Here is a 114,079-nt window from a genome sequence, read left to right on the forward strand (position 1 = left end):
GAGCGGCTCGGCGTGCGGCGCTTCGGCTTCCACGGCACCTCCTGCGCGTACGTCTCCCGCCGCGCCGCCGCCTTCCTCGGCCGCGATCCGGCCACCCTCGACCTCATCGTGCTGCACCTGGGCAACGGGGCCAGCGCGACCGCGATCTCCGGCGGGCGCAGCGTCGACACCTCCATGGGCCTGACGCCCCTGGAGGGACTGGTCATGGGCACCCGCTCGGGCGACGTCGACCCCGCGCTCGCCGGCTACCTGGCACGCGTGAACGGGATGGACGCGCGGCAGGTGGAGAGCGGGCTCGACCGCCACGGCGGCCTGCTGGCGCTGGCCGGGACGGGCGACATGCGCGAGGTGCGCGCCCGCGACGACGCCGAGGCCCGGCTGGCCCTGGCGGTCTACACGCGGCGCATCCGCAAGTACGTCGGCGCCTACTACGCGCTGCTCGGGCGGCTGGACGCGATCGTGTTCACCGGCGGGGTCGGGGAGCACGACGCGGCCACCCGCGCCGAGTCCCTGGCCGGGCTCGACCGGCTCGGCGTCACCGTGGACCCCGCGCTCAACCAGGACGGGTCGGCGCGGGAGCGGGCGGTCTCGCCGCCGGGCGCGGAGGTGGCCGTGCTCGTCATCCCGACGGACGAGGAATGGGAGATCGCCCGCCAGACCCTCGCGCTGATCACGCCGGGATCATGACGGGCGGCGCGCGACGGCCGGCACCCAGAAGTCCACCGTCGTGCCCGCGCCGGGCGCGCCGCGGATGCTCCACCAGCCGCCGGCCGTCTCGGCCCGCTCGCGCATCTCGATCAGCCCGAAGTGGCCGTCCTGGCCGTCCTGGCGGGTGATCCCGACCCCGTCGTCACGCACGCGGACGTGGACGCCCCCGTCGAGCCAGGCCAGCTCCACGGCGACGGCGGCGGCTCCGGCGTGCTTGCGGACGTTCGTGAGGGCCTCCTGGCAGATGCGGAAGACGGTGATCGCGGCCTCCGCGGGCGGCTCGCCGTCCAGGCGGTTCATCAACTCGTACGCCACCCCCGCCATCTCCCGCTCCAGGTACGAGGCGAGCCCCTCCGCCAGCCCCTCACCGGGCAGGCGTAACCGGAAGGCCAGGTCGCGCAGGCGCCCCACGGCGGCCTCGACGGCGTCGCCGAGCGCGCGCACGTCGGCCGCGTGCTTCTCGGGCAGGCCCTCCTCCATCGCCCGCAGCCGCATCCCGACGGCGACCATGGACTGGATGGTGTCGTCGTGCACGTCGGAGGCGATGCGGCGGCGCTCCCGCTCCTGGGCCTGGACCAGGTGGCCGAGCAGGAGGCCGCGCTCGTCCAGCGCCCTGGCCATGCTGCGCCGCTCGGTCAGGTCACGCGTCACCTTGCCGAACCCGCGCAGCTCGCCGCGCCCGTCGCGCAGGGCGGTGATGACCACGCTGGCCCAGAACCTGGTGCCGTCCCTGCGGACCCGCCACCCCTCCTCCTCCCAGCGGCCGTCGGCGGCGGCCACCTCCAGCCCCGTGAACGGCTTGCCGGCCGCGACGTCCTCGGGCGGGTAGAAGACGGAGAAGTGGGTGCCGATGATCTCCTCGGCCGTGTAGCCCTTGATGCGCTGGGCCCCGGCGTTCCAGCTCACGATCCTGCCGCGGGGATCGAGCATGAAGATGGCGTAATCGCGGATGCTCTGGACGAGCAGCTCCATATCCGCTTGTGGAGGATTATCCACGGCCATACCGCAGCTTTTCACGACGTGGCCCGATGACCCAAACCCTCCCGGCAGGTTCAGGAGTCGTAAGCGCGGGCCTGGAGGGGGGCGAGGCGGGGCGCCAGTTCGCACCACACCACCTTTCCGCCCTTCTCCCCGTCGACGGGCGTGGTCCCCCAGCCGGTGGACAGGAGCCGGACGACGTGCAGGCCCCAGCCGTTCGACGGACCGGGTTCGCGGGGCTCGGGCAGCCGCTCCCCGGCGTCGCCCACCTCGACCCGCACCTGCGCCGCGCTGCCCCGCATCCTCAGGGACGGCGGGCCGTCGCCGTGCACGAGCGCGTTGGTCACCAGCTCGGACACCACGAGGAGGACGTCCTCGTGGTAGCCCTGGTAGCCGCACTCCGCCAGGGCTCGGCGGACGATCCGGCGCGCCGCCGTGATGCTGTCCATCTCCTTCGGCAGGGGCGTGTCCACCTGGTACTGCCAGGCCTTCTCGCTGACCACCCCTCTACTTTCGGGTAGCCATTATCCGATCACGAGACGCATCCGTGCCAGGCCGCCTGGTACACCTGTGGGACGCGAGATGGTGCACATGCGTCAGTCGAGCAGCCCTTCCCTGCGGGCCAGCGCGACCGCCTCCAGCTTGGTCCGGGCGCCCAGCTTCTCCAGCACGTGCTGGACATGGTTGCGCGCCGTGTTGCGGGCCACGCCGAGCCGTTCGCCGATCTCACGCGCGCCCATGCCGTCGGCCAGGAGCAGCAGCGTCTCCCGCTCGCGAGCCGTCAGCGCGGACCCCAGGAGCCCCGCGCGCCCGGTCAGCCGGTCGAGCACCCCCGGCAGCAGCCCGGGCGCGAACACCACCCCGCCGGCCGCCACCTCCCGCACCGCCGATTCCAGCTCCCCCAGCCGGGACGACTTCACCACCAGCCCGGCGCCCCCGGCCGCCACCGCGCGGGCCGCCACGGAGACGGTCGCCTCGCCGGTCAGCACCAGCACCCGCGCCTTGGGCGCCGCCGCCGCCAGCCGCCCGATGGCCGCGATCCCGTCGCCGTCGGGCAGGCGCCGGTCGAGCACGACGACGTCCGGCTGGCACCTGCCGGTCTCGGCCACCGCCCCGGCGACGCTGCCGGTCTGGGCCACCACCTCGATGTCGGGCACCCGCGCCAGCGCCAGCCCGATGGCCTCGGCGACCATGGCGTGATCCTCCACGAGAACCACCCGGATCGAAGGGGGAGTCGCCATGTCTGCCGCTGCCTCTGTCCGCGGTTTCCGCGCCCGCGCGGGGCGCACGCCGGCCCGGCGCCATGAGCAGTGTCCCACGGCCCGCGTGCCCGTGGCCAACGGCGCCGTACGCTCACGGCTTCCAGGGCAGACGGCGGTGCTTGAAGGTCGGATACTTGGTCTCCCAGTACCGCCAGCCCTCGACCCTGGCGGGGATGTTGGCGAATCCGCTGGCGACCCTGACGTCGCGGCACGTGCCCATCACCTGCCAGGCCGACCAGCCGATGCGGTAGCCGAAGACGCGGTACCACAGATGGCCGTACATCCCCTTGGTGATCTCCCGGCTGTATTCGTGGCCGGTGAAGACCATGTGACGCTCTTCGAGGTGCGGAAGCCCCATCCTGCGCATCTCGTGCACCACTTCGCGGGTGGTGATCGGTTCCACGAGGGTGAGCGGTTCATTCGTGGAGACGGCTCTCCGCCTCTCGTTCTCGGTCTCCAGGAACGCGCGGACCTCGTGCTCCCGGGTGACCGACGCCGTGACCGTGCCGCCGGGGCCGTCGACGAAGTTGGTGCGGGGCAGGAAGAAGTTCCGCGGAGAGAGCGAGTGCACCTTGAAGAAGAGGTGCGGGCTGCATCGGTCACCGTGGATGAGGGGGAAGTGGCGGTGGCGGAGTCGGCGGCGGCGGTCGACGGTGTTCGCGGTGTTCGCGGTGTCGGCGGTGTCCGCGGCGGCGGTGGTGTCCGCGGTGTCAGCGGTGTCCGCGGTGCGGTCGGTGTCGTCGTCGTCCGCTCTCGCCGCCGGCACCAGGGCGGCGACCAGGACCATCGAAAGAGAACCGCTCACTGCCCATCTCATCGCGTGACGCGCCTTGGGCCAAGCGGAATTGACTGGGGCAATTGTCCGTGAATTGGGAGTGGACATGTACCGTACCTTTCGGAATGCGTCAGGCCGGGATCCGGCCTCTGCCGCCCGCCGGACGGGCCGACAAGATCGGTACGATGGTTACAGTTGCGGCGAGGCGCTCTTCAACGCCACGCCGCAGGCGAATATCCCATGCTGGGAAAGCGCCGGTGAAAAAGTGTCAATAGCGGGTCGTCCCTTTCACAAACGAACATCGCGGCGTTCCGGCGTCGCCGAGCCTGTGTCCGGAGAGTCGGATATGGGCCGGATGACCTGCTACGACGCCGATCGCGGAGCCGCCCGGACCGGCCAAAAGGGTAATTCCCCGTGGAAATCTGAGAATTTCTCCCGACCTTCCAGGAGAATGTCGGCTGTGTCCTGCGCGTCGTCAGTGCTGCGTCTTGTGCGGGCCGTCGTGTTCGCGACGGTCTGCGGCGCGGTGTCGGCGGGCGGGCACGCGCTGGCGGGCGGCGGTCTGGTGCCGTTCGAGGTCTACCTGGCCGGGGTGCTGGCCGCGCTCGGGCTGGCGTACCTGATCGACGGGCGCGAGCGCGGCGCCGTGGCGGTGCTGGTGGCGACCGTGGGCACCCAGATGCTGCTGCACCAGCTCTTCGAGCGGCTCACGCCCGCGGCCGAGGCCGGTCCGGCGCACGGGCATCCCGCGCCCGGCATGGCGCTGGTCCATCTGACGATGGCGGGACTGACGGCCTGGTGGCTGCACCGGGGCGAGCGCGCGCTGTGGCTCATGATCCGCCTGTACGGCGCGCCGCGGCTGATCGTCCCGCTGCCCGCCGCCGCCGTCCCGGCCGGGACCGCGCGGCCCTCGTGGCGGCCGGTCACCCCCTACCTGACCGCGTACGCGGGAAGGACCGTTTCCGGCGCGATCCTCAGGCGAGGCCCACCCCAGGGGCCGAGGCACTTCGGCTGACGCACGAGTCCTTGGCGCGCCCGGCGGGGCGCGTACCCTTGCCTGTGTCCGGACGGCGCCACGCGCGCGTCCGGGAGATCGTTCTGGAGACCCATCATGGCGTTCCTGCCACGACACATCATCGGGGCGGCACTCGCGTGCGCCCTCGTCCTGATATTCCCCGCGTCCCCGGCGTTCGCGCACGACGCGCTCAAGAGCAGCTCGCCTGCCAAGAACTCCCAGGTCGGCTCGGTCGACGAGATCGAGCTCGAATACAGCGCGAGCGTGAAGTTCCCGTTCGTCGTGCTGCACGACGCGGCGGGCAAGGAGGTCCCGCTCGGCAAGCCGGTGCTCGAGGGGCCGAAGGTGCTCACCGACGTCCCGCAGCCGCTCCCCCCGGGCCCGTACGTCATCGCGTGGCGGGTGGTTTCGTCCGACGGGCATCCCATTGAGGGCGAAATCCCCTTCAGCGTGAAAGGATCACCTTCTTCATCGGCTTCGCCCTCGTCCATCGGCGGGGGGCCGACGGCGAGCACGCCGCCCCGGGCGGTCGGGTCCGCCGCGGCGGCCGGCGAGCGGCCCGCGGCCTCCGCGGGGGTTCCCGGCTGGATCTGGGGCGGGCTGGTGGTGCTTGTCGTGCTGGGCGCGTTCGTTCTGATCCGGACCGCGCGCCGCGGCCCAGATCGGGAGGAAGTGGATGCGGATTGAGGAAGCCAGACAGATCGCTCGGCAGTGGGTGCTGGAGGAAGGCGCCGCGCTACCGGGCTTCGACGGGGCCTTCCTGACCGGGTCGGCCCTGTGGGCCGACCCGGCCGCCGAGCTGGCCGCGACCTCGGACGTGGACGTCATCGTGATCGCGGACCAGCCCGTCCGCCTGGGCAAGTTCGCCTACCGAGGGGTCCTGCTGGAGGTCTCCTCCGTCTCCGAGCTGGGCTCCACGCACGAGGTGCTGAGCGACTACCACCTGGCCGGCAGCTTCCACCTCCCCTGCGTGCTGGCCGACCCGTCCGGGCGGCTGACCGAGATCCAGCGGGTGGTCTCGCGCGACTTCGCCGAGCGGCCGTGGATCCTGGCCCGGTGCACCAACGCCATGGACCGGGTGCGCGGGTTCATCAACGGCATCGACGAGCGGGCTCCCCTGCCCGACCAGGTCAACTCGTGGCTGTTCGGCACCGGGGTGACCACCCACGTGCTGCTGGTGGCGGCGCTGCGCAACCCCACGATCCGGCGCCGCTACGTGGACGTGGGCGAGCTGCTCGCCGAGCACGGGCGGCTGGACTTCCACGAGAGCCTGCTCGAACTCCTGGGCGCCGCGCACCTGAGCGCGGCGCGGGTCGAGCGGCACCTGGCCGTGCTGGAGAAGGTGTTCGACGCCACGGCGGCCGTCCGCGTCCCCTCCTACCCGTTCGACTCGGACATCACCCCGGCCGCGCGGCCCATCGCCATCGACGGCACCCGCGAGCTCATCGGGCGCGGCCTGCACCGGGAGGCGGTCTTCTGGCTGGTGGCCACCTACGCGCGCTGCCTGGCCAAGCGGGCCCTGGCGGGTGAGCAGGCGGGTGAACAGGCGGACGAGCACGGATACGAGGACGGCTTCCGCGACCTGCTGGCCGACCTGGGGGCGGAGACGCGCCGGGACCGGCGCCGCAAGGGAGACCTGGTCCTGGCGGCGCTGCCCGGCGTGTGGCAGACGGCGATGGCCCTGTGTTAGGGCCTCAGGCCACGTAGGGGGTGGTCCGGCGGGCGTCCCGCAGCACCCCGCTCCACCAGCCGAGCTGGTCGAGCAGCGCCTTGGCGGCGACGTCGGGCCCCTCCGGGTCCAGCAGCTCGCCGTCGGGGCCGAACCGGCTCCAGTGCTGGTCGAAGCTGATCGTGTTGCGGATCGTCACGGCGTGCACCTCGGCGAAGACCGGCCGCAGGTGCTCGGCCGCCCGCACCCCGCCGCCGTACCCGCCGTAGGAGACGAGCGCGACCGGCTTGGCCATCCACGCCGTGAAGTGCCAGTCGATGGCGCTCTTGAGCGAGGCCGGGAAACTGTGGTTGTACTCCGGCGTCACCACGGCGAACGCGTCCGCCGCCGCCAGCCGCGCGGCCAGCCGCCTGAGGTCCTCCGGGCGGGACTCCACGTCGGCCAGCTCCTCGGGGGTGGCGGGCATCACCGCGGGCAGCGGCGTCTGCGCCAGGTCGATCACGTCGAGGTCGAACAGCCCGTGCGTGCGCGCCCGCTCCGTGAGCCACTCCGTGATCCTGGGGCCGAACCGCCCTTCGCGAACGCTGCCGGTGATCACTGCCAATGTCATGTTCTCCATGCGTCCCAGGCTCGTGGACACCGGGCGGGCTAGGGAGACCGCGCTGAGACTGGCCCTCGCGGGGCCACGCTACGGGCCGGTCGCCGGGCCTACACTCGTGGCCCGTGGATGACAACGAACTGGGGGCGTTCCTGCGCTCCCGCAGGGAGGCCGTCAAGCCCGAGGACGTCGGGCTGCCCGGCGGCCCGCGGCGGCGCACGCCGGGGCTGCGCAGGTCCGAGCTGGCCACCCTGGCGGGGGTGAGCGTCGAATACCTGACCAGGCTGGAGCAGGGCCGCGACCGCAACCCGTCCACGCAGGTGCTCATCACGCTGGCCGACGCGCTGCGGCTGACCCACGAGGAGCGTGTCCACGTGCGTCAGCTGGCCAAGGTGGCCAGCGGCGACGTGCGGCTGTGCCCGGCCGCGGCCGAGGCCCCGGCCCGCACGGTGCGCCCGACGGTGCGGGCGGTGCTCGACCGGCTGGAGCCCGCGCCCGCCGTGCTGCTCAACCGGGTGGGCGAGGTGCTCGCCCGCACGACGGGGTTCGAGCGGCTGTACGGCCCGGTCGGGCTGCTCGACGGCGATCCACCCAACATGGTCAGGTACGTCTTCGCCGACGCACGGGCCAGGACCGCCTACCCCGACTGGGACCGCGTGGCCGACGAGCACGCGGCCGCGCTCAAGCTGGCGGCGACCAAGGCCGACCCGTTCGCGCAGGAGCTGGTCGCGGAGCTGTCCTTCGCGGCGGGCGAGGCGTTCAGCGGGCGGCCGGCCCGGCCCGCCCCGCCGCTGCCGGCCCCGGTGGAGCGGCTGGCGCATCCGCTGGCCGGGGAGCTGCGGCTCAAGCGCGAGCAGCTCGAGCTCTCCTACGACGACCAGCGGGTGGTCGTCTACCTGCCGGCCGACGCCGCCACCTCGGCCGCGCTCGACCGCCTGACCGGCCGCCTTCCGGGCGCCCTGCGCGCCGTCAGCGGCTGACCGCCCCTACGCGCGGCGCAGCGACCTGGTCAGGCCCGCGGCGATCGTGGTGGCCAGCACCCAGCCGGCGGCGATCAGCCCGTACGCGAGCCACTGCGTCCCGCCGAGCGGGTTGAACGCCTTCTCCTGCCCGAAGTCGACGATCGGCAGCAGCAGGTCCAGCGTGTAGACGAGCGCGTGGAACGGCGGCGCCTCCCCCGGCTTCAGCGGCGGCGGCTCGGCCAGGCCGAACACGATCGTGCCCACGGCCAGGAGCGCCAGCAGCCAGGCGGCCGCGCGTAAGGGGCGGAAGCCGTACCCGACGGTGACGTCCTGCAGGTGGCCCCAGAGCCCGGCGTACCACGGGAGGGTGGCGCGCCGCCGCCGCTGGCCGGCCAGGAGCGTGTCGCGGGCGTCGGCGTCGCTCCCCAGCCGCCGGTACATCGCGGCGAGCTGCTCGTACGCGTTCGGCAGGTAGCCCTCGGGATCCCTGCGCAGCCAGCCGAGCCGGCCGGCGGCGGGCAGCATGGGGTCGAGCACCTCGTACGCGAGCCCGTCCATGCGCATCGCGTCCGGCCAGACGCCGGGGTCGTCGCGCAGGACGCCGATGCGCGCGTGGCGCAGCTCCACCGTGCCCCGGACAGGCGCGGCGGTGCGCAGGGCCAGCTCGCGCGCCTCCACCCGCCAGCATTTGAGCGCCACCTCGCCGGGGGCCTCCAGCGTGGCGTCGTCGAAGCACAGGCGGCTGCCGACCTGCGCGTTGGTCAGGCGGACCCGGCCCTGGGCCGAGAAGCCGCTGCACAGGTTGAGCACCTTGCCGACCGTGATGCCGTTGGCGGTCAGGACCGAGCCGCCTGGGTTGGCCAGCCTGGCGCCCTCGAAGTGGGCGGGGCCGGTGACGGAGGCGTCGAGCAGGCTGATCTCGCCCTCCACGGTCATCCCGTCGCGGGCGTGCAGGGCGCCGTCCACCGTGAGGCCGTCGCCGGCCAGGGCCACGCCGCCCGGGTTGCGCAGGGTGGCGCCGTCGAGGTTGAGCGAGCGGGCGACGGCGGCGCTCCCCAGGCGTACCTGGCCCTCGGTCTCGACCAGCGACAGGAACAGGCCGCCCTCGGCGTTGAGCCCGCCGCCGCGCACGGCGATGCCGCCGGGGTTGCGCACGCGCGAGCCGCGCAGCGTGAGCGGCCCTCCGACGCGGGCGGAGCGCACGCAGATCTCCCCGTCGACGGTCATCCTCCGGGCGAGCAGGCCCACCTGGGCGGTCAGATTGGACGCCTCGAGGGCCATGCCGCCGGGCGCGTGCAGGCGGGCGTCGTCGAGGTTCACGGCGGCGCCGATCCGCGCGGCCGTGAGGAAGATCTCGCCGTGGCTGCTGAAGCCGTCCTGGGCCCGCAGGTTGCCCCCGACGTCGAGGTGCTCGCCGTTGACGACGACCCCGCCCGGGTTGTCCAGGTGGGCGCGGTTGAGGTTGAGGTTGCCGCTGACGCGCGCGCCGGACAGGCGCAGCTCGCCGGTGACGTGGCAGCCGGCCAGGCGCAGGTTGCCGTCCACCTGGATGTTCGAGGCGATCAGGCCGGGCAGCGTGGAGCCGCTCAGGCTGAGGAACCGGGTGCGCGCCTGGTACAGGTCGGGCGCCTCGTCGAACACGCACTGCTCAAGGGTGATCGGGAAGCCGATCTCGGCGAAGGCCAGGTGGAGCAGGCCGGTGATCCGGGCGCCGATGAGGCGCAGCGCGGGCTTGGGCCCGTCGTGCTCGCCGAGGAGCAGCTCGGCCAGAGCCTGCGCGCGAACGGCCGGGTCGAGGTCGCCCGAGCGCAGGTCGACTTCCCTGCCGTGGGGCACGGCTTCGGCCACGGCCCGCTCGGCCGGGAGGAGATCGGTGATTTTCACACGGCCATACTGCGTTGCCCGCCCGGTATCCGCAGCCGATCTCCGCGGCCGCCTACTCGCGTACGTCGAGCCCCAGCGCGCCGGCCACGACCGTCGCCTGGAACGGGTCGATGATCGCGTTCTTGAGCGTGACGGTGAGCGGGTCGAGCGTGCTCAGGTCGCTGCCGCGCAGGTCGCACCGCGTCAGGTCGGCGCCGCGCAGCGACGCGCCCGACAGGTCGGCCCGCCGCAGCTCGGCGCCCTCCAGCCGGACGCCCGACAGGTCGGCCTCCCGCAGCCGGGTGCCGCGGAAGACGCTGCCCCGCAGGTCGGCGCCGGCGAGGCCGACGTACGACCAGTCACCGCCCTCGACCTTGAGCAGCCCGTACGTGCACCCGTCGAACACGCTGCCGGTCAGCTTGCACCCGTCGAACGTCGCGTCGAAGAACGAGCACCGCGTGAACGTGCAGTTGACGAAGCGGGCGTCGTCGTGGACCGACACGTTGAAGCGCACGTTGCTGAAGTGGCACTCCTCGAAGGAGGAGCCGTGATCGACCAGCTCGGTCATGTCCACGTCCTGGAACAGCACCCGGCGATGGCTCTCGCCGGAGATCTCCAGGCTGTCCCAGTCGGTGGACCAGATCGTCTTCTCGGTGGGCTGGGTCATGCGAACAAACTAGCGGATCAGGACCGCTTGGCGATGGAGGTGATGAGAGGTTGCACGAGCTTGGCCGCCAGGGGCCCGAAGGCCGCCAGGATGAGGACGTACGCCGCCGCCAGCGCGCCCAGGTCGGGGTGGGCGCCCGCGCCCACCGCCAGGCCCGCGATGACGATGTTGAACTCGCCGCGCGGGATGAGCGCGATGCCCGCCCGCGCCTGACCCGCCTTGCCGATGCCCGCCCGCCTGGCCGCGTACGCGCCGGTCAGCAGCTTGGTGATCATGCTGACCACCGCGAGCAGCGCGGCCAGCCCCGCCACGGGAAGGATCTTCGCCGGATCGGTCTGGAGGCCGAAGAAGACGAAGAACACCGCCGCGAACAGGTCGCGCAGCGGCGCCAGCAGCGCCTGCGCGTCCTCGGCGAGCTCGCCGGACAGCGCGATGCCGACCAGGAACGCGCCGACCGCCGCCGACACGTTCAGCTGCTGGGCGAGCCCGGCCACGAGCAGGGCGAGCCCGACCACCTTGAGCAGCAGCACCTCGTTGTTGGGGCTGGCCACGAACGCCTCGATGAAGCGCCCGAACTTGAGCGCCACCACCAGCACCGCGCTCACGGTCAGCAGCGCGACGCCCACCGCGACCGCCCCGCTGGCCAGGCTCAGCCCGGCCAGGATGGTCGTCAGGATCGGCAGGTAGACGGCCATCGTCAGGTCTTCGAAGACCAGCAGCGACAGCACCGTCGGCGTCTCCCGGTTACCGATCCATCCCAGATCGGACAGCACCTTGGCGGTGATGCCGGAGGAGGTGGCGTACGTGACGCCCGCCATGGCCACGGCCGCGACCGGGCCCCAGCCCAGCAGTAATGCGCAGATCGCGCCGGGGGCGGCGTTCAGCACCAGGTCGACGATGCCCGCGCGGACGTTGCCGGTCAGGCTGGTGACCAGCTCGTCGGCGTTGTACTCCAGGCCGAGCGTCAGCAGCAGCAGGACGACGCCCAGCTCCGCGCCGACGGAGACGAAGTCGTCGCTGGTCGCCAGCGGCAGCACCCCGCCGGTCCCGAACGCCAGGCCGGCGATCAGGTAGAGCGGGATGGGCGAGATGCCCACGCGCAGCGCGAGGGCGCCCAGGATTCCCAGGGCGAGGACAATGGCACCGAACTCGAGAAAGAGGACCGCGGTGTGGTGCACCCGCGGCCCTACCCGTCCGCCAGGATGCCGGCCACCTCGGCGGTGGTGTCCTCGCTGCCCACGACGACCACGACGTCGCCCGCGGCGAACACGAAGTCGGGGCCGGGGCTGGCGAAGACCCGCCCGCTGCGCACGACGGCCACGATGGAGGCGCTGGTACGGGTCCGCACCCGGGCGTCACCCATGGGGCGCCCGGCGTAGGGGGAGCCGTCAGGGACGGGCAGCTGCACGCTGACCAGGCCCTCGACCTGCTCGTGCAGCTGGTTGAGCCGCTGCACGATGCGGGGGGCGCCGAGGAGCTCGGCCAGGGCGTCGGCCTCCTCGTCGTTGAGCTTGACCACGTGGCAGACGGCGTCGGGATCGTCCGCGTCGTAGATCACCAGGTCCCGGCGACCGGTGCGATGGGACACGACGCCGACCCGCTGTCCTTTGCGGGTGGTGAAGTCGTGTCGTAGCCCGATTCCCGGCAGCGCTGTCTGTTCGACCTCCACCTATCCCCACCCGCTCAGATCCGCCTATTTGCGACTAAACCCTACCAACACCTGCTTATGGCCTCTGCTCCGCAGAGGCGGGCCCGGTCGCCCTCGATGCCTCGCGTAGCGGGCGTCCGACCTCGTGCAGGTGCCGCAGGGCCTGGCTCCATGACGCGAACAGGCCGCATTCGAGGTAGTCGACGCCGAGCCGCTCGCAGTACTCGCGGACGATGGGCTGCGCCTTGCGCAGGTTCGCGGTCGGCATGCTGGGGAACAGGTGGTGCTCGATCTGGTAGTTCAGGCCGCCGAGCGCGGTGTTGACCAGGCGCCCGCCGCGTACGTTCCGGGAGGTCAGGACCTGGCGGCGGAGGAAGTCCAGCTCGTCCTCGGCGGTCAGGACCGGCATGCCCTTGTGGTTGGGCGCGAACGTGCAGCCGAGGTAGACGCCGTAGCAGGCCTGGTGCACGATCACGAACACCAGCGCCGTGCCGAAGGGCAGCACCAGGAAGACCGCCCCCAGGTAGGCGAGCACGTGCGCGCTCAGCAGCAGCCCTTCGAGCCCTCTGTTCTTGAGCGAGGGACGGCGCAGCGCGCGGAAGCTCGACACCTTCAGGTTCACGCCTTCGAGGGTGAGCAGCGGGAAGAACAGGAACGCCTGCCAGCGCCCGATGAACCGGGGTATCCCGCGCGCCTCCTCGGCCTGCTTCTGCGACCAGATCAGGCTGTCGGGCGCGACGTCGGGGTCGTGCTCCTCATGGTTGGGGTTGGCGTGGTGGCGCGTGTGCTTGTCCATCCACCAGCCGTAGCTGAGCCCGACGGCCAGGTTGCCCACCAGCAGCCCGGCGATCCTGCTGATGCGCCGCGACCGGGAGATCTGCCCGTGCGCCAGGTCGTGGGCCAGGAGCGTCACCTGCGCGAAGGCCACGGCCAGCAGCACCGCGACCGGGATTTGCCACCAGGAGTCCCCGACCATGGCGAACAGCGCCCAGCTCCCCGCGAAAAGCCCGGACACCATGCCGATCCTGGCCGCGTAATAGCCTGGCCGCTTGTCCAGCAGCCCCGCCTCGGCGATGCGGCGTGACAGTCTCGCGAAGTCGCTGCCGCGCCGAACGGCGGCGGTCCCCACAGTCCCCACGTTTCTCTCCGATGCTGACGAGTCGTATGTGATCACTCATCAGCATCGCGAGAGACGGGGGTCCGGCGGACCCCCGCTGTCACCCGTTCTCTTGGTAGTGCCCGCCCTACCATGGGGGCGCCCGGTGGGCGCCCCCGCCGCCTGGGGACAGGGCCGGTCCATCGCACTCAGCGTGGCACTGGACGACCTCACCTCTGGTGGGGAATGGCGGGCGGCGGGGACACCGGCTCAGATCGGCTGCAGGGCCGCGGCGTCGCCGTAGATGTGCAGGTCCGGGCGGAAGGCCGCGAGGTAGGCGGACCGGTCGTGGAAGGTCGCGGCCAGGGCGTCCCCGTAGTCGATCAGCTGCCTGTGGGCGTCCCTGCGGGGCTCGTAGCGGGCGGACAGCAGCCGATCGAGCAGGTCCGCGTCGCCGCCGGCCGCGCAGATCACGTCGGCCAGGAGCTCGGCGTCGTGCAGCGTGTAGCTCATGCCCATCCCGGTCATGGGGTGGCAGGCGAACGCGGCCGAGCCCAGCAGCGCCGCGTTGCCCCTGTGGTACTCCGCCACCCGCATCGAGGAGACCTTGATCCGCTGCCAGGTCGCGGGCTGGAGGACGTTGAAGGCGTCCGAGCTGTCGGTGACGAACTTCTTCAGCGCGTCGAGCAGCGCGGGGATGCCGTCCTGGAAGATCTCCTTGTCGTCCTCGGGGGGCAGGCCGACGAACACCCTGGCCTGGTCCCTGTTGATCGGGTAGAGGTAGGCGAACCAGCCTTCCGAGCTGAAGTACAGCCGGTTGAGCTGGGCGACGCTGGCGGTCAGCGGGACGGTGGCCACCCGCATCAGCAGCCGCTCGTACGGCAGCGTGCGCTGCTCGATGTCGAGCGCCTGCCGTACGGCCGACCTGGTGCCGTCGGCGCCGATCACGACGCCGGCCCGCAGCCTGCGCCCGTTCGAGAGCGTCAGCTCCTCCACGCGGCCGTCGCCGATCGCGATGTCGTCGATGCTGGCGTCGAACCAGAACTCGACGCCCTCCATGACGCAGCTCGTGTAGATGAGCTCGACCAGCTCCCGGTAGGGGCGGACGAGGAAGCCTCCCTCCGGGAAGCGGCACTCCTGGATGGGGTCGCCGTCGTGGTAGTAGCGGATGGTGTCGCGCCTGAGGCCATGGCGTCCGACCAAGTCGGCCAGCCCGTGCCGGGCCAGCACCCGGAGCCCGGGGGGCTTGAGGAAGTCCGCGCCCGCGCTGGGGACCGATGGTCCCTGTTCGATGACGACGACGCGCTGTCCGCGGCGACGCAGCAGCAAGGCGAGGAAGCAGCCGCCGAGCCCGGCGCCGACGATCGCTACGTCGCACGATGTGGTTGCCATGACGAGAGCCCTTTCGAATGGTTGAACTAGTTCGGGTTCCCGCGGGAACCGGCGAGCGGGCCTGGCTCGGCCGCCCGCGGCCGCGGGATGTGGTCCGTGGGGGGTGTGCGGGTCTCGGCAGGCAGCAACGCGTCGGCCTCCGCCGCCACGGTGGCGAGAGTCATGCGCAGTTCCAGCAGCATCCGGCGCGGCACTTTGATCATGACGTCGCCCGGGTCGGTCCGCAGCCGGGTGATCTTGGTGAGGGCCAGCGCGCCGATCAGCACGGAGATGGCCACGCACATCGCGAGCGCGCCGGCCAGCCCCGCGAAGGGGCCGGTCATGAACGGGTGGTCGATGACGACCGACACGACGGCGACGCCGACGGCCCCGCCGACCATGCGCGCCATGGTGGCCGCGCCGACGGCCGAGGCGTACTGGTGGGGGCGGGCGGCCAGGGTGGTGGCGACGGAGGTGCCCGGCGCGAGCGCGCCGACGCCGATGCCGACCACGACGCTGGCGATCAGGCCCCACACGGTGGGCCCGGCCTGTGTCAGCACGAGCACGCAGGCGCCGCCGCACAGCAGCGAGCCCGCGTAGATCAGCCCGTACGCGCCGACCCGCTTGACGATCCGCCCGGCCAGGAAGCTCGTCACGACGACCGCCACCGACGTGGGTGTCAGCCACATGGCCACCTCGAGCATGGGGTAGCCCAGGTGGAGCAGGTACAGCGGCTGCACGGTCAGCAGCCCGTACGACAGGGCGCCGAAGCCCCAGGTCGCGAGCCAGCCCCAGACGAATCTGGGACGCCGCCACAGGGCCAGGTCGATCGCGGGCAGGCGGTGGTGCTTGGCCTGCGCGAACGCGCCGCCCAGCAGGGCCAGCGCGGCCAGCGCCAGCCACACCACGTCCATGCCCCAGGCCATCGCCTTGGAGATGGCCAGCACGATGACCGCGATGCCCGCGGCGAGCAGCCACGCGCCGAGGACGTCCGGCAGGCCCCTGGCGCCGGCGCGCTTACCCGGCGGAAGCGCGGCGCAGGCGATCAGGAGCGCGACGCCGATGACGACGTCAGGGACGAACAGGGCCCGCCAGCCGACGGAGACGACCAGCCAGCCGCCGCCCGCCTGCATGAGCAGGCAGCCCAGCCCGGAGGCGGAGCTCCAGAGAGCGATCGCGCCGCGCCGCTGCGACTCCGGCAGCTCTCCGAGCAGCAGCCCGAGGCTGGCCGGGATCATCGCCGCGGCACCGGCGCCCTGGACGGCCCGTGCCGCCAGGACGTACGACCAGGAGTCCACCAGGACGGTGGCGACACCGCCCAGGACGAACACCACGAGCCCGACGGCCAGGACCCGTCGGCGGCCGAACAGGTCCGCCCAGCGGCCCGCGGTGGCCAGCAGCGCCGCGATCGGGATGAACGCCGCGCTGGTCAGCCAGACCAGGTCGCCCAGCGGCATGCCGGCCCCGGCGGGTGTGTACCGCAGGACTCCGACTGCCAGGGTGGTGGCCGTGGTGTCGGCCATCACCGTCAACATGACACCCGCACCGACCAGCCGCAGCATCACGGCGTGACGACGGTCGATGGTGCTCGTCCCCCGCGCTGGTGACGAACGCACGTGGTCACCTCCAAGCTATGAGTGGTCTCCGCCGACCGGCACACTCCGGATGTGCGACCGGCGGAGGTGGGTCGTTCGGTTATGCGCCGTAGCGGCCGGGCGAGAGCAAGCCGTCCGGGTCGAGGGCGGTCTTGAGCCGGTGCAGCATGCCCAGGCTGGCGGTGCTGGTCTCCGACCACACGTCGGCGGCGGCGTGGTCGATGTCGGAGCGGTAGATGGCGCACCCGTGGCTGCGCAGCAGGCAGTTGCCGTCGTTGCGGAGCTGGTGGGCGCGGTAGGGGGCGTCCGGCGCGCCTCGTTCGAAGAAGATCTGGATGACGCCGTTGGCCATGTGCCGGCTGACGAGGTTCCACTCGACCATGAGCGCGGTGGTGTGCGCGTCCACGGCCGTCTGGAGGGCGGCCAGGATGTGTTCGGTCCTGCGGGCGTGCGTCGGCATCAGCGGCATCAACGCCAGGAAGCCGGTCTGGCCCTCGTCGATCTGGTCGCAGGAGGTGACGCGGAGGGCGTTGCGCACGCCCAGGCAGGTGGGGATGCCCTGGGACATGAGCGCCCTCGGGTAGAGCGGGTCGTCGGGGCCCACCTCGGCCGCGTCGACCACGCGCAGCGACTCGGCGCCCTCGACCTCGATGAGCGCCTTGCGCAGCAGCTCCTCGGCCAGTTCGACGGCGGCGTCGCTGCCGAGCAGCGGCCCCATGACGGTGAACAGGTCGGGGTCGACGCCCCTGGGCAGGAACCAGTCGCCGTGGCTCGGAACGAGCGCCAGCTCGCGCACGCGCAACATCCCGTCGGCGGGGTTGCCGCGGCGCAGGAATCCGGCCATCGCGTCGAGCGCGACGCCGACCTGGGAGCGCGGCATGCGGCCGTAGACGAGGCCGACGGTCTGCGGGCGCGGTACGAGGGCGACGGCCATGGCGGTGACGATGCCCAGGTTGTGCTGGACGAAGGCGGGCGTCAGGTCGGGCCCGGCGACCCGGCCGTGGTAGCGCCCCGCCGGGTCCAGCCCGCCGGTGGTGACCACGCTGCCGTCTGCCAGCACGGCCTCCAGCCCGGCCACGTCGTGCACCCGGGAGCGGAAGGTGCCGTCGCCGCGGTCCAGGGCGTTGCCGACGACGGAGGTGTCGGCGCAGGAGTTGGTGACGTTCAGCATCCAGGGGGTGTCGCGCAGCGCCTCGGCGAGCTGTGCCTGGGTCACCCCGGGTTCGATGACCGCGAAGCCGGCTTCCAGGTCGAGGCCGCGGATGCGGTTCATGCCGCTCAGGTCGACGACCAGGTTGTCGTCGGTGACCGGCACGGCCGAGCCCATGCCCCAGTTCTTGCCGGTGCTGATCGGGTAGAGGCGGCGGCCGGTCCTCATGGACTGCCGTACGAGCGCGCGTACCTCGTCGAGGCTGCGCGGAGCGTCGATGCCCGCCACGGAACGCGGTTGGTGACCCCCGACGTCGTGCGACTTCAGCTCCAGTCGCTCTAGGTCCTGCATGACTCTCCTCTTTCGGCTCACGCGGTGTGCTGGAGCAGGTCGTCGATGGAGCCGATGGCCTGGTTGGACATCTCCCTGATGCCGAGCAGCCGCTGCTCGACGTACTCGTCGGGCTCGGTGGTGGTGTCGGGGAGGTCGAGGGTTCCGAGCGGCGCCGACTGCACGGGGACCTCGTGCAGGCCGTAGGGGTGCCGGCGGGGCCGGATGTCGGTGTCCCGGGTGTCGCGGATGGTTCTGGCGGGCAGGTGCGGGGGGGTTCGCATGACGGGAGCTCTCCTACCGGACTCGATGGGGTTTTTCCGGGCGACCGCTCGCCGTTGAGCGGATCTGGGTCAGCGTGCGCCCTCCCTGTGGTCGAGGTGGTCGACCACCGGAGTGACGGCCGCGGGGGTCGCCCGCGGCACGCCGTGGTTGATGACGCTCGCGGCGATGCGGCGCTCCGCCAGCCCCATGTGGGGACGGCCGGCGGTGCCACCGGTGCTCGGCCGGGCGCCGGCCGAGCCTCGGATCATGGAGCTGGCGTGCACCCATCGGCGCGACTCCAGCAGCACGTCGCGCTGGGCGCGCGACAGGTCTGAGTGGCGGGCGTACTGCTCGCAGACGGCCCGCGCCAGCACCCGCGCCATGACGAGGTGCTCCGCGCAGGCGGCCGAGACCTTCGCCTCCAATCCGATGACCTGGGCGAGGAGCAACTGCAGGTGGGACAGCCCCGAGCTGCGCTCGAACCCGTCGAGCTCGGCCAGCCGCTCGGGCCAGCGCAGCCGCCGTTCGACCGAGGCGTTCACGGCGGCGACGATCTCCGTGGCGGGCTCGTCCGGGCGCCGCCCTTCGAGCTGTACGGCCCGCTGCGCGGTCGACTCGAAGTCGGTCAGCCGGCGCAGCCCGCTCTGGAGCAGGCGTACGCGGTTGTGCAGGCAGGCGGCGCTCCAGCCGAGGACCAGCAGCCGGTCGGCGTCGGCCTCGCAGTGCCAGCCGACCAGCGCGACCTCGCGCGCCATGCGGTGGTAGAGCACCCAGGACTCCGGCGCGGGGACCGGCACCGGGGTGTCGATCCACACCTGCAGGCCGCCCGGGGGTACTTCGTCGACGCCGACGTCCACGCCGGCGGGCGCCACTCTGGCGCAGATTCGCTGAACCACCCGTTGCTGGGCGGCTGTCTCCGGCGCCAGAGGCACCGGGCCTGGCAGCACTCGCTCTGGGGCCACTCTCGCCCTCGGCTCGATGCTCATCTGGGGCCACCTCCCGACCCACGACCTACGTAAATTGACACTTAATAGTGCCGTCCCGATCGTCGTCAGAGAGGGGTTTCCTGTCAACTGGTACTTAACAAAACCAGTATGGGTCCCCCGCCGCCCGATCGGCGGCAGCCGTGAACCCGCGACTTCCCGCAGGTGAATCCGGTGTTACGGAGCGTGGATCATCTAGAGTCCGAACGGTTCGGTCAGTTCGGGAGAGATGCGGGGAGCGAGCCGGTGTGGGTGCCAAGATCCGTGGTCGTGGCCTTGTCGGTGGCCGCGGGACTGCCCGCGCCGCCTGACGCGACGCAGGCGGCGGCCGGTTACTGCCAGCTACCGGATCACTCCCAGCCGTCCATCCCGGGCGAGGCTTACCTGATCGATACTGCTTCCTCACCTGACTGGATTCATCCCAATCCGCCGCCCGTCGACCGTGAGCCGACGGAGTCCGAACGGCTCGACTTCGCGGGCTTCCCGAACGTCTCGGTCCTCGACGTCGTGGGCCCCGGCGGGGCTCCCCGGCAGAAGGTGATCAGCACCTTCACCACGAACGTGGACCAGATCGTCACCCTCACCAACTCGGTCGCGGTCTCCGACGACGGCGGGCTCGCGTTCGGCCCGGCGAACCTGACGCCGCTCCGCGAGGCCCCCATCCAGCTGCTCGACGGCCGCTACTTCGCCACCGAGTACTACCTGCAGGTCACCGGCCCGCACACCGGCACGCTGGGCGTGCTCACCACGTCGTCGCTGGAGGACGGGGAGAGCTGGGTGCGCTCGGAGGCGGCGCTGACCACGCCCGGCGAGCTGCTGCCCGGCGGGGCCACGCACGGGCTGCCGGTGCAGCTCGCCGACGGCACGATCCTGATCACGATGTACGCCCAGTACCGCGACACGGGGATGTACCAGGCCGAGCTGTACGCCAGCCGGGACGGCGGCCGGACGTTCGAGCGGCGCGGCGTGATCGGGCCGCCGTCGGACGGGCTGGTCTACAACGAGGCGAGCATCGCGCAGACGATGGACGGCAGCCTGCTGGCGGTGCTGCGCCGCGACGGCGGCCGGTTCTCCACGCTGCACCAGAGCCGCTCCACCGACGGCGGGCGCACCTGGTCGCCGGTCGGCGAGCTGCGCTTCGCGGGGCAGGACTGCGTGGTCCGCGGCGTGGCGCCCCGGCTGCTGCTGATGCCGGACGGCGTCCTCGTGCTCAGCGCCGGGCGCCCGGACAACTGGCTGGCCGTCTCCCCCGACGGGCTCGGCGAGGAGTGGCTGGAGCCGCGGGTGACGTACCACAACCGCGACGGCATCTGGCCGGTCCACGGCTCGTCCGGCTACACCGGGATCGCGGCGCTCGGCCCGCACCGGCTGATCCAGGTGTTCGACAACTGCAAGCTGCCCGGCGTGCGCCGCGACGGCCTGCTGGACGAGACCGCCTGCCCGGCGCACGGGCGCTTCGAGAACCACGGCTGGTACGCGATCAAGCGGCAGCTGTTCACGATCGATCCCCCTGGCCCCGGCCTGCTGGACCTGGCCGCGATGCGCCGGAGCGGCCGGTTGAGCGTCGAGACGACCATGCGCTGGACCGGCCGGCCCAGGAGCCGTCCCGGCGGGGCCTTCGACGGCAGCACCGGCTACTGGTCGAGCGCCGTCGCCCGGGGCCGCGGCCGGTACGTGCTGCACCTGGACCGCCCGTACGCGCTGACCCGGATCGGCCTCAGCCTGCGCCCGGGCCATCCGGCCGGGGCCCGCGTGTACGTCTCCGAGGACGGCCGCTCCTGGGGCGAGCCCGTCGTCACGATCACGGACCGGACGGACTACGCGATGCGATACCAGGAGATCGACCGCACGGGCCGGCACATCAAGATCGTCACCGAGCCGACCTCCGGCTGCGAGCCGGAGCTCGGCCGGACGTGCAGCATGCTCAACGAGATCGAGCTCTACTCGCCGTGAGGCGTCTCCGGTCCCGGGGTCGTCTCCGTGGGCGTGCCGATGGACGATTCGGTGGGCGACCCAGTGGGCGACCCAGTGGGCGACCCAGTGGGCGACTCTGTGGGTGTCTGCGTGGGCTGGCCGCCCCCGGACTGCCGCAAGGCGGTCAGGTGCGCCACCAGCGCCGGCTCGGCCGTCCTGGCCAGCGCCACCACCGTCGGCGAGGTCCCGTGGGAGATCTCGACCTTCGTGGCCGCCAGCGTCTGCTGGTGCGCGTTGATCATGGCGGCCGTGAAGTCCTGGTCGAACTCGTCGCGCGGCGAGTCCTGCAGCTCGGCCAGCATGGCGCGCTGGTCGGCGCTCGGGGACATGGGCAGCGGGATGTGGAGCCGCGTGGCCGCGTTGGTCACCTGCGTGTCCAGCTTGGTGTGGTCCACGACGAGCATCTTGCCGATCGCCTTGATCCGCGCCGTGCTCCCCTTGCCCACCCCGAGCTGCCCCGCCTGGACCTCGGCCAGGTTGGCCTCGTGGATGCCCCGCATCCAGGCCTTGTCCTGCTCGGACGGCTGGGTGTCGGTACGCGACACCAGACCCGCGGTGTCCGTCGGCACGTCGGCACAGCCCCCGAGAGCGGCGAGGGCCACGGCGGCCAGCAACAGTGTGCGCATGAGCATTTCCTATGACATTGTGATACGTCTCAAATACAGTGCGTAATCATCCCTTCCCCCAAAACCCGACATCCCACCCCCGGGCGCGCGGAGCCGGGCGCGAACGATAATGACGACGACCATGAGGCCGATGTGACCGGAGCCCTGATGACCCAGCCAGATCCCCGCACGCCCCACCAGCGCAAGCGGGACACCCTCGACCGGCTCGAGAACGACGTGGACGCCTGGGTGGCCACGGCGGACGAGGGCGGGGTGCCGTACCTGGTGCCGTTGTCGTTCCTGTGGGACGGCGCGACCCTGCTGATCTCCACCACCAGCGCCAGCCGGACCGCCCGCAACCTGCTGGCCTCCGGGCGGCTGCGCGTGGGCGTGGGGCTGGTGCGCGACGTCGTCCTCGTCGAGGGCACGGCCGAGGCCATCCCCGAAGCCGAGATCCCGGCCGAGGTCGGCGACGCGTTCGCGGCGAAGACGGGCTTCGACCCGCGCAAGGAGCCCGAGTCGTACCACTACTTCCGCATCACGCCGGTGCGCCTGCAGGCCTGGCGCGAGGCGAACGAGCTGCGCGGCCGCGACCTCATCCGCGACGGCGGGTGGACGGTCGCCTGAAGACCCACGACGGCGGGTGGACGGTCAGTCGAAGGTGACCACCAGGGTTGTGTGGCGCTTCGGGATGACCGCCCCCTCCCCTTCGTCGCCGGCGCGCCCGGGATAGGCGTGGATGCGCAGGTCGCCCGTCTCCGGGCGGCCCGCCTCGTTCCACGCCCGCACGTGCCCGGCCAGGTCGGCCGCCAGCGCGGCGCCGCCCGGCCCGTGGCCCTGGGCCGCCAGACCGGGGCCGGTGGGCCCCCGGCCGCGGGCCACGTGCGCGCCCCGCCCTCCGAGCAGCGCGATGGCGTCACCGTCCACGAGGCCGATGCTCATGCCGTACCCCTGCCCCAGCCTGCCGGTCAGGACGCAGCACCGGGAGTCGCGCAGGGCCAGCCACAGCGTGACACCCGGCCCGTACGCCACCTCCTCGCCCCCGTCGACGGCGACCTCGTCCGGCTCGGCGTCGAGCGCGGCCAGCACGTCGCCGATCTCGCGCCACTCGGGCAGGCCCAGCATGAGCTCGGGATCCTGGCGCAGCACCACGATCGCCTCGGGCCCGGCGAACGCCCCGCGCATCCGCATGAACCCGCACGGCGCCACCGACCGGCTGGCCCAATGGTCGCCGGCGCGTTCGAGGGCCACGGACACCTGCACGCCCCGCAGGTCGAGCGGCGCCACCAGCCGCCCGCCCGCGCCCAGCTGCTCCAGCCACGCCGGGGCCAGGTCCCACACGCCGACCGTGGCGATCACGCGGTCGTACGGGGCCCGCTCCGCGTACCCCTGGACGCCGTCCGCGCACACCACCTCCACCCGCTCCGCCCCGGCGGCGGACAGGTGGCGTCCGGCCCGCGCGACGATGTCCTCGTCGATGTCGACGCTCACCACGTGCCCGGCGGGCCCGGCGAGGCGGGCCAGCAGCGCCGCGTTGTAGCCGGTGCCCGCGCCGATCTCCAGCACCCGGTGCCCCGGCTCCACGCCGAGCTGGTCGAGCATCGTGGCCATGATCGCGGGCTGCGAGGACGAGCTGATCGGCCGGCCCGCGTCGTCACGTTTGGTGACGATGGGCTCGTCACGGTAGGCGTCCCCGGGGTCGATGCCGGGCACGAAGAGGTGGCGCGGCACCGCCAGCAGCGCGGCGGCCACGGGATCGCTGATGTCCTGGCGTTTCCGCAGGTGCGCCACCATGGCCTGCCTCTGCTCCGCGAAGTCCATGGCCCCCATTCTCCACAGGGAGCTCCAGGAAATCTGAGCAAAGAAACAGTCAAGAAGGGTTGAGCCGGTGAGTTGGGGGAAGGGCAGGCAACTCCTGAACGTCGACCGTGAGGAGGAGCCGTAGTGCTCACCCTGACTGCCAACGCTGCCCAGGCGATCCGCGATCTCACCGCGTCCGCGCCCGAGCCTGCCCAGAGCGGGATTCGCATCTCGTCTCAGGGAGAAGGCGCGAGTTCGCTCACCCTTACGCTGGCCACCTCTCCGGAGCCGGCGGACGAGGTCGTCGAGGCCGAGGGGGCGCGTGTCTACCTCGACCCCGTGGCCGCCACCGTATTGGAGGACAAGTCACTGGACGCCGGAGCCGACGACCAGGGAAGCGTGTCGTTCCTGGTCAAGGATCAGATGGCGTGACATGGGCGCCCGCCGTGCCGCACCGGCACGGCGGGCGCGCCCGTCAGCCGTCGCTGAGGAGCTTGTGGAGGTAGCGCAGCTGCTCCTCCGTCTGGAAGCCGCCGCCGCCCTCGTGGCCGTTCCAGGGCCACACGGAGATCTCCTTCGGGCCCTGCCAGTGGTTGTATCCGGCGAACACGGTCGAGGGCGGGCAGACGTCGTCCATCAGCGCCACCGAGTAGAGCGCGGGCACCTGGCCGCGGGCGGCGAAGTTGAGCCCGTCGAAGTACGACAGCGTGCGGAAGACCTGGTCGGCGGTGTCCCTGCGGGTGGAGAGGAAACGCACCAGCTCCTGGTACGGGTCTTTCCCGGTGATCTCGACCGCCCGCCGGAAGTGGGTCAGGAACGGCACGTCGATCAGCGCCGCCTTGACCGCCGGGTGCAGCGCGGCCGTGGCCTGCGCGATGCCGCCGCCCTGGCTGCCGCCCGAGACGACGACCCGGCTCGCGTCCACCGCCGGGTGCTCGAGGGCCGCGTCCACGGCCCTGACGGCGTCGGTGAAGACGCGCCGGTAGTAGTAGTCGTCCGGGTCGAGGATGCCCCGGGTCATCATGCCCGGCGCCTGCGGCGAGGCGCTGCCGTGCGGGTCCCCGGTCGCGCCGGGGCTGCCGGCGTTCGCGCCGCCGTGGCCGCGCGTCTCCATCACGAACACCGCGTACCCGGCCGACGGCCAGAACAGGTGGTCCTTGGCGAACCCGCGACCGCCGCTGTAGCCGATGTAGTGCATCACGCACGGCACCGGGCCCTCGACGCCGCGCGGCACCAGGAACCACCCGTTGATCCGGTGCCCGCCCCAGCCCGCGAAGGACACGTCGAACACGTCGACGGTGGCGAGGGGCAGGTCGTACGGGACGTACTCGGCGCTCAGGTCGAACTCCCTGGCCTCGGCCAGGGTGCGTGACCAGAACGCGTCGAAGTCCGCGGGCTCGTCGCGTTCGGGGAGGTAGCTGCGGAGTTGCTCAAGCGGCAGGTCGAACAGTGGCACGGAATCTCCAGCCTCGTAGAGGGACGCTGATATTTCACCTCATCCCGCCGGTAAGCGCTATCCCACTCCGCGTCCGGAATCCCATCCACCTGACCGAAACCCGTGGCGTGCACTAACGTCCCCTTGTGGCTTCTTTCGCCAGGCTGGCCGGACGGGCGGTGGCGGGCGCCGGGGTGCTGGCCCTGTCGCCGGTCCTCGGGCTGGCCACTTTGGCCGGGATGGCGATGGTGGGCGCGGAGGCGACCACGTTCACGGTGACGGGGCTGGCGGTCTTCGCGTCGGTGTTCTTCCTGGGGCTGCTGCTGTGCGTGCCCAGGCCGAGGGCCGTATGGGGGCGCTGGTTGCGGGCGCTGGCGATCCTCGGGGTGGAGGCGGCCGTCGTGTGGCCGGTCGGCGTCGCCACGCTGCGCCCGCCGCAGCCCTCCGCTCCCCCGGCGCCGGTGGCCGGGCAGCGCGAGTGGCGGCTGGCGACGGGCTCGGAGCTGGCGTACGTACGGCTCGCGCCGAAGCGGGTCACGCGCCCCGACCCCGTGGTGTTCCTGCACGGCGGGCCCGGCGTGGCCGACCTGGCGGCCTCCTCGGCCTTCTTCAGGAAGCTGACGGCGGACGGCTACCAGGTGTACGTCTACGACCAGCTCGGGGCCGGGCGCTCGGCCCGGCTGCGGGACCCGCGCGAGTACGGCCTGACGCGCGACGTGGAGGACCTGGAGGCCATCAGGCAGACCGTGGGCGCGGACCGGCTGAACCTCATCGCCCACGACTACGGCGCGCAGCTCGCCACCGCCTACCTGGCCGCGCACCCCGACCGGGTGGCGAAGGCCGTCCTGGCCTCCCCCATCGGGCTGCCGCCTGAGCGGAAGCCGGACGGCGAGGTCGAGCTGGCGGCGATGTTCGGGCCGGGCGGCTCGCCGGATCCGCGCCTGCTCGCCGTCTCCACGCTGCTGCAAGTGGACCCGCGGGCCGCGCACGCCTTCGCGGGTGACCGGGAGCTGGACGCCTACCTCGGCCTCGTCCGGCAGGGGGAGCCGCATCCGTGCCCGGCCGCCACCACGACCGGATCCGGGGGGTACGTCGGCCTGACCGGGCGGACGGCGCCTTCCTCGCTCCCGTTGAGCCTGTCCGAGGCGAAGTCCCCCGTGCTGATCGTCAAGAGCCGGTGTGACGAGGAGGGCTGGACGTCGGCCATGGCCTACCGGCGGGCGCTGCCGTCGGCCACGCTCGCCTACCTCGACGACCAGGCCTCCACGGACGCCTATGCGAGCGAGCCGTACCTCGGGGTCCTGCGGGCGTTCCTGTCCGGGCGCCCGGTGGAGGCGTACGAGGGCGAGCGCCCGCCGCCCGGCTACCGCGGCCCGAGCTGACCGCCGCGCCGGGCGCGGCGGTCAGCCGGGTGAGCAGGGCCGGGTCAGCAGGGCCGGGTCAGCAGGGCCGGGTCAGCAGGGCCGGGTCAGCAGGGCCGGGTCAGCGGGAGGCCGGGCGGCGCTCGGGGTCGCAGCCGCCCGCCTTGGTGCCCGCGACCTTCCACTCCGCCCCGGGGAACGGGCTCATGAAGTGGGTCAGCAGGTCCACCGCGTAGTCCGGCACCTGGCCCCCCGGATCCAGCAGCGACACCATCTGGGGCCCGTCGGCGCCACGCAGCGTGATGGAGCTGGACCCGTTCCCGGCCGCGAAGCCGGGCTTGGCGTCCACCGTCACGCACGCCAGGCTGATCCCCGCCGCCTTGATCTCCTGCTTGGCCCCGATCCGCCGCATCCGCTGGTCGTAGCGGCGCAGCGCGAGCGAGTCGGTGGGGGCCAGCCGCACCGAGTCGCGGAAGACGTCGCTGCCGACCTCCCTGCTCAGCCGCACGTCCAGGGAGACCTCGGGCCGCAGGTCCACCCCCTTGGCGGCCAGCTTGAGCTGCCCGTAGTCGCCCTCGAAGCCGGGCGCGACGTACCCGAGGGCCGGGGGCGCCTTCAGCCCGAACGGGACCTTGCCGGGCCGGATGCGCAGCCACGACACGCGCTGCGCGTCCAGCGACAGGTCCTTGACCGCGCTCGCCTGCAGCCCGAACTTCCCGCCGACGTTGTAGGTGAGGAAGCCCGTCGTGTACGGGACCTCCTTGCTCACGGAGATCTGCTGCGGCGCGACCGCGTCCATCCGCAGCCCCGCGTGCAGCGACAGGCGGCCCGTGGGGACGGGGCGGGAGACGAGGTCGAGCGACTGGTCGGGGTTCATGCGGATCGTGGTGTCGGCGGCCAGGTCCTTGACCGCGAACGACACGTCCCCGAGCCTGCCCTGCGGGTCCACGAGGCCGCCCTCCACGCCGAGGTAGCCGTCGAGGGTGCTGACGTTCGACTTGTAGGTGAGCGCCGGCACGCTCAGCCCGGCGGCCGAGGCGTCGGCGTCCACCCCGAACGAGGCCGGCACGTCCGCGAAGCGCAGCTCGCCGGTGCCCTTCCCGGCCAGGGTGACCTTGGCGTCCAGGCGCTTGACGGCCGCGGAGTTGTTGACGCGGATGCGGGTCTGGGCGCCGTACGTGCCCTGGACGGACACCGAGGCCGGCACGGGGTCGATCGACACGTGCCCGCGCAGGTCACCGGCCTCGGCCTGCACGTCGAGCGCGCCGAGCGTGGCGGCGGGCTCGATGCGGTACGCGGCCTGCACGGCGTTGCCCTGCGCCACGCCGAACGGCCCCAGCGACATGCTGGTGATCTGGGAGGGCAGCCCGGTCAGGGTGGCCCTGGCCTTGACGGGCACGGGTGACAGGACGCTGCTGGCGAGATAGACGCCGAGGCTCTTGCGCCGCGGGCTGAACCCCGAGAACGCGAACGTCTTACCCGTCATGTCCACGGTCACCTGGTCCGGCAGCCCGCTCACGTCCAGGTATCCCTGCAGGCCGAAGCAGCCCCGATCCGGCGTGCAGAACGGCCCCTGGGAGCAGCCCGCGGATCCGGCCGCGCAGCCGCCGTCCACCAGGGAGACGCCGCCGGGCACGGCGGGGGCGGCCCGCATGCGGTCGAGCGCCCCGGCCTTGCCGAGCCAGGCGCGGGCGCGCACGTCCAGGCGCGAGCCGGCGTAGGTGAGCTTGCCCCCGTCGGAGGTGACCGACAGGCGGCCGGGCACGGGCCCGAGCGTGCCGATCAGGCCGAAGCGGGCATCACCCTGCGTGACGTCGGCGTCCACGGCCAGCCTCTGCCGGGCCGAGCGGAAGTCCGCGCTGAACCCCTGCGCCGCCGGGGTGAACCCGACCTGCTTGAGCCCCTTCACCAGCACGCTGGCGTCCAGGTCGCCGGTCGCCTGGCTGTAGTGCGCCGACAGGTGCGGCCCGGTGGGAGCCTTTGCCCCGTCGTGGTTGGTGAACGCCACCTCCGCCGACCCGACCGGCCCGGACAGGCCGCGGAAGCGGTACGACGCCGGGTCCCACGAGGCGTCGAAGCGGGCCGGCACGCCGCTCACCTCGGCGGCGGCCCTGGCGTACCGGTCGCCGAGCTTGACCCTGGCCAGGGCCGAGACCTTGGCCACCGGCGCGTCCGCGGTCCAGGTGAGGGTCCGGGCACCCGTGTCGGCGACCAGCTCGACGCTCTTGCGCACGCCCTCGACGGTCGCCTCCAGGTCCTCCCCGGACGGCGAGGTCACGTGCGCTTTATTGGCATAAATCTTGATCTGGTCAATCTTGGCGGACGTGGCGACCTTGACGGTCGAGCGCTCGCCCAGCTCCCACGACGCCTTGACGTCGTCGCGCACGCCCAGGACGGTGCCGTCGACGGTGGGGCCCGTCTCGAGATTCGTGTAGGCGGCGCGGATGCTGCGGATCACGCCGCTGGCCTGGTATTCGGCCTTCCGGCTCGCGGGGTCGAGGGTGACGTCCACGGTGGCGGGCGTGTTGGAGATCTCCAGGCGGGCCACGTGGGTGCCGTCGATGCTGGCCGCGCCCACGAACGAGCGCCCGCTGGAGCCCACCTCCAGGTGGGCGTGCGGCACGGCCCCGTACGTGACGTCGAACCCGGACAGCCCCGACAGCAGCCCCGACACCCCCACCGCGTCACCCTTCTTGATCATGGTGACGTGGCCGCCGCGCGGGCTGGAGATGGCGCCCTCGTTGCGCTGGAGCACCACGGCGAACCGGCCGATGGGTGAGCTGGTCGTGTGCGTGACGCGGTGCTCGGCCAGGTCGTTGACCAGGCGCACCTTGGCCGGCAGGTCGCTCAGCTCGGTCCTCAGCACGGTCTTGTCCGCGGCCCGGTCGAAGAAGAGCAGAGAGGCCGCCCCGGCCCGGCCCTTGGCGGACTCGACGGTCAGGGTCTGCTTGCCGTCCGCGGCCGCGTACTTGGCGGTCATGGTCGGCGGCACCTTCCTGACCTGGGCGCTCAGCACCCTGGCCAGCTTGCCGTCACGATAGGTGAAGCTGTGCAGCCGGGCGCGGGCGATCGAGGACGGGCTGGTGAAGCGGACCTCGCCGTCCGACAGCCGCACCGCGGCGCGGGCGGGCATGCGGTCGAGCACGGCCTGGGTGAACTGGCGGCCGTTCACCGCCAGCGCCTCCAGCTTGGCGGGCGCGGAGGCGTGGACGTCCAGGGAGGGCGAGTCGAGCGCGGCGGTCACGCTGAGCTTCTCGGTGGCGGGCGTCTGGCGCAGGCTCACCACGCTGCGGCCGGTCAGCCCCGCGACCAGGGCCGCGGACTTCCCGGGATCGGTACGCTTCACGCTGGCCTTGACCTGCTTGCCCGTCAGGTCGACGCCGAACGTCCCCCAGTCGAAGGCCGACAGCGACCCGCCGTGCCGCAGGCCGTCGAACCCGACCGACACCTTGCCGTCGTACTCGGCCCAGACCAGCGCCTTGACCTGCCCCTGCGACAGCCGCTTGACCGCGAACCCCAGCCCGGCCGCCCCTTCCATGGGGTTGGCCGTGGGCACGAGGTCGGCGGCCAGGTCGGGCCTGCCGTCGCCGGTGACGTCGGCGACCGCCGGCGTGGCGACCGGCTGCGAGATCGAGCAGGAGACCGGCACGGCCTCGCTCTGGACGCAGAGCCGGTACGTCAGCCCCGGCACCACCTTGCCCAGCCCACCCAGCCCGTCGAAGGCCTTGAGGATCGGCGCCAGCGGCTTGATCAGCGTCAGCGGCTCGGCGTCCGCCGTGTCGGGCAGCACACTCCGGACGTCGGGCGCCTGCCTGCCGAAGCCCTGTTCCTCCTGGACGGAGGCGGCCTCGGAGGTGACCTCGTCGATGAGCCGCGGCCCGGCGGGCGTGGTCACCTCGGGCTCGTCGGGTCCCACCCGCCCGGTGCCCGCCGGCCTGACGGCGAGCGAGGGCCGGGTGGGAACGCTGACCGCGGCGGCCGGCGGCTCCTGCACGGCGGGCACGGGCTGGACCCTCACCTGGGCGTGGCCCGGCGTCTGGGCCTGGGCACTCGGTGGCAGGGCCACCAGGACTGTGGCGCTTGCGATGGACGTCGAAGCGAGCACGCGCAGAAGGGCGTGCGGCATGAAACGTTCTCCCCCGGACCGGTCTAATTCATCCCATCAGAAACATAGGTCACGATGCGACCACACCTCCTCACAGGTAGTCAAACCCGCCTGAACATGGGACCCCAATTTTCAGGATCACTGTCAAGCGGTTGAGTCTCCATCTAGGGGAGGCGGGAAGGTGGAGACATGGCGCTCTACTCCATCGGTGACCTGGCCCGGCGCACCGGGCTGACGGTCAAGACCATCCGGTTCTACTCCGATCGGGGGATCGTGCCGCCTACCGACCGCAGCCCCACCGGCTACCGCCTTTACGACCTCGACGCCGTCGCACGCCTGGAGCTCGTACGGACGCTGCGCGACCTGGGGGTGGACCTGCCCACGATCCGGCGGGTCGTGGCACGCGAGGTCTCGCTCCCCGAGGTCGCCGCGGCGCACGCCGAAGCGCTGGCCGTGCAGATCCGCACGCTCCGGCTGCGGCGCGCGGTGCTCACGGCGGTGGCCAGGCGCGGCTCCAGCCCCGAGGAAATGGATCTCATGCACAAACTGGCAAGACTCTCCGAGGACGAACGCCGCCGCCTCGTCGACGACTTCCTGGAGGCCGCCTTCGACGGCCTGGACACCGTTCCGGGGTTCGCCGGGATCATGCGCTCGATGACGCCCGAGCTGCCCGACGACCCCTCGCCCGAGCAGGTGGAGGCCTGGGTGGAGCTGGCCGAGCTCGCGCAGGACCCGGACTTCCGGGCCGCCGTCCGGCGCATCCTCGCCCGGCACGCGGCCGAACGAGGCGAGGCCGACGCGCCCCCGCGCCCCGACCCCGCCGCACTGGCCCGCGACCACGCCCGCCCGGCCCTCGCGGCGGGTCTCGCCCCCGAGGCCCCCGAGGCGGACTCCGTGGTGGCGGCGGTCGTGGCCGCGTACGCCCGCGACCTCGGCCTCCCCGACGGCCCCGTCCTCCGGCGGCGGCTGCTGGACCGGCTGGAGGAGGCGGACGACCCGCGCAGGGACCACTACCTCGAACTGCTGGCGGTGATCAACGGCTGGCCCGCACCGGAGCCACTGAGCCCCGCCCTCGGCTGGTTCACCGAGGCCCTGCGCGCCCGCCTGGGCTGACGTTCCCGGCGGGTCCAGTACGGTTTCGCCGTGATCTCTGAGCTCGGTCGAGTGTGTTGAGATGGGCGGTGGCGGCTAAGCGTCTGGGCTCGCGGGTCGTGGTGCTGCTGTGGGTCGGTCGGGGCCGGATTCGTGTGGTGTGGGCTGGCACGGCTCAACTCGAGGACGGCGGTCAGACGGCCTCGGCGGGCTCGACCACCGCGTCGGGTCCCGGGAAGACGAGTTGCTCGTGTCCGTCCTTGAATCGCACCAGGAACGGTGGCGTGCCGTTCTCGCCCCGGGTCTCGATGATCTCGCCTATCCGGTCTCCGTGGCCGACAACGTTGCCGTGGACGATCAGGTGGTCACCGACGTTCGCGTGCATGATGAGTTCCTCTCAGCTGGTCTTGGGCAACTTTGAGGTTCCTTCCCACATTGCACCCGAAGGGCCGCCCCGCAAAGGGCATGCCTTTCTCATGCCGCGTCTTAGAGAAATCTGCAAGCCCGCGCCCGACGCCTCGGCCATCCCGCGCCGCAGTAGCGTCGGTGCGGGAGGAGATCCGCGCGGCGTACCGTTCGGTGACGCTCGGGCGCATGACCACGGACGAGTTCTGGGCGGCGCTCGGCCTGACGGCGCGGGACGAGCACTACTGCCGGGAACACGAGCTCACGGCCGGCACCCGCGAGGCCCTGGACGAGCTGGCGGGCGACGGGTTCGAGCCGGCGCGCTACGAGGCGGTGCTCGGCGAGCTGGGCGCTAGGGCAGGAAGGCGTCCAGGGCGGCCAGGTCGTCGGGGGTGAGCTCGACGGCGGCCGCGTCCAGGTTCTCCTCCAGGTGGGCGAGCGACCCGGTGCCCGGCGTGGGCAGGATGACGGGCGAGTGGTGCAGCAGCCACCCCAGCGCCACCTGACCGGCACTCGCCCCGTGCCGCCGCGCCGTCTCCGGCAGGCCGTCGCGAACCAGCGAGCCGTTGCCCAGGGGGAACCACGGCAGGAACGCCAGCCCGCGCTCCTCGCACGCCCGCAGCACCGGCGCGGACTCGCGGTCCAGCAGGTTGAAGCGGTTCTGCACCGAGGCGATCTCCGTGATCCCCAGCGCCCGCTCCAGCTCCTCCACGGTGACCGTGTCGAGGCCGATGTGCCGGATCTTGCCCTCCTGCCGCAGCTCGGCGAGCGTCCCGAGCTGGTCGGCCAGCGGCACGTCCGGGTCGATCCGGTGGAGCTGGTAGAGGTCGACGGTGTCGGTCTTGAGCCGGCGCAGGCTCGCCTCGCACATGGCGCGCAGCCGCTCGGGCCGCCCGGAGACGTGCCAGACGTTGGGGCCCGTACGGACGACACCGCCCTTGGTCGCCACCACCAGATCGTCCGGGTACGGGTGCAGCGCCCGCGCCACCAGCTCTTCGGCCAGGTCGGGCCCGTAGTTGTCGGCCGTGTCGACGAGCGTCACCCCGCGTTCCACGGCACGGCGCAGGATGGCGACGGCCCCGTCCGGGTCGAGGCGCGGCCCCCAGTAGCCGGGCCCGGTGAGCATGCCGGTGCCGTACCCGAGCCGGTTGACCCGCAGCTCACCGGCGATGTCGAAAGTCTGGCTGGTCACTGTGCCCCTCTCAGTAGCTGTGGTCCGCCGTGACGTCGGCGGACGCCGACACCGCCCGCTCGGCCCCGCCGCCGCGCAGCGCGAGCACGATCATGGACAGCGTGTCGACGATGGTGAGGTGGGCCAGGCGGCTGGCGACCGCCTCCATCCCGAAGACGAGGTCCTGCCCGCCGCCGACGAGCACCCAGGTGCTCTCCTCAGCCAGCGGCGAGCTGGCGTAGCTGGTGATCGCCACGACCCGCGCCCCGGCGGCGCGGGCGCGGCGGGCGGTGTCGACGGTGGAGCGGGTGGCCCCGCTGTGGCTGATCGCCAGGCAGACCGACGGCTCCGGCAGCAGCTCGGCGGCCAGGTGCGCGGTGAGCGGGTCGGGCGGCAGGTCCACCGGCAGGCCGAGGGCCCGCAGCCGGTAGGCGGCGTCGACGGCGACCGCTCCCGACAGGCCGGTGGCGGCGAACAGCACCCGGGCGGCCCCGCTGAGCGCCTCGGCGGCGGCGTTCAGGTCGTCGCGCGACAGCGTGGCGCCCAGCCCGCCGAGCGCCTCCTGCGCCGCCCGTACGGTCGCGGCCAGCGGGTCGCGGTCGTCCTGGGGCTCAGGCACGCGCGGCGCCTCGCGGGCGGAGGCGATCTTCAGCTCCTGGTAGCCGCCGAACCCGAGCCGCCGGCACGCCCGTACGACGGTGGACGCCGACGTGCCGGCCAGCCGCGCCACGTCGCTCACGCTCAGGTGGACGAGCCCGGCGCCCTGGTCGAGCACCACCTGCGCGACCCGCGCCTCGGCGTCGTGCAGCCCGGAGAGCCTGGCCCGCACGGTAGCCGCGAGGGAATTGCGTTCCATGGCGGCAGGGTAGCAGAGAACGAAATTCCGTCTTGATACCGTGGTGGGCATGCGTCCCATGGAGCAGCGGACGATCCTCGTCACCGGCGCGACCGACGGGCTCGGCCGGGCGCTGGCCGCCGACCTGGCCGCACGCGGCGCGACCGTCCTCGTGCACGGCCGCGACGACCGGCGCGGCCACGACACGCTGGCGGAGATCCGGGCCGCCGTCCCCGCCGCGCGGCTGCACTGGTACCGCGCCGACCTGGCCTCGCTCGACGAGGTACGCGAGCTCGCGCAGGCCGTCTCGGCCGACCACAAGGACCTCGACACGCTGGTCAACAACGCGGGGATCGGCACGACCGTGCCGGGCGGCGGGGCGCGGCAGGAGAGCGCGGACGGCCACGAGCTGCGCTTCGCGGTCAACTACCTGGCCGGCTACCTGCTCACCCGGCTCCTGCTGCCGGTGCTGCGCGAGTCGGCCCCGTCCAGGATCGTCAACGTCAGCAGCCTCGGCCAGGCCCCGATCGACTTCGGCGACGTCATGCAGGCCGCCGGCTACAGCGGGGTGCGCGCGTACTGCCAGAGCAAGCTCGCGCAGGTGATGTTCACCGTGGACCTGGCCGAGGAGCTGGCAGGCACCGGGGTCACCGCCAACGCCCTGCACCCGGCCACGTACATGCCGACCAAAATGGTCGCCACGCCGGTCAGCGAGCTGCGGGAGGGCGTGGAGGCCACGTCGCGGCTGGTCACCGACCCCGAGCTGGACGAGGTGTCCGGGCGCTTCTTCGACGGCCTGCGGCCCTCGCAGGCGCTGGAGCAGGCGTACGACGCCGGGGCGCGGGCCCGGCTGCGCGAGCTGTCGGAAAACCTGTCGAAGGCGCGGCCACCGGCTCACTAGCGTTTGCCGGTGCACATCTATCTGGAGACCGGGCGGCTGATCCTGCGCCGCTTCACCGAGTCCGACGCCGGCCACCTCTTCACCCTCCACAACGACCCCGAGGTCATGGAGTTCCTCAACGGCGGCAAGCCCACGCCGCGCGAGGTGATCGTCGGGGAGACGCTGCCCGCGTTCATCGCAACCGGTTTCTTCGCGGCGATCGAGAAGCCGTCCGGGGCCTTCCTCGGGTGGTTCCACCTGCGCGCGCCCAAGGGCACGCCGGACGACGAGCCGGAGCTGGGCTACCGGCTGCACAAGTCGGCCTGGGGCAGGGGGTACGCGACCGAGGGCTCGCTCGCGCTGATCGACAAGGCGTTCCGGGAGCTGGGCGCGCGCCGGGTCTACGCCCAGACGATGGCGGTGAACGTGCGCTCGCGGCGGGTCATGGAGAAGTGCGGGCTGCGCTTCACCCGCACTTTCCACCTGGAGTGGGAGGACCCGCTGCCAGGAGCCGAGCACGGTGAGGTGGAGTACGAGCTGACGCGCGCCGAATGGGAGACGCGCTGACGCGCTGACCCCGACCTGGTGCACTGGTCGGACCAGTCGCTAGGGTGCCTCGTATGGGATATGACGCGCTGTTCCGCCTGGATGGGCGGCGGGCCGTGGTGATCGGGGCGGGGAGCGGGATCGGCCGGGAGGCGGCGCTGGCGCTGGCCGCCCACGGGGCTTCCGTGGTGTGCGCCGACCGCGACCTGGCCTCGGCCGAGGAGACCGCCGCCGCGTGCGGCGGCGACGCCCGGCTGCTCGACGTGCTGGACGCCGCCGAGGTGCAGAGGGCCGCCGGGGAGGAGCCCGCCGACGTGCTGGTGTTCACGGCCGCCACGAACGTCCGCAAGCGGCTGCTCGACTACTCCGGCGAGGAGTTCGACCGGGTGGTGGGGTTGAACCTGCGGGCCTCGTTCGACGTGGTGCGGGCCTTCGGGGCGGGCATGGTCGAGCGGGGGCGCGGGTCGATCATCGGGTTCGCCTCGATCCGCGCGTCCGTGACCGAGCCGGGGCAGAGCGTCTACTCGGCCACGAAGGCGGGCCTGGTGCAGCTGCTGCGGACGGCGGCGGCCGAGTTCGGGCCGCACGGGGTGCGGGTGAACGCCATCGCGCCCGGCGTGGTGGAGACGCCGCTGACCAGGCAGATCAAGGACAACCCCGACTGGTACGCCGCGTACGCGAACAAGAGCGCGCTCGGCCGGTGGGCGACGGCGCGGGAGATGGCCGGCGCGGTGGTCTACCTGGCCGGCGACGCGGCCAGCTTCGTGACCGGCTCGGTCCTGTACGTGGACGGCGGCTGGACCGCCGTGGACGGCCGCTTCGACCCGCCCAACTAGAAAGGCGCCGGCGACCGGGTCCCGCGACCCGGTCGCCATGACCACCCGCTAGGCGGGCCGGATGATCGCCATCCGGGTCACCGTCAGCTCCTCGATGGCGAAGCGGGGCCCCTCGCGCCCGATCCCGGAGTCCTTCACGCCGCCGTACGGCATGTTGTCCGCCCGGAACCCCGGCACCTCGTTGACCACCACTCCCCCGGCCTCGATCCGCTCGATGGCCGCGAACGCCGTGGCCAGCGACCGGGTGAACACCGAGGCGTGCAGGCCGTACCGCGACTCGTTGACGGCGGCGAAGGCGGCGTCGAGGCCGGGCACCGGGCGCACGCACACCACCGGCCCGAAGATCTCCTCGTCCCAGGCGGCGGCCCCGTCGCCGACGCCCGCGAGCACGGTCGGCGCGATGGCCCGGCCGTCGCGGTGCCCGCCCGTGACCGCTTCGCCCCCCGACTCCGCGATCCACTCCAGCACGCGGTCCGTGGCGGTCTCGTCGATGAGCGGGGCGACGCGGGTCTCCGCCAGGCGGGGGTCGCCGACCGTGACGTTCTTGACGCGGTCGGCCAGCAAGGACACGAACCGCTCCCGTACGGGCTCCTCGACCAGCACCCGCTGGACGGAGATGCACGCCTGGCCGGAGGCGTAGTAACCGCCGCGCACGACGGCGTCGGCGGCGGCCTCCAGGTCGGCGTCGGCCGCCACGACGAGCGCCGCGTTCGACCCCAGCTCCAGCAGGACCTTGGTGGGGGCGGCGTTGCGGGCGATGGCGTGCCCGGCGGCGGCCGAGCCGGTGAACGAGACCGCGCCGATCCGGCGGTCCTCCACCAGCGTCCTGCCGACCTCGACGTCCCCGGTGACGAGCTGCACGGCGGCCGGGGAGAGCGCGTCCGCCGACCGGATGAGGTGCACCAGCCAGAGCGTGGCCAGCGGGGTCGCGGGCGCGGGCTTGACGATCACGGGACAGCCCGCGGCCACGGCCGGGGCGATCTTGTGGGCGGCGAGGAGCAGCGGGTAGTTGAAGCCGGTGATCCCGACGACCACGCCGATCGGGCGGCGCGTCCAGAACCCGACCAGCCCCTCCCCCGAGGGCAGCAGGTCGAGCGGCACGGTCTCGCCGTGCAGCCTGGCGACCTCCTCGGCGGCCGTGGCCAGCGTGACGAGCGTCCTGGCGACCTCGACCTTGCAGTCGACCAGCGGTTTGCCGGTCTCGAGGACGAGCAGCCGCTCGAACTCCTCCCGGTTGGCCGCGAGCGCGTCGTGGGCCTTCATGAGGGCGGCGCGGCGGGCGTGCGACGGGAGCGCCGCCATGGCGGGCGCGACGGCCAGGGCCGCGTCCACGGCCCGCCGGGCGAGACCGGCGTCGCCCCTCGGGGCCGTGGCGACGAGGGAGCCGTCGTACGGGAAGGTGACGTCGTCGGTTTCCGCCGTCTCCACCCACCCGTCGCCGATGGGCAGGCCGGACGGCCATGCGATGTCGATGCTCATGCTCGCTTCCGTTGGGCGCTGGGGAACACGTCGAGGTAGGCGGGCGCGTCCTCGTGGCCGGTGGCGGCGAGGACGGCGTGCGCGATGGCGCGGCTGAACACGTCGGCCCCCGCCGCCAGGACCTCCTGCAGGGTGTCGTGGTCGGGCTCGGGGCCGGCGCAGGTGGCCAGGCCGAAGATCGTGTCGCCGTCGGTCATGGTGTGGGCCGGCCTGATCGCCCTGGCCAGGCCGTCGTGGGCGACCGCGGCGAGCTTGCCGCACTGGGCCTTGGTGAGGGTGAGGTCGGTGGCCACCACGCCGATGGTGGTGTTGAACGAGGGGGCGTTCTGCGGGCGCCAGGCGTCGATCTCCGCCTGGAGCGGGGGCTGGAGGTGGTCGAACTCGCCTGGCAGGCCGTACCTCGCGCCGGCGAGCGTGCCGTAGCGGGGGTCGAGGACCGAGCCTACGGGGTTGGCGACGACCAGGGCCGCCACGGTGGCGCCGCCGGGCAGGACGACGCTCGCCGTCCCCACCCCTCCGGCCAGCCCACCGGCCCTGGCCCCGGTCCCCGCCCCGACCGACCCATTCCCCACCCCGCCGTCGAGGGTGACGGTCCCTCGGACGGGGACGACGCCGTCCGGCGAGCCCGTCCCGCTCCTCCCCCAAGGGACTCCCGCCACGGACGGCGGGAGAGCGGCCGACCCACCGTCCGGGGTGGCGGCGTCGTGGGCGGCGGTGCCGAAGGTGGCGTCCGGTACGGCGCGGAACGTGCCACCGCGCCCCAGGTCGAAGATGACCGCCGCCGGCACGATGGGCACCACCCCGCCGGCCACCGGGTACCCGATGCCCGCGTCCGCCAGCCGCTCCACCACCCCGCAGGCCGCCGACAGCCCGTACGCGCTCCCGCCCGTCAGCACCACGGCGTGCACACGCGACACCAGGTTCCGCGGATCCAGCAGCTCGGTCTCGCGGGTGCCGGGAGCGGCGCCCCGCACGTCCACCCCCGCCACGGCCCCCGAAGGAGGGGCCAGGACGACGGTGGTGCCCGTGCGGTAGCCGCCGCCGACCCGCTGCGCGTGGCCGACCCGGAGCCCGGCCACGTCCATCAGCGAGTTGGAAGGCCCAGCGCGCATCAGAAGTCCCCGTTGAGGAAGCGCCGGGCCGCCTCGGCGAACACGCGGGTGCACTGGACGATCTCGGCCACCTCCACGAACTCGTCCGCCTGGTGCGCGATCCACTTCCCGCCGGGCCCGTACACCACGGACGGGATCCCGCCCCAGTGCGTCAGCACGGTCCCGTCCGTGGACCCGGGCACCCCGCCGTAGACCGGCTCCGCGCCGGTGACGGTGCGGTGGGCGGCGGCCAGCGCGGCCACCACCGGGTCCGACACGGGCACGTCCACCGGCGGCCGGTCCACCAGCACCGACACCTCGGCGGCGATCCCATCGTAGGAGGCGAGCGCGGCCACCCGGTCGGCGATCAGCTTGTGCTCGACCCCGGGGATCGTCCGCACGTCCACGAAGACCGAGGCGGCCGCCGGGATCACGTTCACCTGTTCCTCGGAGCCGGCCCGCAGCACGGTCGGCGTCACGTACACCTCGCCGAGATGCTCGTGCGCCGGGTGCCGTCCCTGCAGCTCCTCCTGCAGCGACCCCAGCCCCACCAGCAGCGAGCCCACGGCGGGGAGGGGGTTGCGGCCGTGCTGCGGCATGGCGCCGTGCGCCATCTTGCCGGCGAAGTCGACACGCAGCCGCAGCGCGCCCTTGGCCACCGCGCAGATCTCGCCCGCCTCGGGCTCGGCGACGATCGCGCCGTCCACGTCGGCGGTCAGCCCCTCGGAGACGAAGTGGTGCGCGCCGATCATGAGGCCTTCCTCGTCGGCCAGCGCGCACACCTTGATCCGCCCGGGGAACGGTCCAGCCAGCTGCAACGCGCGGGTGGCGTAGAGGGTCGCGGCCAGGCCGGACTTCATGTCGGCGCTGCCCCTCCCCCACAGCCTCCCGTCGCGGATCTCCCCGCCGAACGGGTCGACGGTCCAGGTGGACAGGTCGCCCTCGGTCACCACGTCCGTGTGGCCCTCGAACATCAGGGTGGGCCCGGCACCGCCGCCGCCCTCGACCACGGCCACCACGTTCGGCCGGTCCGGCTCCACCTCGTACACGGTGGGCTTCCAGCCCCACTCCCGCATCTTGGCGGCCACCAGCTCGGCGGCGGCCCGCTCACGCCGCCCGGGGTCGTTGGTGCTGGGGATCCGCACCAGCTCCTGGGTGAACCCCACCACTCCGTCGGCATCGACGTCGATCAAAACAATCCCTCCAGAGTCGGTACGGCCTGCAGCAACGTACGCGTGTAGGCGTGGGCGGGCGCGGCCCACACCTCGTCCACCGGCCCGCTCTCCACGATCTCCCCATGGCTCATGACCGCGACCGTCTCGCACACGTGCCGTACCACGGACAGGTCGTGCGAGACGAACACGAGCGTGAGCCCCAGCTCGTCCACGAGATCGGCCAGCAGGTTGAGTATCTGCCCGCGTACGGACACGTCCAGCGCGCTCACCGGCTCGTCGGCCACCAGCACCTTCGGACGGGGCGCGAGCGCGCGGGCGATGGCGATGCGCTGGCGCTGCCCGCCGGAGAACTGGTGCGGGTAGCGTTCGGCGGCCGAGGCGGGCAGCCCGACCCCCTCCAGCAGCTCGGTCACCCGGTCGCCGACCGGCAGGCCGAGCGCGACGAGCGGCTCGGCGACCAGGTCCCGGACGCGCATGCGGGGGTCGAGCGAGCTCATCGGGTCCTGGAAGACGATCTGCAGGTTCTCCCGCAGGAAGCGCAGCCGGCGTTCCGGCTTGCCGGCGATCTCCTGCCCGTCGAACCGGATGGACCCGCCGGTCGGCTGATCGAGCCCGCACAGCAGGCGCAGCAGCGTCGACTTGCCGGAGCCGGACTCGCCGACGATGCCGTACCGCTCGCCCCGGCCCACCGTGAGCGACACGTCCTTGAGCGCGTGCACGGCGGCGCCCGCCTTGGTGAGCGAGGTGCGGGGCCGGTGGTAGACGCGGCTGAGGTCGCGGGCCTCAATCAGCGGGGTGCCAGCATGCGTGGGCATGGCCGTCTCCTGTCAGCGCGGGTACGGTCTCGCACTCGGCGGTGGCGTGCGGGCAGCGGTTGCGGAAGACGCAGCCGCCGGGGAACTGCCCGGCCGGCGGCACGCTGCCCTTGATGGTGGGCAGCCGGGTGCCGCGCGGGGTGAGCCTGGAGGCGGCCAGCAGGCCCTCGGTGTAGCGGTGGCGGGGCCGGGTGAAGACCTCGCGGATGGGGCCGCTCTCGACGACGCGGCCCCCGTACATGACCAGGACCCGCTCGCACACCGACGCCACGACGGCGAGGTCGTGGGTGATGAACAGCAGCGCGGGCGCGACCTCGGCGATCAGCTCCAGCATCTGCTTCTGCACGGTGACGTCGAGCGCCGTGGTGGGCTCGTCGCAGATGAGCAGGCTCGGCTCGTTGGCCAGGGCGATGGCGAGCATGACGCGCTGGCGCTGGCCGCCGGAGAGCTGGTGCGGGTACGCGCGGGCGATCTGCGCCGGTTCGGGCAGGCGTACGCGTTCCAGCAGGTCGAGCGCCTTCTCCCGGGCCCGCGCGCGCGGCGCGCCGTGCAGGGTCATGACCTCGGCGACCTGGGCGCCGATGCGCATGAGCGGGTTGAGCGCGGTCATGGGCTCCTGGAAGACCATGGAGACGTCCTGGCCGCGCAGCCGCTTCAGCCGGCTCTCGGGCACGCCGACCAGGTCGTTCCCGCCCATCGTGGCCGTGCCCGAGGCGGTGACGCCCTCGGGGAGCAGGCCCATGAGCGACAGCGCGGTCAGCGACTTGCCGGACCCGGACTCGCCGATCAGCCCGACGCGCTCGCCGGGCGCGATGGCGAACGACACCTCGTGCACGAGCTCCAGCGAGTCGGCCCGTACGGTCAGCCCCTCAACCTTCAGCACGGACCCTCCTGAGCTTCGGATCGAGATAGTCGCGCAGGCCGTCCCCGAGGAGGTTGAAGCCGAGCACCGCGAGCGCGATCGCCAGGCCGGGCCAGAGCGCCAGGCGCGGGGTCGAGAACAGCAGTTCCTGCGACTCCTGCAGCATCCGCCCCCACGACGGGGTCGGCGGGCGGGTGCCGAAGCCGAGGAACGACAGCGCCGCCTCGGCCAGGATCGCGATCGCGAACGACACGGACGCCTGCACGATGAGCACGGAGCCGATGTTCGGCAGCACGTGGCGCATCGCGATGGCCGGGCGGCGGCGCCCGGCGGCCCTGGCGGCCAGGATGTAGTCGGTCACCATGACCTGGAGCGTGGCGGCGCGGGCCACCCGGGCGAACGCGGGCACGGTGGCCACGCCGATCGCGATCATCGCGGTGAGCGTGCCCGGCCCGTAGACCGCGCCGAGCATGACGGCCAGCAGCAGCGCCGGGAACGCGAACACCAGGTCGTTGACCCGCATGATCAGCTCGGAGAGCCAGCCGCGCGGCGTCATCCCGGCGATCATGCCGAGCGGCGTGCCGATGACGGCGGCGATGCCGACGGCCACGATGCCCACGTAGAGCGTGGTCCGGGCGCCGACCATGATCTGGCTGAAGGTGTCGCGGCCGAACTTGTCGGCCCCCAGCAGGTAGCCGCCGCCCGGCTGCCGCAGCTTGCGCGCCGCGTCCACGAGCGTCGGGTCGTGCGGCGTCCAGAAGAACGACACCGCCGCCGCCAGCACCACGAGCCCGACGAGCACGCCGCCGACCAGCAGCCCGGCGTTCATCCGGCCCCTCATCGCAGCCTCGGATCGAGCACGCGGTAGGCCACGTCCACCACGAAGTTGATCAGCAGGACGGCCGCCACCAGCACCATCACCACACCTTGGACGAGCAGCAGGTCACGCCCGGCGACGCCGTTGAGCAGCAGGTCGCCGAGCCCGGGGATGACGAAGACCCGCTCGACCACGACCGCGCCGATCAGCAGCGTGGCCAGTTGCAGGCCGAGCACGGTGACGACGGGGATCGAGGCGTTGCGCAGGCCGTGCCGCCACAGGGCTCCGGTGCTGCCCCGGCCCTTGGCGCGGGCCGTGCGCAGGTAGTCCTCGCGCATCACGTCGAGCACGGCGCTGCGCACGTACCGGGTCAGGACCGCGCCCTGTACGAGGCCGAGCGACAACCACGGCAGCAGCAGGCTGAGCAGCCACTGCGCGGGGTTCTCGGCGATCGGCACGTAGCCGCCGGACGGCAGCGCCTGGGCCTGCACCGCGAACACGAACACCAGCAGGATGCCCGCCAGGAACGCCGGGATCGCGATGCCGACCTGGCTGAGCGCGCTGATGGCCGCCCCGAGCGGGTTGCGGTGGTGCACGGCCGCGAACGTGCCGAGCGGCACCGCGATGACCAGCGCCACCAGCATCCCGCCGAGCACCAGCACGGCCGTGACGCCGAGCCGGTCGCTGATCTGCGGGCCGATGGGCGAGCTGGTCACGTACGAGGTGCCGAAGTCGCCGTGCAGGAGCCCGCCGAACCAGTCGAAGAACTGCACGACGGGCGGCCGGTCGGTGCCGAACTGCTTGCGCAGCGCCGCCACCGCGTCGGGCGTGGCGTTCACGCCGAGCGCGACCTCCGCCGGGTCGCCGGGCAGCAGCGCCATGAACGCGAACACCACCACGCCCGCCACGGCGGTGCTCGCGACGAGCACCGCCAGGCGTTTGATCAGGTAAAGCGTCACTGCTGCTTGGAGAGCGCGGTGAAGTCGAAGGACTCCGCGATGGCGTTCTTCGGCAGCCCGGTGACGCCCTTCTTCGCCACGATCAGGTTGGGGAAGAGGAAGAGCCAGTCGGCGGCCGCGTCGTCGGACAGCAGCTTGGCGGCCTTCTTCAGGTCGTCGGTCTGCTGCTGCTCGGTGCCCTCGTCGGCGGAGGCGAGGAGCTTGCCGAACTCGGGATTGTCGTAGCGGAAGTAGTACGACTTGTCGGCGAATATGCCCATGTCGCGGGGCTCGACGTGGTTGATGATGGACAGGTCGTAATCGCCCTGCTTGAACACCACGTCCAGCCAGCGGGCCGGGAACTCCAGGGGCTCGATGTCGGCGGTGATGCCGACCTGCGCGAGCTGCGACTTGACGACCTGCGCGCTGGCCACCGCGTACGGCAGGTTGGGGATGCGCATCTTGACGTTGAGCGTCTTGCCGCCGAGCAGTTCCTTGGCCTTGGCCGGGTCGTACGGGTAGTCGCCGGTGCGGTCCTCGTACCAGGGGTCGGTGGGCGGCACCATCGAGCCGATCAGCTGGCCGCGCCCGGCCCAGGCGGTCTCCAGCAGCGCCTTGTGGTCGATCGCGTAGCGGACGGCCTGCCTGGCCTTCTTGTCGTTGAACGGCGGGCGGCTGTTGTTCATCGACAGCACGACCTCGCCGTTCGTGGTGCCCTCGACCGTCTGGAAGCGGTTGGGGTCGGCGAACTGCTGCAGCGACTCGGGCGCCTGCACGGCGGAGATGACGTCGATGCCGCCGGTCAGCAGCGCGTTGTTCATCGCCGTGGCGTCCTTGAAGTACTTCAGCGTGATCGACGACAGCGGCGGCTTGGTGCCCCAGTAGGAGGCGTTCGCGTTGAGCTGGATGGAGTCGCCGCGCCGCCACGAGCCGAGCGTGTACGGGCCGGTGCCGACGGGCTTGTTGGCCAGGTCGGCGATCCCGGTGCGGCTGAACATGGCGCCGAGCCTGGTGGCCATCGAGTAGAGGAAGCCGTTGCTCGGCTTCTTGAGCGTGACGACGGCGGTGGAGTCGTCCTTCTTCTCCACCTTGTCGACGACGTCGAGCTGCGCCTTGATCTTGAGCTTCCAGTCCGTCTTGACCCGGTCGAGCGAGAACGCCACGTCGTCGGCCGTGAACGGCGCGCCGCTGCTGAACTTGACGTCCTTGCGCAGGCTGAACGTGTAGGTCTTGCGGTCGGGCGAGACGTCCCACTTCTCGGCGAGCAGCGGCACGATCTTGCCGTCCTGGTCGAGCTTGACCAGGCCCTCGTAGACGTTGACGAGCAGCGCCTGCGGAATGGCGGCGCCCTCCGTCGAGGTGAAGTCGAGGTTCGCGGGCTCGGCCACGAATCCCACGGAGAGGGTCTGGGCCTTGGGGGTGCCCGCACTGCCGCCGCCGCTGGAGGTGCCGCCGCAGGCGGCCGTGCCCAGCAGGAGACCGCCGGCGGCGATCCAGATTCCGATTCGCCTCATGTGTTACTGCCTCCTGGCTAGTGCACTGGTCGGACCAGTAGGCTACGCACATTGCCAGTCGGCGACGGCTCGGGTCAAGGGGGCTTTCATGGGTGGTCCGAGGTTCGAGCCGGTGCGTACCGTACGCGCCTATGAGCGGGTGGTGGAGCAGGTCGAGGAGGCCATCGAGAGCGGCTCCCTCTCGCCGGGCGAGCGGCTGCCGAGCGAGCGGGAGCTCATGGTGCAGTTCTCGGTCAGCCGGTCCACCGTGCGCGAGGCGCTGCGGGTGCTGCAGGCGCGCGGCCTGGTGCGGTCACGGCCCGGCGACCCCAACGGGGCGGAGGTGCTGCCGTTCTCGCCCGCCACGCTGCACAAGTCGATGACCACGCTGGCCAGGGTGGAGGAGCTGTCGCTGGCCGAGCTGGTGCAGTTCAGGATGGTGCTCGACTCGTCGGCGATCCTGCTGGCGGCCCGGCTGCGCACCGACGCGCAGTTCGCCGAGATGGAGTCGGCCGTCGCGCACATGCGGACCGCCGTGGAGACGGGGCAGGACACGTTCGGCGAGGCCGACGTGGCCTTCCACGACGTGGTGGCGCGGGCGAGCGGCAACAAGCTCATCCAGATCTGCACGGACGTGGTCCGCTCGATCGTGCTCAAGCTGATCTCGGAGAAGATCGCCGACGCGCCCGACCGGGAGGCGCTGATGCGGCAGAGCATCAGGCACCACGAGGAGGTGCTGGCCGCCATGCGCGCCGGCGACGGCCCGCTGGCCGCCCGGCTGTCGAAAAAGGCGATGTACGACTATTACGCCGGCTACATCCCCGCCCCCGAACGCCCCGCCCTCGGCGCCCTCCTCGACTGATCCCCCGCCGCCGCCCCGTCGTCCGGTTGCGCGATCTCGCGATCGCCACTGAACGGCCCGACATCCCGGTCGAGCGTCTCCAGGCTCGCAGCGTGTGGAAGGGTCGTTGCGCGAGACCTGAGCCGCCGGAAGTGCACCCTCTTCAGGTGGGCAAGCGCTTGTAGGCGTCCCCAGCGCTCGCTGTCGTGTCGGCCGCCGCGGCCACGAAAGCGTCCAAGGCCGCCCTGGCTTCCTCACCCTTGGTCTTCAAGTCATCCGCATCAATGGAAGAGGCGTGACCTCTTTGCCTTCCGGCCATCCGCCGGTTCCTCACCCCCGTCATCCCCAAGTAGCCGCGTGACCCACGTTGTCCGGCGCCGGCGGCCGTCCATCGTGGCGGCTGCCACCATACGTCGTCGCGGTACGCCTGCCCGGGCGCCCCATGACATGTCAACAGGCGCATGTTTTCACACCCGCCACAGCACTTCGATCAGCGCCGATAGAGCGTGTATCGGTTTGTGAGAGTTCGGCGATCCGGGCGAGCGATGGTACGTGCATCGAATCCATCAGAACGGGACGGACCATGACAACCAACGATGGCCGGCAGAGCACACAGGCGCAGGACATTCACCAGGACGTGCCGATCCGGCGGCGGTGGCACCTGGAGAAGGTCGGCCGGCCGCAATCCGGGGCGATCACCGAAGTGCTCGGCGCGATCAGAATGCTCAATTCCACGTTCGCCCCCATCCCCTCGCCGGTCGCCTTCGTCAAGGGCACCGACAACCACCTGTGGATGGTCGCACCGCACGGTCCCGGCGTGTGGGAGTGGACCCACGTGAAAGGCGCGGCCGACCAACCGGTGGGCGTCGTCGCCGTCGACGACGACAGCCGGGGCACCCGCCCCTATATCTTCGTCCTGCTTGACAGGCAACTGCAGCTGTACTGGTGGGATGGCACCAGGTGGGTCCCCACGGCTCTGGGCACGCCACCTGGCACGACCATCACAGAAGGCATCGGCGCGGTCTCCCTCGCACTGATCCCCGGCGCCAGCGCCCAGCCGTTCGTGGTCGTACGCGGCCAGGACACCAATCTGTGGGCCGGCTGGTGGAACGCCACTCAGCACCGCTGGCAGTGGGCCAACCTGCGCCACCCCGAGGGCGTCGGCCTCAGCGGGAAGATCGGCGTGGTGGCCGTCACCGACCGAGCGACCGGCCACGGGCTCCTGCACGTCTACATGAACGGTGGCGACGGAAACCTGTGGCTGTGTGTCTCCGACACGGGCGAGACCCAATGGATCAACCTCGCAAAGCCGCCGATTCCGAGCAGCGGCACCGCCGGCGTGACGGCCATCCAGAACGCCGATGACAAGGCTCCACAGGTCTGCGCCTTCATCACCGCCAACGGGCAGCCGCTGTACGCCCACGTCACCGACGCCGTCGGCCCACGCTGGCTCGATGCCGGCGCCCCGCCCGAGGAGCAGGTGAACCTCGGCCTGGGGACGGCCCTCGTTCAGCCGCGCGCCGGCGGGGACTTCTTCCCGGCCGCCCTGGTGGGCGACACCACCGCCGCCGTGTGGGCTGATCAGGCGAACACGGAAGGCCGCTGGTCCTGGTCCAGAGTCGGCGACCTCGTCCGCGACGTCTTCGATCCGCAGCTCGGCGTGGGCGTCATCATCGAGGACTCCCCCGAGATCACCTACACGCACGTCTTCCTGCTCAGCCGCGGCGGCGTCCTGTACGACGCCTGCTACGGCTAGAGACGCCATGACCATCGCCACCGGCGGCGCCGCCACGCCGGCGGCCCGCCCAGACCACCCTGCTACTAAGGCCTTGGGCTCCCTGAGGTCTCTGTGGCCTCACTACCCCCTGGACCTGCACCTTCTGCTTCACGGTCTCAGTCGCCGGTGCTGCCCGAGCCCCCTGGGTCGCAGCCGATACCGTCCGCGCCGGGCATGGGGTACTGACCGGCGTTGTCCATCGGACCGTGGTACGGCAGGTGGCGGCCCCGGGCCCGACGCCTGGGCACGGGAGCCTTGCGGAACAGCAGTGACCACGCCGAACGGACAGCGATCGCCGCAACCGTGAGCAGCATCAGGGCTGCTACCGCCATCGAGACAGTCATCGGCCCCCTCCTCACCCTCTATTGATCAGGTTAGCCAACCGCGAGGGCCGTGCCGGCGGGGGTTGGGGGCCACCGGCAAGAAGAAGGCTCCGCATCGCCCGCTTCGCCCGCTTCGCCGCCGCCCGCACCGAGCATGGCCGGCCGTGGCTGGACACGTTCACCGTCCGCACCCCCCGCGGCCTGCAATGAACGCCTTCAACCGCGTGGCGATCACGAGCCGATACCCCGTCGCCGACAACCCTGGAGGTTCCGCGGAAGCCGGCGGCCGCGCACGTGGCCGGCTATTCGGCTGCAGCCACCCGGATGATCATCTTGCCGGGGGCGCGCTGGGCGGCCGCGAACGCCGAGAGCACCTCGGCGAGCGTCCGCACGGCCCCGGCGATCGGGCGGAGCCGTCCGTCCCGGACCCGCCGTGCCAGGTCCGCCGGCCGGGCACGATCGGGCTCGACGACGAAGAAGATCGTCTGCCCGTCACGGGGCCGAACCGTGGGGGGCGAGACGAGCGTGCCACCGGCGCGCACCAGCGCGGCCGAGCGGTCCAGGATGTCACCGCCGATCACCACGTCGACCTGACCGGCATCTTCAAGGGGATCGGCCCGCAGGTCCAAGAAGGCATCCGCGCCGAGGTCGAGTGCTGTGTCCCTGTCGCCGGCCCTGCCGGTGCCGATCACTCGGGCTCCCGCCTCGCACACGAGCTGCACCGCGATAGACGAGCTCATCAGCGGAGATTGACCTCCCAAGGACCGCAACCCCGGACGACCGGTTTCCCCGTACTACATGTCATTGACGTCACATCCCTCCTATGTAGAAGATTTCTCTACGTACACGCGCCTGCGGATGGGGACGCCCATGTCGTCCGAGTCGTTCAACGCCAGCGTCTTTCTCGTGGACCGCCAGGTCGAAGCGGGCCACGGCGATCGCATCGCCGTCACCGGCCCCGCGGGCACGCTGACCTACGCGCAGCTGGCCGACCACGTGGCCAGGTTCGCGGCCGGTTTACGCACGATGGGCGTCCGCCCCGAGGAGCGGGTCCTGCTCGTCATGTCCGACCGCCCGGAGACCGCGATCACCGTCCTGGCCGTCATGCGCATGGGCGCGGTCGCCGTGCCGGTCTCCACCATGTACAACCCCACCGAGCTCGCCGCCCTGGTCCGGGACTCGCGGGCGAGGGTCGTCGTGGCCACCCCCGAGTTCGCGCCGACCGTGCGCGAGGCCGTGCGGAGCACGCCCGACGTGGCGGTGCTCGTCCTCATCGACCCGCCGCCGGCGGAGGAGGAAACGCCGGTGTGCCTGTGGTCCGACATCCTGGAGTCGGGCAGGGCGGCGGGCCTCCCGTACGACACCTGGCGCGACTCCCCCGCCCTCTGGCTCTACACCTCCGGCACCACCGGCGCCCCCAAGGCGGCCATGCACCGGCACGGCGCCGTCCAGGACGTCTACGAGGGGTACGGGCGGCAGGTCCTCGGCATCCGCCCCGACGACCGGTGCTTCTCGGTCGCGCGGCTGTTCTTCGCGTACGGCATCGGCAACTCCATGTTCTTCCCCCTGGCCGCGGGCGCCACGGCGGTCCTCGACCCGGCGCGGCCCACCCCCGCGGGCGTGGTCGCCAGGGTGATCGAGGAGCGGCCGACGCTGTTCTTCGCGGGCCCGACGTTCTTCGCGGCGCTGCTCGCCGCCGACATCCCCGCCGGCGCCTTCCAGTCCGTACGGCTGGCCGTCTCCGCAGGCGAGGCGCTGCCCGCCGAGATCCACCGCCGCTTCACCGAGCGCTTCGGGGTGGACATCATCGACGGCCTGGGTTCGACGGAGGCGCTGCACATCTTCATCTCCAACCACCCGGGCCGGGTACGCCCGGGCAGCTCGGGCACCGTCGTGCCGGGCTACGAGGCCAAGCTGCTCGACGACTCCGGCGTGCCCGTCAAGGACGGGGAGCCGGGCCACCTGTACGTCCGGGGCGACTCGGTGGCCACCGGCTACTGGTGCCGCACGGCGACCACCCGGCAGGTGTTCCAGGGCGAGTGGCTGCGTACCGGCGACACCTACATCAGAGGCGAGGACGGCTTCTACCAGTGCCTCGGCCGCTCCAACGACATGATCAAGGCGGGCGGCATCTGGGTGTCGCCGATGGAGGTCGAGGCCCGGCTGCTCCAGCACGAGTCGGTGGGCGAGTGCGCCGTCGTGGCGTACATCGACGAGGACGGGCTGGAGAAGCCGGTGGCCTGCGTGGTGTCCGCCCCGGGCCGCACGGTGGACGCCGGCGAGCTGATCGGCTTCTGCCGGGAGGGCCTGGCCTCCTTCAAGCGGCCGCGCGAGGTCCTGGTGCTGGACGAGCTGCCGAAGACGGCGACCGGCAAGATCCAGCGCGTGGTGATCCGCCAGATCGCCGCCGACCTCCTGGGCAAGACCGGCGGCTAGGAGGTCGGCGGCGCCGGTTTCGTCCCGTAGACGGTGATGGCGAACGGGCGCGACGTGGCCGTGTAGACCTGCTCGGTCAGCCGTGACAGCGCCGCGTGCGAGTCCAGGTAGTGGTGCAGCCGGCCGGCCTCGGGCCACGGGTGGACCGCCACGAGCACCCCGTCGGGCACCAGCAGCTCGCTGAGCTGCGCCGACGCCCGCCGCAGCCGCTCGTGGCGGCCCAGGTAGTAGAGGGTCTCGGAGCAGAACACCAGGTCGAAGCGCTGGTCGGGGCGGTGGGTGAGGATGTCCGCCCGGATGAAGCGCACCCGCCCGTCCTGCGGCACCCGCTCGCGCGCCCGCGCCAGGGCCCGCTCCGACACGTCCACCCCGATGATCTCCGCGTCCGGGTACGTCACCGCGAGGGCGTGCGTGAACACGCCCTCGCTGCATCCGACGTCGATGATCCGCCGGTACGGCCGGGCGGGCAGGTGCTGGAGCGTGGTCCGGTACTTGTCCTGCTCGTAACTGTCCGTGGCGAGGCTCCACGGGTCAGGGGTGCGGTGCAGCCAGTCGAAGACGTAGCGCAGGAGCACCGCCTGCCCCTCCGGAGACAGCAGGGACAGGGTACGGAAGAACGTACGGTGCATGATCTCCGGCAAACTCGGCATGCGGTCTCTCTCGGTCGAGGCGGAGGAACGCCCCAGGATCTGAAAGGGAGGTCGTCACCGAGAGTGAATGCCCGCTAATCGCCGAGCTGACGCAAGCGCGCGATCAGAACGCGTCGCGCAGCTCCCGCTTGAGCACCTTGCCGGAGGCGTTCTTGGGCAGGGCGTCCACGAACACCACCCGCTTGGGCGTCTTGAACGCCGCCAGCCGCTCCCGCAGGAACGCGATCAGCTCCTGCTCCGTCGCCCCGCCCCCTTCGCGCAGCACCACCGCGGCCGTGACCGCCTCGATCCACGTGTCGTCCGGCACCCCGAACACGGCCGCCTCCGCCACCTCCGGGTGCTGGTAGATGGCCTCCTCCACCTCGCGGCTCGCGACGTTCTCGCCGCCCGACTTGATCATGTCCTTCTTCCTGTCCACCACGGACAGGTAGCCGTCGGCGTCCATGACCCCCAGGTCGCCGCTGTGGAACCAGCCGCCCCTGAACGCCTCGGCGGTCTTGTCCGGGTCGTTCCAGTAGCCGAGCATGGCGTGCGGGCTGCGGTGGACGATCTCGCCGACCACGCCGGGCGGCACGGGCCTGTCCTGGTCGTCGACGACCCTGGTCTCGACGTTGAGGGCGGCCCTGCCGGCCGAGCCGAGGCGGGTGAGCTGCTCCTCCGGGCCCAGGATGGTGGCGACCGGGGCCATCTCCGTCTGTCCGTAGAAGTTGAACAGGCGGACGTCCGGCAGGCGGGCGGCGATCTCCTTCAGCACCTCGACGGGCATGATCGAGGCGCCGTAGTAGCCCTTGCGCAGGGACGACAGGTCGCGGCGGTCGAAGTCGGGGTGGCGCAGCAGGCCGATCCAGACGGTGGGCGGGCAGAAGAGCTTGGTGGCGCGCTCGCCCTCGATGGTGGCCAGGATCGACGCCGGGGTGGCGCCGGGCAGGACGATGTTGGTGGCGCCGAGGTAGACGCCGGGCGTCAGGAAGCAGTGCAGCTGGGCGCAGTGGTAGAGCGGGAGGGCGTGGATCTCGACGTCGTGGTGGCTCATCTCGCCGTCCACGACGCAGGTGACGTACTGGGCGATCAGGCTGCGGCTGGACAGCGTGGCGCCCTTGGGCCGCGACTCGGTGCCGCTGGTGTACATGAGCTGGATCGGGTCGTCGTCGGCGATCTCCACCTGCGGCTCCGACGCGTCGTCGAAGGCCGACCACTCCTTGAACGGCTCCCAGCCGTCGGCCGCACCGATCACGCCGCGCACCCGTACCTGCGGCCCGGCCGCCGCCGCGGCCACCGGCAGCAGCGCCTCCTCCACGAGGATCCCGGTCGCGCCGGAATGCTCCAGGATGTACGCGACCTCCGCCGTGCCCAGCATGAAGTTGATCGGCACGGAGATCGCGCCCAGCCGCGCCAGCGCGAAGTACGCCACCACGAACGCGTGGTTGTTGTGGCTGAAGACGGCGAACCGGTCGCCCTTGCCGACGCCGCGCGCGGCCAGGGCGTTGGCCGTGCGGTTCACCGCCAGGTCGAGGTCGGCGTAGCTCTGCCGCAGGTCGCCGTAGACGACGGCGGTCTTGGCCGGGTGGCGGGCGGCGGAGCGACGGAGGAGATCACCAATGGCGTGCCGGCGAGTCGTCATGCGGACTTCCCTTGCGATCGCAGAACGATGATCGGCGATCGTACCTGACAAAGGGGTCAGTCCAGTGGATCCCACGCAATACGGTCGTAATGCTCGAGAATGCTCGCCATCAGCGTGTCGTCCTGGGGCAGCGGGATGCCGTCCACCGCGCCGACCGGCCAGACGCCCCAGGAGTTGCAGAGGAAGACCTGGTCGAGGCCCTGCAGGTCGGCGACCTTCAACGGCCGTCGCTCCTGCGGGACGTCCATCCGCTCCAGCAGCTGCATCGTGATCCCGCGCAGCATCGGCGCGTCCGGCCAGACCAGGCGCCCACCGGCGAAGCCGCCCACGTTGGTGATCGAGCCCTCGCTGATCAGGCCGTCCTCGGCGGTGAGCAGCGCCTCGTCGAAGCCCTCGCGCTCGGCCTGCCGCCCGATGTGGGCCTGCATCATGCCGGACGCCTGCTTGATGTGCGGCAGGTAGCGCTGGCCGACGACCGACTTGACGCTCACCGGGCCGGTGGGCGGCTCGTGGGGCGGGGCGGCGACGGCGATGACGCGCGGGCCGTCGGCGAACTCCACCACGGACACGCGTACGCTCGCGTCCCGCACGTCGTCGCCGAGCACCGCCGCGACGGAGGCGAGCACGGCGGCGCGGTCGACCGGGACCCCGAACAGCTCGGCGTTGGCCGCTTCCAGCCGGGCGACGTGCAGGTCGAGCCCTCGCACCCGGCGATCCCTGACCTGCATGGAGGTGAAGTGGCCGTAGCGCGCCTGCCACATGAGGCGCGCGTCGGCGTCCACCAGCCTGCCCTCGAAGGCTGCCCGTTCCGTCACGCGATCTACTTTACGTACACGCCCACCGACCATCGCACCGGGCGGTTGGTGTACTCCCCCCAGAAGCCGATCTTTCCGGTGATCGTCACCTTCTTGCCTTTGGGGACGAAAAATTCTTGCAGGGCCATGGGGTACGGGCCTGATTTCCAGACGGCGCAGCTCGTGGCCATGGATTCCTCGGCGTCGACCCGGTATTTGAACCACATCCGCGTGGCCAGCTCACCCGTGCAGAGCTGGTCGACGCTGATCTTGCCGCCCGGGCTCGTGACCACGAGGGTGAAGGACCGATTCCGATCCCACATGCCCGTCGCCGAACGGGCCAGCTTCCACCCCGCCAGCCGGTCAGGGAAGTCCCTGACCGGCTCGGGCTCGACGGGCCGGGCAGGCGGCGTCCACTCGTAGACGGCCACGTGCCAGGTGGCCTCCTTCGGCTTGGGAGTCACGCACGGCCCGTCCTTCTTGAACTGGACGCAGCCCCGGGCCACGACGGTCGTGTCGAACGTGACCGTGGCCTCCGTCGCACCGCGCCGGACCACGGACAGCGGGCGCAGTTGCATCGACTTCCCGCACGGCACGGCCTGGGAGCCGGTGTCGGCCCTGTCGTTCACGACGACGACGGGCGAGTCGGCGCCGGTGTCGCCGTCGCACGTCATGGCCACGTCCAGCGGCTTGCCGGAGACCGGCACCGTGAGCGAGACCTTCTTCGCGCCTTCCTTCCCGATCGTGCCGACGGCCAGGCGGCGGTACGCGGTGCCGTCGCCTGCGGTGAACTCCTCGGGCAGTCCGGCGGGCTTGTCCTGTTCGGTCCTTGCCGTGGCGGTCGTGCCGGGCCCCGGTGCCGTCACCGTACCGGGGAACAAGGAGACCCCCACTACGGCACTCGCCGCCACGGCCGCCACCGCCGCCGCGCCCGCCGTCGCCCGCCTGCGCAGGCGGGTCCTGCGGATGCGGGAGCTGACCTGCTCGTGCCGGTTCGGGTTGCCCGGCGAGGGAGCCTCGGCCCGCTCGCGCAGGACGTCAAGCAGGTCTTGCACGGTCATCGGTGCAGCTCCTTCACGATCGACTCGTCCACTCGCAGCTTGGCCAGCGCCTTGGCGGTCTGGCTCTTGACCGTGCCCTCCTGGCAGCCCAGGATCGCGGCCACCTCGGCCACCGGCAGGTCCTCGTAGAAGCGCAGCACGATCACCGCGCGCTGCCTGGCGGGCAGCCGCCCGACCGCCTGCCACAGCTCGTCGCCCCTGCCCGCGTCGTCGTACGCGGGCGCCTCCGGCAGGTCCCCGCTGGGCAGCTCCCTGCGCCACCTGCGGCGCCACCAGGAGGTGTACGTGGTCACCAGGACGCGGCGCACGTACGCCTCGGGCTCGTCGATGCCCGGCCAGGCGAACCACGCCTTGGCCAGCGCCTCCTGCAGCAGGTCCTCCGCGGTGGCCCAGTCGTGGGTCAGCAGGTACGCCGTGCGTAACAGCCGATCCGACCTCGCCACCACGAAGTCCTGAAATATCGCCCTATCCGCCAACTTGATTTGCCTCTCGTGAGAGCCTGTCGCCGGTAGTGACGCATCGACCGCAACCCCAGGTTGCCCGCCCCCGGCAACGGCCGGGGAGCACTCACCCGATCCCACCGCCCGGCCCCGGCCACCGTCCGGAACGCCCCAGCGCCTCGGCGCTCCGCCGCGCCGGCTCTGTGCCGGCTCTGTGCCGGCTCTGTGCCGGCTCTGTGCCGGCTCTGTGCCGGCTCTGTGCCGGCTCTGTGCCGACTCTGTGCCGGCTCTGTGCCGTGCGCAGCGGTTCAGCGGAAGTGGCGCGATCCGGGGTGGTGGGTCAGGAGCCGGCGCGGGTGACCGTGAACGGGGCCAGTTCGCCGAGCCCGCGGACCGACAGCCGGTTGACCGGCCGCAGCCGGAACGCCCGGTCCCCCTCCAGCTCCTCGGCGAACTGCGGATCCGCCAGGATCGTCCCCGGCAGCGACAGCGCCGTGAGCCGGCTGGCGAGGTTGACCGTGGTGCCGAAGACGTCCCCCATGCGCCAGATCACCGGCCCCGCCGCCAGCCCCACCCGCAGCTCCGGCATGTCCTTGATCTTCGCGTGCGTCTCCACCAGCCGCAGCGCGATCTCGGCCACGACGTGCGACTGGTCGGCCACGAACAGCACCGAGTCGCCCAGCGTCTTGACCACCCGCCCACCGGTGGAGGTCACGATGTCGGCCGAGCGCCCCTCGAACCTGTCGATCAGCCTGGACAGCTCGCTCCCCGTGATCTGCCTGCTCAGCCGGGTGAACGCGACCAGGTCGGCGAAGCCGACGGCCAGGCGTACGGCGCTCATGTCCTGCTCGGCGATGCGCCCCGCGGCGGCGGCGAGCTGGCGCTGCCAGCCGTAGACCAGCAGGCGCGCCAGGTCGGGCACCACTCGCTCGGCCCGCCGGCGCCAGGCCCGCGGGCGTTCGGCCAGCGGCACGCCGGCCTGGTCGAGCGCCTCGACGCCCAGCTCGGCCTGCGACTCGGCCAGCCGGGTCGTCGCGCTGCCGATCGATCGCGCGACCAGCAGCATGTGCTCCTCGTCGTAGACGCCCGAGCTGACCAGCTCGAGCATCGTCCTGAGCGCCTCCACGTCGGAGTCGGTGAACTCGACCGCGTCGTCGGCCACGTTCGCGAACCCCAGAGCACGCCAGTAACGCCGCGCGCGATAGACCGGCACCCCTGCCATGTAGGCCACCTGGTGGCTGGTATAGCGCCGCGGCTCGCGCAGAAAGGCCTCCGTCAGCCCGTCCTCCCCATCCACGCCCGCCACGCAGGCAAGATAACACCCTGTGGGCCAGGTCACGCCTCCACTCCCCGCAAGATCCGCTCCCGAGTGGCCCGTCACAGGTGGACGTACTCGTAGTCGAACGGACGGCCGTTGATGCCGTTGCGGGGCGGCGCCACCCAGGCCGCGATCTTCCCCGGCTCGTAGACGGGGCGCATCAGCGCCTGGACGCGCGTCTTGTCCTCGGCCGTCGGCAGCCACCGGTCGCGGGACGCCTCCCAGGCCGGCTCATCCAGAAGGCGCCCGTGCGGCGAGATGTGATGCCCGCCGAACATGCCCACCCGCCGGTTGAACCCCAGGTGCGGCAGGTAGAGGACGGCGTCGAGACCGCGGTCGGTGAGGATCCGGTTCCACCGGTTGACACCGGTGGCGCAGTCGGCGGCGTACTCGCCGCGCAGGTCGGCGTTGAGCGCGGTGAGCGCGGGCAGCTCGACGTCGGCCAGCCGCCCCGCCTCGACCCGCTGCACGACGGCGACCGCCTCGGTGAGCAGGTGGTCGTCCTTGCGCCGCTCCTCCTGCCACCGCCCCTTGAGCCCGGCGGTGAAGTAGTTGGCCACGTTGGTGGAGGTCTCGCCGCCGAAGAGGTCGAGGCTGACGCTGTAGTGGAAGTTGATGTACTTCTGGAGGACGTCGAGCGGGATGCCGCCGTACTCCCAGATGTCGTCGGTGTCGTGTTCGCGCATCAACTGCGCCGTACGCTCCACCACGCGGTCCACGCCCGTGGTCCCCACGAACATGTGGTGGGCCTCCTCCTTGAGCATGAACTCACAGGTACGGCTCAGCGGGTCGAACGCCGACTCCTTCAGCGTGCCGAGCTGGTATTTCCCGTCCCGGTCGGTGAAGTACGTGAACATGTAGAACGACAGCCAGTCCGGCGTCTCCTCGTTGAAGGCGCCCAGGATGCGCGGAGAGTCCTCGCTGCCCGAGTTGCGCAGCAGGAGCGCTTCGGCCTCCTCCCGCCCGGACCGGCCGAAATAGGCGTGCAGCAGGTAGACCATGGCCCACAGGTGCCGCCCCTCCTCCACGTTCACCTGGAAGAGGTTGCGCAGGTCGTAGAGGGAAGGGGCGGTGAGGCCGAGCCGCCGCTGCTGCTCGACGCTGGCCGGCTCGGTGTCGCCCTGGATGACGATGAGCCGCTGCAGGTCCGCCCGGTGCTCGCCGGGCACCTGCTGCCAGACGGGCCGCCCCTTGTTCTGCCCGAACGCGATGCGCCGGTCGGTGTCGCGTTCGGCGAGGAAGATGCCCCAGCGGTAGTCCGGCAGCGCCACGTGATCGAAATGCGCCCACCCCTCGCGGCCGACCGCGACGGCCGTACGGAGATAGACGTCCTGGGTGGGCAGCGCGGGGCCCATCTCCGACCACCACTGCAGGAAGCGCGGCTGCCACGACTCCAGCGCCCGCCGCAGCCGGCGGTCCTCCGCGAGGTCGACGTTGTTGGGTATGCGCTCGGAGTAGTCGATGGACATCCCGGACCTCCGCCTCCCGCTCGACACCTCCGAGTTCAACAGCAGGCCTTTAGCCGCGTCAAGGCTGTGTAGTGCTTTCCGAGTCACGTCGCAGGATCCGCAGGCCGTCGCGGTCACCAATCTGCCTTCTGTTACGTACGGCGCATCATCGAGGTGTAGACCATTCGTGCAGGGCGTAGGGCACGCTGTTCACGACGTTGGCGATGGCCGCCGCCGGATAGCCGACCATGTCGCGGGGCAGGCCGTCCAAGGGCCACCAGGCGATCTCAGAGCATTTGTCCGGTTCTGCGTTGTACGGCTCGCCGGTCCACGTGTCGGCGGCGAAGAAGAGGCCGAGGCGTTCCGGGGCCCGGTGCATGACGTGGACGAACCTGAGGTCGTCCGGATCGATCGTCACGCCGACCTCCTCGCCCGCCTCCCTGACGGCCGCCTCGGTCGCCGATTCGCCCGCTTCGAGGTGGCCTGAGGGCAGATGCCACAGCCCGTCGCCGTACCCGGTGCCGGCCCGCCTGCCGAGCAGCACCGTGGAGTCGCGGAGGAGGAGCACGTGCACGTCGACGATCGCCCGGAAACGTTCCCTCGGCAGCCCTCGATCGGGGGTGAGGGGTGCGCGGCGGTCGAGGGCCTGGGCCCATTTGACGGCGACGGCGGCCACCTGGACCAGCTCGGCGCGCAACCGCTCCGGGTCCGACTCCGCGAACGCCTCCATCACCTCCTCCGCCAGCACGTGCCGCCACGTCAGCGTCCCGGCCTCGGCCGCCGCGTCCGTCTCGGACCTGGCCCGGCCGGACTCGGCCGCCGTCCCCTCGTGCCCGGTGCCGTCGGGCAGGAGCTGCATGCCCCACCGCACGTCCTGGGCCACCCGCTCGGCGGTCACGTCCGCGAGCACCCTCGCCAACGAACCCGGCACGCCGGCATCGCCATCGTGATTCATGGCCACCAGTCTGACGGGGTTCAGGGGGTGGCGGGGCGGAAGCCCGGGCCCAGGGCGGTGGTGCCGGCGCGGGCGTGGTCCCGGAAGGCCCGTACGGCCGGCGGAAGGCGCGCGTCCTGGAGCCAGCTCACCCCGATGGTCCGGTACAGCGGCGGGGACAGCGGGATCTCCACCACGCCGGCCGCGGTCGCGTCCGCCGCGGGGTGGGTGGAGCGGGGCAGGACGGCGACGCCGAGCCCGGCCGCCACCAGTCCGCGTACGGTCTCCGTCTCCTGGCCCTCGAACGCGATCCTCGGCTCGAACCCCGCCGCCGCGCACAGGTCGTCGGTGATCTGGCGCAGGCCGTACCCCGGCTCCAGCGTCACCAGCTCCTCCCCCGCCAGCTCCGCCGCCCGCACCCGCGCCCGCGCCGCGAGCCGGTGGGACGGCGGCACGGACAGCACCAGCTCCTGGTCGGCGAGGCGAGCACCGGCGAGGTCGGGGGCGTCCACGGGCATGGGGGCGACGAACACCAGGTCGATGCGGCCCTCGCGGAGCTCCTCGATCATGTCGTGGCGCGAGCCCTGCACCAGGCTGAAGCGGATGCCGGGGTGGTGCTCGCGGAAGCCGCCGATGAGGGACGGCACGAGGGTGCGGCCCAGGAGGTGAAGGAAGCCCAGGACGATGCGGCCCGAGGCCGGGTCGATCTCCTCGCGGACCTCGCGGGCGGCGGCGGCCATCGTGGTGAGGGCGCGGGCGGAGGCGCCGGCCAGGGTGCGGCCCGCCCGGGTGAGGCGGATGCCACGGCCGGAGGGTACGACGAGCGGGGCGCCGACCAGGTCCGCGAGCGCGGCGAGGCGGCGGCTGGCCGTGGGCTGCGGGATGCCGAGCAGCTCGGCGGCGCGCGTCACGTGACCCGTCTCACCCACGGCGGCCAGCAGGGCCAGCGCGGGCGCCAGCCGAGCCGCCAGCCGCTCGTCGGCCGATTCATCCATCATGGTATGAATTATCGCCCATTCCTGCATTAGACGTATTTATTAGCCTTGCTTAGCGTTGCAGGCGTGGTGGTTCTCGAGGCTCCTCCGGTTCGTGACACGCGGCGGGTCAGTGCGGCTGTGGCCGCCGCCGGGGTGTCGTCGTTCGCCCTCCTGTACGCGCCGCAGCCCGTGCTGCCGCAGCTCGCCGCCGGGTTCCGGCTGGATCCGGGCAGCGCCTCGCTGACCATCGGCGTGGCCACCGGGGCGCTGGCCGTGGCCGTGCTGCCGGTGGCGTGGCTCGCCGGGCGGGTGGGGCGGCGCAGGGTGATCGTCTGGTCGGTGCTGGCCTCGGTGATCATCGGGCTGCTCCTGCCGCTGGCCCCGTCCTTCCCCGTGCTGCTGGTGATGCGGGCGGTGCAGGGGGTGGCGGTCGCGGGGTTCGCCGGGGTCGCGGCGGCGTACCTGGCCGACGCGGTCGGTACGGCACGGCTGCCCGCCGCGGTGGGGGCGATGATCGCCGGAAACTCGGTCGGCGGGATGCTGGGCCGGCTCGGCGCCGGGTTCGCCGCCGGGCCGATGGGGTGGCACGGCGCGCTGCTGGCGGTGGCGGTGCTGTCCCTGCTGTGCGCACTGTTCGCGGCCCTCACACTCCCGCGCGACCATGTCCCGGAGCCCGGATCGCAGACTTCTGGGCCCGGGTCGGAGACCCCGGGGCGCGGGTCGCCGGGTGCCCGGCGCGTCCGGAGGGCTCGGATCGGGGCCGGGCTGGTCGGGCCGTTCGCCGTGGGGACGCTGGCCACGGGGGCGTTCGTGGCGCTCTACAACGCCGCCGGGTTCCGCCTGGCCGCCCCTCCCCTGTCGCTCGCCCCCGCCGCCGCCTCCCTCGTCTTCCTCTCCTACGCCATGGGCACCGCCTCCTCTGCCGCCGCCGGACGCCTGGCGGCCCGGCTGGGCTGGACGAAGGCGCTGGTCACGGCCCTGACCGTGACGGTGGCGGGCTCCGTGCTCACCGCGCACCCGTCGCTGCCGCTCATCGTGACCGGGTTCGCCGTACTGACCGCCGGGTTCTTCGCGGCGCATGCCATCGCCAACGCCTGGGTCGCCGCCGAGGCGCCCCCGAGCGCCCGTGGCCGCGCGGCCGGCGTCTACACCCTCTGCTACTACCTGGGCAGCGGCCTCGGCGGCACGGCGGGCGGCGTCGTGTACGGGCACGCGGGCTGGGCCTGGCTGATCGGGCTCACGTCGGCCTGGCTGGCGCTGGCGGTCCTCGCCGTCCTCATGACCCGCCGCTCAAGGTGACCGTCACCCCGGTCTCCGCGCCGGGCGGCGGGCACAGGTTCGCGAAGACCTGACCGACGGTCGGGGGCCGGGACGCCGCAGGCGGACGGGCGAGCGCGAGGGACAGCCGGCCGGGCGCGGCGGACGGAGCGCCGGCACGGGTGGTTCAGCGGGTGGAGCGGATCGAGCGTTCGAGGGAGTCGGTCAGCCACAGGTGCGTCGCGCCCAGCGTGGCCGCCTCCCCGCTCACCTCGCCCACGAGCCGCCAGTACCGCCGCATCCGCGGGTCGCCGTCCGCCGCCACGTTCGCCAGCAGCTCCCGCCGGAACGCCGGGGTGTCGCCGCTGCCCCGCACCGACGCGTGCGCCTCCACGAACCGGTCCAGCTCCGGGCCCACCCGCGGCCGCTCACCCGCCAGCACCAGGGGCATGGCCAGCGCGCACGCCTCGGCGACCCCGTTCATCAGCTCGTCCTCGTCGGCGATCAGCTCGACGTTGACCCGCGCCCTGGCCAGCAGGCCGCGCAGCAGGGACCGGTCGCCGACCAGGCTGACGAGCTCGGCGTACGCGACCACCTGCGGCGGCGTGGGGTCGGCGGGCGGCTGGGGCACGGCCATCGCCACGAACCCGGCGAACATCTCCTCCGACACCGGCGCCACCATCGTGCGCCGCCAGAAGTCGACCAGCGCGTCGCGGGCCGCGTACCCGCGTTCCACCGCGGCCAGCAGGTCCAGCCGGGCCGCCCGCTCGGCCGGGCTCGCCTCCTCGACCGCCCGCAGGGATGCGCGCCGCCACGCGAGGTCGGCGAGCTGCACGTCGAGCGCCGCCCGCTCGGCCGCCACGGCCTCGGCCATGGAACGCTCGCCGTTGAGCACCCCGGTGATGGCGGGCAGCCCCAGCCCGAGCCCGCGCAACCGCCTGACCAGACCGAGCCGCTCCACCGCCGCCGGCTCGAACCTGCGGTGCCCGCCGGCGCTGCGGACCGACTCGATGATGCCCTCGTCGCAGTAGAAGCGGATGGTCCGCACCGGGACACCGGTCAGCGCCGCCAGGTCCCCGATCCCCAGCGTCTCCTCGTGCAAAGGCACTTGCACCTCCACTGGACTGGAGTTTCTACCGTACCGGCGGAAGAGGACGGAAGAGATCGAGAGGAGATCCGTCATGACGATGCTGGACACCGCACGGATGGTCGAAGGGCTGCGGGAGCAGACGGCCGGGTTCGCCCGGGCGGCGGCCGGAGGGGATCCGGAGGCGATGGTCCCGACCTGTCCGGAATGGTCGCTGCGTACTCTCGTGGGGCACATCGGGCAGGCGCACCGGTGGGCGGCCGAGATGTTGCGCAAGGGCGAGCCGCTCGCGGTGCCCGACCCGGGGCAGGCCGGTCCGGGTGCGCCGGCGGGGTGGGAGCGGTGGCTGCGCGACGGCGCCGAGGAGCTGATCGGCGCGATCGGGCAGGTGGGGGCGGACACCGAGGTGTGGACGTTCCTGGGCCCGCGGCCCGCGGCGTTCTGGCTGCGCAGGATGCTGTGCGACACCGCCGTCCACCACTACGACGCGGCGGCCACGACGGGGGCCGCGTTCGGGATCGCCGACGACCTCGCGGCCGACGTGATCACCGAGGGTATGGAGATGCTGGCCTCTCCGGGTTCGGAGTCGCTGAAGCCGAGTCTGGTGGAGCTGCGCGGCCGGGGCGAGCGGCTGGGGGTGCGACCGCACGTGGGCGACGGCTGGATGATCGTCAGGAGTCCCGGGGGGTTGTGGTGGGAGCACGGGCCGGTGGAGGCGGACGCGGTGGTGTCGGGGGCCGCCGCGGACCTCATGCTGGTGTGCTCCCGCCGCCTTCCCCTCGACGACGCCCGGGTGTCGGTCTCCGGGGACCGTGCGCTGCTGGAGCACTGGCTGGCCCATATGGCGTTCTAGCCTTCGCCGCCCGGGTCTCACGTGTCCAGGTAGCGGAGGATGGCCAGGACGCGGCGGCTGTAGTCGGGGTCGCGGGGCAGGTCGAGCTTCTCCACGATGGCGTTGACGTGCTTCTCGACCGTGCTGAGCGAGACGTGCAGGCGTTCGGCGATGGCCGCGTTCACGAAGCCCTGGGCGAGGTGCCGCAGCACCTCGCCCTCGCGCGGGCTCAGGCCGCGCAGCGGGTCTGCGTGGGTGGTGCGGGCCAGGAGCTGCCGCACCACCTCGGGGTCGAACGCGGCTCCGCCCGCGCGTACGCGTTCGAGCGAGTCGAGGAAGTCGGCCACCTCCGAGACCCGGTCCTTGAGGAGGTAGCCGAGGCCCCGCGTGGAGCCGGCCATGAGCCTGGCGGCGTAGTGCTGCTCGACGTACTGCGACAGGACCAGCACGCCGACGCCGGGGTGGCGGTCGCGGATCTCCAGGGCCGCCCGGAGGCCGTCGTCCTTGTGGCCGGGCGGCATGCGGACGTCGATCACGGCCACGTCGGGGCGGTGGCGCTCGACGGCGGCGAGCAGGGCGGGGGCGTCGCCGACGGCGGCGACCACCTCGTGACCGGCGTCGTCGAGCAGCCGGGTGAGCCCCTCGCGCAGCAGCACGGAGTCGTCGGCCAGGATCACCCGCATGACGAGCCCGCCTCCACCCCGGACCCGGACCCGCTGGACGATGCCATTCCAGGCCCGCTCAACCCTGCCCCGGACCCGCTCGACCCCGCTCGGGGCCCGCTGGGCACCGCTCCGGAAACGCCCCCGGATGCCCCGGGGACGGCCTCCGGCGCCTCGGGGGAGCCGCCGGGCGGTGTCTTCGGAAGGGTGGCGGCGATCTTGGTGGGCCCGCCCGGCGGGCTCTCGACCGTGAACTCCCCGTCCAGCGCCAGCACGCGCCGGGCCAGCCCCGACAGCCCGCCGCCCGTCGGATCGGCCCCGCCCGAGCCGTCGTCCGAGATCACCACGCTCACCGCCCGCTCGTCCTCCGTCAGCACGACCAGGATGTCACGCGCCCCGGCGTGCTTGATCGTGTTGGTGATCGCCTCGCGGGCCACGAAGTAGAGCGCGGTCTCCACCTCCGACACGGGCCGTCCGGCCAGCCCGTCGTGGACGGTCACCGGCACGCTCGATCGGTCGGCGACGCCCGCCAGCGCGGCGCGCAGCCCCAGCTCGTCGAGCGCGGTCGGGTAGATGCGCCAGGCCACGCTGCGCAGCTCGTCGAGGAGCTGGCGCGACTCGGTGTACGCCTGGGCGACCAGTTCGGTGGTCGCCCCGGGATCGGCGCTGTGCCGGGCGCGGCCCAGCAGCATGGCGAGCGCGACGCCGCGCTGCTGGACGCCGTCGTGGAGGTCGCGTTCGATCCTGCGCCGCTCGTCGTCCACGGCCCGGACGATGCCGGAGCGGGTGGCGGTCAGCTCGGCGATCCGGCGGCGCATCAGCTCGTGGCTGCCGGGGCCGAGGAAGTGGTCGGCCAGCCGCCGTTCGAGCGATCCGACGGCCAGGGTCATGAGGGTGACCAGGGCGAGCAGCACGGCGCCGCCGGTCAGGCCGAGCATGCCGCTGCTGGTGACGATCCTGACGCCGGGCAGGTTCACCGGCACCGGCTCGGCCCGCCCCCATGCGAGGTCCCACAGGCCGCCGACCAGCAGAAGCCCGCCGAGGAAGAGGCCCGCCGCGCACAGGTACCCGCCCAGGACCCCCAGGGCGGCGCGGGCCGCGAGGAAGCCGTAGCCGCCGTCCCGCCGTGCCACCTCGTGCCCGAGCCAGCCGGACAGCCTGGCCCGTTCCAGCGCCATCAGCCTGTCCAGGCCTCGGACGACGGCGGGCCGGGCGGCGGGGACCAGGCACGCGGGCCACGCCACGCACAGGAAAACCAGCTCGACGAGGCCGAGGGCCATCCCGAGGACGACCCCGGCCAGCACCCGGGCTGCCCTGCTGCCTGACACGGGCGTGAATTCTAGGCGCAACCCCCTGACGACGCGCACCGCTCCACGCATCATCCGCACCGCTCCCCGCATCATCCGCACCGCTCCAGGCATCGCGGGCCGCCGCGCTACGCGTCGCGGCGGCGCAGCACCGCGTGGCCCGCCGCCAGGGCCGCCGCCGTCCAGGCGAGGAGCCAGGCCAGCCCCTCCCCCGCCGAGTACGGCATCGGCCCGCCGGCCAGGTTGTCCGCGCTCCCCATGAACGCCAGCCCCGCGAACGTCGGCATCCGCAAGGAGGCGTCCAGCGCCGCCTGGCTCCCCGTCGTCAGCAACATCAGCGGCAGCCCCATGAGCAGCATGAACACCACGGTCAGCGTGCCCGCCGCGCTACGCATCGCGGCGCCGACGCCGAGCGTCATCACCGACACCAGCGCGAAGAACGCCCCGACCCCGAGCAGGTCCGGCACGACCTCGCCGATCGGCGACACGACGAGCCCGCCGAACAGAGCGCCGGACAGCACGACCTGGACGACCACCGTCGCGACGGCCCCCGACAGCACGCCCGCCACGGCCATCACCGGTGCCACCACCAGCGCCTTGGCCGCCAGCACCACCCCTCGGACGGGCGTGGCCTGCAACGTGGCCCGGATGCTTCCGGACGAGTACTCCGAGGTGATCGCCAGCATCGCCAGCGCCACCAGCGCGAACTGGACGAACGACGTCGCCGACACCACCGGCTCGCTGGCCGTCACCCGCGCGCCGGTCCGGCCCTCGCGCAGGGCGTCGGTGGCGCTCGCGCCGCCCAGCGTGAGCGCGGTCACCACCATGAGCGCCGCCGCGCAGGCCAGGCACCACCACGTGGACCTGACCGACCACAGCTTCGCCCACTCGGACCCGATCGCCTGCCACAACGTCCTCATGATCCCGCCCCGTACTCGACGCTTCCCGCGGTCAGCTCCTGGTAGGCCTGTTCGAGCGAGGCCTCCCGGGTGCGCAGCTCGTGCAGCCGGATCCCGGCCTCGTAGGCCAGGTCGCCGACCGTTTCGAGGGTGGCGCCGGTGGCCTCCAGCTCGTTCTCGCCGTACCGGTCCACCGCGATCCCGGCGGCGCGCAGCCGTACCGCGAGATCGCCGGCGTGCGGGGTGCGGACGAGCACGGCCGTCAGGGAGCTGCCCGCGATGACGTCGGACAGCGGCGCGTCCGCGATGAGCCGGCCCTTGCCGATCACGACGAGGTGGTCGGCGGTGAGCTGCATCTCGGTCATGAGGTGGCTGGAGACGAACACCGTCCGGCCCTCGGCGGCCAGCGAGCGCATGAGCCCGCGCACCCAGCGCACTCCGTCCGGGTCGAGCCCGTTGACGGGTTCGTCGAACATCAGCACCTCAGGATCCCCCAGCAGCGCCGCCGCGATGCCGAGCCGCTGGCTCATGCCCAGCGACAGCGCCCCGGCCCGCTTGCGTGCCGCCGCGGCCATGCCGACCGTCTCCAGCACCTCGTCCACGCGCCGCCGGGGGATGCCGTTGGCGCGGGCCAGCGCCACCAGGTGCGCGTGGCCGCTGCGGCCCGGGTGCAGCGCGCGGGCGTCGAGGAGCGCGCCGACGGTGCGCAGCGGGTTGCCGATCCGGTGGTACGGCACGCCGCCGATGAGCGCGGTGCCGGCGGTGGGGCGGTCGAGGCCGAGGATCAGGCGCATCGTGGTCGATTTCCCGGCCCCGTTCGGGCCGAGGAACCCGGTCACCGTGCCCGGTCTCAGCTCCAGTGTCAGGTCGTCGACCGCCGGACGGTCGCCGTACCTCTTGCTCAAACCCTTCAGACTGATCACGCCGCCTCACGCTAGGCGGCCTCGGGTCCGGCGGGTATGGGGGCGAGCCGCCGACTTCGATGGCGGAAAGCCGTAAAAGACCAGGCCGGCGGCGAACGGGGACGCCTCCGGCCTGGTCGGCACAATGTACTGCCTCGCCTCGGGTGCGGACCACGGGGAAATACCGGGTTCGGCTGTGCCTCCGGGCATCGCGCCTCCAGAATCCGAATCCTGCGAGGTCGTATGTTCGGCATCATCCGTCCCTGTGGCGCACACGGGTGCCCGTCGCCGCGTGCGGCCTGGCGGGCGCACCTGCGCGGGCTGTGCCTGACGTTGCGGGACGGGCAGGACCAGGCGGCGCGGCCGGCCACCTGGTGGACACGCTGCTCGGCGCCGAGGTGCATCGGGCGGTGGAGCGGGCGTTCCGGGCGTCGTACGAGCGGCCCGGCTGGATCCGCAGGACGGGGGCCGGGATCCTGACCTGCGGCCGGTGGCAGCCCCAGTGAAACAGGCGGGACGCCCGTCACCGCGGCCGAGGCGGGTGTGACCTGAGTGGCCTGGACTGTTCCTGTTGCGACTGCTGCGACTATTCCACCTGAAGCCGCTCACACCGGGCGGACGGCGCTGATCGCGGCGTCGCGGGTGAGCGTGGCCCCGCTCTCGTACGCGGCGGCGAACGCCTCGTCCCCCAGCACCGCCCGCGCCCGCTCCGCGGGCCGCAGCAGGTCGCCGAACCCGCTGCGGTCCTCCGTCCCGAGCAGCGCGGTCGCGGCCCCCAGCAGGTACGCCGCCCGCGCCGGCTCGTCGTCGGCCAGCGCGGCCGCCCGCACCTGCGCCGCGACGGCCAGGATCGGCAGGTCCCCCAGCTCCATCGCGATGTCGAGCGACGGCCCGGCACTCGGCCGGTCGCCGTCGAGCAGCGCGGCCATCGCGCGATAGCAGGCGGCCCAGGCCCGCACGTCGGGAGGGCAGGACGGATCCTCGACCGCCGTCAGCTCCCGCCGCGCCTCCTCCAGGGCACCGCTCCGGAGCAGCACCTCGACCTGCGACAGCCGCACGTACTCGACGCCCTCCCTCCGCCGCAACCGCTCCACGCAGTCCCAGCACGCGTCCATGTACGACCGGGCACGGTCATGCTCGCCCGACCGCGCGTACGAGAGCGCGATCTTGGCCAGGATGGCGGCCTGGTCCTCCACGACACCCAGCTCACCGGCCAGGCGCAGCGCCCGCGACCTGGCCTCGATTCCGGCGGCGAGATCGCCCGCGCGGTCGTGGTGGTCGGCCAGCACGCGCAGCGCGGAGGACAGCCCCCACCGCTCGCCGAGGGCCTCCATCTCCCGCCGCGTCTCGTCGACCAGGGTGAACGCCCCGCTGACGTCCCCCTTGCTCTCGGCCGCCATGGACAGCGTCATCCGCGCGAACGCCCGCTCCCAGCCGGTCAGGCCCGGCATCGACCGTTCTGCGGCCCGGGCGGCCGCCACCAGGTCTCCCAGCACCATCGGCGCGCAGAGCAGCAGCACGCCGGCGGGCCCGCCCAGCCGGTCGCCGAGGTCCAGCGCCTGCTGGACCGTCTCCTGTGCCGCCGCCGGGTCGCCGAGCTGCTGGTGGACGAGCCCCTGGAGCGCCAGCCGTACGGGCCGCAGCTCCTCCGGCACCTCGCCCGGCAGGTCGAGCACGCCACGCATCCAGTGCACGCTCTCGATCCGCATGCCCTGCAGGAACCAGAACCACCACATGGCCGCCGGCAGCCGCACGCCCAGCTCGGCGTCCCCCGCGTCGGCCGCGAACCGCAGCGCGGCCACGACGTTGTCGTGCTCGGCCCGCAGCCTGTCCAGCCAGTGGAGCTGGCCGGCGCCGCGCAGCCCGGGGTCGGCCGCCTCGGCGAGCCGCAGGAAGTGGCGCGCGTGCCCGTCCCGCACGGCCCGGTCCTGCCCGGACTCCGCCAGCCGGGCCATCCCGTACGACCTGACCGTCTCCTGCATGCGGTAGCGCTCGCCGGACAACTCGACCAGCGACTTGTCCACCAGCGCCGTGAGCGCGTCGAGCGGGTCGAGCCCGCTGACCGCCTCCAGCGCCTCCAGCGTGGCCCCGCCGGGGAAGGCCGCCAGCACCATGGCCAGCTCCCGCTCCTCGCCGGACAGCGGGTCCCAGCTCCAGTCGACGACCGCCTGCAGGGTGCGGTGCCGGGGCAGGGCCGTCCGGCTGCCGCTGCTGAGCAGGCGGAAGCGGTCGTCGAGCTTGGCCGCGATCTGCTCCACGCTCAGCGCGCGCGTCCTGGCGGCGGCCAGCTCGATGGCCAGCGGCATGCCGTCGAGCCGCCGGCAGATCTCGACGACCGCCCGGGTGGTGGTCTCGTCGAGGGTGAAGCCGGGGCGGACCGCCACGGCCCGTTCGGCGAAGAGGCGGACCGCGGAGTAGCCGCGGGCGTCCTCGGTCGTGCCGGTGGGCCACTCCAGGGGCGGGATGGGATAGAGGCTCTCGCCCGCGACGGCCAGCGACTCCCGGCTGGTGGCCAGGACGCGCAGGCCGGGGCAGGCGCCCAGCAGCCGGTCCACCAGCTCGGCGACGGCCGACACGACATGCTCGCAGTTGTCGAGCACGAGCAGCGCGCCCTGCTGGGCGAAGACCTCCGCGAGCCGCTCGGCGGCGCCGCCCTCCCCGGCCTCGAACCGGGCTCCGTCCCGGCCGCCGATCGCCGTGAGCACCGCGTTGGCGACGTCGTGGGGGTCGGTGACGGGCGCCAGTTCGGCCAGCCAGACGCCGTCCGGCGCCAGATCGGCCGAGCGCTCGGCGACCTCGGCGGCGAGCCGGGTCTTGCCCGCGCCCCCTGGGCCGACGACGGTGACGAGCCGGCCGGTCTCCAGCGCCTTGGCGAGCTGGGCCAGCTCCTGCTCGCGGCCGACGAAGCTGGTCACCTGGGCGCGCAGGTTCGTCCGGCGGGTGCGGCGGCGGTCCTGGCGCTGCGGGTCGTGCCGGAGGATCGACAGGTGCAGCTCGGCCAGCTCGGCGGACGGGTCGACGCCCAGCTCCTCCGACAGCGTCCGCCGGGTCCGCTCGTAGGCGTCGAGCGCGTCGGCCTGCCGGCCGGCCGCGTACAGGGCCCGCATGAGCAGGCCCTGCAGGCGCTCGCGCAGCGGGTGCGCGGCCGCCAGCGGGCCCAGCTCCGCCAGCACGTCGTTGCCCGCGCCCAGCTCCAGGTCCAGCCGGTCCTCGGCGGCGGACAGGCGCAGCTCGTCCAGCCGTACGGCGGCGTTGTCCGCGAACGGCAGCCCGGCCAGGTCCGCCAGCGCCGGCCCCCGCCACAGCCCCTCGGCCTGGCGCAGCGCGGCGAGGCCCCCCGTGCCGGCCAGCCGCTCGAACCGGGAGACGTCCACGTCGTCGGCGTCGACGGCGAGCCGGTAGCCGGCCGGGTGCGACTCGATCGCGGCGTGGCCGACCAGCCGCCGGGTGCGGGAGACCAGCGACTGGAGGGCGTTGGCGCTGCCGGCCGGCGGGCGCTCGCCCCAGATGGCGGCGGTGAGCACGTCGAACGGCACGACCCGGCCCGGCTCCAGCGCGAGCCGGGCCACCAGCGCGCACAACCTGGCACCGGAGATCTCGACCCGGCGTCCCTCCCCGTCACGCACCTCGAACGGGCCGAGCAACATCACACGCACGGCACCAAGCTTGCCATTCACCCCATATCGCGCCAACCGCGCGGCGGTCAGGTGCCGAAGACGGTCTTCGCCAGGTCGTACGACTGTCCGGCCACGTCGTCCTCGGCGCGCCGGAACGCCTCCACGATGGCGTCCGCCAGCGCCTGCGAGCCCAGCCGCATCGCCCGCGGGTCGATGCGCAGCCCGGCCAGCGAGCCGGTGGGCTTGAGCTCCACGACGACCTGACCGCCGGCGCTCTCGCCGCGCCCCCGGGTCTCCTCCAGCAGGCGGCTCACCTCTTCGAGCTCGGCCGTCCGCGCCGCCATCTCGGCCAGCGCGCGGTCGAGCTCCGGGTCTCCGGTACGGGGTGTCGTCATCGGTGTTCCTCACTCACTCACTCAACGCTTGAAGATGAAGGCCCTGGGCGCGTGCGCCAGCGCCGAGCGGAGCGCGCCCTGCTCCGACATCGCCCCACCGGCGACCAGGGGGTAGATGGTGGCGGCCGAGAGCGTGCGGCGGAAGAACTTGCCCGCGGGGTCCGAGCCCAGCAGCGTCTCGGTGACCTTCGTGGCGGGGAAGAACCTGCGCACGTCGCTCAGCGCCTTGATGCCGCCGTTGTAGGCCATCTCGGCGGCGAAGTGCTTGCCCGCGTACTCCCAGAGGTTGCCCATCGGCTGCCCCGTGGCGGCCGAGCTGCCCGCGTGCACGCCGGTCTTGAGCACGGTCCACAGCACGGAGTCGGCCAGCGCGTCGAGCCCTTCGCGGACGAAGTAGTTGCCGACGCGGCGCTTGCCCATCCGCGCCTCCAGGATCATCCTGGTGATCTTCTGGAAGATCGTGCGCTCCAGCCTGGCCCTGGACACCAGCCATTGGAACGCCTTCTCGGCCGCTTTCCTGGCGAGGGGGTAGACGAAGCCGAACATCATCGTGAAGGCCATGGCGGCGAGGTACGTGCCGATGATCCGGAGCTGTTCGCGGTGCTCCTCGACGGCGTCGGCGTACTCCTCGCAGCCCGCCGCCAGGTCCAGCAGCTCCTCCTGGAGCGCGGCGTAGCGGGGGGCGAGTTCCTTCGGCCACACGTCGGCGAAGCGGTCCACGATGCGGCTGTCGTTCGCCTTGCGCGCCTCGGCGACGCCGGCGTCGGTCTTGTGCGCGACCTTCCCGATGGACTCGGCCAGCGCGCGCAGCGCCTTGGCACGGTCCCGCAGGTTGCTCACGTCGGCCACCGGCACGTGCACGTCGGCGAACCAGGCCAGCGCCTGGAAGGGGTCGAACATCAGGCGCCTTCCTTGCGCGGCGGGGCCTGCGGGATCGGCGGCGCGGGAAGATCGGGGATCTTGGGCAGCGTGCTGATGATCTGCTGCTCCAGGAAGTCCCAGAACTTCTCGAAGTCGCGGAAGTTCCCCGCCGAGCTGAAGTTCTTGTCGGCGATGCCCTGCATCGCCTCGGTGAGCGAGTCGTAGCCGTCGCTGTACCACTCGGCGAACGCGCGGCCGTCGTCGTCGCCGCCGACCAGGTCGGAGGTGGTGGCCAGCGAGGTGGAGCCGCGGTGCAGCGCCACGACGTCGTCGCCGGTCTTGTCGAAGAGCTTGGCCAGGCGGCGGATCGAGGTCCAGTGGATCTCCAGGCCGCCGCTGGGGGCGTTCGGGGGCTGGACCGGCTCCTGGGTCGGGGCCGGGCGCGGGGAGGGCTCCTGCACCGGCGGGATGACCGACCAGGTGGGCGTCGGAACGGGCGACCAGGTGGGGGTGGGGGTCGGCCCGGGGGTGGGCGTGCCCGACGGAGTCGGGGTCGGCTTCGGGGTGCCCGTCGGGGACGGGGTCGGGCTCGGTGACCCCGTGGGCGTGGGAGTCGGGGTGCCGGACGGGGACGGGGTGCCCGTCGGAGATGGGGTGCCGGTTGGGGACGGGGTGCCGGTTGGGGACGGGGTGCCCGTCGGGGACGCGGTCGGCGTCGGGGAGGACGTCGGGCTGGGGGTGGTCGTTGGACTCGGCTCACCAGACGAATCAGCCATCAACCCTCCAATCACTACAAACAAACACGACTAGTAACAGTGAGACACTAACGTTGACAAATTTCTCAGGTGTTAACAAGCGGCTACGGATTGTTCATCCACGCCGGCGTCACCTTGAGCAGCTCGCCTAGCTCGTCGAGCGGCTCGCTGTCGACGGCGCCCGTACGCGCCCGATCCTCGACGCGCCGGCACAGCTCGGCCTCGCGGGCCGCCCCGACGGTCGCGCAGCTGCCCTTGAGCCGGTGGGCGAGCGCGGCCACCTCCGCCACATCGCCGGTCCGCGCCGCCAGCCGCAGCTCCTCGTACGTCCGCGTCGCGGTGGCCTGGTACGCCTCCGCCACATCGGCGAGCGCCTCCGGTGACAGCCCCACCAGCTCGGGCGGGAGCCCGGAGTACGCGGCCCACTCCGGGATGCTGGCGAGCACGCGCGGCCAGTCCACCGGCTTGGCCAGGTGGTCGTCCATCCCGGCCGCCAGGCAGCGGATCCGGTCGTCCGGCATCGCCGCCGCGGTCATCGCGATGATCGGGGTGTGCGCGTCCTCGCGCCGCCTGATCTCCTCGGTCGCGGCCAGCCCGTCGAGCACGGGCAGCTGGCAGTCCATGAACACCAGGTCGTAGCCCCCGGCCAGCACGGCGCGTACGGCCTGCTCGCCGTCGTCCACCACCTCGACCTCGTGCCCGGCCTGGCGCAGCACGAGCATCGCGACCTGGCGGCTGACCTCGTCGTCCTCCGCCACCAGGATCCGCGCGCCGCCGTCCCTGCCCGCGAGCTCCACGCCTTCGCGCGGCTCGCCGGGGCACTCGGCGGTGACCAGGGCGTTCTCCACGGCGGCCAGCAGGCGGCGGCGGCTCAGCGGCCGGGTGATCGACTGGACGGCCCGCTCCCCCATGGCGCCGGGCCAGGCGAAGCCCGACCGCCCGGGGGTGACGACCACGACCACGCTGGTCGCCTGGAGCAGCGGGTCCGTGAGGATCACGTGCGCGGTCGACTCGGCGTCGGTGCCCAGGTCGAGGGCGACGACCGCGAGCTCGTACGGCCGCCCGCCCGACGCGGCGGCCCTCAGCAGCTCCAAAGCGGAGTCCGCGGTCTCCTCCACGTCGAGCCCGGCGCCCGCCAGGAACCGCACGGCCAGCGCGCGGTCCTCGGGCCGCGGGTCGGCGACGAGCGCGCGCCTGCCCTGCAGGGCCTCGACCGACGGCTCCGACCAGGTGAGCACGTCAACGGGCAGGCGCACCCAGAACCGGCTGCCCACGCCCTCCACGCTGTCGAGCCCGATCTCCCCGCCCATGAGCTCGGTGAGCTGCCGGCCGATGGCCAGCCCCAGGCCGCTGCCGCCGGTCCTGCGCGTGATCGGCGAGTCGACCTGCCGGAAGACGCCGAACACCCGCTCCCGGTCGTCGGGCCCCACCCCGATCCCGGTGTCGGCGACGGCGAACCTGAGCACCGCCCGCGCGTCGCCGGGCTCGCCCTCCTCGAGGGTGACGTGCAGGTCCACCCCGCCCTGGACGGTGAACTTCAGCGCGTTGCCCACCAGGTTCGTGAGGATCTGGCGCAGCCGCGCCGGATCGCCGGTCACCTGCCGGGGCACGCCGTCGTCGAGCCGCAGCGTGAGCCAGAGCCCCTGCTCGTACGCGTGCGGCGCGAAGGGCGCGACCACCTCGTCACACAACCGCGGCAGGTCGAACGGCACCGCGTCGACCTGGAGGTGGCCCGCCTCGATCCTGGACAGGTCGAGGAAGTCGTCGAGCAGGCGCAGCACGTTCTGGGCCGACTCCTGGGCCGTGGTCGAGTAGTGGCGCTGCTCGTCGTCCAACCGGGTGCTCATGAGCAGGGAGTTCATGCCGAGCACGCCGTTGATCGGGGTGCGGATCTCGTGGCTGATCTTGGCCAGGAACTCGGACTTGGCGCTGGAGGCGCTGACCGCCTCGTCCCTGGCGGCGGCCAGCTCGGCCGCGTACCTGGCCAGCGTGGCCTGCGCGCGGCGGCGGCCGCGCGTGGTGTGGATCTGCAGGCCCAGGCCGATGAGGATGAGCAGGGCCAGCAGGGCCGCGACGGTCATGACGTTCGTCCTGAGCCGCTCGGCCGAGGCCAGCGCCTTGGTGGCGGACACCTCGGCGGTGACCGTCCAGCCGATGCCCGGGATCGGCTCGGACGCCGACAGGACCGTGCCGTCGACGCCGCTGAACAGGCCGTTCCAGGTGCGCCCGGCGAGCGCGGCGTCCACCCGGGGGTCCTCGCGCAGGGAGGTGAGCGCGAGGAGCTTCCTGCCGGGGTCGGCGACGAGCACGCCCGCCCGGTCGGTGATCAGCAGCCTGATGTCCTGCGCCTCGGCGGCCTCCTTGGCGAACTCCTGGATGGCGTCCAGGCTGTAGACGACGGCGAGGATGCCGAGCATGCGCTTGCCGTCGGCGCTCGGGATCGGCGCGGCCACCGCGACCGCCCTGGACACGTCGATCATCGTGGGCGTGTACGCCTGGGAGATGTGGGCCGCCCGCCGGTCGCGCACGGCGCGGTACCAGTCGGTGGCGGTGAGGTCCTGGGGCAGCACGGTCTTCGGCTCCGCGCCGAGCATGCGGCCCTCCGACGAGACCAGGATCAGCCCGCTGATGCCGTCGCGCAGCTCCTTGAGCTCTCCGAGGTACGTACGCATGGCCTCGGGGGTCGCGTGCCCCACCGTGTCGCGCACGCCGGGCCGCTGCGCGAACGTGGTGACGAGCTGCGCCAGGGAGCCCATCTGCTGCTCGACCACGACCCGGCTCACCGAGGCGGTGATCCTGACCCGGTCGTCGACCTCGTCGCGCACGGCGTTCTCCGACAGGGAGATACTGGAGGAGGTCAGCAGCGCCAGGGGCAGCAGGCCGAGCAGCGTCCACAGGGCAGTCACCGCGAGCACCCATCTCACCGGCGTCCGTCCTCCCCCCTGTCGGTTCGGCTACAGATTAAGAGGAAGAGGGCATGAGCGGCGGATCACCGTGAGCAGAACGCGCAAAACTTGAGCGTTTGTAACAAAACCTGCCTAAGCTCACTCTGATTTGTAAAAACTGCACCTGGACGAGGAGTGGCGGTGCCTGAGCCACGGGACATCACCGTTCTCATCGTGGACGACGACCCGGTCGTCACGGCGGCCCTGCACGCGCAGGTGAACAGAGTACTCGGGTTCAGGGTGGTCGGGATCGCGCACACCGGCCAGGCGGCGCTCGCCGCCGCCGGCCGTTTCGCGCCCCGGCTGGTGCTGCTGGACCTGCACCTGCCCGACCTGCCGGGGCTGGAGGTGGCGCACCGGCTGCGCCGGCCCGAGCAGCCGCCCATCGACATCATCGTGATCTCCGGGCGCAAGGAGTCGGCCACGGTACGCGCCGCCATGCAGCGCGGCGCGCTCTACTACCTGGTCAAGCCGACCAGGGCGGGCACGCTCGAGCAGACGCTGCTGCGCTACGCGGCCACGGCCGAGCAACTGGAGTCGGGCGACCGGTTCGCCGAGCAGCAGGAGATCGACCGCATCTTCCGCACGCTCCACCTCGACCAGGGCGCCCGGCCGAAGAGCATCTCGGCGGCGACCGAGCAGGCCGTGCTGGACGCGCTGGCCGCCGTCCCTGAGGACGTGTCGGCGAACGAGCTGGCCGGGATGATCGGCGTCAGCCGCGCCACCGCCCGCCGCTACCTGGAGCATCTGGCCGATCGCGGGCTGCTCGAAGGCCGGCCGAAGTACGGGCCGACCGGGCGCCCCCAGCACCGTTATCGAGTGCGATGAGAGGGCTCAGGGCGCTGCTCGCCGTCCTGCTCTGCCTCACCGCCGCCGGATGCGGGAGCGACAACCCCTTCCCCGAGGGCTCCACGATGGCGCGGATCAGGGAGCGGGGCGTCCTCGTCGTGGGCACCAAGTTCGACCAGCCGATGTTCGGCTACAAGGATCCCGCCAGCGGGCGGATCATCGGCTTCGACGCCGAGATCGCCAGGCTCATCGCGAAGGACCTCACCGGCAGCGAGCGCAACATCCGCTTCGTCGAGACCGTCTCGCGCGAGCGGGAGAACTTCATCTCGCAGAACGTGGTGGACCTCGTCATCGCCACGTACTCGATCACCCCGGCCCGCGCGCAGCTCGTCGCCTTCACCGACCCGTACTACTACGCCGGGCAGGACCTGCTCGTCAGGACGTCCGACACCACCATCAACGACGTGTCGGACCTGGACGGCAAGACCGTGTGCACCGCCACGGGCTCGACGTCCGTCGAGCGGCTGCGCTCCCTGGTGCCCGGTGCCACCCTGGAGATCGTCGACGCCTACAGCATCTGCGTGCCCGCGCTCACGAACGGGCGGGTCGACGCGATCAGCACCGACGACACGATCCTGCTCGGCCTGCTCGACCAGCATCCGGACCAGTTCCGGCTGGTGCTCAAGCCGTTCGGGCGCGAGCCGTACGGGATGGGCGTGCCCAAGCAGGACGTCGCCTTCCGCGACTACCTCAACGGCCTGATCGCCGGCTGGCTGCGCGACGGGCAGTGGGACCGCGCCTACAAGGACACCATCGGGGTCTCCGGAGCGACGTCCGACTCCTCCAGGCCCGGCGACCACCGGCCCTGATCGAACTCAGATCGATCAATCACTGAGCAGAACGCGCACAAGCCTTTTGGTGACACATACGGCTCCTACGGTTACGCCATCGCTGACCGAGACAAGGAGCGTGACGCATGACCGAGGCCGACCTGATCGTCCTGGACCAGGTCAACAAGCGCTACGGCGACCACCATGTGCTCAGAGACGTCAACCTGAACGTCAGGCAGGGCGAGGTCGTCGTGATCATCGGCCCGTCCGGCGCCGGGAAGTCGACTCTGTGCCGGGCGATCAACCGCCTGGAGACGATCGACTCCGGCACGATCACCCTGGACGGTACGCCGCTGCCCGCTGAGGGCAAAGCGCTGGCCAGACTCCGCGCCGAGGTGGGCATGGTGTTCCAGTCCTTCAACCTCTTCGCGCACAAGACCGTCCTGGACAACGTCGTCCTCGGCCAGGTCCACGTGCTGAAGCGGCCGAAGGCGGAGGCCGTGCGCAGGGCCCAGGAACTGCTCGACCGGGTCGGCATCGGCGGCCAGGCCGCCAAGTTCCCCGCCCAGCTCTCCGGCGGGCAGCAGCAGCGGGTGGCCATCGCCCGCGCGCTGGCCATGGACCCCAAGGCGATCCTCTTCGACGAGCCCACCTCGGCCCTCGACCCGGAGATGGTCAACGAGGTGCTCGACGTCATGACCTCGCTGGCCCGCGAGGGCATGACCATGGTGGTCGTCACCCACGAGATGGGCTTCGCCCGGCGCGCGGCCGACCGGGTCGTCTTCATGGCCGAAGGCGAGATCGTCGAGCAGAACACCCCCGACGCGTTCTTCGGAGCCCCGAACAGCGAGCGCGCCCAGTCCTTCCTCGCCAAGATCCTCACTCACTAAGGAGCCGTCATATGTTCGGCAGGTCCCTTTACGCGACCTTCGCGGTGGTCGCGCTCGCCGCCACCGCCACCGCCTGTGGCAGCGCCGAGGCCAGCAACGCCTCGATCGTCGACAAGGCCAAGAACGACAAGAAGCTGGTCGTCGGCGTGAAGGCCGACCAGCCGGGGCTGGGGTTGCGCACGCCCGACGGCAGCTTCGCCGGGTTCGACATCGAGGTCGCCAAGTACGTGGCCAAGCAGCTCGGTGTGGAGGCCAAGGACGTCACGTTCAAGGAGACCGTGTCGGCCAACCGCGAGGCGTTCATCGAGCAGGGCCAGGTGGACATGGTGGTGGCGACGTACTCGATCACCGACGCCAGGAAGCAGAAGGTGTCCTTCGCGGGGCCGTACTTCGTGGCCGGGCAGGCCCTGCTCGTCAGGGCCGACGACACGGCGCTGACCGGGCCCGAGACGCTGAACGGCAAGAAGCTCTGCTCGGTCGCCGGCTCCACCCCGGCGCAGAAGGTCAAGGCGGAGTACTCCAAGGAGGTGCAGCTGCAGGAGGAGCGGACGTACTCGGCGTGCGTGGACCGCGTCCTCGGCGGCCAGCTCGACGCGCTCACCACCGACAACGTCATCCTCGCCGGCTACGCCGCCCAGTACGGGGGCAAGCTCAAGGTGGTCGGCCAGCCGTTCAGCACGGAGAAGTACGGCATCGGGCTGAAGAAGGACGACACGGCCGGGCGCAAGGCGATCAACGACGCGCTGGAGAAGATGTTCTCCGACGGCAGCTGGACGAAGGCGCTGCAGGCCAGCGTCGGCGCCTCCGGCTTCACCCTCCCGCAGGCCCCGCAGCTGGAGCGCTACTGATCCATGGAAGCGCTGCTGTTCGAACGCGACACGATCCTCGCCGCGTTCTGGATGACGATACGGCTGACGGCGGTCAGCGCGCTCGGCTCTCTCGTGCTGGGGACGCTGCTGACCGCCATGCGGGTGGCCCCGCTGGCCTCCCTGCGCGGCGCGGCCAACTTTTACGTGACCATGATGCGCAACACACCGCTCACGCTGGTGCTGATGTTCACCGGCCTCGGCGTCGGGGCGCAGCTCGGCGTGGAGCTGTCTGACGACATCGCGACCAACAACTTCTGGCTCGCCGTCATCGGGCTGACCGCCTACACCTCGGCGTTCGTCTGCGAGGCCCTGCGGTCGGGGCTCAACACGGTGCCGGTCGGCCAGGCGGAGGCGGCCCGGTCGCTCGGGCTGGGCTTCACGAAGACGCTCGGGCTGATCACGCTGCCGCAGGCGTTCCGCGCCGTGGTGGCGCCGCTGGGCAGCATCATGATCGCGCTGACCAAGAACACCACGATCGCGCTCGTGGTCGGCGTGGGTGAGGCGTCCGTGCGGATGCGGGAGATGATCGAGACGTACGGAGACCAGGTCCTCGAGATCTTCCTCGGCTTCGCCGCCGGGTTCGTGCTGCTGTGCCTGCCGATGGGGCTGCTGTTCGGCTGGCTGTCGCGGCGGATGGCGGTGGCCCGATGAGCTACGCGAACCTTTACGAGCGGCCCGGGCCGCGCGGGATCCGGCGCAACCGGCTGCTGGCGGCGGTCGTCGCGCTCGTGCTGCTGGGGCTGGCGTACGTGGTCTACGTGCGCTTCGACGCCAAGGACCAGTGGGCGGCCGACAAGTGGACGCCGCTGGTGCGCGGGGACGTCTGGGCCACGTTCATCCTGCCGGGGCTGGCCGGGACCATCGGCGCGGCCGTGGTGGGGGTGGTGCTGGCGGGCCTGTTCGGCCTCGTCTTCGCCACCGCCCGGATGTCGGACCACCGGTGGATCCGGGTGCCCGCGGCCGCGGTGGTGGAGTTCTTCAGGTCCGTGCCGCTGCTGCTGCTGATCTTCTTCGCCTTCTTCGGCTCGTACATGCTGATCGGCGTGAACATCTCGGCCTTCGCCGCCGTCGTCTTCGGGCTCACGCTCTACAACGGCTCGGTGATCGCGGAGATCATCCGGGCCGGGGTGCAGAGCCTGCCGCGCGGCCAGTCCGAGGCGGCCTACGCCATAGGCATGCGCAAGGGGCAGGTGATGCGCCTCGTCCTGCTGCCGCAGGCGTTCCGGACCATGATGCCCGCCATCGTCAGCCAGTTCGTGGTGCTGCTGAAGGACTCGGCGCTGGGGCTCATCGTGGGCTTCGACGAGCTGGTGAACCGGGGGTTGAACGGGATCGCCGCCAACTTCAAGAACACCATCCCGGCGGCGATCCTCATCGCGGCCATCTTCATCCTGATCAACCTCTCCCTCGACCGCCTCGCCACCCGGCTCTCCACCCGCCTCGGCACCACCCGCTGACCCGCCACCCCTCCCCTTCAGCCCGGCCCCCGCACGGCCCACCCCCTCGCCGTGCCCGGCCGTCGCGCCCATCGCGCGCCTCGCCCACCGGCGAAGCGCGGGGCGCCCACCCGCGGCCCGGACGGTGAACCACCGTCCGGGCCGCGCTCCCATCACGGGCCACAGGTCCTCGGGCACCCCCGAAGGGGGACCTCAGCCACGGTCGGAGGGACGGAGACGGCGGCGGAGGGCCGCAAGCCAGGGGGCCGCGGCGAGGGCGGCGAGCAGGATCAACAGTGGCGTCCGCCACCACCACGAGAGGGTCGCGGGCGGCGGCGACGGCGGCCGGGCCACCCACGGCCGGGCCGTCTTCGCCCAGGCCAGGAACGCGTCACCGATGGGCAGCAGCCCGAAGGCGTACCGCTTGGTCCAGGGGGTGTCCACGGGCAGCCCCGCCAGCTCCCCGTAGCCGGCCAGCGCCGAGGCCAGCGGAGCGTCGGAGTGCGCCTGCGCCGCACCGAGGGTGACCACGGTCGCCGACAGGCTCACCCCGAGCGGCAGCGGCCCGGAGTCCACGTCGGCCGGTCCGTCCACGCCCTCCGGGTACTCGCGCACGGCGGGCCCGAGCCCGAGCGGGGTGGCGACGTACAGCTCGCGGAAGCGCGCGTACTGCTCGGCGGCGAAGGCCGGATCCACGTCCACCAGGAACCGCTGGATCATGCTCTGCGAGCTGCCCCGCGCCACCTCGGCCGGCGCGCCGCCGCCGGGGTCTGCGCGGTGCGGAAGCAGCCCGGTACGCGGGTCGAGCCGCCGCCTGACCTCCCGCAGCCAGCGTTCGACGGTCCCGCCGAACCGGGGCGGGAGGATCGCGTCGTGCAGCCGCAGCGACGCCACCGCCACGGTCGAGTCCACCGGCCAGGCCTGCCCCGGGTACGCCGCCAGGTACGGCGAGGCAGACGCGTCGAACGCGGCCCCGAGCGCGGCGGAGTCCTCCGCGAACCGGCGCACCTCGGCCGGATCACGCTGCCCGGCCGGCTCCAGGCTCAGCGCCCCGCCGCGCAGCCAGTTGGACCATCCCCGGTAGAAGACGCCGTAGGGCGGGGTGAGGCCGGGGCTGAAGGGGGCCCGCCCGGCGGGCGAGTCCAGCCGGCTCAGCGCCCAGCGCGCCTCGCGCAGCGCCCGCGACCGTTCGCCCGCCGGCGCGCGCATCCCGAGCTCGACCCAGCTCAGCCCGTACAGGGCGTGCAGGAAGAAGTACCCCTCGGGGAAGAGCGCCTGGGCCTCGTCACCCGCGCCCGCGTCCAGGGCCCCGCGCAGGAACGCCAGCTGCCGCCGCACCCCGGGCGGCTCCCTCGACGTCCCCGCGGTGGCGGGCACGGTCAGCCGTACGACGCCGGCCAGCGCGCACGCGCTCACCACGACGGCGAGGACCAGCCGCGCCCACTTCCATGCCCGGCGGGCGGCTGACGGCTGGGACATCCGACGATCTTAGCCCCGTGAGGGGGAGCCCTGCGGTGGAAGGTCTGATGTGCGTGGTGTTCAGTGGGATCCGTCAGCCGACGACCGCTCGAAAGGACCCCATGCCGCTCTCCCCCGGCCCCTTCACCGGCCGTACCATCACGAGCCTCGCCCAGGACCTGCGCGAAGGCCGGACCACCGCCGTCGAGCTCGTCGAGCAGGCGCTCGAAGCCATCGCCGAGCACGACCCCGCGCTCGGCGCGTTCGTCACCGTGGACGCCGACGGGGCGCTGGCGGCGGCGCGGCGGGCGGACGCCGAGCTGGACACGGGCACCTACCGGGGTCCGCTGCACGGCGTGCCGGTGGGCGTGAAGGACCTCTTCATGGTCGCGGGGCTGCCCGCGACCATGGGTTCGCGGCATTTCGCGGGGTACGTCGCGGACTCCGACGCCGAGTCCGTGACCCGGCTGCGCCGCGCGGGCGCCGTCGTCGTGGGCAAAACGTCCACCCACGAGTTCGCGTACGGCCCCACGGGCGACCGCTCGGCCAACGGCCCGTCGCGCAACCCGTGGGACCCGGACCGCATGTCGGGCGGCTCCAGCGGCGGCAGCGCGGCGGCCGTGGCGGCGGGCCTGGTGCCGCTCGCGCTCGGCACCGACACGGGCGGATCCGTCCGCATCCCGGCGGCTCTGTGCGGGATCGCCGGGTTCAAGCCGAGCTATGGGGCGATCTCGGCCGAAGGCGTGTTCCCCCTGGCACGCAGCTTCGACCACGTCGGCGTCCTGGCCGGTGACGAGCAGGACTGCCTGCTCGCCTACCGCTGCCTGGCCTCCGCCCAGTTGCGCGAGGACCCCGGTCCCGCGCGGGTGGCCTGGCTCGATCCGTCCGAGCTGTTCGACGGGGATCCGCGCGTGGTGGACGCGGTACGCGCGACCGCGGAGTCCCGCCTGGCCCGCTCGGGGCTGGAGGAGGTGCGGCTGCGGGCGGGGCTGGGCGAGGAGTTCCGCGAGACGTACACGGTGATCCAGAGCTGCGAGGCGGTGGCCGTGCACGCGGCCCGGATGGCGCAGGCGCCCGAGCTGTTCGACCCCGAGCTGCTCGAACGCCTCCGCACGGCCGCCGAGATACCCGGCTGGCAGTACGTCGCGGCCGTGGCCGCGCGCTCCCGGCTCGCCGAGGCCGCGGCGACGCTGTTCGAACGGCACGACGTGCTGGCGCTGCCCACCGTGCCGATCACCGCCCCGCTGCTCCTGGAGCGCGAGATGGAGGTGGACGGCCGGACCGTCGCCGTGCGGCCCGCGCTGCTGTCCATGACGAGCCTGTGGAACGTGCTGGGCCTGCCCGCGCTGACCGTGCCCGCGGGCACGGTGGACGGGCTGCCGGTGGGGCTGCAGCTCGTGTGCCGCCCGGGGCGCGAGCTGCGGCTCTTCGAGGCGGCCGGCATGGCGTGAAAGCGACCCCGACGCGGGGGCGCGGCGTGGAAGCGCCCCTGAAGGGGCCCGCTAAATCGTCGTGCGCCCGCCCGCGTCGGAGGAGCCCGGGATGGCGGCGGCCAGCTCGGGGATGCGCGCCCGGTAGCCGTCGAGCAGCTTGCGGGCCGTCGCGACCGAGTCGACCAGCGGGTGCAGCGCGAACGCCTCGACCGCCAGCCGGGCCGAGCCGGACCTGGCGGCCTCGATGGCGGCCTGCTCCACGGCCTTCACCTGCTGCACGAGACCGAGGAAGCGGCCCGGCAAGGGGCGGGTGGCCAGCGGCCGGACGCCGGCCCCGTCCACCGCGCACGGGATCTCGACGACCGCGTCCGCGGGCAGGCCGGGCACCGCGGCGCCGTTGCGCACGTTGAGGATCATGGATGTGGGCTCGCCGCGGGCGATGGCGGCCATGAGGGCCAGGGCGATGCCCTCGTACCCACCGGCCTCCAGGTCGGCGGCGTCGCGCGCGCCCGCGGCGGTGGGTTCGCGGGCCTCGGCCATGTACGACTCGTCGCGCAGCCTGCGCGACCTGACCCACTCCGCCAGCGCCTCCTCGGGACGCGCCCGCACGGCGGCGTAGAAGTCGTCCTGCTGCCGGACCAGCGACTCCCCGCGGGTCTGCCCGGAGATCGCGGCCACGGACTCCCGGGTGAAGTAGTAGTAGTACAGGTACTCGTTGGGCAGCGCGCCCAGCGTGCGCACCCAGTCGCCGCCGAAGATGCGCGCCTCCTCGACCTGCCGCAGCGCCGCGTCGTCGGCCAGCAGGTCGGGCAGCACGTCGCGCCCCTGATAGGTGAGACCACGCAGCCAGCCGAGGTGGTTGAGGCCCACGTAGTCGGGCGACACGCGCGCCGGGTCGAGCCCGAGCGCGACGGCGGCCCGGCGGATCAGGCCGATCGGGGAGTCGCAGATGCCGATCACGCGGTCGCCGAGCACGTGCCGCATGGCCTCGGTGATCATGCCGGCGGGGTTGGTGAAGTTGATGACCCACGCCTGGGGCGCGAGTGCGGCCACCCGCTCGGCGACGTGGAGCGCGACCGGGATGGTGCGCAGGCCGTAGGAGATGCCGCCGGGGCCGGTCGTCTCCTGGCCGAGCAGGCCCAGGTCGAGCGCGACCCGCTCGTCGGCGGTGCGCCCGGCCAGGCCGCCGACCCGGATGGCGGAGAAGACGAACGAGCTGTCGCGCAGCGCGGTGTCCAGATCGGTGGTGGTCAGGACCTCCGGCGGGTCGTCGTGCCCGGCGGCGAGCTGGCCGAGCACGTGCCGGATGGCCTCCAGCCGGTCCTGCGACACGTCGTACAGGACCACTTGCTCCACACGCGGCTTCGCGGTCTCGCGCAGCAGCGCGCCGTACACGAGCGGGACCCGGAAGCCGCCGCCCCCGAGAACGGCCAGTCTCATCGATACCCTTTCACGTGAGCAGGATCTCGGCGCCCGCGGCGGCGCAGTTGCGCAGCGTCGCCTCGTCGGCGCCCTGGTTGGTGACGATCACGTCGATGTCGTCGGGCCCGCACACCCGCAGCGCGCCGGTGCCCGGGAACTTGTGCCGGTCGACGAGCAGCACCACCTGGCCCGCCGCCGCGATCATGGCGCGCTTCAGCGGCACCTCGGCGAGCGTGGTGTCCACGAGCTGCCCGTCCGGCCGCAGGCCGCTGGCGCCCAGGAAGACGCGGTCGGCGACCACCTGGCTCAGGGCCGCCTCGGTCAGCACCCCGACCAGCGAGTGGTACGGCCGCCGCAGCGCGCCGCCGAGCAGCAGCAGCTCGACCTCCGGGTCGGAGCGCAGCACGTCGAGCACGGCGAGGCTGGAGGTCACCACGGTGACGCGGCGCCCGCGCAGCCGCCGGGCCAGCCGCATCGTCGTCGTGCCGATGTCGAGCAGGACCACGTCGCCGTCGCGGACCAGCTCGGCGGCGCGGACCGCGACCGCCTCCTTGTCCTGCTCGTCCACCGCGGCGACCTCGGCGAACGGCCGGTCGGCGTCGGCGTCGACGCTGACCCCGCTGTCGAGGAGCCCGCCGTCGAGGAGCAGGGCCCCGCCGCGGACGCGCCGCAGCGTGCCGTCGCGGTCGAGCACCTCGAGGTCCCTGCGGATGGTGGACGGGCTCACGCCGAGCTGGCTGGCGAGATCGCTGACACTGGTGGCGCCTGAGAGTCGGACCCGGCGCATGATCTCGGCATGCCTGAGGCGCTGAAGCACGGCGCGAGTGTATCAGTCAAAATCGCGCAGGAGTATGCAGCTTCAGCCAAAAACTCCCAGAAGAAGACTTGAAGTGCGTGAGCAAACATGCAAGATTGCGCAGAGCTGGATACGTGTCGGGGAGGACTCATTCCCGTGTCTAATCAGGTGTACGACCCTCTCGCCGCCGAGCGCACCCCGGACGGGCCGCAGTTCGATGTCTTCCTGGCGGGCACGGTCTTTCTGGACATCATCTTCACCGGTCTGCCCGCGATGCCCGCGGCCGGAACCGAGATCTGGGCCGAGGGCATGGGATCATGCCCCGGCGGCATCGCCAACCTCGCCATCGCGACCAGCCGGCTGGGCCTGCGCACCTCGCTGGCCGCCGCGTTCGGCGACGACGACTACGGCGACTTCTGCTGGCGCACGCTCGAGGAGCAGGAGTCGGTGGACCTGTCCAGGTCGCGGCGGTTCGAGCACTGGCACTCGCCGGTGACGGTCTCCATGGCGGTCGACCGCGACCGCAGCATGGTGACGCACGGCCACCCCTCGCCCATGCCGGCCTCGGAGATGATCGGCAACCCGCCGCGGTCCAAGGCGGTGATCGTGTCGCTGTCCACCGACGATCCGCTCGACTCGCCGGACAGCCCGTGCAACTGGGCCGAGCTGGCGCGCCGCGACGGCGCGCTCATCTTCGCCGACGTGGGCTGGGACCCGTCGGGCTCCTGGTCGGCCTCCTTGCTGGACCAGCTCGCGCTCTGCCACGCGTTCATGCCCAACGCGGTCGAGGCGATGGCCTACACCGGCGCCGACACCCCGCGCGACGCGCTCTACGCGATCGCCGACAAGGTCCCCGTGGCCGTGGTGACCGACGGGGCCAACGGCGCCATGGCCATCGACTCCACCAACGGCGAGGAGGCGTTCGTGCCCGCGCCGCGGGTGACGGCGCTCGACCCGACCGGCGCGGGCGACGTCTTCGGCGCGGGGTTCGTGCTCGGCACGCTGTCGCGCTGGCCGCTGGCCGACCGCCTGGCGTTCGCGCAGCTGTGCGCGGCGCTGGCGGTGCAGCAGTTCGGCGGCTCGCTCGCGGCGCCCGGCTGGGGCGACATCGCCGACTGGTGGCACGAGGTCCGCGACTCGGCCGACCACAGCGGCGCCTACGGCAACTCGCTGGCCCGCCGCTACGCCTTCCTCGACAAGCTGGTGCCCGCCGTGCCGGTGGGTGCTGTGCGCCGCGCGGCCGCGACCATCGCCCGGTACGCCGACGTCGGCCCCAAGGTTCCCACCACGCGGCCGAACCCACCCGAGGACGAGGGCCCCGACACGCCTCGCGTGCCCGCGCAAAAGGAGTAACACCATGAACCCCCCGCTCCGAGCGCTCGCCGTGCTCGCCGCCAGCGCCCTTGCCATCACGGCGTGCGCCCCCGGATCCTCCGCCCCGCCCGCGGCCACCTCCGCGCAGCCCTCCGCCTCCGCGGTGCGCACCGACGCCGCCGCGCTCGGCAACGTCACCCTGACGATCTGGGACCAGGAGGTACGCGGCGGGCAGGCCGCCCAGATGAAGCAGCTCAACGACGCCTTCCAGGCGAAGTACCCGAACATCAAGATCAACCGGGTGAGCCGCTCCTTCGACGACCTCAACACGACCCTGCGCCTGGCCCTGAGCGGCAACGAGCCGCCCGACATCGTGGAGGCCAACAACGGCCGCTCGTCGATGGGCGCGTTCGTCAAGGCCGGGCAGCTGCGCCCGCTGGACGCCTACGCCGAGGCGTACGGGTGGAAGAAGCGCTACCCGCCGTCGGTGCTGCGCTATTCGAGCTACAGCGCCGACGGCAAGACCTTCGGCGAGGGCAACCTGTACGGCCTGCCGCAGGTCGGCGAGGTCGTCGGCATCTTCTTCAACAAGGCCAAGCTGACCAAGCTCGGCCTGCAGCCGCCCGCGACGTGGGCTGACTTCGACGCCGCGCTGGCCAAGGCCAAGGCCGCCGGCGAGGTGCCGATGCAGCTGGGCAACCTCGACAAGTGGCCGGCCATCCACGTGTTCGGCACGGTGCAGAGCCGCGGCGTGCCCGCCGACCAGATCAGCACGCTGGCCTTCGGCCGCAAGGGCGCCTCGTGGAACACGCCGGAGAACACCAAGGCCGCCGAGGAGCTCGTCGGCTGGGTGGACAAGGGCTACTTCAACAAGGGCTTCAACGGCCAGGGCTACGACCCGGCGTGGCAGGCGTTCGGCAAGGGTGAGGGCGTCTTCCTGATCGGGGGCACCTGGCTGCTGGCCGACGTGCAGAAGGCGCTGGGCAAGGACCTGGGCTTCATGCTGCCGCCGGGCGCCACGGCCGGCGCGCCGCCCGTCGCCACCGGCGGGACCGGGCTGCCGTTCGCGATCACGGCCAAGAGCCCCAACCCCGACGCCGCGGCGGCGTACATCGACTTCATCACCAACGCCGACGCGATGAAGGTGCTCACCACCACCGGCAACCTGCCGGTCGCCGACACCGCGCAGCAGAGCGTCCCGGCGGGGCCGCAGCAGGACGTCTTCACCGCGTTCGGCACGGTCACGGCCAAGGACGGGCTGGTGCCGTACCTCGACTACGCCACACCGACGTTCGCCGACACGCTGGGCGCGGCGCTGCAGGACCTGCTGGCCAAGAAGCAGACCCCGCAGGAGTTCCTCGCCACGTTGGAGAAGGACTACAAGACCTTCGTCGAGAGCAACGGGTGAGCCGACCGATGACCGGGGGCCGGCCTCCGGGAGAGCCTCGCCGCGTCGCCTACCTCTACCTGCTGCCGGCCTTCGCCGTCTACGCGGTGTTCCTGCTCTATCCGATCGGGCGCGCGGTGCAGCTGTCGCTGTACGACTGGGACGGGCTGTCGCTCGGCCGCTGGGTCGGCCTGGACAACTACCTCGCGATCGTCTCCGACGAGGGGCTGCGGGCGGCCTTCGGCCACGCGCTGGTGCTGGTCGTGTTCTACGCGGCCGCGCCGCTGGCCATCGGGCTGGGGCTGGCCGCGATCCTCAACCACGCCAAGGTGCGCGGCCTCGGCTTCTTCCGCACGGTCGTGTTCCTGCCGCAGGTGGTCGCCATGGTCGTGGTGGCCGTGGCCTGGCGGCGGGTCTACGCGCCCGACGGAACGCTCAACACCCTGCTCGGCGCGCTCGGGCTCGACTCGCTGACGCGGGGCTGGCTGGGCGACTACACGTTCGCGCTGCCCGCGGTCGGGGTGGTGGGCACGTGGTTCGAGTCCGGGCTGGTGACGGTGCTGCTGCTGGCCGGGATGAGCCGCATCCCCGGCGAGCTGTACGAGGCGGCGCGGCTGGACGGGGCGGGCGCGGTCAGGGAGTTCTTCGCGGTCACGCTGCCGTCGGTGCGCGGGGAGATCGCCGTCGCGCTGACGCTGACCGTGATCGCCGCGCTGCGCACGTTCGACCTGGTGTACGTCACGACGCGCGGCGGGCCGGGCGACTCGACGTCGGTGCCGTCGTACGAGGTCTACCACCGGGCCTTCGGGCTCAGCCAGATCGGCTCGGCCGCGGCCATCGGCGTCACGCTCACCGTGGTCATCTTCGTGATCTCGTTCGGGATCAACCGGTTCGCCGACAGGAGGGTGTCGTGATCTCGCGGGGCGAGCGGGTGGGCAACTACGTGATCCTGTCGGCGTTCGCCGCCTTCGCGCTCTTCCCCATCGTTTCGATCCTGGCCGCCGCGCTCGGCCCCGCCGACAGCGGGGGGACCTCCGGGCTGGGCAACTTCGCGGCGGCGTGGGAGATCGGGCGGTTCGGCACCTACCTCCGCACCAGCCTGGCGGTGTCGTCGTTCGTCGTGGTCGTGAGCGTGGTGCTGTCGATCCTCAGCGGGTACGCGTTCGGCACCATGCGCTTCCGCGGGCAGTCGGTGCTGTTCTACCTGTTCATGCTCGGAATCATGATGCCGAGCGAGGCCATCGCGGTGCCGCTCTACTTCGACCTGCGCTCGCTCGGCCTGATCGACACGTTCTGGTCGGTGGCGCTGCCGCAGGTGGCGCTGTCGGTGGCGTTCGGCACGTTCTGGATGCGGGCCTACTTCCGGGCCTCCAACCGGGCCATCGTCGAGGCCGCCCGCATCGACGGCGCCTCGACGTGGCGCATCCTGTGGCAGGTGCTGGTGCCGCCGGCCCGGCCCGCCGTCGTCACGCTGACCGTGCTGGTCTTCATGTGGACGTGGAACGAGTTCCTCATCCCGCTGATCATGGTCACCAGCGAGTCGCTGCGGACCGCGCCGCTGGGGCTGGCATTCTTCCAGGGCCAGTACACCTCCGGCTTCACCCTGCTGGCCGCCGGCTCCGTCATCGTCGCGACCCCGGTCGTGATCTTCTACTTGTTCCTCCAGCGTCACTTCGTCCGCGGCCTGCTCCAAGGGGCGGTCCGCGAGTAACTGTTCCGGAGGTTCCATGCGTAAACGCCTGTCATTGGCGCTGGCCGCCACGGTCGCGCTCGCCCTCTCACCCGCCGTTCCCTCCGAAGCCTCCGCTGCGTCCACCGCCGGCGCTCCCGTGGACCTCGACGCGCTGTTCGTCGGGGCCCACCCCGACGACGAGGCGTTCAGCCTGTCCACGCTCGGCCAGTGGAACGAGGACCACCGCGTACGCACCGGCGTCGTCACCGTCAGCCGCGGCGAGGGCGGCGGCAACGCCGTCGGACCCGAGGAGGGCCCGGCGCTCGGGCTGCTGCGCGAGTCCGAGGAGCGGGCGGCGGTCGGAAAGGCGGGCGTGCGCGAGGTCTTCAACCTCGACGACGTCGACTTCTACTACACGGTGAGCGCGCCGCTGACCGACCAGATCTGGGGCGCGGACACCCTGGAGAAGGTCGTGCGGGTGGTCCGCCAGACCAGGCCCGAGGTCATCCTGACCATGGACCCGGCGCCCTCCCCCGGCAACCACGGCAACCACCAGCAGGCGGCGCGGCTGGCCGTGCAGGCGTTCTACGCGGCGGCCGACCCCAAGGTGTTCCCCGAGCAGATCACCCGCGAGGGGCTGCGCCCGTTCGCGCCGGCCCGGCTGCTGCTCGGCGGCGGGCGCGGCACCTCGCAGACCGGCCCGTCCTGCGCCTCGACCTTCCGCCCGAACAACCCCGCGCAGAACGTGTACGGCGTGTGGAGCGGGCGCCCCTCCCAGGCGCAGGGCAAGACGTGGGCCGCGATCGAGCGCGACGCCCAGCGCGCGTACGCCTCCCAGGGCTGGGCCGTCTTCCCCGACGTGCCGTCGGACCCGAACCAGCTCGGCTGCGACTTCTTCACGCAGGTGGACTCGCGGGTGCCGTTCCCCGAGCCGGGCAGCGCGGCGGCGGCCGCGCCGACGGCGATCCTCGACGGCGCGCTGACCAGGGCGAGCGGGGCGGTCCCGCTGGGCACCCTGTTCGAGCTGCGCGCCGGCACGTTCGACGTGCGGCCCGGCACGCAGTTCACCGTCAAGGTCAGCGCGACCGCGCCGGCCCGCGAGCCGCTGGGCCGCTCGTCGGTGACGCTGGGCGTGCCCGCGGGCTGGCAGGTCAGCGGCTCGGGCGAGCTGGGCAGGCTCGCCGCCGGGCGCACCGGGACGGCGACGTTCACCGTAACCCCCACTGGCACCCCCGCCGCTGGCACCGGACGGGCGCGCGTGTCGGCCACGCTGACCACCGAGCGGGGCCGCGGCTACACCGACCGGCAGGTCGAGATCAGCCCGCCCGTACGGGCCGGGCAGCAGCTCCTCCCCCAGGTCGCCCAGTACGAGAAGTGGACCTCCGAGGTCGGCGTGCCGCAGCTGCGCGGCATCGTCACCCCCGTGCTCACCCTGCCCTCCGGCGGCTCCCGGCAGGTCGGCGTCGTGGTGACCAACATCAGCGACGCCGCCAAGTCGGGGACCGTGCGCGTGGACCTGCCCGCCGGGTTCACCGCGGACCGCGTGGAGGCTCCCTACAGCGACCTGGCCGCCGGGGCCTCGACGACGGTGCCGTTCACCGTCACGAACTCCGACCCCTCGTTGAAGACGTCCAACCAGGGCGGCGACTACGCGTACACCATCAGCGTGGACGGCGCGGTCGCGAGCAAGCCGGCGCTCGAACTGGTCCCGGCGGCCTCCGTGCCGCAGGCGTCGCCCACCGTGGACGGCGTGGCGGGCGACGGCGAGTATCCCGGGCCCGCCCTCGACATCTCGCGGCTGTGGGAGGGCACGGCCTGCTCGTCCGCGGCCGACTGCTCCGGCACCGCCAAGCTCGCGTGGCACGACGACACCCTCTACCTGCTGGTCCAGGTGCAGGACGACGTGCTCGGCACCCGGCTGGCCACCGCCGACTGCAAGCGGCACTGGCGTACCGACTCGGTGGAGGTCACGCTCGACCCGCGTGGCACGTCCGAGAACACCTCGACCACCTTCAAGACCGCGGTGCTGCCCGTGACGGCCGAGGGACCGCCGTGCTTCCTGCGCGACGCCGACAACCGCCAGGGCCCGGGCGAGCAGACCGCCCCCGGCATGCGAGTGGCCTCGAAGGTCGCCTCGGGCGGATACACCGTGGAGATGTCGATCCCCATGGAGCTTCTCCCCGGCTCCGTCGATCCCGCCCACCTCGGGCTGAACATCCTCGTGTACGACTCCGACACCCAGGACAAGACCGGCCAGACCCGGATCGGCTGGTCGACGTGGGGCGGCGTGCAGGGCGACCCGTACCGGTGGGGCGTGGCCACGCTGACCGGCTACCGGCCGCCCGCGGACCGTCCGGTGCCCGACCCGGTGATCCCCGACACGGCCCTGTCCAGCCTGGACTCGCCGCAGTCGCTGGAGCAGGCGGTCCGGGTGCACGTCCCGCTCGCGGGTGGCCCGGCGGCCAAGGAGTCGGAGAGCGGCCAGGCCGTCTCCGCCGCCGCCGGCCAGAAGGAGGTGAAGGTGACGCTGCGGGCGGAGGCGCCCGGTAAGGCCCACCTGTTCGTCCGCGACGACCAGGGGACGGCGGGCAGCCGCGTCGTCACGGTGTCCCGCAAGGGCGTCACGACCGTCACCGTGCCCCTGACCCGCGCCCTGGCCGCCCACCCGGCGGTGGTGGCGGGCTGGGAGGCGCCCGGCGGCGGCACGGCGGCCTCGCAGGTGAAGGTGCGCTGAAGCCGGGCTGCCCGCCCTCCTCCCCGGAGGGCGGGCAGCCCTGTCGGACGCATCCCGTAGTCTGCCGGGATGCCGGAATCCCTCACACTCACGAACCTGCTCGACGACGCGGCCATCCTCTCCCTCGAGCACCAGATCCACCTCGAAGAGGTCCTCGGCGAGCACAGCTGGAGCGTCGACCTGCGGGAGCAGCGCTTCCAGTTCACCGGGAGCCGCACGATCACCTGCACCCGCTTCCACCTGCTCGGCAGCGCCGCCCCAGGGCCGCAGTCGTGGCTGTGGGCCTGGGCGAACCCGTCCGGCTTCCCGGAGCCGGTGATCGCCCTGTCGGGGACGCTGCGGGACTTCGGGCAGCGGTTCGGCATCGCGGAGCTGGCCTCCGCGGAGGTCCCGTTCGCCGCGCTGCCCACCTCCCCCGCCGAGCCGCACTTCGCCGCCGCGATCCTCACCGAGGCCGCCAAGGCGGTGACCGGCCACTGGACGTCCTACAGCGGCGACGCGGGCGGCGGCACCCGGGCCGCGTTCCTCGTCGAGCACCCGGACTTCCAGCTGCCGCCGCCCGAGCCGGTCCGCGTCATGCGCGTCCTGCAGCAGGCGCTCTCCCTGCCGCTGCTGACGGACCACCGGCGTGCGATGCACGGCTACGCCGCCCGCCGCGGGCTCGGGGCGTCCTACAGCGACGCGGGCGGCGACCGGCTCATGCTCACGGGCCCCGGCTTCGAGGCGGCCGTCGACTTCGACGGGCACGGCCGGGTCGGCAACATCAGCGCGACCCTGTCGGCCCCCCGCGGCGCCTGAGCAGCGCCACCCCTGATCGCTCGCGGCGGGTGCCGTTTCGATAGATTCATCCCTCGGTGACCGACCGAAGGAGCCTCGTGACCATTCCCGAACTGACCGACGTCCACGCGGCGTGGCTGCCGCCCGAGGCGTTCCGGGCGATCGGTTCCCGACGTACCCTCGTGCGGGCCGACGGGCCGCTCGCCGAGACCGTGCGGGCGGAGGTCACGCGGGCCCGCGCCCGGTACGGCGACGGCGCCGAGGGCCCGTACGACCTGGTGCTGGGCCTGGACGCGGCCGAGGGCGCGGACGGGTACGCGATCGCGCGGCGGGACGGCGTCACGACCGTGACCGGCGGCGATGAGGCCGGCATGCTGTACGGGTTCTTCCACGTCGTACGGCTCGGCGAGGCCGCGTTCGGGGCCGACAGGGAGACGGAGCACCACCGGCCCGCGATGCGCCGGCGCATGCTCGACCACTGGGACAACATCGACGTGCACCCGGTGATGGGCCAGGTCGAGCGCGGTTACGCGGGCGGCTCGATCTTCTGGGACAAGGGCGCGCCGCGCGCGGACCTGACGCGGGTGCGCGCCTACGGGCGGCTGCTGGCCGCCTCCGGCGTCAACGCGGTCGCGATCAACAACGTGAACGTGCACGCCGCCGAGGCCCGCCTGCTGACCGACCGGCTCGGCGAGGTGGCCGCGATCGCGGCCGAGCTGCGCCCGTACGGGATCCGCGTGCACCTGTCGGTCAACTTCGCCTCCCCGATCGCGCTCGGCGGCCTGCCCACCGCCGACCCGCTCGACGAGGGGGTGCGGGCGTGGTGGGCGCGGACCACCGAGCAGGTGTACGCGACGATCCCCGACTTCGGCGGGTACGTGGTGAAGGCCGACTCGGAGGGCCAGCCGGGCCCGTTCGCGTACGGGCGCACCCACGCCGACGGCGCGAACATGCTCGCCGAGGCCCTGGCCCCCTTCGGCGGGGTCGTGCACTGGCGGGCCTTCGTCTACAACCACCGCCAGGACTGGCGCGACCGCTCGACCGACCGCGCCCGCGCCGCCTACGACCACTTCGCCCCGCTCGACGGCCGGTTCCTGGACAACGCGATCCTGCAGGTCAAGCACGGCCCCATGGACTTCCAGACGCGCGAGCCGGTCTCCCCGGTGATCCTGGAGATGCAGGGGACCCGCCTGGCGGTGGAGCTGCAGGTGACGCAGGAGTACACCGGCCAGCAGCGGCACGTCTGCTACCTGGCCCCCATGTGGAGCGAGATCCTCGCGTTCGAGAACGTCGCCGAGGCGGGCGACCTGGTCGCGGTCTCCAATGTGGGCGACGACCGCTACTGGACCGGCCACCCGCTCGCGCAGGCCAACCTGTACGCGTTCGGCCGCCTCGCCTGGGACCCGGGTCTCGACCCGGCCGCCGTCCTCGACGAGTGGATCGACCTCACCTTCGCGTGGCCCGGCGAGTCGCTGCGGCGCACCCTGCACGCCATGATGGACGGGTCGTGGCGCACGTACGAGCGCTACACCGCGCCGCTCGGCGTCGGCTTCATGGTGCGCCCCGGCCACCACTACGGCCCGGACGTGGACGGCTACGAGTACACGCCGTGGGGCACGTACCACTTCGCCGACCGCGACGGCGTGGGCGTGGACCGCACGCGCGCCACCGGCACCGGCTTCACCGGCCAGTACCCGCAGCCGTGGTCGGACGTCTACGAGTCGCTGGAGCGCTGCCCCGACGAGCTGCTGCTGTTCTTCCACCACGTCCCGTACGGGCACGTGCTGCACAGCGGCTCGACGGTCATCCAGCACATCTACGACACGCACTTCGCGGGGGCGGAGGAGGCGGCCGAGACGCGGCTGCACTGGGAGAAGCTGGCCGGCACCGGCGCGGTCGACCCGGACCTGTACGCCCGGGTCAAGGAGCGGCTCGACGAGCAGGTCCGCTGCGCCGAGGAGTGGCGCGACCAGATCAACGCCTATTTCTTCCGCAAGTCAGGCGTCCCCGACGCGCGCGGCAGGCGCATCCCCTAGGGAGCGCCCGGCGAACGACCGCGCGACGGCGATCACAGCCGCCACCAGCACGGGCAGGGCGACGATCGCGGGCCACGGCACGTCCGGCACGACGTCGGGCGTGACGGGCCCGCCCTGCCAGGCACGCACGAGCCGGGGCATCAGGACATGGCAGAGCCCCAGCCCCAGCAATGCGCCCCCGGCGGCGTGCCACAGGGCCGCCCAACGGCCCGCGGCGGCGGCGCGGAACAGGAGGCCGGACGCGGCCACCAGCCCCAGCGCGATCGCTCCGCCCAGCAGAACGGGCGATGGGACCGCCGGATCCGGCGAGCCGATCACCGTGACGTCCCACCCGGATCCGGCCACCGCCGCGCGGGCCGCGTTCCCGTCGCCGTCCACGGCGAGCCACCAGTCGGTGGCGGGCAACGGCGGCCGTGCCGCGGCCAGATTCCAGGCCTGCAAGGTCTGCCAGTCCATGAGGACGGCGGCGGAGTCGAGAGCGACGCCGGGCATGCGCTCGACGACACCGGAGAGCTCGACCTGGAGCGGTCGCCGTCCGAGCGAGATGGAGCCGGTCCGGCCCGTGGCGAGCTTCGCCGAGGCGGCCAGCTCGGGGGTGAGCACGATCGGCACCGGCCGGGCGGGGGCGGCGTTCAGCGGTACGGGCCGCACGACGGAGGCACCGTCCTTCACCTTCAGCGAGAAGATGCCGCTTCCCGTCCCTTCCGACCATCGCTGACCCGCGGGCAGGGCCAGTTCCCCTCCGTCGGCGCGCAGCGCGGTCACGGTGATCACGTGTGCGGAGTCGTCGGTGGCGTCGCCCAGGAAACCCCGGACGGCAAGCGGGTAGGCGATCTTCCCGTCCGGACCGGCCAGGCCGGCGAGGTCCACGTCCACCTTCGCGGAGCCTTCGCGCAGTGGTGCGACCGGCAGGTCGTGCCAGACCCCGAGGGCGTCGGAGACCACCACGCGCAGCCGCACGGAGCCGTCGGACCGCTCGACCTCGACGGTGAGCGTGCGCGGCCGGCCGGGCAGCGGCAGGGCGCCGAGCTGGGGACGGCCGGCGACCATCGCGGCCGCCAGTTGCGCGACCGTCCGGTCCGACAGATCGGGCCGCAGCCGGAACACCTCGCCGAGGCGGTTCGCGTCGACGCCGAGGAGGGTGCTGTAGCGGAGGTCGACATCGACGCGATCGCGGTGTCCGGGCACCGCGGCGGTGACACCCGGCAGCGCGGTGAAGGCGGTGCCACGGCCGAGGACGCCCGGCTCGCCTCCCGCCGGCGGGCCGGTCAGCCGCACGTCGGCACCGGCCTGGTGACGGGCCTGGTCCGCCTGCGAGGAGCGCCAGGTCGTGGCGCCACCGATCGCGAGAACGGCGACCGCGGCGGCGATCCCCGCGGAGAGCGCCCGTATCCCCGGCCTCGGCGCCTCGGCGACCAGGCACGCCACCGCGACCAGCGCCATCAGGATCGCCACCAGGAGTGTTCCCGACAGGTCCGGCAGCCGTAATCCCGCGGCCCGCCACCACGGCGTGGCCTCCGCCAGGGACAGCAGCAGGCGGGTCAGGAAGGGGGCCACGAACGCGCAGCCCATGACCACCGCCGCCGTGCCCAGGGCCCGGCCGGTCCGCCTGGGCCCGGGCGTGAGGAGCAGCGCCAGGGCCAGGAGCGCCGCCAGACCCAGGACGGTCCAGCGGGCCGCCTGCGCGGCGGCCTCGATCCGGGCCAGTGTGCCGGGGAGAGCACTGGCGGGCGTGCAGTCGGGGCAGCCGTTCGCCTTGAGCCGTTCCCGCAGGTCCGGCAGCCGGGCGGCCGCCGTACGCAGCCGCTCGACCGGCAGGCCGCGCAGGTCGGGCACGACGGTCCAGGTGGCGTCGACCGTTTCGGCGAAGCGGTCGAGGAAGGTGGCCTGATCCACCATGAGCGGGCCGTAGGTGGTGTATCCCTCCCTCTCGACGCCACGGCCGAGCATCAGGTCGCCGGCCCAGCGCGGCCCGTAGGGGTCGTCGGGCAGGAACACCCCGGTGATCTTGACCTTTACCGGCTCGGCGTCGATACGGCCGATCGTGGTGAACACCTGTCCGGCCGTGAAGCCGGTGAACGAGGCGGCGGCCTGGGAGATCGCCGCCTCGACCGGCTCGGTGCGCGACCGGGGCCAGGAGCCGCTGACCAGTCTCGCGTGCTGCTGGAATCCGTCGAGACTGCCGAACCTGAGCCGCTCCGGCCGCCGGTACCTCAGCTTCTCCTGGCCCGGCATCGTGTAGCCGTCCGAGCGGAGCAAGGTGGTCACCTCGGTGGGCGCACCGCCGAAGGCCAGGGCCGTCTGTTCCCGTACGGCCCGGTCGAACCCGGCGAAGTTCCCGGCGTTGATCACGCCGGCGACCGTGACGCCTACGGCCTGAGGCGGAGCCGTCTCCACGGCATGCCGCACTTCCGCATCGCCCAGAGCCGCGGCACACATGCCGAGCCCGGCGAACACGGTGGCGACCAGCAGGCTCACCACGCCCAGCCTCAGCACTGACGGCATGCCCCGCCACCTTCCGCAGCTCTCATCTCCCGGTGATCACCGGGAGATCATGCTGAGGATAGTGGCTCGATCCGCGCCCGCGACTCCTCAGGCGGTGAAGCGCTCGCGGACCTCGGCGATCACCGGGCGGCTGTTCCACAGCAGGGCCGCGGCGAACGCCGAGGCCAGCAGGGCGGGCGCCAGCTCGGTGGCGACCATCGTGATGCCGCCCGCCACGATCAGCAGCGACGCGTTGCCGAGGGCGGCCTTCGGGTGGCGCATGAGGAAGTACGACGCCAGCCGTGCCACGTCCACCGCCCGGAACGCGAACAGCGACGTGATCACCAGCGCGTTGGCGGCCCACAGCAGCGCCGCCAGCGCGACGAGCACGAGCAGCACCGCCCACCACCCCGGGACGCCGGCGACGGCGAAGTTCGCCAGGTTCGTCCCGACGACGGCCAGCGCGACGAGCCACGGCACCCAGATCTTCAGCACGCCGCGCACGTTGGCCTTGTAACCGCGCCAGAACGCCGCCGCCGGATGCAGGTCCGTCATGTCCCGGCTGCGATGGCGCAGCGCGTAGAGGGCGGCGGACAGCGCGGGGCCGAGCGGCAGCGCGCAGGCCGCCACCAGCGGCACGTTGGCGGCGTCGCCGCCGAGCAGGGTCAGCGCGATCAGGCCGGGCGCGGTCGCGACGAGGAACAGGCCCTCGACCACCAGCAGGCTGTAGATCAGCGTGGCGGCGCGCGAGAGCGGGCCCTCGCCGAACCGCCGCCCCGCCGACACCTCGCTCATGGGCTCTCCTCTCCCAGGCCGAGCAGCCGCCTGTCGTCCCACCACGGCGGCGTCCGGTCCACCACCGGTGTGAGCTCGACCAGCGTAACCTCGTGGCGGTCGAGCCGGAGATCCAGGTCCACGCGACCGTCCGCGACGGGCAGGCTCCGGTGGGAGCGCACGGGCTCGGCCGCCTCCCGCAGCGCGTCGAGCTCCCTGGGCCGTGGCGAGCGCGGGCGGCCCAGCTCGCGCCACGCCGCCCACGCGTTGCCCTTCTCCTCGCTCGCCGACGAGCGCAGCTCGAACGCCGAGGCGGCCTCCCCGATGGGGATCGACAGCCGCAAGGCGTGCCCGTCTGCTGGAGGCGCGCCGGTCACGTCCGCCGGGGCCCAGGCCAGCACGGTGACCCGGCCGTCGCCGTCCCGGGTGACCAGGTGGTCCTCCCCGCGCGCCAGGACCTGGTCACCCATCCGGGCCATGAACGCGTACAGGTGGTAGGTGGGCTTCTTGATCTGCCGGTGGGTCAGCAGGCCGAAGCCGCCGTGGAAGAGCGAGGTCGGGATCCCCTGCTCCTCGAACATGTCGCTGAAGGTCCAGTAGGAGAAGGAGTCGACCAGGTCTCCCCCGGCCGCCAGCACCGGGGCGAGGTAGGCGGCGTGGAAGGCCGTGTCGTGGACGGGGTTGTCGGGCCGGTAGGAGGAGTTGAACTCCGTGATGTGCACCGGCAGCCCCTCCAGCGGGCCGCCCGCGAGCTGCCGCCGCGGCGTGGCGAACTGCTCCAGCAGCTTCGACGCCGGCGCGAGCGTCTGGTGCACGCCGAAGGGCACGTGCTGGGCCGGGCCGGAGGTGTACGCGTGCCGGCTGACGAAGTCGATGGGCAGCGAATGCTCGGCCACGAAGTCGGCGAAGCGCACGAGGAACTCGTCGGAGCCGGGCGAGATGGCCGGGCCGCCGACCTGGAGCGAGGCGTCCACCTCCTTGACCGCGTGCGCGCTCACCTCATAGAGGCGGTGGTAGGCGTCCTGGTCGGCGTCCTGCCAGAAGTCCTTGAGGTTGGGCTCGTTCCACACCTCGATGGGCCAGGTGCGCACCTCGTCGAGCCCGTACCGGTCGACGAGGTGCGCCAGCGTGGCCCGCACCAGCTCCGCCCACTCCCGCCAGGAGCGGGGCGGGGTGACGTTGCCCTGCCACCAGAACACGGTCTGGTCGCCGGAGGCCAGCCCGGAGGGCATGAACCCCAGCTCCACGAAAGGGCGGATGCCGAGTTCGAGGTAGGCGTCGATCACCTGGTCCACGTACGTGAACGAGTGGCGCACGTGCCGCGCGCCCGCGTACTCGTACGGCTGGTGGACGCCCACCCCGTCGCTCAGCAGCCCGTGCCCCCGGATGTGCCGGAAGCCGATCTCCCGCTGGATCAGCGCCAGCGAGTCCTGGTAGTCGCGGCGCAGCGCCAGCTCGAAGCGGCCGGTGCCGACACAGAACCGCCAGGCGTCGGACAGCCGTCCCGAGGCCTCCGAGGGCACTCGCATCAGCCGTGGTCCTTCTTGAAGCGCTCGTAGGCGGAGTTGACGAGGTTCATGTAGGAGGTCATGTTCTTGGCCTCCAGCTCCTTGACGTAGGCGTCCCACTCGCTCAGGTCACGCTCGCCGAGGACGAACTTGAGCGTCTGCTGGGTGACGTAGTCCTTCAGCGGCGTCTCCCACAGCGTGGCCTGCTCGCGCTCCTCGTCGTTGAACGGGTGCGGCGGCTCGACCGGCCAGCCCTTCCTGGCGTTCATCACGTCCTGGAAGGCCACCTCCTCCTCGGAGAAGGTGGAGTTCAGCAGCTTGGTGGTGCCGCCGTAGGCGAACACGCCGTTGGAGAAGCCGAAGTCCTTCTGCAGGTGCTTGGGCGCGCCGGGGTTGAGGCCGACGAAGTCGATGTCCTTGGCGAGCTTGAACGCGCCCGAGGCGTCCTTGGTGTACGTCGTGCCCTCGACGCCCCACTTGGCGAACTCCTCGCCCTGGTCGGAGTACCAGAGCCAGTCGATGAACTGCATCATGGCGACGAAGTTCTTGTTCTCCAGCGCCTTCTTGGAGATCATGACGCCGTTCTCGAGCCGGGTGTCGATCTTGTACTCGCCGACCGGGCCCAGGGGCACCGGGATCTTGGCGACCTTGGCGCCGGGGACGAGCTTGGTCAGCGTGGGGCGGTAGTCGTTGACGATCGACTGCGCGTTCGCGCTGATCACGAACGACTTGCCGGAGTTGAACTTCTGCTTGGCCTGCTCGTCCTGCTGGGTGAAGCTCTCCGGGTCGAGCAGCTTCTCCTTCACCAGCTTGTTCAGGTACTCCAGCATCTGCTTGTACTGCGGCATCGCGCCGGTGTAGACGAACTTGCCGGCCGTGGCGTCGAAGGTCGCGTGCTGGTACTGCCAGCCGCCCTTGGCGCCGTAGGCCTGGGCGACGAGCTTGAAGATGTTGCCGCCGGGCGTGGGGACACCGAACCGGTCGGTCATCGGGTAGAGGTCCGGGTACTCCTTCTTCAGCGCCTTGAGCAGGGTGTAGAGATCGTCCCAGGTCTTCGGGACCTCCAGCTTGTGCTTCTCCAGGATGTCGGTCCGCACGGCCAGGGAGTAGTCGGCCCAGATCTCCTCGTGGAGCCCCGGCAGCAGGTAGATGCGGCCGTCGGCCTGGCGCAGGGTGTCCAGCTCCGGCTCCATCTTCCACTTGGCGACCTTGTCCTTGAAGTTGGGCATCAGGTCGAAGTAGTCGCTGACCGGCAGGATGGCGCCGGAGGAGACGAACGCCTCCTCGGCCGGGTGGTAGGTCTTCGGGATGATGAGCGGGGCCTGGCCGGAGCCCACCAGCAGGCCGCGCTTCTTCTCGTAGTCGCTGAGCGGCACCTCCACCGGCTTGAGCGTCACGTTGGTCCGCTTGGTCAGCTCCTGCCAGAACAGCCAGTCGCTCTTGTCCGGGTAGAACGGGTGGTTGTTGTAGAGCACGTCGAACGAGATCGGCTCGGTGGCCTTGAACTGCTGGTTGACTCCGTAGTTGGCCATCGCGCCCGCCTTGTTCGCGGACACGTCGGCGGCCTTCTTCGGAGCCGCGTCCTCGCCGCAGCCGGCGACGGCAAGAGTGAGCGCACCCAGCCCGAGGAGTGCCTGACGGCGGGAGATGTGCTGCATGGGGGGATCCTTTCGGGAGGACAGTGGTTAACCCTTGACCGCGCCGAGCATGACGCCCGAGACGAAGTACCTCTGCACGAAGGGGTAGACCGCCAGGATGGGGACGACGGTGAGCATGATCGTCACCGACTGGATGTTGGCCGCCGCCGCCGACGCCTCGCTGAGCGACGCGCCCGCGGACTCGGCGCCGGTGGCGCCCGCGATGAGGTTGCGCAGGTAGATGGTCACGGGGAACAACTCGGTCTTGTTCAGGTAGAGGAACGCCGTGAACCACGAGTTCCAGAACGAGACCGCGTAGAACAGCACCATCGTGGCGATGACCGCCTTCGACAGCGGCAGCACCACCCGCCACAGGACGCCGTAGGTGTTCAGGCCGTCGATCGCGGCGGCCTCCTCCAGCTCCTGCGGCAGGCCCTCGAAGAACGCCTTCATGACTAGGAGGTTGAAGACGCTGATGGCGTTGGGCAGGACGATGGCCCAGATGGAGTTGGTCAGCCCGAGGCCGTTGACCAGCACGTAGTTGGGGATCAGGCCGCCGGAGAAGATCATGGTGAAGACGGCGACCCAGATCAGGAACGTGCGGCCCCTGAGGTGCTTCTTGGACAGCACGTACGCGTAGCACGTCGTCAGCAGCATGGCGATCGCCGTGGCCACGACGGTGTAGACAATCGTGTTGCCGTAGTTCGTCCAGAATGTCGGGTCCGACACCACGAGCTTGTAGGTCGTGATGTTGAACCCGCGCGGGATGAGGTTGACCTGCCCGCCGACGATGTAGCGCTCCTCGCTGAACGAGCGGGCGAGGATGTTGAGGAAGGGGTAGAGCGTCACGATCACGACGCCGCTCAGGATGACGGCGTTGACCACCTGGAAGGCGCGGTAGCCACGGGTCTTCTCGAGGGTCACCACAGGCTCGTCCCTACTGTGCGGCGGGAGATCAGGTTCGCCGAGAGGATCAGCACCACGCCGACCAGGGCCTCGAACAGGCCGATCGCGGCGGCGTAGCTCAGGTTGCTGGACTCCACGCCCATCCGGTACAGGTATGTGGAGATCACGTCCGCCGTCGGGTAGGTCAGCGGGTTGTACAGCAGCAGGACCTTCTCGAAGCCCACGGCCATGAACGTGCCGATGTTGAGGATCAGCAGCGTGATCGCCGTCGGCCGGATGCCCGGCAGGGTGACGTGCCAGATCTGCCGCCACCGTCCGGCGCCGTCCATCCGGGCCGCCTCGTAGAGCTGCTCGTCGATGGTGGTCAGCGCGGCCAGGTAGAGGATGGTGCCCCAGCCGACGGTCTGCCAGACCTCCGACGAGACGAAGATCGTGCGGAACCACTCGGGTTTCTGCAGGAACGCGGTGGGCTCCCCGCCGAACACCTTGACGATCTGGTTCACCGGCCCGTCGATGGCCAGCATCTGCATGACGATGCCGGCCACGATGACCATCGACAGGAAGTGCGGCAGGTACGACACCGACTGCAGGAACCGCTTCACGCGCCGGTTGCGCACCTCGTTGAGCAGCAGCGCCAGCACGATCGGCAGCGGGAAGCAGAACAGCAGGGTCAGCGCGCCGAGGATGAGCGTGTTGGCGAACACGGTCCAGAACGACGGGTCGTTCAGGAACATCTTCACGTACCGCAGGCCCACCCAGGTCTCGCCGAAGATGCTCCCGCCGGGCTCGAACTTGCGGAAGGCGATCACGTTGCCGAGCATCGGGAGGTACCGGAAGATCGCGAAGAACAGCAGCGGCAGGATCGCCAGCGAGTACAGCTGCCAGTCGCGGCGGATCGCGTGCCGCCAGGTGCCGGGTTTGGCCCGTCTGCGCCGGCTGGGTGCCGGTCCCGCCGCCCGCGCGTCTCGCGGCGGATTGTCCAACGACGTTGTGCTCATCCCGCTCCTTCCCGTGTGATACGAGCCGTGACCAGCAGGTTCCTGTCGTGCCCCAGCTCGCGCTCGGCGCCGGTCAGCCGCAGCGGCACGGCGGCCACGGCACCGGTCGCCGGGTCCGTCGCGGCGTCCCCGCTGGAGCGCCCGAAGCGCAGCTCGACGTCGCCGGGCTCGACGATGCGCCGGCCGCGCACGCCGGTGAACGACGCGGCGTCGGCCGGGACGGTGAACTCCACGCGAGCGGCCTGCCCGGCCTCCAGCGGGACGCGGGCGTAGCCGACCAGCCGCACCACCGGCCTGGTGGTCTGCGCGACCGGGTCGTGCAGGTAGAGCTGGACGACCTCGGCGCCGGCCCGCGATCCGGTGTTACGGACGCTCACCCCGACGGTGACCTCGCCGTCCACCGGCCACTCGGCCGCGCCCGTGTCGAGGAGCTCCCACTCGAACGTGGTGTAGCTCAGCCCGTGCCCGAACGAGTACGCGGGCGTCGGGTCCACCGACGACACCTGCGTACGGCGCCCGAGCCACGGCGACAGGTAGGTGGCGGGCAGGCCGCCGGCGTCGCGCGGCACGCTGACCGGCAGGCGACCGGTCGGGTTGACGGCGCCGGTGAGCACCTCCGCCAGCGCCCGGCCGCCCCGCTGGCCGGGGAAGAAGCCGTAGACGACGGCCGCGGCCGCGTCGAACTCCGGGCCCAGCGCGTACGGCCGCCCGGCCAGCAGCACCAGGACCACCGGGGTGCCGGTCGCCAGCACCGCCCGGACCAGCTCTGACTGCACGCCCGGCAGGCGCAGGTCGGCGGCATCACAGCCCTCGCCGGAGGTGCCGCGCCCGAAGAGCCCCGCCCGGTCGCCGACGGCGAGCACGCACACGTCGCTCTCCGCCGCCGCGGCGACGGCCGCCGCGATCCCGGAGGTGTCGTCGCCGGTGATCTCGCAGCCCGGCTCGTACGCGAGATCGGGGACCAGCGCGCCGAGCGCCTCGCGCAGCGACGGGAGGTCGAGCCCGAGCCCGTGCTCGAGGTGCGGGCCCACGTGCGCGGGGAAGGCGTAGCAGCCGAGCATCGCCATCGGGTCGTCGGCCACCGGCCCCACGAGCACCACCCGCCGGCCCGGCGCGAGCGGCAGGACGCCGCCGGTGTTGCGCACCAGCACGATCGACTCGCGCGCCAGGCGCAGGGCGAGCTCCTGGCTCTCCTCGTCGTCGAGCCGCACGTCGGCGGCATCGCCGGGCAGCGGCCGCCAGTCCTCGTCGAGCAGCCCCAGCTCGGCCTTCTGCGCCAGCACCCGGGCCAGCGCGCGGTCGATGAGCGCCTCGTCGACCTGTCCCGACTTCACGGCCTCGATCAGCGGAGGGCCGAAGGTGTCCACCGTGGGCAGCTCGACGTCGATCCCGGCCCGCAGCGCGAGCCCGGCCGCGTCCGCGGCCTCCGCCGCGACGCCGTGCAGCTTGTGCAGGAACCGGATGGAGAAGTAGTCGGCGACCACCGTGCCCGCGAACCCCCACTCCTCGCGCAGCAGCCCGGTCAGCAGCTCCTCGTCGGCCGCGACGGGGACGCCGTCGATCTCGGCGTAGGAGTTCATCACCGACCGGGCGCCGCCCAGGCGCAGGGCCATCTCGAACGGCGGCAGGATCACGTCCGCCAGTTCCCTGCCTCCCATGTGGGCGGGGGCGAGGTTGCGGCCGCCCCGGGAGGCGGAGTAGCCGGCGAAGTGCTTCAACGTGGCGACGAGGCCCGCGCCCTCGAGCCCGCGCACGTAGGCCGCGCCGACCGTCCCGACCAGGTAGGGGTCCTCGCCGATCGTCTCCTCGGTGCGGCCCCAGCGGTAGTCGCGGGTGACGTCGAGGACCGGGGCCAGGCCCTGGTGGACGCCGGCTGCCCGCATGGACCGGCCGATCCGCCCGGCCACCTCCTCGATCAGCTCGGGGTCGAAGGAGGCGCCCCAGCTCAGCGGCGCCGGGTACACCGTCGCCCGCCAGGCGGCGAAGCCGGTCAGGCACTCCTCGTGGACCTGGGCCGGGATCCCGAACCTGCTGGCGGCCACGATCTGGGCCTGCGAGGCGGCCAGCGAGCGAGCGCCGGCGACGGGATCGACCGGTGCCGTGCCGAACGGGCGGGTCAGCTGGCCCAGCCCGTGGGCGATGACGTCGCTCCACTCCACGCCCGCCATGTCGGCCTGGTGAGGGGCGACGCCTCCCCCTGACGCGTCGGCGCCGACCCAGACGCCCACGAGCTGGGCGATCTTCTCCTCCAGCGTCATGAGCGGGATGAGCACCCCGGCCCGCTCGGCGGCAGTCAGCCGCGTGTCCCGCCACTTGTCGATTGGTACCTGGCCCCTCATGCCACCCTTTCGGCTCTTAGCCGGCCTGCTGCCGAAACTTTCGAGGAATTCCCGTTAATATTGCGGCAACTTATGGGTCCAGGTTTCGGCGTGTCAAGAGGGTGCAAACTGTTATATTCGTGCTGATCACCGCAGGGTCAGGCCAGCATTCGACGCCCGCATTTCCAGAAAGTTTCCGGATGCTCAGATGACAAGTTGCCGTTCAGCCACGCTCAGGTCAGGGACTCCGTCAGAGTGCGGGCCGCCTGGGTGACCAACTTGCCGTACTCCCCGCGCAGTTCCTCCGGCATGCGGCTGGCGGGGGTGGAGATGCTGAGGCTGGCGACCGGGCCGTCCGGGCCCAGCACGGCGGCGGCGACGGCCGCGATGTCGGAGCGCCACTCACCGCGGTTGTCCGCGTAACCCCGCGCCCGGACCGCGGCCAGCTCGGCGCCCAGCGCCTCGGGGTCGACGATCGTCGTGTCCGTGTACGACGCGAGCTCCGGCAGCGGGGCGGACCTGTGCGCGAGCACGGCCTTGCCGTTGGCCGAGGCGTGCAGCGGGAGCCTGATGCCGAGCGGCAGCACGATGCGCAGCGGCTTGTCGGTCTCCAGCCGCTCGATCAGGACGACCGCGTCGCCCTCCGGCACCATCAGGTGGATCGTCTCCCCGGTGCGCTGCCGCAACTGCTCCATGACCGGCATCGCCGCGTCCCGCAGGCCCAGCTCCGTCCTGCGGCCGACCTGGAACGCCTTGCTCGTCACCTGCCAGCGCGTGATCTCGCCCGCCGCGGGCCTGATCCACCCGGCCTCGTGCAGCGTCCTCAGCGAGCGCTGCACCGTGCTCTTGGGCAGCCCGAGCACCCGGGCCAGCTCCCCGACTCCGGCGGGCTGGCGGGCGGCGACCTCTTCGAGCACCCGGAGGGCGTTGATCACGTTCTGCATCCATTGACTCCTCTGCGGACCGATTTTAATGTTAGTGAACCGCAACACGGCACACCGTGCCGTGACACGGCACGCAAGGAGTTCTAGACGTGGGGCGTCATTTCCTGCAGATCCCAGGACCGACCAACGTTCCCGACCGGGTGCTGCGCGCCATCGCCCAGCCCACCGTCGATCACCGCGGCCCCGCCTTCGCCCGCCTGGCCGGCGAGGTCCTGGAGCGGCTGAAGGCGGTCTTCCGGACCCGCCACCACGTGATCGTCTACCCGTCGTCGGGGACGGGCGCGTGGGAGGCGGCGCTGGTCAACACGCTCTCGCCCGGGGACAGGGTGCTGGCGTTCGAGACCGGGCACTTCTCCGCGCTCTGGTGCGAGATGGCCGCCCGGCTGGGGCTGGTCGTCGACCTCGTGCCCGGCGACTGGCGGCACGGCGCCGACCCCGACGCGATCGCCGGCCGCCTCACCGCCGAGCACGCCGCCGTCATGGTCGTGCACAACGAGACCTCGACCGGCGTGCGCAGCCGGATCCCGGAGATCCGCGCGGCCGTCGACCGGACCGGGCACTCCCCGCTGCTGCTGGTGGACACGATCTCGTCGCTGGGCTCGATGGACTACCGCCACGACGAATGGGGCGTGGACGTGACCGTCGGCTGCTCGCAGAAGGGGCTCATGCTGCCGCCCGGCATCGGCCTCAACGCGGTCAGCCCGAAGGCGCTGGCCCACCGGGGGCGGCTGCCCCGCTCGTACTGGGACTGGGAGCCGATCATCGCGGCCAACCGCGGCGGCTTCTACCCGTACACGCCGCCGACCAACCTGCTCTACGGGCTGCGCGAGGCGCTCGTCATGCTGCTGGAGGAGGAAGGGCTGGCGGAGGTCTTCCGCCGCCACGACCGGCACGCCGAGGCGACGCGGCGCGCCGTACGGGCGTGGGGGCTCGAGGTGCTCTGCGCCGACGAGCGGGAGCACTCGAGCTCGCTCACCGCGGTGCTGATGCCGGACGGGCACGACGCCGACGCGGTCAGGAAGCTCATCCTCGATCGGTACGACATGTCGCTCGGCACCGGGCTCGGGCGGCTCGCGGGGCGCGTCTTCCGGATCGGCCACCTCGGCCACTTCAACGACCTGACGCTGGCCGGCACGCTGAGCGGCGTCGAGATGGGGCTGGGCGCGGCCGGGGCACCGATCAAGGAAGGCGGGACGCGCGTCGCGCTGGCGTACCTGGAGGGGGCCGCATGACCCTGGCCCGGACCCTGTCCCGGCTGCTCGAAGGAGACGTCAGGGACGATCCGTACACCAGGCATCTGTACGCCTCCGACGCCAGCATGTACGCCATCGAGCCGCTCGCCGTCGCCTTCCCCCGGCACGCCGGCGACGTCCAGGCGCTGGTCGCGGCCTGCGGCGAGCTGGGGGTGCCGGTGCTGCCCCGCGGGGCGGGCACCAGCCTGGCCGGGCAGACGGTCGGGGCGGCGGTGATCGTCGACTTCTCCCGCCACATGAACCGCATCCTGGAGATCGACGGCAGGAGCGCCCGCGTGCAGCCGGGCGTCGTGCAGGACCAGCTCAACCGGGCGGCCCGCAAACACGGGCTGATGTTCGGGCCCGACACCTCGACCAGCAACCGGGCCACGATCGGCGGCATGATCGGCAACAACTCGGCGGGCAGCCACTCCGTGCTCTATGGGTCCACCGTGGACCACGTCGAGTCGCTGCGGGTGGTGCTCGCCGACGCCGGCACGCCCGACCTGCGCTCCGACGCCCGCCTGGGCGCGGCCGTGGCCGGGGCGCTGCAGGGGGTGGACCTGTCCGGGTTCCCGCGCTTCTGGCGGCACTCGGGCGGTTACCGCCTGGACCTGGCCGCCCGTGACCTGCCCGACCTCACCAAGCTGGTCGTCGGCTCCGAGGGCACGCTGGCCGTGGTGACCGAGGCCACGGTCGGGCTGGTGGACCGGCCCCGGGCCAAGGCCATCGCCGTCGGCCACTTCACCTCCACGCCGTCCGCCATCGCCGCCACCGCGGACGCGCTCTCCTTCGAGGCCGCCTCGGTCGAGCTCATCGACAAGGCCATCCTCGACCTGTCCAGGCGGCGCGTGGACTACGCCGGGCTCGGCGACATCCTCTCCGGCGACCCCGAGGCGCTGCTGTTCGTCGAGTTCTTCGGCGACAGTCCCGCCGAGGTGGCCGACCGCGTGGACAAGCTCGCCGCCACCTGGAAGGCGAACGGCCACGGCTACCACACCCTGCGGGCCGTCACGGCCGGGCAGCAGGCGGCCGTGCTCAAGGTCCGCAAGGCGGGGCTCGGGCTGCTGATGGCCTCCAGCGTGGGCAGCCGCAGGCCGCTGGCGTTCGTGGAGGACACGGCCGTGCCGCCGGAACGGCTGCTGCCGTACGTCGAGGAGTTCGCGGAGATCCTCTCCCGGCACGGGCTTTCTGCGGGATTCTACGGCCACTGCTCGGTCGGCTGCCTGCACATCCGCCCCTTCGTCGACCTGCGCGCGCCCGACGAGATCGGCACCATGCGCGCGGTCGCCGAGGAGATCGCCGAGCTGACCGCCCGGCACGGCGGCGTCAACTCCAGCGAGCACGGCGACGGGCTGGCGCGCTCCGAGTTCAACCGGCGGCTGTTCGGCGACGCGGTCTACGAGGCGATGCGGCGCATCAAGCACGCCTTCGACCCGCGCGGGCTGCTGAACCCCGGCAAGATCGTGGACGCGCCCCCGATGACGGAGCACCTGCGCGATCCCGCGATGCCCGCGCCGCGCCCGCTGCGCACCACCCTGTCGTTCGCGGACGGCATGCACGCCGCCGCCGACCGGTGCATGAACGTCGGGGTCTGCCGCAAGGACGACACGGGCGTCATGTGCCCGTCGTACATGGCCACCCGCGAGGAGGAGCACTCCACCCGCGGCCGCGCCAACGCCCTGGTCAAGGCCCTGTCCTCGGACGACCCCCGGCAGGCCCTCGGCGACGAGAGGCTGCACGGGATCCTCGACCTCTGCCTGGAGTGCAAGGCCTGCCAGTCGGAGTGCCCGCTGGGCGTGGACATGGCGGCGATGAAGAGCGAGTTCCTGCACCAGTACCAGGAGACCCACGGCGTGCCGCCGCGGTCGCGGCTGTTCGGGGCGATCCGGACGCTCAACCGGCTCGGCTCGGCCACCGCGCCCCTGTCGAACTGGCTGGCCGCCCCCCTGCGCGGGCCGCTCGGGCTGAGCACGCGGCGGCCGCTGCCCCGCTTCCGCCGCGACAACCTGCTCCGCTGGTTCGCCCGCCGGCCGCCGTCTTCCGGGCGGCGTTCCGGGCGGCGGGAGGTGATCCTGCTCGCGGACTCCTTCACCTCCTTCAGCGAGCCCGGCATCGGGCGGGCCGCCGTCGAGCTGCTGGAGCGCGCCGGCTACCGGGTACGCCTGGAGTCCGAGGGCTGCTGCGGCCGATCCAGCATCTCCAAGGGGCTGCTGGACCGCGCCCGCGCGATGGCCGAGGCCATGGTCGGCCGGCTCGCCGGCTCGGACGCGCCGATCGTCGGGCTGGAGCCGTCCTGCCTGCTCACGCTCAAGGACGAGTACGCCGCGCTGCTCCCCGGCGACCCCCGGGTGGCGGCGGTGGCGGCGCGGGCCAGGCTCATCCCCGAGCTGCTGGCGGAGGCCGTCGACGACGGCACGCTACCGCTGAACGGCGGGCTGAGCGGGCGCCGGATCCTCCTGCACGGCCACTGCCACGAGAAGGCCGTCGTCGGCACCGCGGCCACGCGCGAGCTGCTGTCCAGGATCCCGGGAGCGGAGGTGGACGAGATCGACGCCGGCTGCTGCGGCATGGCCGGTTCGTTCGGATTCGAGAGCGAGCACTACGACCTGTCCATGAAGATCGGCGGCCTCCGGCTCTTCCCGGCGATCGCCGCATCCTCGCCCGACACCCTGCTGGCGGCCACGGGGGTCTCGTGCCGCCAGCAGATCGCCCACGGCGCGGGACGCGCTGCCCGCCATCCGGTCGAGCTCCTCCACCAGGTGGTCGACCTGCCATAACGCTCGGGGGAGATCGGAGTACGCAGTGTCCGCAGAGCTCCTGTCCATTCTCGCCCTCATCGTCATGTTCGTCATCGCGACCGTCTTCCCCGTGAACCTGGGCGCGCTGGCCCTGGTCGGCGCCTTCCTCGTCGGCACGCTGGCCGCCGGGATGAGCACGGACGACATCCTGGGGGCCTTCCCCGGCAGCCTGTTCGTGATCCTGGTCGGGGTGACGCTGCTGTTCGCGATCGCCACCAACAACGGCACGGTCGACTGGCTCGTACGGGCCGCCGTGCACCTGGTACGCGGCCGGCTGGCCGCCATCCCGATCGTGGTGTTCGCCATCTCGGCGCTGCTGACGGCCGTGGGCGCGCCGGCCCCGGCGGTGGCGGCGATCCTGGCGCCCATCGCTTTCGGGTTCGCGGCCGACTACCGGATCCATCCGATGCTGATCGGGCTCATGGTGGCGCACGGCACGCAGGCGGGCGCGTTCTCGCCGATCAGCGTGCTGGGCGGGATCGTGAACGGGGTGACCAGGGACGCGAAGCTGCCCGTCGACGACCTGGTGCTGTTCCTGTCGAGCTTCGCGTTCAACGCGGGTGCGGCGGCGGTCGTGTTCTTCATCTTCGGCGGCCGTCACCTGGTCAATCGCGGCGCCGTCTCCCCCGACGCGCCCGCCCCTTCGCCCGCCGCCTCTACGCCCGCCACCTCCTCGCCCGCCGCCTCTTTGGCCGCCTCTCCTTCGGGTGGGGCCGCTACCGGCCCGTCGTCCGGCGCATCCGCCGCCGGTTCGTCGTCCGGCGGGTCCGCCCCCGCAGCCGCGGCCACGGCCGTCTCCGTGGAGACCGCCGACGATGCCGCTGCTCCGGAACCGGTCCCCGACGCCTCTGACGCGGGGTCCGGTGGCCTGCGCCTCACCCCGCACCAGGCGCTGACCCTGACCGGCATCGTCGCCCTCTGCCTGGCGGTGCTGGTGTTCAAGCTGGACGTCGGCCTGACCGCCGTCACCGTCGCCGTCGTCCTGTCCCTCACCTCCCCCAGGACGAACAAGGGCGCCGTCGAGCGGGTGGCCTGGCCGACCGTGCTGCTGATCTGCGGCGTCGTCACGTACGTGGGCGTGCTCCAGGAGATCGGCACGGTCGACTACGTGGGCTCGGCGGTGGCGGCGATCGGCATCCCGCTGCTGGTCGCGCTGCTCATCTGCTACGTCGGAGGCGTGGTGTCGGCGTTCGCCTCGACGGTGGGCATCCTGGGTGCGCTGGTCCCGCTGGCCGTGCCGCTGCTCAACCAGGGCACCCTGGGCCCTGTCGCGATGATCGCGGCGCTGTCGGTGTCGTCGGCCATCGTGGACGTCAGCCCGTTCTCGACGACGGGGGCGCTGCTGGTGGCCAACGTCAGGGGCATGGAGCGGGACGCCTTCTACCGCAAGCTCCTGGCGTACGGCGCGGCGATCGTCGTGGTGGGCCCCCTGGCGGCCTGGGCCGTCCTGGTGGCGCCGGGCTGGCTCGGCTGACGCCGTCCTCGTGGCGCCCGGCCGGCGCCGTCGGGACAAGCCCCGCAACCCGGGGAGCGCGGGCCTCTTCGGGTTGCGGGCCACTCACTCCTGGCGGTAGCGCTCGGTCCAGGCGGCGTTCAGCTCGTCGGCCTGGCGCCGGTGGCCGGGCGCGATCGCGCATCCCTCAGGCAGGTCGAGCCCCAGGAAGGCGAGGATCCCGCGCGTCACTTCCCCGACCGGTTCCGCGCCGCCCTGGCGGCGCGGAGCGCGGCGGCCGTCGGGCTCAAGAGCATCGTCGCCTACCGGCACGGCTTCGACTTCGACCCGGCGCTCCCCTCCGACAAGGAGGTCATCGACGCGGCCGGCCGGTGGCTGGCCCGGACGGAGACGGGAGCGGACCCGCGTGTGGACGACCCCGTGCTGCTCCGCTTCGGGCTGTGGACCGGGGTCGAGCGCGGGCTCCCGCTGCAGCTCCACGCCGGCTACGGCGACCCGGACGTCGAGCTGCACCGATGCGACCCGCTCCTGCTCACGCGCTGGCTGAAGCTGGTGGAGCCCCATGGCGTCGACATCACCCTGCTGCACTGCTACCCGTACCACCGCAACGCCGGATATCTGGCGCAGGTCTTCCCGCACGTCTACTTCGACGTCGGGCTCGGGGTCAACTACACGGGCAGCCGCTCGGACGCGCTGATCGCCGAGTCGCTGGAGCTGGCGCCGTTCGCCAAGATTCTCTTCTCCTCCGACGCGTGGGGGCCGGCCGAGCTCCATCTGCTCGGCGCCCGCCTTTTCAGGCGTGGGCTCGGCAGGGCGTTGCGCGGATGGGTGGAGGCGGGAGAATGAACCGAGTCCGACGCGATCCGGGTGGCCACCATGATCGGCTCGGACAACGCGCTGCGCGTCTACGGCCTGAGGTCCTCCGCGTGATCGAACACATCGCCACTCCCGCCACCGCGGGCGCCGTCCCGCTCGCCCGCATCCGTGCCGCGCTCGAACACGAGCTCCCCCGCGCCGTCGAGCTGCGGCGCAGGCTGCACGCGGCCCCCGACCTGCCGCTACTCCTCGCGGACGAGCCGCAGGCGGCGTTGGGCCGTGGCGAACGCCGACGCGATGCGTTCCGCCTGGGCCTCCGTGTGGGCGGCGGTGATGCTGACCCGGATGAGCGCCTGGCCGGGCGGGACGCCGGGCGAGATCATGGCGGTGGTGAAGACGCCTTCGTCGAACAGCTCCCGCCACAGCTGGAAGCACAGAAGGTCGTCGCCGACCGGCACCGCGATGACCGGCCGATCGGAGGGGACGACCGCGTAGCCCATCGCGGCCAGTTCCCCGCTCAACCGCCGTGCCGCCGTCCGCAGGCGGTGACGGCGCTCCGGCTCCGCGACGATGATCTCCAGAGCGGCCAGCGCGGCCGCGGCGCACGCCGGGGACAACGCGGCCGTGAACACCATGGACCGCGCGTAGTGCCGCAGGTAAGCGATGATCTCCTCGGGGCCGGCCACCGCGCCCCCGAGAGTGCCCAGCGTCTTGGAGAAGGTGATGGTCTGCAGATCGACCGCGCCCTCCAGCCCGTGCTGTTCGGCCGCCCCTCGGCCGGTCGCACCGAGCAGGCCGACGTCGTGGGCGCTGTCCATGACCACGCGGGCGCCGTACGCGCGGGCGAGCTTGGCGATGCCCGGCAGGTCGCACACGCTGCCGGAGGTGGAGAACATGCCCTCGGTGACGATCAGCCGCCCGGCGCCGGGGTCGGAGGCGTCGAGCAGCCGCTCCAGATGGTCCATGTCGTTGTGCCGGTAGCGGCGTAACCGCGCTCCGCCCAGGTGTACGGCGTCGATCAGGCAGGCGTGGACCAGCCGGTCGCCGATCACCGTGTCACGGGGCCCGATCAGCGCCCCGAGGGCGAGATTGGCCAGATAGCCCGCGCTGGTCACCATGACCGCCGCCCGCCCCAAGAAGGCCGCCAGTCGCGCTTCGAGCTCCTCGTGCAGCGCGAGCGAGCCGTTGCTGAGGCGTGAGCCGCCGCTGCCGGTGCCCAGCCGCCGCGTCGCCTCGATCGCGGCCTCCTTCACGCGTTCGTCGCCCGACAGGCCGAGGTAGTCGTTGGAGCCCGCCTGCACGAGCACCCGCCCGTCGATCACGACCTCGCCCCTGTCCGACCGCTCCTCGATCGCCTGATAGTAGGGATAGACGCCGAGGTCCTTCACGAACTGATAGGTCTCGGGCAGCCGGCATTTCGCGAACACATCGACCATGGCTTCTCGCCTTCCGGGCGGTTGCGTCGTACGGGCTCTCGCGAAAAAGTCTGCTCGATCGGTTCGCCGCCGTCGCCGTCCACGTGGTGCCGTCACCGGCGGTCGGGCGCACCTCAGACAAATGAGTAGGCCCTACTCATG

General features: G+C 72.4%; 103 protein-coding genes (1 of these 103 only partly in view). 39 read left to right on the forward strand and 64 right to left on the reverse strand.

Annotated features, from left to right (window positions below; all coding sequences use genetic code 11):
• Positions 1–687, forward strand: partial view of an acetate kinase gene (locus AB0J87_RS39325; protein ID WP_363974314.1) — the 3' portion only. 498 nt of this gene lie to the left of the window's left edge; only the last 687 of its 1,185 coding nucleotides appear in the window; its start codon lies beyond the left edge, outside the window; it ends in the stop codon at positions 685–687.
• On the opposite strand, the gene AB0J87_RS39330 is transcribed toward AB0J87_RS39325, so the two are convergent.
• The 4 genes from AB0J87_RS39330 to AB0J87_RS39345 form a co-directional block, all read right to left on the reverse strand.
• Positions 682–1,680, reverse strand: coding sequence for a PAS domain S-box protein (locus AB0J87_RS39330; RefSeq protein ID WP_363974317.1), 999 nt, complete (start codon positions 1,678–1,680; stop codon positions 682–684). The genes AB0J87_RS39325 and AB0J87_RS39330 overlap by 6 nt on opposite strands.
• Before the next feature lie 80 nt (positions 1,681–1,760).
• The gene (locus AB0J87_RS39335; RefSeq protein WP_350727879.1) at positions 1,761–2,189 is read right to left on the reverse strand and encodes an ATP-binding protein; all 429 of its coding nucleotides are present in this window, start codon (positions 2,187–2,189) and stop codon (positions 1,761–1,763) included.
• A gap of 93 nt (positions 2,190–2,282) precedes the next feature.
• Entirely contained in the window at positions 2,283–2,927 is a 645-nt protein-coding gene (locus AB0J87_RS39340; RefSeq protein WP_363974320.1) for a response regulator transcription factor, read from the reverse strand.
• A 112-nt stretch (positions 2,928–3,039) separates the two neighbouring features.
• Positions 3,040–3,753, reverse strand: coding sequence for a hypothetical protein (locus AB0J87_RS39345; protein WP_363974323.1), 714 nt, complete (start codon positions 3,751–3,753; stop codon positions 3,040–3,042).
• A gap of 448 nt (positions 3,754–4,201) precedes the next feature.
• Between AB0J87_RS39345 and AB0J87_RS39350 the strand changes: the two genes are divergently transcribed.
• The 3 genes from AB0J87_RS39350 to AB0J87_RS39360 all read left to right on the forward strand — a co-directional run bounded on the left by AB0J87_RS39350 (position 4,202) and on the right by AB0J87_RS39360 (position 6,428).
• Complete coding sequence (locus tag AB0J87_RS39350; protein WP_363974326.1) at positions 4,202–4,738, forward strand: hypothetical protein; 537 nt, start codon at positions 4,202–4,204, stop codon at positions 4,736–4,738.
• 96 nt (positions 4,739–4,834) lie between these two features.
• Entirely contained in the window at positions 4,835–5,425 is a 591-nt protein-coding gene (locus AB0J87_RS39355; protein WP_355195958.1) for a copper resistance protein CopC, read from the forward strand.
• Entirely contained in the window at positions 5,415–6,428 is a 1,014-nt protein-coding gene (locus AB0J87_RS39360) for a hypothetical protein (protein ID WP_363974329.1), read from the forward strand. Before AB0J87_RS39355 ends, AB0J87_RS39360 begins: the two co-directional genes overlap by 11 nt.
• A gap of 4 nt (positions 6,429–6,432) precedes the next feature.
• Here AB0J87_RS39360 and AB0J87_RS39365 read toward each other — a convergent pair whose 3' ends face one another.
• Entirely contained in the window at positions 6,433–7,017 is a 585-nt protein-coding gene (locus tag AB0J87_RS39365; RefSeq protein WP_350727873.1) for an NAD(P)H-dependent oxidoreductase, read from the reverse strand.
• A gap of 113 nt (positions 7,018–7,130) precedes the next feature.
• Here AB0J87_RS39365 and AB0J87_RS39370 point away from each other — a divergent pair, with 113 nt between their 5' ends.
• Positions 7,131–7,985 (forward strand): helix-turn-helix domain-containing protein, encoded by an 855-nt coding sequence (locus AB0J87_RS39370; protein WP_363974332.1) that lies wholly within the window; start codon positions 7,131–7,133, stop codon positions 7,983–7,985.
• A 6-nt stretch (positions 7,986–7,991) separates the two neighbouring features.
• Here the strand turns inward: AB0J87_RS39370 and AB0J87_RS39375 are convergent, their stop codons facing one another.
• The 10 genes from AB0J87_RS39375 to AB0J87_RS39420 form a co-directional block, all read right to left on the reverse strand.
• The gene (locus tag AB0J87_RS39375; RefSeq protein WP_363974335.1) at positions 7,992–9,851 is read right to left on the reverse strand and encodes a hypothetical protein; all 1,860 of its coding nucleotides are present in this window, start codon (positions 9,849–9,851) and stop codon (positions 7,992–7,994) included.
• A gap of 52 nt (positions 9,852–9,903) precedes the next feature.
• A complete protein-coding gene (locus AB0J87_RS39380; protein WP_363974338.1) occupies positions 9,904–10,497 on the reverse strand; it encodes a pentapeptide repeat-containing protein in 594 nt (197 codons plus the stop codon).
• A 17-nt stretch (positions 10,498–10,514) separates the two neighbouring features.
• Positions 10,515–11,675, reverse strand: coding sequence for a cation:proton antiporter (locus tag AB0J87_RS39385; RefSeq protein WP_350727869.1), 1,161 nt, complete (start codon positions 11,673–11,675; stop codon positions 10,515–10,517).
• An 8-nt stretch (positions 11,676–11,683) separates the two neighbouring features.
• Positions 11,684–12,166 (reverse strand): cation:proton antiporter regulatory subunit, encoded by a 483-nt coding sequence (locus tag AB0J87_RS39390; protein WP_319713832.1) that lies wholly within the window; start codon positions 12,164–12,166, stop codon positions 11,684–11,686.
• A gap of 55 nt (positions 12,167–12,221) precedes the next feature.
• Complete coding sequence (locus AB0J87_RS39395) at positions 12,222–13,283, reverse strand: acyl-CoA desaturase (protein WP_363974342.1); 1,062 nt, start codon at positions 13,281–13,283, stop codon at positions 12,222–12,224.
• A 228-nt stretch (positions 13,284–13,511) separates the two neighbouring features.
• The gene (locus AB0J87_RS39400; RefSeq protein WP_363974344.1) at positions 13,512–14,633 is read right to left on the reverse strand and encodes an FAD-dependent monooxygenase; all 1,122 of its coding nucleotides are present in this window, start codon (positions 14,631–14,633) and stop codon (positions 13,512–13,514) included.
• A 26-nt stretch (positions 14,634–14,659) separates the two neighbouring features.
• The gene (locus tag AB0J87_RS39405; RefSeq protein WP_350727866.1) at positions 14,660–16,228 is read right to left on the reverse strand and encodes an MFS transporter; all 1,569 of its coding nucleotides are present in this window, start codon (positions 16,226–16,228) and stop codon (positions 14,660–14,662) included.
• A 79-nt stretch (positions 16,229–16,307) separates the two neighbouring features.
• Positions 16,308–17,708: an FAD-binding oxidoreductase gene (locus AB0J87_RS39410; RefSeq protein ID WP_363974347.1), complete on the reverse strand. Its 1,401-nt coding sequence runs from the start codon at positions 17,706–17,708 to the stop codon at positions 16,308–16,310.
• Between the two features lie 17 nt (positions 17,709–17,725).
• Positions 17,726–17,971: a hypothetical protein gene (locus AB0J87_RS39415; protein ID WP_350727864.1), complete on the reverse strand. Its 246-nt coding sequence runs from the start codon at positions 17,969–17,971 to the stop codon at positions 17,726–17,728.
• Positions 17,972–18,040: 69 nt separating this feature from the next.
• Complete coding sequence (locus AB0J87_RS39420) at positions 18,041–18,823, reverse strand: hypothetical protein (protein ID WP_363974350.1); 783 nt, start codon at positions 18,821–18,823, stop codon at positions 18,041–18,043.
• 363 nt (positions 18,824–19,186) lie between these two features.
• Between AB0J87_RS39420 and AB0J87_RS39425 the strand changes: the two genes are divergently transcribed.
• On the forward strand, positions 19,187–20,887 hold the full coding sequence (locus AB0J87_RS39425) for an exo-alpha-sialidase (protein ID WP_363974353.1): 1,701 nt from the start codon (positions 19,187–19,189) through the stop codon (positions 20,885–20,887).
• Here the strand turns inward: AB0J87_RS39425 and AB0J87_RS39430 are convergent.
• Entirely contained in the window at positions 20,875–21,534 is a 660-nt protein-coding gene (locus AB0J87_RS39430; protein WP_363974356.1) for a DUF4142 domain-containing protein, read from the reverse strand. The two genes, AB0J87_RS39425 and AB0J87_RS39430, sit on opposite strands and share 13 nt — an antisense overlap.
• Positions 21,535–21,681: 147 nt before the next feature.
• Here AB0J87_RS39430 and AB0J87_RS39435 point away from each other — a divergent pair, with 147 nt between their 5' ends.
• Positions 21,682–22,140: a pyridoxamine 5'-phosphate oxidase family protein gene (locus tag AB0J87_RS39435; RefSeq protein ID WP_355195934.1), complete on the forward strand. Its 459-nt coding sequence runs from the start codon at positions 21,682–21,684 to the stop codon at positions 22,138–22,140.
• Positions 22,141–22,164: 24 nt separating this feature from the next.
• Here AB0J87_RS39435 and fxlM read toward each other — a convergent pair whose 3' ends face one another.
• Positions 22,165–23,334 (reverse strand): methyltransferase, FxLD system, encoded by a 1,170-nt coding sequence (gene fxlM / locus AB0J87_RS39440; protein ID WP_363974358.1) that lies wholly within the window; start codon positions 23,332–23,334, stop codon positions 22,165–22,167.
• A gap of 123 nt (positions 23,335–23,457) precedes the next feature.
• Here fxlM and AB0J87_RS39445 point away from each other — a divergent pair, with 123 nt between their 5' ends.
• On the forward strand, positions 23,458–23,745 hold the full coding sequence (locus AB0J87_RS39445) for a Fe-S cluster assembly protein HesB (protein WP_363974361.1): 288 nt from the start codon (positions 23,458–23,460) through the stop codon (positions 23,743–23,745).
• 43 nt (positions 23,746–23,788) lie between these two features.
• Here AB0J87_RS39445 and AB0J87_RS39450 read toward each other — a convergent pair whose 3' ends face one another.
• Positions 23,789–24,769 carry an acetylxylan esterase gene (locus AB0J87_RS39450; protein ID WP_355195930.1) on the reverse strand — a complete coding sequence of 327 codons (981 nt, stop codon included), beginning with the start codon at positions 24,767–24,769 and terminating at the stop codon, positions 23,789–23,791.
• Between the two features lie 125 nt (positions 24,770–24,894).
• Between AB0J87_RS39450 and AB0J87_RS39455 the strand changes: the two genes are divergently transcribed.
• A complete protein-coding gene (locus tag AB0J87_RS39455) occupies positions 24,895–26,130 on the forward strand; it encodes an alpha/beta hydrolase (RefSeq protein WP_363974365.1) in 1,236 nt (411 codons plus the stop codon).
• A gap of 100 nt (positions 26,131–26,230) precedes the next feature.
• On the opposite strand, the gene AB0J87_RS39460 is transcribed toward AB0J87_RS39455, so the two are convergent.
• The gene (locus AB0J87_RS39460) at positions 26,231–30,235 is read right to left on the reverse strand and encodes a hypothetical protein (RefSeq protein ID WP_363974368.1); all 4,005 of its coding nucleotides are present in this window, start codon (positions 30,233–30,235) and stop codon (positions 26,231–26,233) included.
• A 168-nt stretch (positions 30,236–30,403) separates the two neighbouring features.
• Between AB0J87_RS39460 and AB0J87_RS39465 the strand changes: the two genes are divergently transcribed.
• Positions 30,404–31,327, forward strand: a complete 924-nt coding sequence (locus tag AB0J87_RS39465) for a MerR family transcriptional regulator (RefSeq protein ID WP_363974371.1) — start codon at positions 30,404–30,406, stop codon at positions 31,325–31,327.
• Between the two features lie 172 nt (positions 31,328–31,499).
• On the opposite strand, the gene AB0J87_RS39470 is transcribed toward AB0J87_RS39465, so the two are convergent.
• Positions 31,500–31,691, reverse strand: coding sequence for a DUF1918 domain-containing protein (locus AB0J87_RS39470; protein ID WP_363974374.1), 192 nt, complete (start codon positions 31,689–31,691; stop codon positions 31,500–31,502).
• Between the two features lie 161 nt (positions 31,692–31,852).
• On the opposite strand from AB0J87_RS39470, the gene AB0J87_RS39475 reads away from it, so the two are divergent.
• Positions 31,853–32,107 (forward strand): hypothetical protein, encoded by a 255-nt coding sequence (locus tag AB0J87_RS39475; protein WP_363974377.1) that lies wholly within the window; start codon positions 31,853–31,855, stop codon positions 32,105–32,107.
• Here AB0J87_RS39475 and AB0J87_RS39480 read toward each other — a convergent pair.
• Both AB0J87_RS39480 and AB0J87_RS39485 read right to left on the reverse strand, forming a co-directional pair.
• Positions 32,064–32,837, reverse strand: a complete 774-nt coding sequence (locus AB0J87_RS39480; protein WP_363974912.1) for an aldo/keto reductase — start codon at positions 32,835–32,837, stop codon at positions 32,064–32,066. The two genes, AB0J87_RS39475 and AB0J87_RS39480, sit on opposite strands and share 44 nt — an antisense overlap.
• Positions 32,838–32,913: 76 nt before the next feature.
• Entirely contained in the window at positions 32,914–33,738 is an 825-nt protein-coding gene (locus tag AB0J87_RS39485) for a MurR/RpiR family transcriptional regulator (protein ID WP_363974380.1), read from the reverse strand.
• A gap of 49 nt (positions 33,739–33,787) precedes the next feature.
• Between AB0J87_RS39485 and AB0J87_RS39490 the strand changes: the two genes are divergently transcribed.
• From AB0J87_RS39490 to AB0J87_RS39500, 3 genes are read left to right on the forward strand one after another with little or no spacing between them, the layout of a single operon-like run.
• Positions 33,788–34,618, forward strand: a complete 831-nt coding sequence (locus tag AB0J87_RS39490) for an SDR family NAD(P)-dependent oxidoreductase (RefSeq protein WP_350727849.1) — start codon at positions 33,788–33,790, stop codon at positions 34,616–34,618.
• Between the two features lie 9 nt (positions 34,619–34,627).
• Positions 34,628–35,164 (forward strand): GNAT family N-acetyltransferase, encoded by a 537-nt coding sequence (locus AB0J87_RS39495; protein ID WP_363974384.1) that lies wholly within the window; start codon positions 34,628–34,630, stop codon positions 35,162–35,164.
• 53 nt (positions 35,165–35,217) lie between these two features.
• Entirely contained in the window at positions 35,218–35,979 is a 762-nt protein-coding gene (locus AB0J87_RS39500) for an SDR family NAD(P)-dependent oxidoreductase (RefSeq protein WP_350727847.1), read from the forward strand.
• A 48-nt stretch (positions 35,980–36,027) separates the two neighbouring features.
• Here AB0J87_RS39500 and AB0J87_RS39505 read toward each other — a convergent pair whose 3' ends face one another.
• The 8 genes from AB0J87_RS39505 to AB0J87_RS39540 are packed head-to-tail and all read right to left on the reverse strand — an operon-like array spanning position 36,028 to position 44,670.
• A complete protein-coding gene (locus tag AB0J87_RS39505) occupies positions 36,028–37,458 on the reverse strand; it encodes an aldehyde dehydrogenase family protein (RefSeq protein WP_363974387.1) in 1,431 nt (476 codons plus the stop codon).
• On the reverse strand, positions 37,455–38,570 hold the full coding sequence (locus AB0J87_RS39510) for a P1 family peptidase (RefSeq protein WP_363974390.1): 1,116 nt from the start codon (positions 38,568–38,570) through the stop codon (positions 37,455–37,457). Before AB0J87_RS39510 ends, AB0J87_RS39505 begins: the two co-directional genes overlap by 4 nt.
• Positions 38,570–39,742 (reverse strand): M20 family metallopeptidase, encoded by a 1,173-nt coding sequence (locus tag AB0J87_RS39515; RefSeq protein WP_363974393.1) that lies wholly within the window; start codon positions 39,740–39,742, stop codon positions 38,570–38,572. The genes AB0J87_RS39510 and AB0J87_RS39515 overlap by 1 nt, the downstream gene beginning before the upstream one ends.
• The gene (locus AB0J87_RS39520) at positions 39,739–40,539 is read right to left on the reverse strand and encodes an ATP-binding cassette domain-containing protein (RefSeq protein WP_363974396.1); all 801 of its coding nucleotides are present in this window, start codon (positions 40,537–40,539) and stop codon (positions 39,739–39,741) included. The genes AB0J87_RS39515 and AB0J87_RS39520 overlap by 4 nt, the downstream gene beginning before the upstream one ends.
• Positions 40,508–41,422: an ABC transporter ATP-binding protein gene (locus tag AB0J87_RS39525; protein ID WP_363974399.1), complete on the reverse strand. Its 915-nt coding sequence runs from the start codon at positions 41,420–41,422 to the stop codon at positions 40,508–40,510. Before AB0J87_RS39525 ends, AB0J87_RS39520 begins: the two co-directional genes overlap by 32 nt.
• Positions 41,409–42,230, reverse strand: a complete 822-nt coding sequence (locus AB0J87_RS39530) for an ABC transporter permease (RefSeq protein ID WP_350727841.1) — start codon at positions 42,228–42,230, stop codon at positions 41,409–41,411. The genes AB0J87_RS39525 and AB0J87_RS39530 overlap by 14 nt, the downstream gene beginning before the upstream one ends.
• An 8-nt stretch (positions 42,231–42,238) precedes the next feature.
• A complete protein-coding gene (locus AB0J87_RS39535) occupies positions 42,239–43,177 on the reverse strand; it encodes an ABC transporter permease (RefSeq protein ID WP_355195897.1) in 939 nt (312 codons plus the stop codon).
• Complete coding sequence (locus AB0J87_RS39540; RefSeq protein WP_363974404.1) at positions 43,174–44,670, reverse strand: ABC transporter substrate-binding protein; 1,497 nt, start codon at positions 44,668–44,670, stop codon at positions 43,174–43,176. The genes AB0J87_RS39535 and AB0J87_RS39540 overlap by 4 nt, the downstream gene beginning before the upstream one ends.
• A gap of 88 nt (positions 44,671–44,758) precedes the next feature.
• Here AB0J87_RS39540 and AB0J87_RS39545 point away from each other — a divergent pair, with 88 nt between their 5' ends.
• Complete coding sequence (locus AB0J87_RS39545; RefSeq protein ID WP_363974407.1) at positions 44,759–45,511, forward strand: FadR/GntR family transcriptional regulator; 753 nt, start codon at positions 44,759–44,761, stop codon at positions 45,509–45,511.
• A 562-nt stretch (positions 45,512–46,073) separates the two neighbouring features.
• On the forward strand, positions 46,074–47,246 hold the full coding sequence (locus AB0J87_RS39550; RefSeq protein WP_363974410.1) for a hypothetical protein: 1,173 nt from the start codon (positions 46,074–46,076) through the stop codon (positions 47,244–47,246).
• A gap of 137 nt (positions 47,247–47,383) precedes the next feature.
• Here the strand turns inward: AB0J87_RS39550 and AB0J87_RS39555 are convergent, their stop codons facing one another.
• Together AB0J87_RS39555 and AB0J87_RS39560 are read right to left on the reverse strand one after the other, a co-directional pair.
• Positions 47,384–47,611: a hypothetical protein gene (locus tag AB0J87_RS39555; protein WP_363974412.1), complete on the reverse strand. Its 228-nt coding sequence runs from the start codon at positions 47,609–47,611 to the stop codon at positions 47,384–47,386.
• A gap of 281 nt (positions 47,612–47,892) precedes the next feature.
• Positions 47,893–48,330, reverse strand: a complete 438-nt coding sequence (locus tag AB0J87_RS39560; protein WP_363974415.1) for a zinc-binding dehydrogenase — start codon at positions 48,328–48,330, stop codon at positions 47,893–47,895.
• 130 nt (positions 48,331–48,460) lie between these two features.
• Between AB0J87_RS39560 and AB0J87_RS39565 the strand changes: the two genes are divergently transcribed.
• Positions 48,461–50,026 carry a benzoate-CoA ligase family protein gene (locus AB0J87_RS39565; RefSeq protein ID WP_363974418.1) on the forward strand — a complete coding sequence of 522 codons (1,566 nt, stop codon included), beginning with the start codon at positions 48,461–48,463 and terminating at the stop codon, positions 50,024–50,026.
• Here the strand turns inward: AB0J87_RS39565 and AB0J87_RS39570 are convergent.
• The 9 genes from AB0J87_RS39570 to AB0J87_RS39610 all read right to left on the reverse strand — a co-directional run bounded on the left by AB0J87_RS39570 (position 50,023) and on the right by AB0J87_RS39610 (position 59,290).
• Positions 50,023–50,676 (reverse strand): class I SAM-dependent methyltransferase, encoded by a 654-nt coding sequence (locus AB0J87_RS39570; protein ID WP_363974421.1) that lies wholly within the window; start codon positions 50,674–50,676, stop codon positions 50,023–50,025. The two genes, AB0J87_RS39565 and AB0J87_RS39570, sit on opposite strands and share 4 nt — an antisense overlap.
• A 103-nt stretch (positions 50,677–50,779) precedes the next feature.
• Positions 50,780–52,297 (reverse strand): acyl-CoA synthetase, encoded by a 1,518-nt coding sequence (locus AB0J87_RS39575; RefSeq protein WP_363974424.1) that lies wholly within the window; start codon positions 52,295–52,297, stop codon positions 50,780–50,782.
• Positions 52,298–52,353: 56 nt separating this feature from the next.
• Positions 52,354–53,112 carry an aminotransferase class IV gene (locus tag AB0J87_RS39580; protein ID WP_363974427.1) on the reverse strand — a complete coding sequence of 253 codons (759 nt, stop codon included), beginning with the start codon at positions 53,110–53,112 and terminating at the stop codon, positions 52,354–52,356.
• 5 nt (positions 53,113–53,117) lie between these two features.
• Complete coding sequence (locus tag AB0J87_RS39585; RefSeq protein ID WP_363974430.1) at positions 53,118–54,152, reverse strand: hypothetical protein; 1,035 nt, start codon at positions 54,150–54,152, stop codon at positions 53,118–53,120.
• Entirely contained in the window at positions 54,149–54,628 is a 480-nt protein-coding gene (locus tag AB0J87_RS39590; protein ID WP_355195879.1) for a SigE family RNA polymerase sigma factor, read from the reverse strand. Before AB0J87_RS39590 ends, AB0J87_RS39585 begins: the two co-directional genes overlap by 4 nt.
• A 304-nt stretch (positions 54,629–54,932) precedes the next feature.
• Positions 54,933–55,898, reverse strand: a complete 966-nt coding sequence (locus tag AB0J87_RS39595) for an adenylate/guanylate cyclase domain-containing protein (RefSeq protein WP_350727830.1) — start codon at positions 55,896–55,898, stop codon at positions 54,933–54,935.
• A gap of 71 nt (positions 55,899–55,969) precedes the next feature.
• Positions 55,970–57,379, reverse strand: a complete 1,410-nt coding sequence (gene boxB, locus AB0J87_RS39600) for a benzoyl-CoA 2,3-epoxidase subunit BoxB (protein ID WP_363974434.1) — start codon at positions 57,377–57,379, stop codon at positions 55,970–55,972.
• 145 nt (positions 57,380–57,524) lie between these two features.
• Complete coding sequence (locus AB0J87_RS39605) at positions 57,525–58,313, reverse strand: NUDIX domain-containing protein (RefSeq protein WP_363974437.1); 789 nt, start codon at positions 58,311–58,313, stop codon at positions 57,525–57,527.
• 20 nt (positions 58,314–58,333) lie between these two features.
• Positions 58,334–59,290 carry a LysR substrate-binding domain-containing protein gene (locus AB0J87_RS39610; RefSeq protein ID WP_363974440.1) on the reverse strand — a complete coding sequence of 319 codons (957 nt, stop codon included), beginning with the start codon at positions 59,288–59,290 and terminating at the stop codon, positions 58,334–58,336.
• A 63-nt stretch (positions 59,291–59,353) separates the two neighbouring features.
• Between AB0J87_RS39610 and AB0J87_RS39615 the strand changes: the two genes are divergently transcribed.
• Positions 59,354–60,568, forward strand: a complete 1,215-nt coding sequence (locus AB0J87_RS39615) for an MFS transporter (protein ID WP_363974443.1) — start codon at positions 59,354–59,356, stop codon at positions 60,566–60,568.
• 145 nt (positions 60,569–60,713) lie between these two features.
• Here AB0J87_RS39615 and AB0J87_RS39620 read toward each other — a convergent pair whose 3' ends face one another.
• Positions 60,714–61,634: a MerR family transcriptional regulator gene (locus tag AB0J87_RS39620; protein WP_363974446.1), complete on the reverse strand. Its 921-nt coding sequence runs from the start codon at positions 61,632–61,634 to the stop codon at positions 60,714–60,716.
• 73 nt (positions 61,635–61,707) lie between these two features.
• Between AB0J87_RS39620 and AB0J87_RS39625 the strand changes: the two genes are divergently transcribed.
• Positions 61,708–62,466, forward strand: a complete 759-nt coding sequence (locus AB0J87_RS39625; protein WP_363974449.1) for a maleylpyruvate isomerase family mycothiol-dependent enzyme — start codon at positions 61,708–61,710, stop codon at positions 62,464–62,466.
• Between the two features lie 17 nt (positions 62,467–62,483).
• Here the strand turns inward: AB0J87_RS39625 and AB0J87_RS39630 are convergent, their stop codons facing one another.
• The 4 genes from AB0J87_RS39630 to AB0J87_RS39645 form a co-directional block, all read right to left on the reverse strand.
• The gene (locus AB0J87_RS39630) at positions 62,484–63,128 is read right to left on the reverse strand and encodes a response regulator transcription factor (protein ID WP_363974452.1); all 645 of its coding nucleotides are present in this window, start codon (positions 63,126–63,128) and stop codon (positions 62,484–62,486) included.
• Positions 63,119–64,435, reverse strand: a complete 1,317-nt coding sequence (locus AB0J87_RS39635) for a histidine kinase (RefSeq protein ID WP_363974455.1) — start codon at positions 64,433–64,435, stop codon at positions 63,119–63,121. Before AB0J87_RS39635 ends, AB0J87_RS39630 begins: the two co-directional genes overlap by 10 nt.
• A gap of 107 nt (positions 64,436–64,542) precedes the next feature.
• Complete coding sequence (locus AB0J87_RS39640; protein ID WP_350727819.1) at positions 64,543–65,334, reverse strand: ABC transporter permease; 792 nt, start codon at positions 65,332–65,334, stop codon at positions 64,543–64,545.
• A complete protein-coding gene (locus AB0J87_RS39645) occupies positions 65,331–66,236 on the reverse strand; it encodes an ATP-binding cassette domain-containing protein (RefSeq protein ID WP_363974459.1) in 906 nt (301 codons plus the stop codon). The genes AB0J87_RS39640 and AB0J87_RS39645 overlap by 4 nt, the downstream gene beginning before the upstream one ends.
• 302 nt (positions 66,237–66,538) lie before the next feature.
• Between AB0J87_RS39645 and AB0J87_RS39650 the strand changes: the two genes are divergently transcribed.
• Positions 66,539–66,721 (forward strand): hypothetical protein, encoded by a 183-nt coding sequence (locus AB0J87_RS39650; protein WP_363974462.1) that lies wholly within the window; start codon positions 66,539–66,541, stop codon positions 66,719–66,721.
• A gap of 99 nt (positions 66,722–66,820) precedes the next feature.
• Here the strand turns inward: AB0J87_RS39650 and AB0J87_RS39655 are convergent, their stop codons facing one another.
• Genes AB0J87_RS39655 through AB0J87_RS39670 form a run of 4 tightly spaced genes read right to left on the reverse strand, consistent with a single transcriptional unit; the run spans position 66,821 to position 71,549 of the window.
• Positions 66,821–69,862 (reverse strand): BTAD domain-containing putative transcriptional regulator, encoded by a 3,042-nt coding sequence (locus AB0J87_RS39655; protein ID WP_363974915.1) that lies wholly within the window; start codon positions 69,860–69,862, stop codon positions 66,821–66,823.
• Between the two features lie 56 nt (positions 69,863–69,918).
• On the reverse strand, positions 69,919–70,227 hold the full coding sequence (locus tag AB0J87_RS39660; RefSeq protein WP_185074069.1) for a YbaB/EbfC family nucleoid-associated protein: 309 nt from the start codon (positions 70,225–70,227) through the stop codon (positions 69,919–69,921).
• Between the two features lie 21 nt (positions 70,228–70,248).
• Entirely contained in the window at positions 70,249–71,127 is an 879-nt protein-coding gene (locus tag AB0J87_RS39665) for a hypothetical protein (protein WP_363974466.1), read from the reverse strand.
• Entirely contained in the window at positions 71,127–71,549 is a 423-nt protein-coding gene (locus AB0J87_RS39670) for a hypothetical protein (RefSeq protein ID WP_350727815.1), read from the reverse strand. The genes AB0J87_RS39665 and AB0J87_RS39670 overlap by 1 nt, the downstream gene beginning before the upstream one ends.
• Before the next feature lie 7 nt (positions 71,550–71,556).
• Between AB0J87_RS39670 and AB0J87_RS39675 the strand changes: the two genes are divergently transcribed.
• Positions 71,557–71,898, forward strand: coding sequence for a hypothetical protein (locus AB0J87_RS39675; protein ID WP_363974469.1), 342 nt, complete (start codon positions 71,557–71,559; stop codon positions 71,896–71,898).
• A gap of 49 nt (positions 71,899–71,947) precedes the next feature.
• On the opposite strand, the gene AB0J87_RS39680 is transcribed toward AB0J87_RS39675, so the two are convergent.
• Positions 71,948–74,767, reverse strand: a complete 2,820-nt coding sequence (locus AB0J87_RS39680) for a response regulator (RefSeq protein WP_363974472.1) — start codon at positions 74,765–74,767, stop codon at positions 71,948–71,950.
• Between the two features lie 162 nt (positions 74,768–74,929).
• On the opposite strand from AB0J87_RS39680, the gene AB0J87_RS39685 reads away from it, so the two are divergent.
• The 6 genes from AB0J87_RS39685 to AB0J87_RS39710 all read left to right on the forward strand — a co-directional run bounded on the left by AB0J87_RS39685 (position 74,930) and on the right by AB0J87_RS39710 (position 79,623).
• The gene (locus AB0J87_RS39685) at positions 74,930–75,616 is read left to right on the forward strand and encodes a response regulator (protein ID WP_350727812.1); all 687 of its coding nucleotides are present in this window, start codon (positions 74,930–74,932) and stop codon (positions 75,614–75,616) included.
• Complete coding sequence (locus AB0J87_RS39690) at positions 75,613–76,446, forward strand: glutamate ABC transporter substrate-binding protein (protein ID WP_350727811.1); 834 nt, start codon at positions 75,613–75,615, stop codon at positions 76,444–76,446. Before AB0J87_RS39685 ends, AB0J87_RS39690 begins: the two co-directional genes overlap by 4 nt.
• 107 nt (positions 76,447–76,553) lie before the next feature.
• Entirely contained in the window at positions 76,554–77,297 is a 744-nt protein-coding gene (locus AB0J87_RS39695) for an amino acid ABC transporter ATP-binding protein (RefSeq protein ID WP_350727810.1), read from the forward strand.
• 11 nt (positions 77,298–77,308) lie between these two features.
• Positions 77,309–78,145: a glutamate ABC transporter substrate-binding protein gene (locus AB0J87_RS39700; protein ID WP_350727809.1), complete on the forward strand. Its 837-nt coding sequence runs from the start codon at positions 77,309–77,311 to the stop codon at positions 78,143–78,145.
• 3 nt (positions 78,146–78,148) lie between these two features.
• The gene (locus AB0J87_RS39705; protein WP_363974477.1) at positions 78,149–78,817 is read left to right on the forward strand and encodes an amino acid ABC transporter permease; all 669 of its coding nucleotides are present in this window, start codon (positions 78,149–78,151) and stop codon (positions 78,815–78,817) included.
• A complete protein-coding gene (locus AB0J87_RS39710; RefSeq protein WP_363974480.1) occupies positions 78,814–79,623 on the forward strand; it encodes an amino acid ABC transporter permease in 810 nt (269 codons plus the stop codon). The genes AB0J87_RS39705 and AB0J87_RS39710 overlap by 4 nt, the downstream gene beginning before the upstream one ends.
• A gap of 192 nt (positions 79,624–79,815) precedes the next feature.
• Here the strand turns inward: AB0J87_RS39710 and AB0J87_RS39715 are convergent, their stop codons facing one another.
• Positions 79,816–81,081 carry a hypothetical protein gene (locus AB0J87_RS39715; protein ID WP_363974483.1) on the reverse strand — a complete coding sequence of 422 codons (1,266 nt, stop codon included), beginning with the start codon at positions 81,079–81,081 and terminating at the stop codon, positions 79,816–79,818.
• A 101-nt stretch (positions 81,082–81,182) separates the two neighbouring features.
• Here AB0J87_RS39715 and AB0J87_RS39720 point away from each other — a divergent pair, with 101 nt between their 5' ends.
• Positions 81,183–82,511, forward strand: coding sequence for an amidase (locus tag AB0J87_RS39720; protein ID WP_363974486.1), 1,329 nt, complete (start codon positions 81,183–81,185; stop codon positions 82,509–82,511).
• 51 nt (positions 82,512–82,562) lie between these two features.
• Here AB0J87_RS39720 and AB0J87_RS39725 read toward each other — a convergent pair whose 3' ends face one another.
• Together AB0J87_RS39725 and AB0J87_RS39730 are read right to left on the reverse strand one after the other, a co-directional pair.
• A complete protein-coding gene (locus AB0J87_RS39725) occupies positions 82,563–83,933 on the reverse strand; it encodes a 6-phospho-beta-glucosidase (RefSeq protein ID WP_363974489.1) in 1,371 nt (456 codons plus the stop codon).
• Between the two features lie 10 nt (positions 83,934–83,943).
• Positions 83,944–84,732: a DeoR/GlpR family DNA-binding transcription regulator gene (locus AB0J87_RS39730; RefSeq protein WP_350727803.1), complete on the reverse strand. Its 789-nt coding sequence runs from the start codon at positions 84,730–84,732 to the stop codon at positions 83,944–83,946.
• A 135-nt stretch (positions 84,733–84,867) separates the two neighbouring features.
• On the opposite strand from AB0J87_RS39730, the gene AB0J87_RS39735 reads away from it, so the two are divergent.
• From AB0J87_RS39735 to AB0J87_RS39765, 7 genes are all read left to right on the forward strand, one after another.
• Entirely contained in the window at positions 84,868–86,064 is a 1,197-nt protein-coding gene (locus AB0J87_RS39735) for a carbohydrate kinase family protein (protein ID WP_350727802.1), read from the forward strand.
• 4 nt (positions 86,065–86,068) lie between these two features.
• Positions 86,069–87,433 carry an extracellular solute-binding protein gene (locus AB0J87_RS39740; RefSeq protein ID WP_363974492.1) on the forward strand — a complete coding sequence of 455 codons (1,365 nt, stop codon included), beginning with the start codon at positions 86,069–86,071 and terminating at the stop codon, positions 87,431–87,433.
• Complete coding sequence (locus AB0J87_RS39745) at positions 87,430–88,326, forward strand: sugar ABC transporter permease (RefSeq protein WP_363974495.1); 897 nt, start codon at positions 87,430–87,432, stop codon at positions 88,324–88,326. Before AB0J87_RS39740 ends, AB0J87_RS39745 begins: the two co-directional genes overlap by 4 nt.
• Positions 88,323–89,123, forward strand: a complete 801-nt coding sequence (locus AB0J87_RS39750) for a carbohydrate ABC transporter permease (protein WP_363974498.1) — start codon at positions 88,323–88,325, stop codon at positions 89,121–89,123. Before AB0J87_RS39745 ends, AB0J87_RS39750 begins: the two co-directional genes overlap by 4 nt.
• A 16-nt stretch (positions 89,124–89,139) precedes the next feature.
• Complete coding sequence (locus AB0J87_RS39755; RefSeq protein WP_363974501.1) at positions 89,140–91,818, forward strand: sugar-binding protein; 2,679 nt, start codon at positions 89,140–89,142, stop codon at positions 91,816–91,818.
• A 69-nt stretch (positions 91,819–91,887) separates the two neighbouring features.
• The gene (locus AB0J87_RS39760) at positions 91,888–92,616 is read left to right on the forward strand and encodes a DUF6882 domain-containing protein (RefSeq protein ID WP_363974504.1); all 729 of its coding nucleotides are present in this window, start codon (positions 91,888–91,890) and stop codon (positions 92,614–92,616) included.
• A gap of 77 nt (positions 92,617–92,693) precedes the next feature.
• Positions 92,694–94,631: an alpha-glucuronidase gene (locus AB0J87_RS39765; RefSeq protein WP_363974507.1), complete on the forward strand. Its 1,938-nt coding sequence runs from the start codon at positions 92,694–92,696 to the stop codon at positions 94,629–94,631.
• Here AB0J87_RS39765 and AB0J87_RS39770 read toward each other — a convergent pair.
• From AB0J87_RS39770 to AB0J87_RS39805, 8 genes are all read right to left on the reverse strand, one after another.
• Positions 94,593–97,136, reverse strand: coding sequence for a hypothetical protein (locus AB0J87_RS39770; protein WP_363974510.1), 2,544 nt, complete (start codon positions 97,134–97,136; stop codon positions 94,593–94,595). The genes AB0J87_RS39765 and AB0J87_RS39770 overlap by 39 nt on opposite strands.
• 87 nt (positions 97,137–97,223) lie before the next feature.
• Positions 97,224–97,910, reverse strand: coding sequence for a DUF624 domain-containing protein (locus AB0J87_RS39775; RefSeq protein ID WP_363974513.1), 687 nt, complete (start codon positions 97,908–97,910; stop codon positions 97,224–97,226).
• Entirely contained in the window at positions 97,907–99,418 is a 1,512-nt protein-coding gene (locus AB0J87_RS39780; protein WP_363974516.1) for a hypothetical protein, read from the reverse strand. Before AB0J87_RS39780 ends, AB0J87_RS39775 begins: the two co-directional genes overlap by 4 nt.
• The gene (locus AB0J87_RS39785; protein WP_363974519.1) at positions 99,418–101,055 is read right to left on the reverse strand and encodes an extracellular solute-binding protein; all 1,638 of its coding nucleotides are present in this window, start codon (positions 101,053–101,055) and stop codon (positions 99,418–99,420) included. Before AB0J87_RS39785 ends, AB0J87_RS39780 begins: the two co-directional genes overlap by 1 nt.
• Positions 101,056–101,082: 27 nt before the next feature.
• Entirely contained in the window at positions 101,083–101,958 is an 876-nt protein-coding gene (locus tag AB0J87_RS39790) for a carbohydrate ABC transporter permease (RefSeq protein ID WP_355195813.1), read from the reverse strand.
• On the reverse strand, positions 101,955–102,938 hold the full coding sequence (locus tag AB0J87_RS39795; protein ID WP_350727790.1) for an ABC transporter permease subunit: 984 nt from the start codon (positions 102,936–102,938) through the stop codon (positions 101,955–101,957). Before AB0J87_RS39795 ends, AB0J87_RS39790 begins: the two co-directional genes overlap by 4 nt.
• The gene (locus AB0J87_RS39800; RefSeq protein ID WP_363974523.1) at positions 102,935–105,277 is read right to left on the reverse strand and encodes a glycoside hydrolase family 3 N-terminal domain-containing protein; all 2,343 of its coding nucleotides are present in this window, start codon (positions 105,275–105,277) and stop codon (positions 102,935–102,937) included. The genes AB0J87_RS39795 and AB0J87_RS39800 overlap by 4 nt, the downstream gene beginning before the upstream one ends.
• Positions 105,278–105,489: 212 nt before the next feature.
• Positions 105,490–106,200, reverse strand: coding sequence for an IclR family transcriptional regulator (locus AB0J87_RS39805; protein ID WP_363974526.1), 711 nt, complete (start codon positions 106,198–106,200; stop codon positions 105,490–105,492).
• Positions 106,201–106,289: 89 nt separating this feature from the next.
• Here AB0J87_RS39805 and AB0J87_RS39810 point away from each other — a divergent pair, with 89 nt between their 5' ends.
• The 4 genes from AB0J87_RS39810 (at position 106,290) to AB0J87_RS39825 (ending at position 112,532) form a co-directional block, all read left to right on the forward strand.
• Complete coding sequence (locus tag AB0J87_RS39810) at positions 106,290–107,432, forward strand: aminotransferase class V-fold PLP-dependent enzyme (protein WP_363974529.1); 1,143 nt, start codon at positions 106,290–106,292, stop codon at positions 107,430–107,432.
• Positions 107,429–110,212 carry an FAD-linked oxidase C-terminal domain-containing protein gene (locus AB0J87_RS39815; RefSeq protein ID WP_363974532.1) on the forward strand — a complete coding sequence of 928 codons (2,784 nt, stop codon included), beginning with the start codon at positions 107,429–107,431 and terminating at the stop codon, positions 110,210–110,212. Before AB0J87_RS39810 ends, AB0J87_RS39815 begins: the two co-directional genes overlap by 4 nt.
• Positions 110,213–110,237: 25 nt before the next feature.
• Complete coding sequence (locus tag AB0J87_RS39820; RefSeq protein ID WP_363974535.1) at positions 110,238–111,707, forward strand: SLC13 family permease; 1,470 nt, start codon at positions 110,238–110,240, stop codon at positions 111,705–111,707.
• 141 nt (positions 111,708–111,848) lie between these two features.
• Positions 111,849–112,532, forward strand: coding sequence for an amidohydrolase family protein (locus AB0J87_RS39825; protein WP_363974538.1), 684 nt, complete (start codon positions 111,849–111,851; stop codon positions 112,530–112,532).
• 59 nt (positions 112,533–112,591) lie between these two features.
• Here AB0J87_RS39825 and AB0J87_RS39830 read toward each other — a convergent pair whose 3' ends face one another.
• Both AB0J87_RS39830 and AB0J87_RS39835 read right to left on the reverse strand, forming a co-directional pair.
• Positions 112,592–112,726, reverse strand: coding sequence for a hypothetical protein (locus AB0J87_RS39830; RefSeq protein WP_363974540.1), 135 nt, complete (start codon positions 112,724–112,726; stop codon positions 112,592–112,594).
• An 18-nt stretch (positions 112,727–112,744) separates the two neighbouring features.
• A complete protein-coding gene (locus tag AB0J87_RS39835; protein WP_363974543.1) occupies positions 112,745–113,938 on the reverse strand; it encodes an aminotransferase class I/II-fold pyridoxal phosphate-dependent enzyme in 1,194 nt (397 codons plus the stop codon).
• Positions 113,939–114,079: the final 141 nt, after the last annotated feature.

Source organism: Nonomuraea sp. NPDC049625 (genome assembly GCF_040675285.1).
Lineage (GTDB): Bacteria > Actinomycetota > Actinomycetes > Streptosporangiales > Streptosporangiaceae > Nonomuraea > Nonomuraea angiospora_A.

Excerpts from the sequence above, each read along its gene's own strand:
- AB0J87_RS39660 (WP_185074069.1), bottom strand. The coding sequence starts at position 70,227 with ATGACGACACCCCGTACCGGAGACCCGGAGCTCGACCGCGCGCTGGCC.
- AB0J87_RS39780 (WP_363974516.1), bottom strand. The coding sequence starts at position 99,418 with ATGCGAGTGCCCTCGGAGGCCTCGGGACGGCTGTCCGACGCCTGGCGG.
- AB0J87_RS39500 (WP_350727847.1), top strand. The coding sequence starts at position 35,218 with ATGGGATATGACGCGCTGTTCCGCCTGGATGGGCGGCGGGCCGTGGTG.
- AB0J87_RS39700 (WP_350727809.1), top strand. The coding sequence starts at position 77,309 with ATGTTCGGCAGGTCCCTTTACGCGACCTTCGCGGTGGTCGCGCTCGCC.
- AB0J87_RS39805 (WP_363974526.1), bottom strand. The coding sequence starts at position 106,200 with ATGCAGAACGTGATCAACGCCCTCCGGGTGCTCGAAGAGGTCGCCGCC.
- AB0J87_RS39505 (WP_363974387.1), bottom strand. The coding sequence starts at position 37,458 with ATGAGCATCGACATCGCATGGCCGTCCGGCCTGCCCATCGGCGACGGG.
- AB0J87_RS39625 (WP_363974449.1), top strand. The coding sequence starts at position 61,708 with ATGACGATGCTGGACACCGCACGGATGGTCGAAGGGCTGCGGGAGCAG.
- AB0J87_RS39800 (WP_363974523.1), bottom strand. The coding sequence starts at position 105,277 with ATGAGGGGCCAGGTACCAATCGACAAGTGGCGGGACACGCGGCTGACT.
- AB0J87_RS39755 (WP_363974501.1), top strand. The coding sequence starts at position 89,140 with ATGCGTAAACGCCTGTCATTGGCGCTGGCCGCCACGGTCGCGCTCGCC.
- AB0J87_RS39705 (WP_363974477.1), top strand. The coding sequence starts at position 78,149 with ATGGAAGCGCTGCTGTTCGAACGCGACACGATCCTCGCCGCGTTCTGG.
- AB0J87_RS39520 (WP_363974396.1), bottom strand. The coding sequence starts at position 40,539 with ATGCCCACGCATGCTGGCACCCCGCTGATTGAGGCCCGCGACCTCAGC.
- AB0J87_RS39715 (WP_363974483.1), bottom strand. The coding sequence starts at position 81,081 with ATGTCCCAGCCGTCAGCCGCCCGCCGGGCATGGAAGTGGGCGCGGCTG.
- AB0J87_RS39340 (WP_363974320.1), bottom strand. The coding sequence starts at position 2,927 with ATGGCGACTCCCCCTTCGATCCGGGTGGTTCTCGTGGAGGATCACGCC.
- AB0J87_RS39675 (WP_363974469.1), top strand. The coding sequence starts at position 71,557 with ATGACCGACCAGGTGGGCGTCGGAACGGGCGACCAGGTGGGGGTGGGG.
- AB0J87_RS39545 (WP_363974407.1), top strand. The coding sequence starts at position 44,759 with ATGGGTGGTCCGAGGTTCGAGCCGGTGCGTACCGTACGCGCCTATGAG.
- AB0J87_RS39815 (WP_363974532.1), top strand. The coding sequence starts at position 107,429 with ATGACCCTGGCCCGGACCCTGTCCCGGCTGCTCGAAGGAGACGTCAGG.
- boxB (WP_363974434.1), bottom strand. The coding sequence starts at position 57,379 with ATGTCCATCGACTACTCCGAGCGCATACCCAACAACGTCGACCTCGCG.
- AB0J87_RS39470 (WP_363974374.1), bottom strand. The coding sequence starts at position 31,691 with ATGCACGCGAACGTCGGTGACCACCTGATCGTCCACGGCAACGTTGTC.
- AB0J87_RS39770 (WP_363974510.1), bottom strand. The coding sequence starts at position 97,136 with ATGCCGTCAGTGCTGAGGCTGGGCGTGGTGAGCCTGCTGGTCGCCACC.
- AB0J87_RS39465 (WP_363974371.1), top strand. The coding sequence starts at position 30,404 with ATGGCGCTCTACTCCATCGGTGACCTGGCCCGGCGCACCGGGCTGACG.
- AB0J87_RS39360 (WP_363974329.1), top strand. The coding sequence starts at position 5,415 with ATGCGGATTGAGGAAGCCAGACAGATCGCTCGGCAGTGGGTGCTGGAG.
- AB0J87_RS39365 (WP_350727873.1), bottom strand. The coding sequence starts at position 7,017 with ATGACATTGGCAGTGATCACCGGCAGCGTTCGCGAAGGGCGGTTCGGC.
- AB0J87_RS39610 (WP_363974440.1), bottom strand. The coding sequence starts at position 59,290 with ATGATGGATGAATCGGCCGACGAGCGGCTGGCGGCTCGGCTGGCGCCC.
- AB0J87_RS39690 (WP_350727811.1), top strand. The coding sequence starts at position 75,613 with ATGAGAGGGCTCAGGGCGCTGCTCGCCGTCCTGCTCTGCCTCACCGCC.
- AB0J87_RS39550 (WP_363974410.1), top strand. The coding sequence starts at position 46,074 with ATGACAACCAACGATGGCCGGCAGAGCACACAGGCGCAGGACATTCAC.
- AB0J87_RS39795 (WP_350727790.1), bottom strand. The coding sequence starts at position 102,938 with ATGAGCACAACGTCGTTGGACAATCCGCCGCGAGACGCGCGGGCGGCG.
- AB0J87_RS39565 (WP_363974418.1), top strand. The coding sequence starts at position 48,461 with ATGTCGTCCGAGTCGTTCAACGCCAGCGTCTTTCTCGTGGACCGCCAG.
- AB0J87_RS39560 (WP_363974415.1), bottom strand. The coding sequence starts at position 48,330 with ATGAGCTCGTCTATCGCGGTGCAGCTCGTGTGCGAGGCGGGAGCCCGA.
- AB0J87_RS39710 (WP_363974480.1), top strand. The coding sequence starts at position 78,814 with ATGAGCTACGCGAACCTTTACGAGCGGCCCGGGCCGCGCGGGATCCGG.
- AB0J87_RS39415 (WP_350727864.1), bottom strand. The coding sequence starts at position 17,971 with ATGCGAACCCCCCCGCACCTGCCCGCCAGAACCATCCGCGACACCCGG.
- AB0J87_RS39355 (WP_355195958.1), top strand. The coding sequence starts at position 4,835 with ATGGCGTTCCTGCCACGACACATCATCGGGGCGGCACTCGCGTGCGCC.
- AB0J87_RS39480 (WP_363974912.1), bottom strand. The coding sequence starts at position 32,837 with ATGCTCACCGGGCCCGGCTACTGGGGGCCGCGCCTCGACCCGGACGGG.
- AB0J87_RS39740 (WP_363974492.1), top strand. The coding sequence starts at position 86,069 with ATGAACCCCCCGCTCCGAGCGCTCGCCGTGCTCGCCGCCAGCGCCCTT.
- AB0J87_RS39640 (WP_350727819.1), bottom strand. The coding sequence starts at position 65,334 with ATGAGGACGTTGTGGCAGGCGATCGGGTCCGAGTGGGCGAAGCTGTGG.
- AB0J87_RS39485 (WP_363974380.1), bottom strand. The coding sequence starts at position 33,738 with ATGGAACGCAATTCCCTCGCGGCTACCGTGCGGGCCAGGCTCTCCGGG.
- AB0J87_RS39510 (WP_363974390.1), bottom strand. The coding sequence starts at position 38,570 with ATGCGCGCTGGGCCTTCCAACTCGCTGATGGACGTGGCCGGGCTCCGG.
- AB0J87_RS39460 (WP_363974368.1), bottom strand. The coding sequence starts at position 30,235 with ATGCCGCACGCCCTTCTGCGCGTGCTCGCTTCGACGTCCATCGCAAGC.
- AB0J87_RS39665 (WP_363974466.1), bottom strand. The coding sequence starts at position 71,127 with ATGTTCGACCCCTTCCAGGCGCTGGCCTGGTTCGCCGACGTGCACGTG.
- AB0J87_RS39380 (WP_363974338.1), bottom strand. The coding sequence starts at position 10,497 with ATGACCCAGCCCACCGAGAAGACGATCTGGTCCACCGACTGGGACAGC.
- AB0J87_RS39530 (WP_350727841.1), bottom strand. The coding sequence starts at position 42,230 with ATGAACGCCGGGCTGCTGGTCGGCGGCGTGCTCGTCGGGCTCGTGGTG.
- AB0J87_RS39555 (WP_363974412.1), bottom strand. The coding sequence starts at position 47,611 with ATGACTGTCTCGATGGCGGTAGCAGCCCTGATGCTGCTCACGGTTGCG.
- AB0J87_RS39630 (WP_363974452.1), bottom strand. The coding sequence starts at position 63,128 with ATGCGGGTGATCCTGGCCGACGACTCCGTGCTGCTGCGCGAGGGGCTC.
- AB0J87_RS39605 (WP_363974437.1), bottom strand. The coding sequence starts at position 58,313 with ATGAATCACGATGGCGATGCCGGCGTGCCGGGTTCGTTGGCGAGGGTG.
- AB0J87_RS39775 (WP_363974513.1), bottom strand. The coding sequence starts at position 97,910 with ATGAGCGAGGTGTCGGCGGGGCGGCGGTTCGGCGAGGGCCCGCTCTCG.
- AB0J87_RS39655 (WP_363974915.1), bottom strand. The coding sequence starts at position 69,862 with ATGTTGCTCGGCCCGTTCGAGGTGCGTGACGGGGAGGGACGCCGGGTC.
- AB0J87_RS39435 (WP_355195934.1), top strand. The coding sequence starts at position 21,682 with ATGACCCAGCCAGATCCCCGCACGCCCCACCAGCGCAAGCGGGACACC.
- AB0J87_RS39410 (WP_363974347.1), bottom strand. The coding sequence starts at position 17,708 with ATGCAGGACCTAGAGCGACTGGAGCTGAAGTCGCACGACGTCGGGGGT.
- AB0J87_RS39430 (WP_363974356.1), bottom strand. The coding sequence starts at position 21,534 with ATGCGCACACTGTTGCTGGCCGCCGTGGCCCTCGCCGCTCTCGGGGGC.
- AB0J87_RS39585 (WP_363974430.1), bottom strand. The coding sequence starts at position 54,152 with ATGACCGTGCAAGACCTGCTTGACGTCCTGCGCGAGCGGGCCGAGGCT.
- AB0J87_RS39720 (WP_363974486.1), top strand. The coding sequence starts at position 81,183 with ATGCCGCTCTCCCCCGGCCCCTTCACCGGCCGTACCATCACGAGCCTC.
- fxlM (WP_363974358.1), bottom strand. The coding sequence starts at position 23,334 with ATGGACTTCGCGGAGCAGAGGCAGGCCATGGTGGCGCACCTGCGGAAA.
- AB0J87_RS39725 (WP_363974489.1), bottom strand. The coding sequence starts at position 83,933 with ATGAGACTGGCCGTTCTCGGGGGCGGCGGCTTCCGGGTCCCGCTCGTG.
- AB0J87_RS39400 (WP_363974344.1), bottom strand. The coding sequence starts at position 14,633 with ATGGCAACCACATCGTGCGACGTAGCGATCGTCGGCGCCGGGCTCGGC.
- AB0J87_RS39695 (WP_350727810.1), top strand. The coding sequence starts at position 76,554 with ATGACCGAGGCCGACCTGATCGTCCTGGACCAGGTCAACAAGCGCTAC.
- AB0J87_RS39330 (WP_363974317.1), bottom strand. The coding sequence starts at position 1,680 with ATGGAGCTGCTCGTCCAGAGCATCCGCGATTACGCCATCTTCATGCTC.
- AB0J87_RS39570 (WP_363974421.1), bottom strand. The coding sequence starts at position 50,676 with ATGCCGAGTTTGCCGGAGATCATGCACCGTACGTTCTTCCGTACCCTG.
- AB0J87_RS39540 (WP_363974404.1), bottom strand. The coding sequence starts at position 44,670 with ATGAGGCGAATCGGAATCTGGATCGCCGCCGGCGGTCTCCTGCTGGGC.
- AB0J87_RS39490 (WP_350727849.1), top strand. The coding sequence starts at position 33,788 with ATGCGTCCCATGGAGCAGCGGACGATCCTCGTCACCGGCGCGACCGAC.
- AB0J87_RS39575 (WP_363974424.1), bottom strand. The coding sequence starts at position 52,297 with ATGACGACTCGCCGGCACGCCATTGGTGATCTCCTCCGTCGCTCCGCC.
- AB0J87_RS39835 (WP_363974543.1), bottom strand. The coding sequence starts at position 113,938 with ATGGTCGATGTGTTCGCGAAATGCCGGCTGCCCGAGACCTATCAGTTC.
- AB0J87_RS39760 (WP_363974504.1), top strand. The coding sequence starts at position 91,888 with ATGCCGGAATCCCTCACACTCACGAACCTGCTCGACGACGCGGCCATC.
- AB0J87_RS39785 (WP_363974519.1), bottom strand. The coding sequence starts at position 101,055 with ATGCAGCACATCTCCCGCCGTCAGGCACTCCTCGGGCTGGGTGCGCTC.